Annotated in this window: 115 protein-coding genes and 1 other RNA gene (2 of these 116 only partly in view); 71 read left to right on the top strand and 45 right to left on the bottom strand. The window is 45.3% G+C overall.

Annotated features, from left to right (window positions below):
* The 5 genes in view from E4N65_RS06520 to E4N65_RS06500 are tightly spaced (at most 36 nt apart) and all read right to left on the bottom strand, a layout consistent with a single transcriptional unit that may run on beyond the window.
* Positions 1-169: the beginning of an exo-beta-N-acetylmuramidase NamZ family protein gene (locus E4N65_RS06520; RefSeq protein ID WP_044016050.1), read on the bottom strand. 989 nt of this gene lie to the left of the window's left edge; 169 of the gene's 1,158 nt are visible here — the first part of the coding sequence; the start codon lies at positions 167-169; its stop codon lies off the left edge, out of view.
* Between the two features lie 36 nt (positions 170-205).
* Positions 206-619: a tetratricopeptide repeat protein gene (locus E4N65_RS06515; protein WP_044016052.1), complete on the bottom strand. Its 414-nt coding sequence runs from the start codon at positions 617-619 to the stop codon at positions 206-208.
* Between the two features lie 25 nt (positions 620-644).
* Complete coding sequence (locus E4N65_RS06510) at positions 645-1,958, bottom strand: OmpA family protein (protein WP_044016054.1); 1,314 nt, start codon at positions 1,956-1,958, stop codon at positions 645-647.
* A gap of 13 nt (positions 1,959-1,971) precedes the next feature.
* Positions 1,972-3,291, bottom strand: a complete 1,320-nt coding sequence (locus E4N65_RS06505; protein WP_044016056.1) for a LysM peptidoglycan-binding domain-containing protein — start codon at positions 3,289-3,291, stop codon at positions 1,972-1,974.
* 2 nt (positions 3,292-3,293) lie between these two features.
* The gene (locus E4N65_RS06500; protein WP_044016057.1) at positions 3,294-4,361 is read right to left on the bottom strand and encodes a tetratricopeptide repeat protein; all 1,068 of its coding nucleotides are present in this window, start codon (positions 4,359-4,361) and stop codon (positions 3,294-3,296) included.
* Between the two features lie 81 nt (positions 4,362-4,442).
* Here E4N65_RS06500 and E4N65_RS06495 point away from each other — a divergent pair, with 81 nt between their 5' ends.
* From E4N65_RS06495 to E4N65_RS06485, 3 genes are all read left to right on the top strand, one after another.
* On the top strand, positions 4,443-5,369 hold the full coding sequence (locus E4N65_RS06495; RefSeq protein WP_044016059.1) for a transcriptional regulator: 927 nt from the start codon (positions 4,443-4,445) through the stop codon (positions 5,367-5,369).
* A gap of 72 nt (positions 5,370-5,441) precedes the next feature.
* Positions 5,442-6,026, top strand: a complete 585-nt coding sequence (locus E4N65_RS06490) for a chromate transporter (RefSeq protein ID WP_253672347.1) — start codon at positions 5,442-5,444, stop codon at positions 6,024-6,026.
* On the top strand, positions 6,023-6,586 hold the full coding sequence (locus E4N65_RS06485; protein WP_253672345.1) for a chromate transporter: 564 nt from the start codon (positions 6,023-6,025) through the stop codon (positions 6,584-6,586). Before E4N65_RS06490 ends, E4N65_RS06485 begins: the two co-directional genes overlap by 4 nt.
* A gap of 90 nt (positions 6,587-6,676) precedes the next feature.
* Here the strand turns inward: E4N65_RS06485 and E4N65_RS06480 are convergent, their stop codons facing one another.
* From E4N65_RS06480 to E4N65_RS06455, 6 genes are all read right to left on the bottom strand, one after another.
* Positions 6,677-7,318 carry a P-II family nitrogen regulator gene (locus tag E4N65_RS06480; protein WP_044016065.1) on the bottom strand — a complete coding sequence of 214 codons (642 nt, stop codon included), beginning with the start codon at positions 7,316-7,318 and terminating at the stop codon, positions 6,677-6,679.
* Entirely contained in the window at positions 7,315-8,793 is a 1,479-nt protein-coding gene (locus E4N65_RS06475) for a DUF1538 domain-containing protein (RefSeq protein WP_253672343.1), read from the bottom strand. Before E4N65_RS06475 ends, E4N65_RS06480 begins: the two co-directional genes overlap by 4 nt.
* An 89-nt stretch (positions 8,794-8,882) precedes the next feature.
* Complete coding sequence (locus tag E4N65_RS06470; protein WP_253672341.1) at positions 8,883-9,809, bottom strand: SAM hydrolase/SAM-dependent halogenase family protein; 927 nt, start codon at positions 9,807-9,809, stop codon at positions 8,883-8,885.
* Positions 9,810-9,893: 84 nt separating this feature from the next.
* Positions 9,894-10,637 carry a hypothetical protein gene (locus E4N65_RS06465; RefSeq protein WP_253672339.1) on the bottom strand — a complete coding sequence of 248 codons (744 nt, stop codon included), beginning with the start codon at positions 10,635-10,637 and terminating at the stop codon, positions 9,894-9,896.
* 153 nt (positions 10,638-10,790) lie between these two features.
* Positions 10,791-11,198 (bottom strand): thioesterase family protein, encoded by a 408-nt coding sequence (locus tag E4N65_RS06460; RefSeq protein ID WP_044016073.1) that lies wholly within the window; start codon positions 11,196-11,198, stop codon positions 10,791-10,793.
* Positions 11,199-11,221: 23 nt separating this feature from the next.
* Positions 11,222-11,596, bottom strand: a complete 375-nt coding sequence (locus tag E4N65_RS06455) for a DUF488 domain-containing protein (protein WP_044016075.1) — start codon at positions 11,594-11,596, stop codon at positions 11,222-11,224.
* Positions 11,597-11,768: 172 nt separating this feature from the next.
* Between E4N65_RS06455 and E4N65_RS06450 the strand changes: the two genes are divergently transcribed.
* The 20 genes from E4N65_RS06450 (at position 11,769) to E4N65_RS12210 (ending at position 30,816) form a co-directional block, all read left to right on the top strand.
* Positions 11,769-12,245, top strand: coding sequence for a YkgJ family cysteine cluster protein (locus tag E4N65_RS06450; RefSeq protein WP_044017320.1), 477 nt, complete (start codon positions 11,769-11,771; stop codon positions 12,243-12,245).
* 8 nt (positions 12,246-12,253) lie between these two features.
* On the top strand, positions 12,254-13,219 hold the full coding sequence (locus E4N65_RS06445; RefSeq protein WP_044016077.1) for an MBL fold metallo-hydrolase: 966 nt from the start codon (positions 12,254-12,256) through the stop codon (positions 13,217-13,219).
* Positions 13,216-13,395, top strand: a complete 180-nt coding sequence (locus E4N65_RS06440) for a hypothetical protein (RefSeq protein WP_044016078.1) — start codon at positions 13,216-13,218, stop codon at positions 13,393-13,395. The genes E4N65_RS06445 and E4N65_RS06440 overlap by 4 nt, the downstream gene beginning before the upstream one ends.
* A gap of 30 nt (positions 13,396-13,425) precedes the next feature.
* Positions 13,426-14,442 (top strand): endolytic transglycosylase MltG, encoded by a 1,017-nt coding sequence (mltG, locus tag E4N65_RS06435; protein WP_044016080.1) that lies wholly within the window; start codon positions 13,426-13,428, stop codon positions 14,440-14,442.
* 5 nt (positions 14,443-14,447) lie between these two features.
* Positions 14,448-16,235: a DNA primase gene (gene dnaG / locus E4N65_RS06430; protein WP_044016081.1), complete on the top strand. Its 1,788-nt coding sequence runs from the start codon at positions 14,448-14,450 to the stop codon at positions 16,233-16,235.
* Positions 16,236-18,059: an RNA polymerase sigma factor RpoD gene (gene rpoD / locus E4N65_RS06425; RefSeq protein ID WP_044016084.1), complete on the top strand. Its 1,824-nt coding sequence runs from the start codon at positions 16,236-16,238 to the stop codon at positions 18,057-18,059.
* A 14-nt stretch (positions 18,060-18,073) separates the two neighbouring features.
* The gene (locus E4N65_RS06420; RefSeq protein WP_044016086.1) at positions 18,074-18,898 is read left to right on the top strand and encodes a zinc ribbon domain-containing protein; all 825 of its coding nucleotides are present in this window, start codon (positions 18,074-18,076) and stop codon (positions 18,896-18,898) included.
* Between the two features lie 12 nt (positions 18,899-18,910).
* An RNA gene (gene rnpB, locus E4N65_RS06415) (RNase P RNA component class A) lies at positions 18,911-19,255 on the top strand.
* A gap of 47 nt (positions 19,256-19,302) precedes the next feature.
* Positions 19,303-20,235 carry a tetratricopeptide repeat protein gene (locus E4N65_RS06410; RefSeq protein WP_044016088.1) on the top strand — a complete coding sequence of 311 codons (933 nt, stop codon included), beginning with the start codon at positions 19,303-19,305 and terminating at the stop codon, positions 20,233-20,235.
* 165 nt (positions 20,236-20,400) lie between these two features.
* Positions 20,401-21,435, top strand: a complete 1,035-nt coding sequence (locus E4N65_RS06405; protein ID WP_044016090.1) for a rod shape-determining protein — start codon at positions 20,401-20,403, stop codon at positions 21,433-21,435.
* A 4-nt stretch (positions 21,436-21,439) separates the two neighbouring features.
* Entirely contained in the window at positions 21,440-22,303 is an 864-nt protein-coding gene (gene mreC, locus E4N65_RS06400) for a rod shape-determining protein MreC (protein WP_044016092.1), read from the top strand.
* Positions 22,300-22,812, top strand: coding sequence for a rod shape-determining protein MreD (gene mreD / locus E4N65_RS06395; protein WP_253672337.1), 513 nt, complete (start codon positions 22,300-22,302; stop codon positions 22,810-22,812). Before mreC ends, mreD begins: the two co-directional genes overlap by 4 nt.
* On the top strand, positions 22,805-24,658 hold the full coding sequence (gene mrdA / locus E4N65_RS06390; RefSeq protein WP_253672335.1) for a penicillin-binding protein 2: 1,854 nt from the start codon (positions 22,805-22,807) through the stop codon (positions 24,656-24,658). Before mreD ends, mrdA begins: the two co-directional genes overlap by 8 nt.
* Complete coding sequence (gene rodA, locus E4N65_RS06385; RefSeq protein ID WP_044016098.1) at positions 24,655-25,956, top strand: rod shape-determining protein RodA; 1,302 nt, start codon at positions 24,655-24,657, stop codon at positions 25,954-25,956. The genes mrdA and rodA overlap by 4 nt, the downstream gene beginning before the upstream one ends.
* Before the next feature lie 69 nt (positions 25,957-26,025).
* Positions 26,026-26,715: a late competence development ComFB family protein gene (locus tag E4N65_RS06380; protein WP_253672333.1), complete on the top strand. Its 690-nt coding sequence runs from the start codon at positions 26,026-26,028 to the stop codon at positions 26,713-26,715.
* A 63-nt stretch (positions 26,716-26,778) separates the two neighbouring features.
* Entirely contained in the window at positions 26,779-27,414 is a 636-nt protein-coding gene (locus E4N65_RS06375) for an adenylate kinase (protein ID WP_253672331.1), read from the top strand.
* Between the two features lie 13 nt (positions 27,415-27,427).
* Complete coding sequence (mnmE, locus tag E4N65_RS06370; RefSeq protein WP_253672329.1) at positions 27,428-28,798, top strand: tRNA uridine-5-carboxymethylaminomethyl(34) synthesis GTPase MnmE; 1,371 nt, start codon at positions 27,428-27,430, stop codon at positions 28,796-28,798.
* Between the two features lie 16 nt (positions 28,799-28,814).
* Positions 28,815-29,510, top strand: a complete 696-nt coding sequence (locus E4N65_RS06365) for an ABC transporter ATP-binding protein (RefSeq protein WP_253672327.1) — start codon at positions 28,815-28,817, stop codon at positions 29,508-29,510.
* Positions 29,511-29,521: 11 nt separating this feature from the next.
* A complete protein-coding gene (locus tag E4N65_RS06360; RefSeq protein ID WP_044016110.1) occupies positions 29,522-30,346 on the top strand; it encodes a hypothetical protein in 825 nt (274 codons plus the stop codon).
* A gap of 35 nt (positions 30,347-30,381) precedes the next feature.
* On the top strand, positions 30,382-30,816 hold the full coding sequence (locus E4N65_RS12210) for a CC/Se motif family (seleno)protein (RefSeq protein WP_305879865.1): 435 nt from the start codon (positions 30,382-30,384) through the stop codon (positions 30,814-30,816).
* 28 nt (positions 30,817-30,844) lie between these two features.
* On the opposite strand, the gene E4N65_RS06345 is transcribed toward E4N65_RS12210, so the two are convergent.
* From E4N65_RS06345 to E4N65_RS06325, 5 genes are all read right to left on the bottom strand, one after another.
* Complete coding sequence (locus tag E4N65_RS06345; protein WP_253672323.1) at positions 30,845-31,531, bottom strand: GTP pyrophosphokinase; 687 nt, start codon at positions 31,529-31,531, stop codon at positions 30,845-30,847.
* Between the two features lie 126 nt (positions 31,532-31,657).
* Positions 31,658-33,415, bottom strand: a complete 1,758-nt coding sequence (locus E4N65_RS06340; protein ID WP_253672321.1) for an ABC transporter ATP-binding protein — start codon at positions 33,413-33,415, stop codon at positions 31,658-31,660.
* 4 nt (positions 33,416-33,419) lie between these two features.
* A complete protein-coding gene (locus E4N65_RS06335) occupies positions 33,420-33,851 on the bottom strand; it encodes a GNAT family N-acetyltransferase (RefSeq protein WP_253672319.1) in 432 nt (143 codons plus the stop codon).
* Positions 33,852-33,871: 20 nt separating this feature from the next.
* Entirely contained in the window at positions 33,872-35,653 is a 1,782-nt protein-coding gene (locus E4N65_RS06330; protein ID WP_253672317.1) for an ABC transporter ATP-binding protein, read from the bottom strand.
* 65 nt (positions 35,654-35,718) lie between these two features.
* On the bottom strand, positions 35,719-36,165 hold the full coding sequence (locus E4N65_RS06325; RefSeq protein WP_235619692.1) for a hypothetical protein: 447 nt from the start codon (positions 36,163-36,165) through the stop codon (positions 35,719-35,721).
* A gap of 455 nt (positions 36,166-36,620) precedes the next feature.
* Here E4N65_RS06325 and E4N65_RS06320 point away from each other — a divergent pair, with 455 nt between their 5' ends.
* From E4N65_RS06320 to E4N65_RS06280, 9 genes are all read left to right on the top strand, one after another.
* Positions 36,621-36,953 carry a hypothetical protein gene (locus tag E4N65_RS06320; RefSeq protein WP_044016121.1) on the top strand — a complete coding sequence of 111 codons (333 nt, stop codon included), beginning with the start codon at positions 36,621-36,623 and terminating at the stop codon, positions 36,951-36,953.
* Between the two features lie 354 nt (positions 36,954-37,307).
* Entirely contained in the window at positions 37,308-37,874 is a 567-nt protein-coding gene (locus E4N65_RS06315; protein WP_044016123.1) for a TetR/AcrR family transcriptional regulator, read from the top strand.
* 39 nt (positions 37,875-37,913) lie between these two features.
* Positions 37,914-38,441, top strand: coding sequence for a flavin reductase (locus E4N65_RS06310; RefSeq protein ID WP_044016125.1), 528 nt, complete (start codon positions 37,914-37,916; stop codon positions 38,439-38,441).
* A 137-nt stretch (positions 38,442-38,578) separates the two neighbouring features.
* Positions 38,579-38,926, top strand: coding sequence for a hypothetical protein (locus E4N65_RS06305; RefSeq protein WP_044016128.1), 348 nt, complete (start codon positions 38,579-38,581; stop codon positions 38,924-38,926).
* Between the two features lie 8 nt (positions 38,927-38,934).
* Complete coding sequence (locus tag E4N65_RS06300; RefSeq protein WP_044016129.1) at positions 38,935-39,741, top strand: ferredoxin reductase domain-containing protein; 807 nt, start codon at positions 38,935-38,937, stop codon at positions 39,739-39,741.
* 495 nt (positions 39,742-40,236) lie between these two features.
* On the top strand, positions 40,237-40,821 hold the full coding sequence (locus E4N65_RS06295; RefSeq protein ID WP_044016131.1) for a CDP-alcohol phosphatidyltransferase family protein: 585 nt from the start codon (positions 40,237-40,239) through the stop codon (positions 40,819-40,821).
* Between the two features lie 197 nt (positions 40,822-41,018).
* Complete coding sequence (locus E4N65_RS06290) at positions 41,019-42,323, top strand: dicarboxylate/amino acid:cation symporter (protein ID WP_044016133.1); 1,305 nt, start codon at positions 41,019-41,021, stop codon at positions 42,321-42,323.
* A gap of 124 nt (positions 42,324-42,447) precedes the next feature.
* Positions 42,448-42,948, top strand: a complete 501-nt coding sequence (locus E4N65_RS06285; RefSeq protein WP_044016135.1) for a Got1/Sft2-like family vesicle transport protein — start codon at positions 42,448-42,450, stop codon at positions 42,946-42,948.
* Complete coding sequence (locus E4N65_RS06280; RefSeq protein WP_044016137.1) at positions 42,929-43,396, top strand: hypothetical protein; 468 nt, start codon at positions 42,929-42,931, stop codon at positions 43,394-43,396. The genes E4N65_RS06285 and E4N65_RS06280 overlap by 20 nt, the downstream gene beginning before the upstream one ends.
* A gap of 151 nt (positions 43,397-43,547) precedes the next feature.
* On the opposite strand, the gene E4N65_RS06275 is transcribed toward E4N65_RS06280, so the two are convergent.
* Genes E4N65_RS06275 through E4N65_RS06245 form a run of 7 tightly spaced genes read right to left on the bottom strand, consistent with a single transcriptional unit; the run spans position 43,548 to position 51,346 of the window.
* A complete protein-coding gene (locus E4N65_RS06275) occupies positions 43,548-45,644 on the bottom strand; it encodes a ribonucleoside triphosphate reductase (protein WP_044016139.1) in 2,097 nt (698 codons plus the stop codon).
* A complete protein-coding gene (gene nrdR / locus E4N65_RS06270; protein WP_044016142.1) occupies positions 45,622-46,119 on the bottom strand; it encodes a transcriptional regulator NrdR in 498 nt (165 codons plus the stop codon). Before nrdR ends, E4N65_RS06275 begins: the two co-directional genes overlap by 23 nt.
* Before the next feature lie 14 nt (positions 46,120-46,133).
* Positions 46,134-46,598, bottom strand: coding sequence for a hypothetical protein (locus E4N65_RS06265; RefSeq protein WP_235619693.1), 465 nt, complete (start codon positions 46,596-46,598; stop codon positions 46,134-46,136).
* Positions 46,591-47,580 (bottom strand): prolipoprotein diacylglyceryl transferase, encoded by a 990-nt coding sequence (gene lgt, locus E4N65_RS06260; protein ID WP_044016144.1) that lies wholly within the window; start codon positions 47,578-47,580, stop codon positions 46,591-46,593. The genes E4N65_RS06265 and lgt overlap by 8 nt, the downstream gene beginning before the upstream one ends.
* Before the next feature lie 11 nt (positions 47,581-47,591).
* Entirely contained in the window at positions 47,592-49,793 is a 2,202-nt protein-coding gene (locus E4N65_RS06255; protein ID WP_044017327.1) for a FapA family protein, read from the bottom strand.
* A 10-nt stretch (positions 49,794-49,803) separates the two neighbouring features.
* The gene (locus E4N65_RS06250) at positions 49,804-50,949 is read right to left on the bottom strand and encodes a nucleotide-binding protein (RefSeq protein ID WP_044016146.1); all 1,146 of its coding nucleotides are present in this window, start codon (positions 50,947-50,949) and stop codon (positions 49,804-49,806) included.
* Complete coding sequence (locus E4N65_RS06245) at positions 50,927-51,346, bottom strand: hypothetical protein (RefSeq protein WP_044016148.1); 420 nt, start codon at positions 51,344-51,346, stop codon at positions 50,927-50,929. The genes E4N65_RS06250 and E4N65_RS06245 overlap by 23 nt, the downstream gene beginning before the upstream one ends.
* A gap of 120 nt (positions 51,347-51,466) precedes the next feature.
* Here E4N65_RS06245 and E4N65_RS06240 point away from each other — a divergent pair, with 120 nt between their 5' ends.
* From E4N65_RS06240 to E4N65_RS06190, 11 genes are all read left to right on the top strand, one after another.
* Positions 51,467-52,420, top strand: a complete 954-nt coding sequence (locus E4N65_RS06240) for a D-2-hydroxyacid dehydrogenase (protein ID WP_253672315.1) — start codon at positions 51,467-51,469, stop codon at positions 52,418-52,420.
* Between the two features lie 9 nt (positions 52,421-52,429).
* The gene (gene hflK / locus E4N65_RS06235) at positions 52,430-53,371 is read left to right on the top strand and encodes an FtsH protease activity modulator HflK (RefSeq protein ID WP_253672313.1); all 942 of its coding nucleotides are present in this window, start codon (positions 52,430-52,432) and stop codon (positions 53,369-53,371) included.
* A 35-nt stretch (positions 53,372-53,406) separates the two neighbouring features.
* On the top strand, positions 53,407-54,366 hold the full coding sequence (hflC, locus tag E4N65_RS06230; RefSeq protein ID WP_369792415.1) for a protease modulator HflC: 960 nt from the start codon (positions 53,407-53,409) through the stop codon (positions 54,364-54,366).
* A 99-nt stretch (positions 54,367-54,465) separates the two neighbouring features.
* Entirely contained in the window at positions 54,466-55,089 is a 624-nt protein-coding gene (locus E4N65_RS06225; RefSeq protein ID WP_253672311.1) for a periplasmic-type flagellar collar protein FlbB, read from the top strand.
* Positions 55,090-55,100: 11 nt separating this feature from the next.
* Positions 55,101-56,642 (top strand): MBOAT family O-acyltransferase, encoded by a 1,542-nt coding sequence (locus E4N65_RS06220; protein ID WP_253672309.1) that lies wholly within the window; start codon positions 55,101-55,103, stop codon positions 56,640-56,642.
* Positions 56,643-56,657: 15 nt separating this feature from the next.
* Positions 56,658-57,866: an SGNH/GDSL hydrolase family protein gene (locus E4N65_RS06215; RefSeq protein WP_253672307.1), complete on the top strand. Its 1,209-nt coding sequence runs from the start codon at positions 56,658-56,660 to the stop codon at positions 57,864-57,866.
* Positions 57,867-57,886: 20 nt separating this feature from the next.
* Positions 57,887-58,777, top strand: coding sequence for an acyl-[acyl-carrier-protein] thioesterase (locus E4N65_RS06210; protein WP_253674882.1), 891 nt, complete (start codon positions 57,887-57,889; stop codon positions 58,775-58,777).
* On the top strand, positions 58,758-59,621 hold the full coding sequence (rsmA, locus tag E4N65_RS06205) for a 16S rRNA (adenine(1518)-N(6)/adenine(1519)-N(6))-dimethyltransferase RsmA (RefSeq protein ID WP_253674880.1): 864 nt from the start codon (positions 58,758-58,760) through the stop codon (positions 59,619-59,621). Before E4N65_RS06210 ends, rsmA begins: the two co-directional genes overlap by 20 nt.
* A gap of 34 nt (positions 59,622-59,655) precedes the next feature.
* Positions 59,656-60,228 carry a hypothetical protein gene (locus E4N65_RS06200; RefSeq protein ID WP_253674872.1) on the top strand — a complete coding sequence of 191 codons (573 nt, stop codon included), beginning with the start codon at positions 59,656-59,658 and terminating at the stop codon, positions 60,226-60,228.
* A 1-nt stretch (position 60,229) separates the two neighbouring features.
* Positions 60,230-61,216, top strand: coding sequence for an RluA family pseudouridine synthase (locus E4N65_RS06195; protein WP_253672305.1), 987 nt, complete (start codon positions 60,230-60,232; stop codon positions 61,214-61,216).
* Between the two features lie 7 nt (positions 61,217-61,223).
* Entirely contained in the window at positions 61,224-62,264 is a 1,041-nt protein-coding gene (locus E4N65_RS06190; protein WP_253672303.1) for a pseudouridine synthase, read from the top strand.
* Here E4N65_RS06190 and E4N65_RS06185 read toward each other — a convergent pair.
* The 7 genes from E4N65_RS06185 to E4N65_RS06155 form a co-directional block, all read right to left on the bottom strand.
* Positions 62,182-63,615 (bottom strand): bifunctional folylpolyglutamate synthase/dihydrofolate synthase, encoded by a 1,434-nt coding sequence (locus tag E4N65_RS06185; RefSeq protein ID WP_253672301.1) that lies wholly within the window; start codon positions 63,613-63,615, stop codon positions 62,182-62,184. The genes E4N65_RS06190 and E4N65_RS06185 overlap by 83 nt on opposite strands.
* An 81-nt stretch (positions 63,616-63,696) precedes the next feature.
* Positions 63,697-64,674 (bottom strand): PstS family phosphate ABC transporter substrate-binding protein, encoded by a 978-nt coding sequence (locus tag E4N65_RS06180; RefSeq protein WP_253672299.1) that lies wholly within the window; start codon positions 64,672-64,674, stop codon positions 63,697-63,699.
* A gap of 1 nt (position 64,675) precedes the next feature.
* Positions 64,676-64,891, bottom strand: a complete 216-nt coding sequence (locus tag E4N65_RS06175; RefSeq protein WP_044016170.1) for a hypothetical protein — start codon at positions 64,889-64,891, stop codon at positions 64,676-64,678.
* A gap of 22 nt (positions 64,892-64,913) precedes the next feature.
* Positions 64,914-65,477 (bottom strand): O-acetyl-ADP-ribose deacetylase, encoded by a 564-nt coding sequence (locus tag E4N65_RS06170; protein ID WP_253672297.1) that lies wholly within the window; start codon positions 65,475-65,477, stop codon positions 64,914-64,916.
* Between the two features lie 122 nt (positions 65,478-65,599).
* A complete protein-coding gene (locus E4N65_RS06165; RefSeq protein ID WP_253672295.1) occupies positions 65,600-66,304 on the bottom strand; it encodes a FecR family protein in 705 nt (234 codons plus the stop codon).
* Between the two features lie 63 nt (positions 66,305-66,367).
* Positions 66,368-67,567 (bottom strand): hypothetical protein, encoded by a 1,200-nt coding sequence (locus E4N65_RS06160; protein ID WP_253672293.1) that lies wholly within the window; start codon positions 67,565-67,567, stop codon positions 66,368-66,370.
* The gene (locus E4N65_RS06155) at positions 67,564-68,022 is read right to left on the bottom strand and encodes a hypothetical protein (RefSeq protein WP_253672291.1); all 459 of its coding nucleotides are present in this window, start codon (positions 68,020-68,022) and stop codon (positions 67,564-67,566) included. Before E4N65_RS06155 ends, E4N65_RS06160 begins: the two co-directional genes overlap by 4 nt.
* Before the next feature lie 95 nt (positions 68,023-68,117).
* Here E4N65_RS06155 and E4N65_RS06150 point away from each other — a divergent pair, with 95 nt between their 5' ends.
* Positions 68,118-70,826, top strand: a complete 2,709-nt coding sequence (locus E4N65_RS06150; protein ID WP_253672289.1) for a CHASE2 domain-containing protein — start codon at positions 68,118-68,120, stop codon at positions 70,824-70,826.
* 67 nt (positions 70,827-70,893) lie between these two features.
* On the opposite strand, the gene E4N65_RS06145 is transcribed toward E4N65_RS06150, so the two are convergent.
* The 3 genes from E4N65_RS06145 to E4N65_RS06135 form a co-directional block, all read right to left on the bottom strand.
* Entirely contained in the window at positions 70,894-72,591 is a 1,698-nt protein-coding gene (locus E4N65_RS06145; RefSeq protein ID WP_253672287.1) for an amino acid ABC transporter ATP-binding/permease protein, read from the bottom strand.
* A complete protein-coding gene (locus tag E4N65_RS06140) occupies positions 72,592-74,346 on the bottom strand; it encodes an ABC transporter ATP-binding protein/permease (protein WP_253672285.1) in 1,755 nt (584 codons plus the stop codon).
* Between the two features lie 202 nt (positions 74,347-74,548).
* Positions 74,549-75,664 carry an ABC transporter ATP-binding protein gene (locus tag E4N65_RS06135; protein WP_253672283.1) on the bottom strand — a complete coding sequence of 372 codons (1,116 nt, stop codon included), beginning with the start codon at positions 75,662-75,664 and terminating at the stop codon, positions 74,549-74,551.
* A gap of 269 nt (positions 75,665-75,933) precedes the next feature.
* Between E4N65_RS06135 and E4N65_RS06130 the strand changes: the two genes are divergently transcribed.
* From E4N65_RS06130 to E4N65_RS06115, 4 genes are read left to right on the top strand one after another with little or no spacing between them, the layout of a single operon-like run.
* On the top strand, positions 75,934-76,389 hold the full coding sequence (locus E4N65_RS06130; RefSeq protein ID WP_044016187.1) for a hypothetical protein: 456 nt from the start codon (positions 75,934-75,936) through the stop codon (positions 76,387-76,389).
* 3 nt (positions 76,390-76,392) lie between these two features.
* Positions 76,393-77,340, top strand: coding sequence for a DMT family transporter (locus E4N65_RS06125; RefSeq protein ID WP_253672281.1), 948 nt, complete (start codon positions 76,393-76,395; stop codon positions 77,338-77,340).
* Between the two features lie 4 nt (positions 77,341-77,344).
* Positions 77,345-78,139 carry a hypothetical protein gene (locus E4N65_RS06120; protein WP_253672279.1) on the top strand — a complete coding sequence of 265 codons (795 nt, stop codon included), beginning with the start codon at positions 77,345-77,347 and terminating at the stop codon, positions 78,137-78,139.
* A 7-nt stretch (positions 78,140-78,146) separates the two neighbouring features.
* Positions 78,147-78,710, top strand: a complete 564-nt coding sequence (locus E4N65_RS06115) for a GNAT family N-acetyltransferase (protein WP_253672277.1) — start codon at positions 78,147-78,149, stop codon at positions 78,708-78,710.
* 23 nt (positions 78,711-78,733) lie between these two features.
* Here E4N65_RS06115 and polA read toward each other — a convergent pair whose 3' ends face one another.
* Entirely contained in the window at positions 78,734-81,691 is a 2,958-nt protein-coding gene (gene polA, locus E4N65_RS06110) for a DNA polymerase I (RefSeq protein ID WP_253672275.1), read from the bottom strand.
* Between the two features lie 120 nt (positions 81,692-81,811).
* On the opposite strand from polA, the gene E4N65_RS06105 reads away from it, so the two are divergent.
* From E4N65_RS06105 to E4N65_RS06055, 11 genes are all read left to right on the top strand, one after another.
* A complete protein-coding gene (locus tag E4N65_RS06105) occupies positions 81,812-83,410 on the top strand; it encodes a CTP synthase (RefSeq protein ID WP_253674870.1) in 1,599 nt (532 codons plus the stop codon).
* A 27-nt stretch (positions 83,411-83,437) separates the two neighbouring features.
* Positions 83,438-83,878, top strand: coding sequence for an NfeD family protein (locus E4N65_RS06100; RefSeq protein WP_253672273.1), 441 nt, complete (start codon positions 83,438-83,440; stop codon positions 83,876-83,878).
* A gap of 55 nt (positions 83,879-83,933) precedes the next feature.
* A complete protein-coding gene (locus E4N65_RS06095) occupies positions 83,934-84,812 on the top strand; it encodes an SPFH domain-containing protein (protein ID WP_253672272.1) in 879 nt (292 codons plus the stop codon).
* A 24-nt stretch (positions 84,813-84,836) separates the two neighbouring features.
* Entirely contained in the window at positions 84,837-86,069 is a 1,233-nt protein-coding gene (locus E4N65_RS06090; RefSeq protein ID WP_253672270.1) for an LIC_12708 family protein, read from the top strand.
* The gene (locus E4N65_RS06085) at positions 86,062-86,601 is read left to right on the top strand and encodes a hypothetical protein (protein ID WP_253672269.1); all 540 of its coding nucleotides are present in this window, start codon (positions 86,062-86,064) and stop codon (positions 86,599-86,601) included. Before E4N65_RS06090 ends, E4N65_RS06085 begins: the two co-directional genes overlap by 8 nt.
* Entirely contained in the window at positions 86,598-87,677 is a 1,080-nt protein-coding gene (gene mnmA / locus E4N65_RS06080) for a tRNA 2-thiouridine(34) synthase MnmA (RefSeq protein WP_253672267.1), read from the top strand. The genes E4N65_RS06085 and mnmA overlap by 4 nt, the downstream gene beginning before the upstream one ends.
* Positions 87,678-88,245: 568 nt before the next feature.
* Entirely contained in the window at positions 88,246-89,160 is a 915-nt protein-coding gene (locus E4N65_RS06075; RefSeq protein WP_253672265.1) for a hypothetical protein, read from the top strand.
* On the top strand, positions 89,145-89,732 hold the full coding sequence (gene rdgB, locus E4N65_RS06070) for an RdgB/HAM1 family non-canonical purine NTP pyrophosphatase (RefSeq protein WP_253672263.1): 588 nt from the start codon (positions 89,145-89,147) through the stop codon (positions 89,730-89,732). Before E4N65_RS06075 ends, rdgB begins: the two co-directional genes overlap by 16 nt.
* A gap of 47 nt (positions 89,733-89,779) precedes the next feature.
* On the top strand, positions 89,780-90,487 hold the full coding sequence (locus E4N65_RS06065; protein WP_044016212.1) for a GTP-binding protein: 708 nt from the start codon (positions 89,780-89,782) through the stop codon (positions 90,485-90,487).
* A 32-nt stretch (positions 90,488-90,519) separates the two neighbouring features.
* On the top strand, positions 90,520-91,569 hold the full coding sequence (locus tag E4N65_RS06060) for an ATP-binding cassette domain-containing protein (RefSeq protein ID WP_253672261.1): 1,050 nt from the start codon (positions 90,520-90,522) through the stop codon (positions 91,567-91,569).
* A 310-nt stretch (positions 91,570-91,879) separates the two neighbouring features.
* Entirely contained in the window at positions 91,880-93,994 is a 2,115-nt protein-coding gene (locus E4N65_RS06055) for a methyl-accepting chemotaxis protein (RefSeq protein WP_253672259.1), read from the top strand.
* Positions 93,995-94,090: 96 nt separating this feature from the next.
* Here the strand turns inward: E4N65_RS06055 and E4N65_RS06050 are convergent, their stop codons facing one another.
* Entirely contained in the window at positions 94,091-95,833 is a 1,743-nt protein-coding gene (locus tag E4N65_RS06050) for an AMP-dependent synthetase/ligase (protein WP_253674815.1), read from the bottom strand.
* Between the two features lie 83 nt (positions 95,834-95,916).
* Here E4N65_RS06050 and E4N65_RS06045 point away from each other — a divergent pair, with 83 nt between their 5' ends.
* Entirely contained in the window at positions 95,917-96,492 is a 576-nt protein-coding gene (locus tag E4N65_RS06045) for a C40 family peptidase (protein WP_371921829.1), read from the top strand.
* Between the two features lie 51 nt (positions 96,493-96,543).
* On the opposite strand, the gene E4N65_RS06040 is transcribed toward E4N65_RS06045, so the two are convergent.
* From E4N65_RS06040 to E4N65_RS06030, 3 genes are all read right to left on the bottom strand, one after another.
* Positions 96,544-97,617 (bottom strand): NAD(P)H-dependent glycerol-3-phosphate dehydrogenase, encoded by a 1,074-nt coding sequence (locus tag E4N65_RS06040; RefSeq protein WP_253674813.1) that lies wholly within the window; start codon positions 97,615-97,617, stop codon positions 96,544-96,546.
* A 13-nt stretch (positions 97,618-97,630) separates the two neighbouring features.
* Positions 97,631-98,146: a nitroreductase family protein gene (locus E4N65_RS06035; protein ID WP_253674811.1), complete on the bottom strand. Its 516-nt coding sequence runs from the start codon at positions 98,144-98,146 to the stop codon at positions 97,631-97,633.
* 80 nt (positions 98,147-98,226) lie between these two features.
* Positions 98,227-99,168, bottom strand: coding sequence for a phosphodiester glycosidase family protein (locus E4N65_RS06030; RefSeq protein WP_253674809.1), 942 nt, complete (start codon positions 99,166-99,168; stop codon positions 98,227-98,229).
* A 117-nt stretch (positions 99,169-99,285) separates the two neighbouring features.
* Here E4N65_RS06030 and E4N65_RS06025 point away from each other — a divergent pair, with 117 nt between their 5' ends.
* The 7 genes from E4N65_RS06025 to E4N65_RS05995 all read left to right on the top strand — a co-directional run bounded on the left by E4N65_RS06025 (position 99,286) and on the right by E4N65_RS05995 (position 104,553).
* Complete coding sequence (locus E4N65_RS06025) at positions 99,286-99,456, top strand: hypothetical protein (RefSeq protein WP_006188141.1); 171 nt, start codon at positions 99,286-99,288, stop codon at positions 99,454-99,456.
* A gap of 290 nt (positions 99,457-99,746) precedes the next feature.
* Positions 99,747-100,349: a phosphoribosyltransferase gene (locus tag E4N65_RS06020; protein ID WP_044016227.1), complete on the top strand. Its 603-nt coding sequence runs from the start codon at positions 99,747-99,749 to the stop codon at positions 100,347-100,349.
* A 7-nt stretch (positions 100,350-100,356) separates the two neighbouring features.
* Positions 100,357-101,247 carry a hypothetical protein gene (locus E4N65_RS06015; RefSeq protein ID WP_253674807.1) on the top strand — a complete coding sequence of 297 codons (891 nt, stop codon included), beginning with the start codon at positions 100,357-100,359 and terminating at the stop codon, positions 101,245-101,247.
* Positions 101,248-101,316: 69 nt separating this feature from the next.
* Positions 101,317-101,943 carry a ribonuclease HII gene (locus tag E4N65_RS06010; RefSeq protein WP_081984441.1) on the top strand — a complete coding sequence of 209 codons (627 nt, stop codon included), beginning with the start codon at positions 101,317-101,319 and terminating at the stop codon, positions 101,941-101,943.
* Between the two features lie 419 nt (positions 101,944-102,362).
* Positions 102,363-102,839 carry a pyridoxamine 5'-phosphate oxidase family protein gene (locus E4N65_RS06005; RefSeq protein ID WP_253674805.1) on the top strand — a complete coding sequence of 159 codons (477 nt, stop codon included), beginning with the start codon at positions 102,363-102,365 and terminating at the stop codon, positions 102,837-102,839.
* A 20-nt stretch (positions 102,840-102,859) separates the two neighbouring features.
* Positions 102,860-103,297 (top strand): hypothetical protein, encoded by a 438-nt coding sequence (locus tag E4N65_RS06000; RefSeq protein ID WP_253674803.1) that lies wholly within the window; start codon positions 102,860-102,862, stop codon positions 103,295-103,297.
* Positions 103,298-103,362: 65 nt separating this feature from the next.
* On the top strand, positions 103,363-104,553 hold the full coding sequence (locus E4N65_RS05995) for an acyl-CoA reductase (protein WP_253674801.1): 1,191 nt from the start codon (positions 103,363-103,365) through the stop codon (positions 104,551-104,553).
* Here the strand turns inward: E4N65_RS05995 and E4N65_RS05990 are convergent.
* The 7 genes from E4N65_RS05990 to E4N65_RS05960 form a co-directional block, all read right to left on the bottom strand.
* A complete protein-coding gene (locus tag E4N65_RS05990) occupies positions 104,536-105,099 on the bottom strand; it encodes a cyclic nucleotide-binding domain-containing protein (protein WP_253674799.1) in 564 nt (187 codons plus the stop codon). The genes E4N65_RS05995 and E4N65_RS05990 overlap by 18 nt on opposite strands.
* 207 nt (positions 105,100-105,306) lie before the next feature.
* Complete coding sequence (locus tag E4N65_RS05985; protein ID WP_253674798.1) at positions 105,307-106,500, bottom strand: HD domain-containing protein; 1,194 nt, start codon at positions 106,498-106,500, stop codon at positions 105,307-105,309.
* Positions 106,501-106,529: 29 nt separating this feature from the next.
* A complete protein-coding gene (locus tag E4N65_RS05980; protein WP_253674789.1) occupies positions 106,530-107,330 on the bottom strand; it encodes a hypothetical protein in 801 nt (266 codons plus the stop codon).
* A gap of 6 nt (positions 107,331-107,336) precedes the next feature.
* Complete coding sequence (recN, locus tag E4N65_RS05975) at positions 107,337-109,028, bottom strand: DNA repair protein RecN (protein ID WP_253674787.1); 1,692 nt, start codon at positions 109,026-109,028, stop codon at positions 107,337-107,339.
* Between the two features lie 21 nt (positions 109,029-109,049).
* A complete protein-coding gene (locus E4N65_RS05970) occupies positions 109,050-109,901 on the bottom strand; it encodes an NAD(+)/NADH kinase (RefSeq protein ID WP_044016245.1) in 852 nt (283 codons plus the stop codon).
* 9 nt (positions 109,902-109,910) lie between these two features.
* Positions 109,911-110,933 (bottom strand): DegT/DnrJ/EryC1/StrS family aminotransferase, encoded by a 1,023-nt coding sequence (locus tag E4N65_RS05965; RefSeq protein ID WP_253674785.1) that lies wholly within the window; start codon positions 110,931-110,933, stop codon positions 109,911-109,913.
* 1 nt (position 110,934) lies between these two features.
* On the bottom strand, positions 110,935-111,408 hold the full coding sequence (locus E4N65_RS05960; protein ID WP_044016249.1) for a chemotaxis protein CheW: 474 nt from the start codon (positions 111,406-111,408) through the stop codon (positions 110,935-110,937).
* 143 nt (positions 111,409-111,551) lie between these two features.
* Between E4N65_RS05960 and E4N65_RS05955 the strand changes: the two genes are divergently transcribed.
* The 4 genes from E4N65_RS05955 to E4N65_RS05940 all read left to right on the top strand — a co-directional run.
* Positions 111,552-112,457 (top strand): patatin-like phospholipase family protein, encoded by a 906-nt coding sequence (locus E4N65_RS05955; RefSeq protein WP_253674783.1) that lies wholly within the window; start codon positions 111,552-111,554, stop codon positions 112,455-112,457.
* Positions 112,454-112,834 (top strand): NusG domain II-containing protein, encoded by a 381-nt coding sequence (locus E4N65_RS05950; RefSeq protein ID WP_253674781.1) that lies wholly within the window; start codon positions 112,454-112,456, stop codon positions 112,832-112,834. Before E4N65_RS05955 ends, E4N65_RS05950 begins: the two co-directional genes overlap by 4 nt.
* 434 nt (positions 112,835-113,268) lie before the next feature.
* Positions 113,269-114,768, top strand: a complete 1,500-nt coding sequence (locus tag E4N65_RS05945) for a lipoprotein 17-related variable surface protein (RefSeq protein ID WP_253674779.1) — start codon at positions 113,269-113,271, stop codon at positions 114,766-114,768.
* 61 nt (positions 114,769-114,829) lie between these two features.
* Positions 114,830-115,343 carry the start of a formylglycine-generating enzyme family protein gene (locus tag E4N65_RS05940; RefSeq protein WP_253674762.1) on the top strand. 1,598 nt of this gene lie beyond the right edge of the window, so the window shows 514 of its 2,112 coding nt (coding positions 1-514); the start codon lies at positions 114,830-114,832; its stop codon lies off the right edge, out of view.

Raw genomic sequence — 115,343 nt, 5'->3', positions numbered from 1 at the left:
GCCCATGCTCCGGCGCGAAGAGGGCGCGTACCGTATACTGTTCGGCAAGTATTTTCCACGAAGGGATAAAATCTTTAGAAAGCCCGGACAGCGAAGTAATAACACCGAGCTTTTTTCCTTTAAAAAGAGAATCGAAATCACATATCCGGTCTATTCCGTTCAATACCATAATACAATATTAACACAGTGCAAAAATCGGCGGAGCCTACTGCTTTGTCTTAATACGGAGTTTTTCCGCAGCGCGTGTATGGTCGATTTTTGCAAGTTTATAATAATCGGGCGGCAAATGCATCGCCATCGGCCCTTCATATTGAGCCATAATCTTTTCGAGTATGGTATACGCATCCTTCCATTGATGCCGTTTGATATGCAAGTGTGCAATTTCATATTGAGCGGCGATGCACGCACTCTCATCATCGGCAAAACGTTTCAGGATAGTCTCATAATAGACACGTGCAGCGCGGTAGTTACCTGAATCGAAGGCTTCTTGCGCTTTTTGCGTTAAATCCGCTGCTGTTGCTTCTTCCGGTATTTCGGATTCTTTAGGGACAGTCATACACGAAAAAAGACTGAACGTCATAATCATACAACACAAATGTGTAATGTTTTTTATCTTCATACATAAACTCCTCTAAAAACTTGTACTAGTCGCGCAGGATGGTAATTTCTACGCGGCGGTTTTTTGCCCTGTTTTCGGCGGTGTCGTTCGGTGCAATGGGACGCGTTGCTCCGTATCCGGCAGTTTGCATTCTACTTACTTCAATACCTCGTTTTGCAAGCTCTTCAGCAATTTTATCAGCCCGTTGTAGCGATAGGATGCGTTGCCCTTCGGGGCGATTAAGGTCAGCAGTATGCCCTTCGATTAAGAAGTGAGTATTCGGGCCGACTTTTTTCAACGCTTCTGCAATTACGTCAAGACGGCCTGTTTCGTCCGGAAGAATTTCTGCCGAATCCGCTACGAATAGTATCTCATCGTGCATAGTAATTTTGATAACATTTTCGGGCGCTTTAAGGGTGATGTTTTCGGGTTCGCGGTCTAAGAAGAATTTTTCTATATCGCGGTATATAAAGTAGAACTGTTCATCCACGAGCGGATATGTCGGAGAAACCTGCAAGGTGTTTTTATCACACACAATAACAATCTTTCCTTGACGGAGCAGTTCGATATTTTCCTTTTTTGCAAGGATACGTTCCGCATCTTCATTACTGATGATCGGGTCGGTTCGGTTGTCGCCGAATACGCCGCGCGCAATAATTCTCAATGGCTCGGTACCGATTCTGTCCCGATATTCGCTTTCATCAAGAGTTCCGGTATACAAAACAATGCTGTGTTTTTTTGCCTGAGCAGGGTCTACGATATTCTTCTCGTAAATCAAGTTCATGTTTTTATTCCAAATTTTCGGAAACAAACACGGATTAAGTTGTTCACTGGAATACTCGCCGTGTACCGGCAGCTGTCCGCGTGCATCGATTAAAATACCGGTGTATACCTTACTCGCCGTACCGAGAGGAAAAAAAGACGGGGTATACGGCGCATTATGTTTTACAAAAAGGTTTGCAAGTCCCTGTAAAGGATTTTGATGATAAACAATAGCCGTCTGCAATTCTTGAGAGAGAATAGGCGCCGTGCTTTTACCGTTGTTAATGACGGTATTTATATCAGTGAAGGAAATTTTTTCTTCTGCCAGATAGTTGCCGATCCTATGGGAAGAATCCACCAATATGGAAAGATAGGCATTCTTTAAGAGAGAAGAGCGGTTCTGTTGGATAAGCCGTATTGCCGCATTTCTATCGGTCGGCAGGTACAACCCGCTTTTATTTAAATCTATCGTGATTTTTGAATCTACTTGAGCTGTTTCCCAGTTTTGTACTGTTTGGGATTCCATCCCCGACGGGTAGCTGTAGCAGAAGAGCGAAGCAAATAAAATGAAAACGGTAAGGGAAAGTGAATATTTCATAGATACGTCCTCGTTACAGTATCGGCACTTTTAGGGTATTCCCTAACTTGAGGACACTATTTACCGACATATTGTTCTTTTGAGCTAAAAGTTCGACTGAAACCGAATATTTCAGCGCGATCGACCACAGCGTGTCGCCCTGCCGGATGGTATGTGTACCGTCAAAGTTTCCTGCCTGCGCGGTACTTTTGCCCGAATAGGTTCCGACCGATTTTAATGCAGGGATTAAAATAGTCTTTCCGATTTTCAGTGTTTCCGGTTTAAGACCGGTGTTGTAGTTTAAGATACTTTGAACGCTGACCCCATAGTGTTTTGCAAGCGCATAGAGCGTGTCGCCTGATTTGATACGGTACTGATAGTATTTTATCAGCAGCTTATCCGATTGACTGAGTACGGCTTGGGCTGCTTCCGTATAAGCCGAAGGGAGGCGCAGCTGATATTTGACGCTCGGCGGTGTGATAAAGTACCGGAGCGAAGGATTGAGTTTTCTAATTGCTTCGGATTCAAGTCCGAGCTCCTCTGCCAGTAACCGCACGTCGATTGCCCGTTTGATTTCGATGGTGGAAGTAGGCTGGTGGTCTTCGGTCTTTCCCCAATCGATGTTAAGTTCCTCGCTGCGGGAAAGTATCTCCGCAATAGCAAGGAATTTCGGCACATAGTACAGTGTTTCCTTTTTTAGATACCCGTGTTCTGCGAGATACCAGTAATCAGCTTTGCCGGCTTTTTTGACCGCTGCCCGTATTGTTCCCACTCCGCTGTTATAGGCGGCGAGCGCAAGGGGCCAGTCGTTGAATTGACTGTAGTTCCACTTGAGTTTTTTTACCGCGGCGACACTCGTTTTCCACGGATCCCGCCGTTCATCAACCCAATCGTCGATGTGGATATTAAATCCGCCGACACTGTTCCTCATAAATTGCCAAATTCCGACGGCTCCCGATTTTGACGTTGCCGTTTCAAAAAAGCCCGATTCGATGACAGGCAGGAACAACAGTTCGGCAGGCATATTTTCGGATTCCAAGAGTTCGATGATGAAATCGCGGTACGGAGCGGAACGCTTCATTATTTTTGAAAGGTAGTCATAGCCGTCGGTACACATATACTGCTTACGGAATTTTTCGACTAACGGATGATCATGAGGGATAAGCGTATTATGTAGTAACGTATTGCTTTGGAAATTTTGCAAAAGCGATTTATTGAAGTACACACCTGTTTCTGTGACTGCCGGTTTGGGCTGAGCATTCGCATAGATAGGGCGGATACACAGCGTACCTGCTATGACACCGGCACAGAAGTACTTTATATGCGATTTTTTACCGGTAAAATGTATACGCATCCTCAAAGTTTTTCTCCATAATAGATGCCTGCCCATTCCCAGCGGCCGTGGATTGCCGGATCGGCAGGAAAATTAATTTTTCTAAAGTAGAGGTACCATGTACGGACGTATTGGTTCCAACCGGAAGTCCTTAAATAAGCTTCGTAAGGGGTCGAGGACGGATCCAGCTCGGAGGCAATACTGATGGCACTGCCGTACATAAAATCCTTTAGATTCGTATCGGGCTGCTGCTGCGTATCGGATAACTCCTGCTTCCACGACATTGCAAAGAAGTTAACCTTTGATCGGCACCGTTCCAAGGTCGCATAGTCCCGCGCACGGATTGCAGCCTTGATGGTCTTTACGAGATCGTCAAGCGTATTGAACGTCCAGCTTTTTGTCGAGGTACTGTAGTCGACAATCTTACGCGCATAGCCGTAGCTGTCGGGGATACCCGGAATAATAACATCAAACCGGTGCAGATTTAAAAATTGTGTATACGCTTGGATTGCAAGCTGCCATTCCCCTTGTTTTTCATAAGCCTGTGCGAGCATAAAATATGCTTGTGCGGGGTCGAACTCATTATAAAAATCGGTCAAAAGCCGCGAATAATAAACAATCGATTTTCTGGCGGTGCCGACAAGCTCTATCAGATTTTTTAGGCAGAGCAAGTGGATTGATTGTCCGTTTACCATCATATCTGAATAATTTTGAACAATATATTCAAAATAATGGGCTGCAATAGCATCTTCTTGGGAATCCCGATATGCCGCTGCAAGCCGTAAAAGGAAGTAGGCATTATAGGGATTGTCCGGTTCCGCAGCAATAACGGATTGGAGGAACACTGCCAGTGATTTTATTTTATGCTCAGCTTGTAAATGAGAAGTAATTTTGTCGATAAGGGCGAACCGTATTTGAGCGTCCTGTTCTTTTTCCAATAAAGCGACCAAGGTTTTCTGTTCTTTGCGGTGTTCTCGTAAGCCGGTATAGAGATAGCCGAACCGATCCTGAGAACAGGAACAGCATAAAGCGCCGATACAAAGGGCGGAACAGACAAGCAGGTACTTTTTAAACCGTATCACGGGGGGCATACTATCACAGCCATTGTATATTGACAAGACTCCGCTTACCTTGACAGGCTGTTTTTTATTTACTACCATAATACAACTATTATGCAATCGGATGCTTTCAGATTTCAGGCACAAGAAGATTTTTCCAAGGCGCGCAATAAGGCATGGATCAATGAGATGCAGAATGTCATGCATCCCGATAAAAAACGGCTTCTCTCTCTGAACGACGTAAAAAAGATTTTAAAGCCTAAGAATGAGGTGTATGTCGGGCTTAAAACGGTTCCGATCAAAAAGATAGTCGGCAGTGAGGGGCGCTATAATGATTTTGACAACCGCTTTTTACCCCGTTCAAACGAATTGAAGCAGCGGTGGATGAATGTCGATCAAGCTCATTTATCTGACATTATATTGCCGCCTATTCAGCTGTATGAACTCGGCGGGTTGTATTTTGTCCGGGACGGGAATCACCGTGTGTCGGTGGCGAAGACGCAGGGGGTTGAGTTTATCGATGCCGAAGTGATCTCGCTGCAGAGCGAGGTGCAGCTGCCGCCGGATGTCAGACTGGACACGCTGCTCGATGCGGTTATCCGTTACGAGAAACGGGTGTTTTATAACGAAACACATTTCGGCGATCTAACCGATTATTGGGATTTGGACTTTACCGCAGCCGGCCGCTACGATGTCATCTATAATCATATCCTTGTACATAAGTATTATATGAATGAGCAGCAGCATACCGAAATTGATTTTAATGATGCGCTGGTTTCTTGGTATAAAACGGTGTATCTTCCGGTTATCGCTGTGATAGATAAATATAAGCTGCTTTCCGATTTTAAAGACCGGACGAAGAGCGATATTTATGTCTGGATTGTCAAGCATTGGGATAGCCTCAAGCAAAAGAACGGCAACGATTTCAGTCTCGATGAAGCTGTGCTGGATTTTGTTGCATTAGAGAAAACGGCAAAGGCTCAAGCTCCTTCGACACTTTCAAAGCTTAAAGCAAAGTTTTTGAAGCTTTTTAAGAAGTAGTACATGGAGGCAGGGTATACGTCAGGTATTAAACCTTTGGCACGAATAAAAACAAGGGGGGGCGGATGAGCTATGAAAGACGGATTAATACGCTATGTGCAGTTATTCACGGCTTTTTTTAAGATAGGGCTTTTTACCTTCGGCGGCGGTATGAGTATGCTGCCGATGCTGCAGAAAGAATTGGTAGAATCGAAAAAGTGGCTGACGGAAGAAGAAATCCTGAATTACTTTGCGATAGGGCAGTGTACGCCGGGAATTATTGCGGTGAACGTTGCGACGTTTTGCGGGTATAAACGTGCCGGGCTTTCGGGTGCGATTGTGAGCACGATAGGGATTGTGTGTCCTTCGTGGATTGTCATTACGCTGATAGCCGGTTCCATCTCCCGCTTTTCCGATATTGTATGGATACAACGCGCGATGAAGGGTGTCTATGTCGCCGTCGCCGCGCTGCTTGCCCGTGCGGTTTTTACTTTCGGCAAAAAGATTATTACCGACTTTGTTACCGCGGGGATTGCCGCCGGTGCGTTTCTCGCGATGTCCGTGTGGAATATTTCCGGTATCTTGATAGTGCTTGCCGCGGGTATTATCGGGTTTTGTGCGCAGATTATCCGAAACGGCAAAAGAGCTTCCAGCCGCCATAAGGAGGATAAAGAATGAGCTTGTTCGGTTTGTTTTTCCTTTTTATGTATATCGGTCTTTCTACCATCGGCGGCGGACTGGTTGCCATCAGCTTGATGCAGCAGGAGCTGGTTTCCCGATCAATTATCAGTTCGGAGCGGTTTATTGCAATGATTGCCGTTTCGGAATCGACCCCCGGTCCGATCGGCATCAATATGGCGACTTATGTAGGGTATGAGTTGTATGGTATTTGGGGCAGCCTTGTGTTGACTGCCGGAATGGTGTTGCCGTCGCTGATTGTGATTATGTTAATAGCCCGCTTTGCTCAATCGTTTCAAAATGCGGCGCCGGTTAAGAACACTATGTATGGGCTTCGGGCGGGAGCTGCGGGGATGATTGCCGCTGCGGCATGGAACGTACTTGCCGTTGCTGTATTCACATTGCCTGCCTTTTACGCTTCGCGGCAGTGGACGGAATTGGTTGACTGGAAAGCTGCAGCCGTCTTTTGCCTTTTCTTACTTGTGCAAATATTGTTTAGGCGGCTGCATCCTATCTTTTTAATTCTTGCCGGCGCTGCGGTTGGCCTTGTATTGTTTTAAAAAACAATTTGCAATCAGCTTAAGCAGATATGATAGACCATTTCCTTACAGAACAAGCCGATAAGTTTGCAATTTTTTAGAGGTTCTCTTTTATTTTATTCCGTAGGCATCGGTGATGGGCAGCACGAATAAGATTCCGTGGCCGTCTTTTTCAATATCGCTGTGGCTGCGGATGGCAGCAACGACGGGTTCAACCTGTTCGGGATCTACAATTGTTAAGACAATTTCTTTTTCGGGTTCTATTTCAATATCGAAAATCAGCTTTGTTTGATTTGCCCCCGAACCACGGGCGTGAAGGATGGTGCCTCCGCGTGCTCCCGCTTCTATGGTAGCGTCCACAACATCATTAGCTCGTCCTCTATCTACAATCGTAAAAATCGCCGACTTCATAGCTTGTATCTCCTTTTGCGTTTCCGGCGGCATTGCTCCGCTGAAATGTTTATTTGAATAGGTAATCGGAATGATGAACGCAATGCCGAAATTTTTTCTGGTTACTTTATGCCGCCGGTTCAGTTCCTCCATAATCGAGGCAAGTTTATCATGTTCTCCCATCGTCAAAATCAATTCCTTTTGGATTTGATTGATGCCGAGAAAATCGAGCAGCTTACTTTTTACGGTACCTTGAGCAAGCAGCGTTGTTGCGCCGATAAGGCCGAGTTCCCTGCCTTCGTGGATAATTTTCCGCGCTTGTCCATGCGGCACTAAAATGATCAATAATGAAAAAGCGGTCATGTCCCTTTCCTTTGTTTTAAATAAAAAAGTAATCCCAGCACTTGCAGCGAGATAACCGGCGCCAAAGCAACCGCTGCGATAATACCGAACCCGTCGATAAGTACGTTTGCACCCGGTGTTGCAGCCGCTAACCCTTGCGCAAAGGAGAGCACGAATGTCGCTGTCATCGGACCAGACGCGACCCCTCCTGCATCAAAAGCCATACCGACAAACAGCTCCGGCACAATCCACGAAAGCGCGAGGGCGACCATGTATCCCGGCAATAGAATATGCCAGAGCTGAAATGCGGGAATAAGAATCCTCAGCATCGAAAGAAACGTCGCAATACTCACGCCGAGCGCAAGGAAGATGAGTACCAGCTTTCTCGGAATATAGCCGGCGCTGACGGTTTCAATTTGCTTGGTCAATACATAAACGGCCGGCTCCGCAAGGATGACCACACAGCCGATAAAAGCCCCGATGATTAAAATGAGCGGCATATTGGCGATTTCGCCGATTTTATGCCCAATCAGGAATCCCAGATCCAAAAAGCCTGCTTTTACTCCCGCTAAAAACAACATTAAGCCGACAAAGGTGATGATCATCCCCTTAATAATTCCGCTCAAGGTGTTTTTTTTCAACCGTAATGAGAATATATCGGTGAGTAAAAAGATAACCGCGATCGGTAACAGCGACAGCATCGATTCAGAGGCTGCATGGCTCAATGATTCGGATATGGCGGTAAGAATTGATGCTCCGGCAGCAGGCTCCGAAATACTGAAGTTGTCATCAAAGGCCGGTAACTGCCGTATCAAAGTTATTGCAAGCACGCTCAAGATTGCTCCCGCCGAAACCATCCCGACAAGTCCGAATGAATCCGTTTCCGATGCGATGGAGTTTTTCTTCATGCGGGAAACACCTGCTGCTATTGCCAGAACAAAAGGTACCGTAATCGCGCCGGTTGTTGCACCCGAAGAATCAAAGGCAATCGATATGCCCTCTCGTACCGAAAAAATAGAGCAAAGCAATATTAATCCATAGGAGAAAGTAAAAACTTTATGCTGCGGGATGTGATAGACAATCGTCAATAATCCGACGGCAAGAAATACCGCGACACCGATTGAAACGATGACAATCAGCGTGGTTTGCGGGATTGCGCCCTTGGTAACTTGCATAACTTGAGCGCCGAGTATTTGCAGATCAGGTTCGGCAATTGAAATAAAAAAGCCGAGTATGAGCGCTCCGATAATAACCACCGAGATTTTATTTTTCGCGGTGATGAATTGCCCCATCACGTCGCCGATGGGCGTAATACCGATGTCTATTCCGAATAGGAATATCGTAAGTCCGAGGCAGATAAAAACAACGCCGGTCAAAAACTGAATAAAAAAAGTATAATCAACCCGCACAAAAAGGAAGTTCAAAATACAAATTAACACGGCAATGGGTAAAACTGAAAAAATAACTTCTTTAAATTTTTCAGCTAAAACATTCATAAGGGAACAAGTGCCTCCTCTTTGCGAGGGATAAGGATTAAGGCATCTCTAAAAACTCGGTTAGATTTTTAGAGATGCCAAAAAGGATGTTATTTTGTAACTTTGGTGATTTTTACGGTCCATTCGCCGCCGTATTCGATTTTATGCATGGCTGCGAAATTATCCATATTCAATGCCATCGATAAGCAATCGAGGCTATTGTAATACAGCAGCGGCTTTCCGTCGGGAACATCGCCGAAACTGTTCACATACGGCATAGAGCCGGTGTATACTTGTTTTCCGTTATTGAATACCGTTACCTGCACGACATCATTGACGGCTAATTTTAATGCTTCGGCTGTTTCACGGCTAATATTTGTCCACACATTCCCGTACTGGACATCGAGGGCAGGAATGGTTCCTAATAGTGTACCTTTGTCAAAACGGGGTTTTTCGTAAGGAAGACGGACAATCTCTTTTTTTGCGGGTCCAACCTGCTCAAAACTGATAATTCCTCCTGCGAGCCGTGCACCGGTAAAAGCGTATACATCACGTCCGTGGAAGGTGTAACTCTTTTCGGAATGTTTTCGCCGGTTTACCGCCTCATCGATTAAACGGACTTCTGCAATTCCAAGCCTGTCTGCGACAAGCGTAAGTGTTCCATTATCAGGAGTCACAATATAGTGACCTGTCTTAGTTTTTAAGACAACCGAATCACGGTCGGTACCGACACCGGGGTCAACTACCGATACAAAGACTGTGCCTGCGGGCCAGTATTCTACCGTCTGAAAGAGCCGATACGCTGCATCCCAGATATTGTAAGCAGGTATTTCGTGGGTAAGATCATACAGCGGAATCGCAGACGATTGCGTAAAAGCGACACCCTTCATTGCCGAGACCGCACCATCCTTTAGTCCGAAGTCAGTCTGAAATACCAACGGCCGGGAATTCCGGGGTGTTCCCGCGCAGCCGGAAATACCGATTGCGATTATCAGCATACCTGCTGCAGCCAAACCGCATAACCTTTTATTGCACATAAATCCTCCTATAAAACCAAGTTTTCTTTTAAAAACTTGGCCTCATCAACTGATGGACATCTTTGTCCATCAGTTGATGAGTTTTTAAAACTCATCAAAAGAAATATTTTCCTGTTTTACAGGTGTGTCGCTTCCTTCGGGAGTATTTTCTATGTTTTTCACCGCTGATGTATTTGAATTAAATTCATCGTATTTGTCATAGTCTGCTTTTAATTCTTCTACAAGCTGCAAGAGAGCCGGTTCGTCCAATACTTTTAAAACATCCCGGCATTGTGCTGGTGAAATCGCAATCCGCACTGCAGGGCAGTTAGCTTTGTCGTCTGCTTGAGTGGTCGCATTGGCAAGTATGAAGTACGGCCGTTGCGGAGTAATAAATTGATAATCAAATCGCAGAGTCGGATATGCTTCATGTGCCCCTCCGAATAGCCCCCATGTCATTAATATCTCGGTTTTTCCAAATGCTCCCTTTTTCTTTGCTCCTTCGGGAGTCAGTGTTTTATTAGCAAAGGCTGTGAGGTACTGTTCAATGGCATTCCGTAGAAGTGCACGTTCCTTCTTTTTTAAAGAAATCCAAATATTATCTCCCATCATCTTATGATGAAATTTAACAGTGTTGGTTGAGGGTTCAAAAACAAAGCTGATATCGCGCGGCAGTAAATCGTTGGAATAACGTTTTACTATATTAAGATGCAGTACACCTAACGACTGTACCGGATAGTTGCCGAGGAAGTCGGGATCGTGCTTTTTTGACGTAGAGGCACATGCACCGCTCAAAAATGCAATACCGAGCGTTGCAATCAATACACACAGGGGTATAATACGTTTCATAATAACTCCTATAAAAACTTGAGCTAAAAAACTATACCGGCAATTATGTTAGACGGCTGTTTTTAGCATATCTTTTTATCCCGAATTGTACGGAAAACATCCTCTTAATGCAAGGTCTCGTATTGCATCAATGTCAAGCGCAGCGGAGATATTCTAAAAGGCATGAGTATCATTATGGACAGCCGCTCGGAGTTTTTCCATAAACCGTTTTTTATTGACGATTGCCCGTACATGGGTACCACTGCCTATAATCCCCCGATCGTTTGAGACTTCCGCTTTAAAAGTCAAGAATTTTCCATTCTCACTGATGTCTATCAGTTCGGTATGGACATATACTTTCATCCCTTCAAGGGTTGCGGCAGTATGTTGAACATCGACTTTTACGCCGACCATCGTATATCCTTCTTCTAAAAATGGAAGTACGCTGAGCGCTGCAGTCCGCTCAATCTTTAGAACCATGTTCGGCGTCGAAAATACCTCAAGTGTGTCATCACCGTCTTGACTCGCCAACATTTCCTTTGTAACGGTAAAGCAGGTATCTCCTTTAATCCCAACTTTCATATAAACCTCCTCCAAAGATTGCTTTAACAAAACTGTTTCAGATGCTTTTCAATAAATGCCCGTAACGTAGGAATATGGCTTGTCTCAGGTTCCCTGACCGCATATAGTATCGTAACGTTACCGGTTTGCAGTTTGCTTTTAATTTTTTCGATAAAAGCCGGTACTGTAGGATTTCCTGCTAATTCTTTTGCATAAAGGGCGGAAAAATGGCTGTAATCCATGTCTCCCCTGTGATAGGCCTGCCGTATATCCGACGACGGCGTAATATCTTTTGCCCAATCTCCGAGCATTGCTTTTTCTTTTGTAATACCTCGCGGCCACAGCCGATCGGCTAATATTCTAAACCCATCCTGAGGTTCGGCAGTATCGTATATACGTTTCCAGTATAATGTTCCCATAGCAAGATCTCCCTATAAATATAATATACCAAGGTTGTTGGAGTAATACAATTCATAATTGTGAATTGTCTGGTATGTTCATCTTGAACAAGTTTAGCCCACAACGGCAAAAAAAATGCTTGAAATAGCAAGGTTTTTCATATATAATGAGATAATTGTAACGGAGAAGTTTTTGCAGCAAAGTTTATTTTGGAAAGGCGGTTTATGCTTTTCATGCGACCGATGTTCAGGATGTTGCCGCTATGATCCGGGGTTTGTGTATTTATCTCCTCGGGATCTTCAAAATTTGCAAACATGGGCATCGCTAAAACGGGCGGCATTTATCGAAAAATATTGCCGGTGGGTACTTCAAGGGGATGGATACGAGTATCTTTGCTTAAAAGAACTTCCAAATTACGATTGTATTTTATGGAATAACGGCTGTATTGCATATAATTATCGGCCTTTTCAATGTTCTTCATATCCGTTTTGGGATTATTTACTTGAAAATGAGCAGCGTTGGAATGCAAATGCCCGCAGCTGTTCGGGAATAAATCGCGGTAAATGGTATTCTGCGGAAGAGATTCAAGGTTTTCTTGATGCTGCAAAACAATTTCCTGTTATTCGACGAAGAAGAACCGGCGAAAGCAGAGATTTTACCGAAAAATAGAGGAGTGTATGCGGGTACATTTTTGGGGCGTTCGCGGCTCGATTGCAACCCCGTTGAGCGCAACGCAAATTCAAGCTAAAATTTCTGCTGTTGTTCAACGGATAACCGAAAAGGACATTACCGATCAAGATGCACGGGAGCGTTTTCTTGCTTCATTACCGCCATGGCTCTTTGGAACTATCGGCGGAAATACGACCTGCGTAGAAGTGGAAACCGAAGAGGGTAATCATATCATTTTTGATGCAGGTACCGGTATTCGTGAGTTAGGCGTTAATTTGCAAAACCGCTTTGATTATTTCGACCGGCCGCAAACCTATCACCTCTTTTTCTCTCATTTCCATTGGGATCATATCCAAGGTCTTCCTTTTTTCGGCCCGGCGTATGATTCACGCAATACTATTATTATATATAGTACCCGCCCTAAAATGCGGGAGTTTTTAGAAGAGCAGATGAAGTATCCGTACTTCCCGATTACCATGTTCGGAAAGGGCGGCTTTACTGCAAAGTTCGAGTTCCGTTGTATTGCACCGGATGAACCGTATATCCACATTGGTAATACACGGATAGGATGGCATCGTGTGCGTCATCCGGGTGGCTGTGTCGCATACTCAATCAATGATAATCAAAAAAAGATTATTTTTTCAACCGATACGGAGCTTCGCCCTCAAGATTTTGAAAAAAATGATGCTAATATCGCATTTTATAGTGATGTAGAGCTGCTGATTATCGATGCTCAGTACACAATGACCGATTCCATCGAAAAAATAGGCTGGGGGCATTCAACCTTTTCTCTCGCTATTGATTTTGCAACTTCGTGGGGAATTAAAAAATTAGCACTTTTCCATCACGAACCGACGTATAACGATAAAAAGATTCTCGCGATACAATCAAGTGCACAGCATTACTGCAACTATATAGGTACCGGTACGCTTGAAATATTCAGTGCTGTTGAAGGAACGGATCTGTACTTATGAGTGATGATCTGCCGATTTATCAATTTTCCGATTCCGAACTTAAAGCACTTGTTTCTTTTTTTAGGAAAAGTCCCCCGTTGCCCAATGAGCTGTATTCATTGAATGTTTTTGCTGAAAAGTATATTTATAGAAATCTTACCATCAGCGAAGCGGAACAGCTCTATGGTGATCGATAGTAGTCAATATATGTGATATGTGAACACACTATGAAAAAAAAATACTTTTTCTTAACGATGATTGTACCGATATGTCTCTTTCTTATTGGAGCAGCGGCTGCTGTTGTTTATACGCCTGCTTCTTTTGATACAAATCCTGCCGAACAGCTTTTTACTATTAAACGCGGTACTTCTGCACGGGCAATCGCTGCCGATTTAAAAGCGGCGGGACTCATCCGGTTTGAGTATCCGACATATCTGTATTTCCGACTTTTTAATAAACCGATTAAAGCCGGAACATATAAACTTTCTTCCGCTTGGTCGGTGCACACGCTCTGTGCCTATTTACAGGCGGGAAAACAAGAATTGATTAAGGTTACTGTGCCGGAGGGGCTGACACTCTCAAAAACGGCAGCGATTCTTGAAGACCGGCAGGTTATTGCCGCCGATGATTTCCTTGCAGCGGCAACCAATAAAGCTTTGCTGCAATCCTATGGAATTCCCGGCAGTTCTGCCGAAGGGTTTTTATTTCCCGATACCTACTTTTTTTCGTACAATGAAACGGCAGATCGGGTTATTACGGCGATGCTGGATAATTTCTTCAGCAAAACGGCCGGTATCCCTCACTTCCCCGACGATCCTGTTCAGCGGTACGAGGCGGTTATTTTGGCAAGCATTATAGAACGGGAATACCGTGTACCGGAAGAAGCCGTAAAAATTGCCGGCGTTTTTTCAAACCGGCTGCATATCGGCATGGGACTGCAATCGTGTGCTACCGTAGAATATATATTGACAGAGATTCAGCATAAACCTCACCCCGATCGTCTGTTGAATAGAGATTTGGAAATAGACCATCCGTATAATACCTATAAATGGCGGGGGCTTCCTCCGGGGCCGATTTCCAATCCGGGAATGACCGCCTTGTACGCAGCTTGTAATCCCGAAAAAAGCAGCTATCTCTACTTTCGTTTGGAAGATGCGGCGGCCGGTACACATATTTTTACTAAAAATTTAACGGAACATACAAAAGCAGGCGCAATTATTTTAAAACGGGCAGCGGGGCGCTGACCGCGATGGCAAAAATCACTACGGAAACGATCGACGCGGTCAATAATCATACGGACTTGGTGTCACTCGTCGAAAATTATACCCATTTGGAAAAGCGCGGGCATGATTGGTGGGGCTGTTGTCCCTTCCATAACGAAAAAACACCGTCTTTCCATGTTATCCCCGATAAAAAAATGTATTACTGCTTCGGTTGCGGAGCGGGCGGCCCTACCATCAAGTTTCTTATGGAAATGGAAAAGCTGTCCTTTAATGAGGCGGTAGAGGCGCTTGCGAAGCGAGCCGGTATTCCCGTTGTGTATGCGGAAGGCCGTTATAACCCCGCGCCGGAGGATTCATTGAAAGAAACACTGCTTGAATTATACAAAAGAGTGAGCGGAACCTTTCATTATTTTCTATTGCACACCCCTGAAGGAGCTCCTGCGCTGCGATATTTACAGGGGAGGGCAGTAAGTCCCGAAATGATCGAGCAGTTTAATCTCGGGTATGCGCCGGCTGATCGCCGGTGGCTCTTTAAATTTTTGCAGACAAAGGGGTATTCTGCAGAGTTTTTAGCAAAATCCGGTTTATTTTCTAAAAACTATCCCGAAGTTTCTTTTTTTTCAAACAGAATTATGTTTCCGATTTGTAACCGGCACGGTCAGCCGGTCGCTTTCGGCGGGCGGGTTCTGGAAGGCGACGGACCGAAGTACCTTAATACCGGGGATTTGCCGCAGTATAAAAAAGGCGAAACGCTTTTTGCGTTTTCGCAGGCGCTTGCGCAGATCAGAAAAGAAAAAACGGTTATTTTTTGTGAAGGCTATATGGATGTTATCGCCTTTCACCAAGCGGGTATTACCAATGCCGTTGCTCCATTAGGCACCGCTTTGACGGAAGAGCAGGTAAAGCTTATTCAGTCCTTTGCCGACACTATCATTCTTTCGTTCGATTCCGATTTTGCAGGACAGCAGGCAACATACAAGGCGATAAAGCTGTGTCGTGCCGGACATTTACAAGTACGGGTACTGATGATTAAGGGAGGGAAGGATCCTGCTGAGATACTGGCGCATAAGGGTGCCGAAAGCTTGACGGAATTGGTAAAAAATGCTATTTTAGACAGTGATTATCTTATTCAAATTGCCGTTGGGCGGTTTGATGTGGTGAGTCCCGAAGGAAAGGCTCAGGCTGCTGCCTTTCTATTCCCCTATATTGAGGTGTTGGAATCCGATATTCAAAAAGAGTCAACAATACATAAGTTTTCGGCGGACTTGGGTATAAGCTCAAAAGCGTTATTTACTGATTATATACAGTATGACCAAAAACAAGAACGGGTACCGCCTACACGAAAAAGTGAAACACAAAAGCGTACTGCGCTTAAAATGACCGCAGAGCTGAGGATCGTGCTTGCAGCAGCTGCAAATCCTCATCTCTTTAAAAAAATGCGGGCAGAGTTGACTTCCGATGATTTTGAGGATCCTGCTGCGAAGGATTTGTTTATTGTATTAGAAGAATGTTATCGCGCCGATGCAAATACGTATGACAGCTTATTAGCGCATTGTCCTTCCGAAACGTTGAGAGATGCCGTAAGCAGTGCAATTATTAAAGGTGAATTTGCAGAAAATCCTGATAAACTGGTGTATGACGGTATCTACTATATTAAACAAAATGCTTTACAGCGCCAAAAGGAGCTCATAATCCGTAAATTGCAAGCAGTGCATGAAAACGGCAGTGTTGACGATATTCAGCATGCCAATGACCTGCTGAGCGAGAAACTGCATATCGACAGAGTGCTCGCAGAATTAAAGGAAACGACATAAATGATAGATATCTCTGAAGATCCTATTGTTATAAAGTTGATTGCCCATGCAAAAGAGCGTAAAAGCTTAACGTGGGATGAACTGACCGATTTGTTGCCTGAAAAAATGACTTCGTCCGAAACGGTGATGGATGAAATTATTGATCTGCTTGAACAAGAGCAGATACAAGTGGTTGATGATGTCTCAGAAGAAGCCGATGATATGTTCGCGGATGAGCTTGATGAAGTAGAGCTTGAAAGCGAGGAGCAGCTGTTTGAAGAGGCGGAACTCGAACCCGGAAATGACTCTGAATTTTCAAAACCGGAAGAAACGCATAAAAAGCTTTTGAATAACGATAGAGAAGCAGTTGTTGACGACCCTATTAAACTCTATTTGCGTGATATCGGCAAGGAAAATTTGCTGACAGCCGAGCAGGAAGTTATCCTTTCAAAAGCGATGGAGGATGGGGAGAATATCATCAAAAATGCGATAAAGAACTCGGGTGTGCTGATTTCTGAAGTTCAAATGATCGCCCAAAAAGCTTTTGCCAAAATCAGTTCTTCAGAGAACAATAAACCGCGTAAGGAATTGAGCTATGAAGATGCTGAAAAAAAACGGCTCCGCCAATCTTATGGCGAACAATTAAAACCCATCTATTCCGATATAAAGGCTTATATCTTATTAAAAAAGAAATTATACGATAAAGAGACGCTTGCCAGTTTTTTGGATGACGAAGATCTCCAAAAAACACGGAAAAAGATTCTGAATTATTTACAAAAAATCGAGTTTCAAACCGAAGAAATCGAAAAAATTTCGGATCATTTTTTGGAGGCAGCCCGGAAGATACGGGAGTACCGTCGCCGGCGTGAAAAGAAGCAACGTCAACTCGGTATACGGGCGTACTCCGACTTGCGAAAGCTTGGGAAACGGCTCGCTATTCCGCGTGAACGGCAGAAGCTGGAAGAAGAGCTTGGTATGACGGCGAACGATATCCGCGATATTTATACGCATATTCAAACGCTCATTCGTAAAGTGCGGAAAATCGAATATGATTTTGAAGCGCCGACGGAAGATATTATCGCGCTGGCAAAAGAAATACGCCACGGTCATGCAATGTTGAAAAAGGCGAAGGATAAGCTGATCAATGCAAACCTGCGCTTGGTCGTATCGATCGCAAAAAAGTATACCAATAGGGGATTGCACTTTTTCGATCTGGTTCAAGAAGGCAATATCGGCTTGATCAAAGCGGTTGAAAAATTTGAATACCGCAAAGGGTATAAATTTTCGACATACGCGACATGGTGGATACGGCAGGCAATTACGCGTTCCATCTCCGATCAGGCGCGAACCATCCGTGTGCCGGTGCACATGATTGAACAGATCAATAAGGTTACCCGCGAGTCGCGGCAGCTGATGCAGAAGTTCGGCAGAGAGCCTACCGACGAGGAGATCGCCGCGCAGCTTGGCTGGAATGTCGAGCGGGTTAAACAGGTTAAAAATGTCGCGCGCGAGCCTATTTCGCTTGAAACACCGATAGGCGAGGAAGAAGATTCTTCGCTCGGCGATTTTATCGAAGATAAGGATGTCGAAAATCCGTCCAACTTGACAGAGTATATTCTGTTGCAGGAACAGCTGCGCGGCGTATTGTCGTGTCTGCCGTTGCGGGAGCAAGAAGTGCTTAAAATGCGGTTCGGTCTTGATGAAGGCTATGCTCTGACTTTGGAAGAAGTCGGCTTGTATTTTAACGTAACGCGCGAGCGTATCCGTCAAATTGAGGCAAAGGCATTACGCAGATTGCGGCATCCTAAACAAAGTTGCAAATTAAAAGATTATTTGGATACATAGGGGAGTGAGAGACGATGGTTACAGCGGAGATTTTTGATAAACTGCGTGAATTACAGGATATTCTTGCACGGAAGAATCAGCTTGATAGTGAGATTTCAGAGGCACCTCAACTATTGGTAAAGCAGGAAGAACTGTTGGCGCAGTATAAAACGAATTATATTAAGAAGAATACTGACGATGAAGCAATACGGCAAACCATCGGCGCATTAAAAGCAGAACTGTTTGAAACCGAACAAAAGCGTGAAAATGCCGAGAAGGGAATGGATAGTATTACCTCACAACGGGAATATGATGCTCTCGATCGTGAAATTCAAGAGGCGAGCAAAAAAGAAGCTGAGCTTCGTAAAGAAATCCTGAAAAACGAGGCAAATCATAAGCGTCTTGACGAAGAGATTAAAAATGAAGAAGCGCTGATTAAACAGCAGGAACAGGAGCTTGATGAACGGAAGGCGGTGATCGAAAAAGAAATTGCCGAAAAGAAAAACGAGCTGGCTGAACTTGCTGAAGGGGAGCAGCGGATTGCCCCCGATTTGGATAGTGATACGCTGTTTAAATTTGACCGTATTATCAAAAACAAGCAAGGTATCGGTATCGTTCCCGTTCAAGGCAATGTTTGTATGGGTTGCCACATGATCTTATCGGCTCAATTTGCTATTGAAGTACGGGAAGGAAAAAATATCATGTATTGTCCGTATTGCAGCAGAATTCTGTATTATCAGGAAAGTGATCAGGATTCCGCTGAGGATATGATCTTTGATGATATGGATATGGGTAGCTTAGCCGATTTGGATGATTCGTCCGACTATGATGAAGGGGAATCGGACAACAGCGAAGATTAATAGTGTAAGATGATAGAGAGCCGGTAACCGCCGTGATATACGGAGGAAAGTCCGGACTCCTTCGGAGATGATGCCGGTTAATGGCCGGGCGCTTGTATTGAAAAATACAGGCGACAGACAGCGCAACAGAAAATAAACCGCCGGTAAAACGGTAAGGGTGAAAAGGCGGGGTAAGAGCCCACCGCGCTTCCGGTAACGGGGCGGCACTGCAAGCCTCATCAGGAGCAAAATTGAATAGTAAAGGATATCCGATCCTTTATTTACGGGTTGATTGCGGAAATTACTGTAGTAATGCAGGAGTAAGATAGATGGTTACCCTGTTCGCAGACAGAATCCGGCTTATGGCTCTCTATTTTTTATTTATACGGATGCATTCCGTTATGAAGGATATGAATTAGAAACGTATGAAAAGGTACCACGGTAAGACACAGTATTACTCAAAACCGCATATCGGAAGATATGCCGTTCTTTTTTTGTGTATTGTGTTTATCGTTGCCGGTGCTCTTTTCTTTTTTACTGTGTATCGGGCGCGTTATTTCCGTGTGCCGTCGATGCGTACGGTATATACTCAGTGGGAAAATAAAGATTATGCGGGAGTGTACGCAAAGACCGCTCAAATTTTAGAGAAACGCCCGATGGATGGAACTGCGCTTGCACTGCACGGTTTTGCAGCGTATTACCTTTTTGCCGAACAGACCGATTTATCTGTCGGTGCGGATTATCTTACGGCAGCTATTGTGCATTTACGCAGGGCGCTTTATCTGACTAAAGATAAGGATATTCCGAAAATTGCGTATGTACTCGGGAAGGCATATTATCAACAAGGCTATTACTATGCCGATCTCGCAGTGAAGTACTTGGATGAAGCATACACAGGCGGTATTGAGGCGAGTGATTTATCGGAGTTTCGCGGTATGGCGGCTTCTGTATTGGGAGATACCGATAAGGCGATAGAAGCTTTTACCCAAGCTCTTGCGGCAAATCCTTCCGACTTTGTGCTGTATGCCGTAGCGGAAAATTATAAAAAGAAGGGTGATATACAGAATGCAAAGCTCTATCTTTTTGAAACAATTAAAAAGACCGGTAATGCCGTGCTGGAAGTGCGGTGCAGAAATCAGCTCGGTTTGCTCTTTTTAGAGGAAAATAAACCGGACGATGCGTTGGCGCAGTTCAAGCTTGTACTTGAAAAAGATGTAAATTCTGCGGATGCACATTACGGTATCGGGCTGATACATGAGATGCAGGGAGATATGATTAAGGCGCGGTATGAGTGGCGCTCTGCGATACGGCTTAATCCCATACATGCGGAAACGCGTGCAAAATTGAATATAAAATAGCATGGGCATCTCTAAAAACTTGGTTAGATTTTAGAGATGCCCGACGAGTTTAAAATTAAGTCTTTATACAATAATGACTTAATTTTAAACATCGCGGCTAAATCTAAGGAAAACCTCTAAAAACTAAAGTTTTTAGAGGTTCACAATAGGAGGAACGTTCGGGGTATGGGCTTTTTTAAAAGATTTTCTGCCGATATAGGCATTGATTTGGGAACCTGTAATACTGTCATTTATATAAAAGGGAAGGGGATTGTCGTTAATGAACCTTCGGTTGTTGCCGTAGAACGCGGAACAAAATCGGTTGTGGCGGTAGGCGCCGACGCTAAACGAATGCTGTGGAGGACGCCGGGCAACATCATCGCCATACGGCCGCTGAAAGACGGGGTTATTGCGGATAAAGATACGACGGAGAAGATGATCCGGTACTTTATTTCCAAGATTTTGCCGCGTCATAGGCTGATTAAACCGCGCGTGGTTATCGGTATTCCGAGCTGTATCACCGATGTGGAAAGCAGTGCCGTGCACGAAAGTGCGTTAAAAGCGGGAGCCGGCAGCGTCGAAGTGCTTGAAGAATCGCGTGCGGCTGCCATCGGTGCCAATATTCCGATTACCGAACCTGCCGGTAATATGGTATGCGATATCGGCGGCGGTACGACCGAAGTATCGGTTATCTCGCTGCTTGGTATGGTTGTTACCAATGCTATCCGTGTCGGCGGCGATGAATTTGATCAGGCCATCATTAAGCATATCCGTTCCGTGCATAACCTCATCATCGGTGAGCAGACTGCCGAGCGTCTTAAAATTGAAATCGGTAACGCGTTCCCGGAAAAAAACATGGAACGGGTGGAAATTAAGGGAACCGATGCAATTACCGGACTTCCCCGTCGCCTCGAAATCGATTCTGTAGAAGTGCGCGAGGCGTTGAGGGAGCCGATTACCCAGATTGTAGAAGAGATAAAAACAACGCTCGCCCAGACGCCGCCGGAACTGGCTGCCGATATCGTAGAGCGGGGGATTGTTATGACCGGCGGTGGCTCTCTGCTGAAAGGCTTACCGAAGCTCATTTCTAAAGAAACGCACGTTCCGGTCATCCTTGCCGAAAATCCCATGGACTGCGTGGCGATCGGCGCAGGTTTATACTATGACGTGTATAAGGATATGTCGGGTAACCGCAGTCTCTACGAGAGTTTAAACCGCTAATACAATGAAAAGGAAATTTTCATTTAAAATAAAGCTTGATGTTTTTTTATTAATCTTGCTGCTTATCATATCTTCGGTGTTGCTGACGTTCTCCGGCGGTCGATTTATCGTCGATTTTAAATCGGTCGGTTTTTCAGTTGCTGCCGGAACGGAAAATGCCGTGCATTCGGTATCGTCATTTGTGACGGATACGGTGTCGGCTGTACGGGAGCTTGCCGAGCTTCGTTCAAAGTATGTGGCGTTGAGCGAAAAACTTAAAGATTATGAGCTTTTGCAGCGGTCAAATGCCGACATACGCCGTGAGAACAGAGAGTTAAAGGAATTGCTCGGTTTTGCGGATACGATTATCTATAAAAATATTCCGGCGCAGGTTGTCGGATTTGATCCTGATAACCTCTATTCCGGTATTATCATTAACCGCGGAACAAAGCACGGTGTGCGTAAGAATATGCCGGTGTTGGCATTCCAGGGCAGCAATGTCGGCTTAGTAGGAAAAATCGTACAAACCGGTCGCGACAGCAGTATGATCATCCCAATATATGATTATCAGTGTTATGTTGCCGCTTCCGTTCAAACAACAAAACATCGGGGCTTGATCAACGGACAGGGTACTGCCGATCTTCCGCTTACTATGAAGTATGTACAAAAACGGGCAAAAGACGAAATCGCTATCGGTGACAGAATTCTTGCATCGGGGGAAAACAATCTATTTCCGAAAGACAGTCCTATCGGTATTGTAACCGGTATTAAGGTGCATGATTATGAAACCTACCTTGAGTTGGCGGTACAGCCGATTATCGATTTCTCACGGTTGGACTATGTGTTTGTGCTGGATTTATCGGGTTCTAATGGGGAGGCGGTACAGTGAGAAAAGTTATTCTGTGGACGATTGCAACTGCCTTTTTACTCGGTGTGTTTGAAACAGCGATTTTGTCCCATATTCAATTATTGCCGGCATTGCCGGATTTAATTTTACTTCTTGTCGTGTATATTGCGCTGTATAACGGTACTGTTCCCGGCATTACAGCAGGTTTTTTTTCCGGACTCATTTTTGATTTTCTTTCATTGGCGCCGATGGGACTCCATTCATTTGTATTTACCGTACTCGGATTTCTTTATGGTATGTTGTACGGGAAATATAATGTGCGTCGCTTCTTTTTCCCATTGATACTCGGGCTTTCGGCAACATTTTTAAAAGCTGGGATGCTATTCGTGTTACATGTACTGTTCGGACAAAGTATTCAGGTTTATAACCTGCTCGCAGCCCCCTTTTGGATTGAAGTTGCAGAAAATGCCCTCTGTGCGCCGGCATTATTTATGCTGTTAGGTTTATTTCCGAATGCGTTTGAAATAAGGGAGGCTGAGTTCCATGTATGAGCAGGATTTTCAACAAGTTGATAAACGGCTGAAATTTTTTAGTGTTTTTGTTTTCTGTATTTTAGTGATATATCTGTTTCGATTGTTTACGATGCAGATCGTTCAAGGTGATCAGTTTAGAAGACAGTCTCAGACAATATCTCAGCGTTCCGAACGTATTCCCGCACAGCGTGGAGAAATATTTGACCGTAATGCAAACGTCCCGATGGTACTTAGTACCAACACCTTTGCCGTGTCGGTAACTCCGGGAGAAATTCCGAAAAAGTCATTTTCAACGGTTATGGTGCGTCTTGCAAATATTTTGCGGATTCCCGTTGCAGAGATCGAAAAAAAATTGCCGGCGAAGCGTAATTCCTTTCAAAGTATCGAGATAAGGTCTAACCTTCCTTATGAAGTCATTACGTCTCTTGCAGAAAATATCGATGAATTGCCGGGAGTTTCGTGGCATTCAAAACCGGTGCGCAACTATGTTGAGACGGGATCGTTTTCTCATATTCTCGGCTATGTCGGTGATATAACAAAAGAAGAACTCAAGGAGTTGTATAACAAGGGCTATACGGCAAATACTTCAATCGGTAAGGCCGGTATCGAAAAATACTATGATGAGTGGTTACGCGGAGAGGACGGCAGCGAATATCGCACAGTTGACGCAAGCGGGCGGTTAATTGAGAGCAACACCGCATTTATTCCTCCTAAAATGGGAAATAATCTTATTTTAACCATCGACCGGAAAATTCAAAAGCTTGCGGAAAATGCGCTTGGTCAGCGTATCGGTGCTGCCGTAGTACTAAAGCCGGCAACAGGAGAAATCCTTGCGCTTGTTTCGTATCCATCCTTTGATTCCAATCTTTTTTTGAATGATAATGGGAATGAAATGTATGCGCAGGTCTTGCATGATCCCCGTAATCCGCTGTTGAACAGGGCGGTGAATGCAAGCTATCCTCCGGCTTCGACTTTTAAAATCGCTATGTCTACTGCAATTCTGGCGGAAAAAGCGTTTCCTCCCGAAAAAAAAGTGCAGTGTTCCGGTAAAGTAGAATACGGTAATCACTTATTCCGTTGCCATCAACGTGCCGGACACGGGTATCTTGATTTAAGGAATGCATTGGCACAGTCTTGCGATATTTATTATTGGACGGTATGCCGTGATAACCTCGGCATCGATAAGATGGTCGATTATGTCCGCGATTTCGGATACGGTAAGTCTGCCGAAATCGATTTACCGAGCCAAGCAGTTGGCCAAGTGCCTAATCCCGTATGGAAGGAACGTCAATTCCATGAAAAATGGCTTGGCGGGGATACGATGAATATGTCGATCGGACAGGGATTTATGCTTGCTTCGCCCTTACAAGTTGCAAATATGGTAGCAATGGTTGTTAACAACGGAGTAATCTATAAACCGCATTTGTTAAAAGAAGTCAGAGCACCCGGTACTAACGAACTTATATATGAAAAGAAACCGGAGATATTGCAGCAAAGTGATATTCCTCCCGATATATTCGCTCAGGTGCGGGCGGATATGCGGTACACCATTACGGATGGAACGGCTCAATACCCAATGCGTAATAAAATCGTGCAGCTTGCCGGAAAAACCGGTACTGCAGAAGTAGGCTTCTCCGATCGATGGCATTCATGGATGGTTGCTTATGGGCCTTACAATGCTCCGGCAGAAGACGCTGTTATAGTTGTTGTATTGGTTGAAGCCCAGAATAAATGGGAGTGGTGGGCACCCTATGCTACAAATATTATCTTTCAGGGTATCTTTGCGGATCAAACATATGAAGAAGCTCTTGAAGCGCTCGGCGGTAAGAGCTTTTTACCGGCTGTAAGGGTAAGGCAAGAATGAATCTGAGACATATTACTAATTTTGATTATGTACTGTTTTTAGCTGTAATCAGCTTGTCGGTTATCGGCATCCTCTTTATCTATTCTTCCGGAGTTAATTCCGATGGTATATCGATTTCGCATGAATATATTAAACAGCTCATTTGGGTTGTGTCGGGATTGATTTTACTGTTTGCGGTAGCGGTATACGATTATACTAAAATCGCCGATCGTGCTTTATTGATTTATATTATTACAATGCTCTTATTGGTGTATACAAGATTGTTCGGAAAAACCGTTAAAGGAGCACGGAGCTGGATCGGAATCGGAGATTTCGGTATACAAATTTCCGAATTTACAAAAATTATTTATATTTTATTTCTTGCTTGGTATCTATCAAGATCTCAGAATGAGCCCGAATTCCGCCGGTTTGTCAAGGCTGCGATTATTATGTTTGTACCGATGGGGTTGATACTACTGCAGCCCGATCTTGGAACGGCTTCCGTATATCTTCCCATTTTTTTAATCATGAGCTTTATAGCCGGTTTCCCGCTTCGGTATGTGTTTGGTTTATTGGGTACAACGGTCTGTACGCTCATTTTTACGCTACTGCCCCTTTGGGAACGGACTATTTTACGCAAATCTTCTTTCGCAGTTAAAGTATTAGGTAATAAAAATATTACCTTGTTGATTATTTTTTCCGTTGTCGGGGCAGGGATTATTGCTGCAATCGGATATCTTCTGTTGAAAAAGCGGTATTATTACTGGATTGGTTATGTATTGGGCATTATCGCCGTTGCTTTATCCGGTGCATTGGTTGGGAGCAGAGTATTAAAAGATTACCAGATGAAGCGTTTGATCATCTTTTTGGATCCCAATAGCGATCCGCGTGGTGCAGGTTGGCATATTCTCCAATCGATGACGGCAATCGGTTCGGGAGGGCGATCCGGTTTAGGTTTTCTAAAAGGAACGCAAAGCCATTACCGCTTTTTGCCGGAACAGAGTACCGATTTTATTTTCAGTATTCTATCGGAAGAGTGGGGGTTCCTCGGCGGACTTTTGGTCTTTGGACTTTATGCAATCATTTTTTTACGGATGATTCTTATCATTCAAAAAACAAGTGATTTATTCGGAAAACTCATTGTCTCCGGTGTTGTGGGGATGTTCTTTTTTCACTTTGTTGTCAATATTGGGATGGTGATGGGATTTATGCCGATTACCGGTATTCCGCTGTTATTTCTGTCGTATGGAGGTTCTTCTTTGTGGACCGCGATGATTGCTACAGGACTTGTAATGGGAATCAGTCTGAGACAACTGTAAAAAACTATTATGAAGCAGCTTGCAAAATCTATAATGTTGCGTTACACTGATTAAATAGGAGCCTTCGTAATGACAATACATAACCTTATGGAAGATTTCGTATACAACGAAGTGAATAAAGTTTTCGATGCTGCAAAAGAAAAGAATGAATCATGGTTTACTTGTAATTGTATGCAATGCCGTTTGGATACGGTTTGTTATGTTTTAAACCGGATTAAGCCGCGGTATACGACTTCCGGTAGAGGTATGGCGCATTTTTTGCAGATTGATCAGTCGGAAAAAAATCAGCTGCTTGCCGATGTTTCAGCGTTGGCGTTTGAAGGTATGAAAACTGTTTTGAGTACCAAGCGTTCCCATACGTCCTCTGAACAAGTCCTGCCTTCCGGTCATGTATTTAATTTTCCAACCATCACGGGGCGAGTCTTGGACGGTCAAACATTTGCTCCCGTTTCCGATTTACCTGTCGCTTTATATCTGGAAAACACCTTGGTTGCACAGATGAATCATCTGTGGGATAATCCGTATACGATTTCTCATAAGACGCCCGGCACGTATACGTTTTGGCCGTTTCCCGTACTTGCATCGGAATTAGGTGAAAAGCGTATTTTTAACTTTTATATTCATGCTGATAAGGATGGATATGATCCTATTCACTACCATTTTAAACTCGGTTTAGTGAGTGATGCAAGTGTAAAGCGGGATCTTGATGTTGAAAGCTGTCATACTTTACCCGATTTATATCTTTTTAGCAGAGTATAGGAAGCCTCTAAAGACCTCTGTTTTTTAGAGATGCCCTATAACAACTTCGTTTAGAGGTTATATATGAAATTGGTTTTTTTAGGTCCTCCGGGGGCCGGAAAGGGAACATTGGCGTTGGAGGCTGCAAAATATTACGGTATTCCTCATATTTCTACGGGATCTATGTTCCGTGTTGCTATCAAGAATCATACTCCATTAGGGGAAAAAATTCAAAAGATTATCGATTCCGGTGCGCTTGTTGATGATGAAACAACGGCTTCTTTGGTAAAAGAGCGCCTTACTCATGATGATGCGCGTAACGGTTTTATTTTAGACGGTTTCCCACGTACAATCGCACAGGCGGAAATTTTGGAAGATTTTTGCAGGCTCGATGCTGTCATCAATTTTGATATTTCGGATGAAGCAGTAATAACACGGCTGTCAGGCAGGCGGCTGTGCCCCTCATGCGGTAAGAACTTTCATATTGAGTTTATGAAACCACAGGTCGAAGGTGTTTGCGACAACTGCCGCGGTACACTGGTTATCCGCGAGGATGATAAAATAGAAGCAATTGTAAAGCGGCTTGAAACCTATCGAGAGCAAACCTTTCCTTTAATAGAGTTTTATCAAAATAAAAAATTGCTCATAACTTTGGATGCACAGCCTGCTCCGGCAGTTATTTTGGAAAACTTTGTTAAACTCTTTCCTCTCAAGCACTAAAGGATGTCGCTTTTTGAATTATACGCTTGATGACGAAATTGCCGCTATTGCGACAGCATTGGCGCCCGCAGCACTCGGTATTGTACGGACATCGGGAACTCGAAGCCTTGAGCTTATTTCCCGTTTTTTTTCCCGTCCGCAGGCCTTGTTACAGGCGCAGGGACATTCGCTTGTATACGGCTGGATACATGACGAAGGCGTAAAAATTGACGAGGTTGTCCTCTGTGTGTATCGTGCTCCGAAAAGCAATACCGGTGAAAACGCCGTTGAAATTATCTGTCACGGCGGGGCAGGTGTAGTAAAAGCGATTTATCGTCTCTGCATCAAAAACGGCTTCCGTGAAGCGGAGCGAGGCGAGTTCACCTTTCGCTCGTTTATACACGGTAAAACGGATTTAACCCGCGCGGAAGCAGTGCGGGAAATTATCGATTCAAAAACAAATACGGCGCAACAAAAGGCTGCCGGCCGGCTTTCCGGTACCGTATTCCGTGAAATTGAAACAATCAAAACAGATTTAATGACTGCACTGGCTGCTCTTGAAGTAGGAATCGAGTATCCCGAGGATGAGGAAACGATTGCAGACAGTTTTGACGAATCGCTCCTTCAAAAACCATTCTCTGCCCTGCAGCAGCTCGCCGCTTCGTGGCAAACGGAAAAAATATATCAGGCAGGTGTGCGCCTTGTGCTTGCAGGCAAAACAAACGCAGGAAAATCTTCTCTTTTTAATGCGCTGTTAAAAGAAGACCGCGCTATCGTGTCTGATATTCACGGAACAACCCGTGATTGGCTTGAAGCTGAACTCGATTTTAAAGGAATCCCCGCACATATTTTCGACACTGCCGGTCTCCGCCCTACGGAAGATACAATCGAAGCTATAGGTGTGCAGCGCAGCGTTGAACTGGCATCGGCAGCCGACATTGTGCTGTATCTGATTGACGGGACAAAGCCGCCGGCAGAAGAGGATAGTGCATTTATCGAACGGAATACCGTACCGCTGATTATCGTGCAAACCAAGGTGGATAAGGGGCAAACGGAACCATTGCCGGCGGCTTTGCAGCGGTATCCCGCCGTGAGTTTGAGCTCGAAAACGGGAGCCGGTCTCGATACGCTGATCGATACGGTTGCCGGGCTCGTTACGGCGGATACCGCGCTGCCGATGCAGGATGCAGGCATCTCGCTCGGGACGGAGCGGCAAAAGGAAGCGGTAACCGCCGCACTTGAAGCAGCACGCCATGCGCTTGAAGCAGGACGCAGCGGATATCCGCTCGATGCCGTCATTCAGGATGTGGAAGAGGCGGTGCATGCGCTCGGAAGCGTTACCGGCGAAGTGCGCTCCGATAATATCTTAGATAAAATATTCTCAGGCTTTTGCGTGGGCAAATAAGAAGGGAGTTTACAATATGAGTGTTATTTTAGAGGTAGACGGGCTAAAGAAATCCTATTTTACCAAGCCGGTATTGAACGGTATTTCTTTGGCGATAGAAGAAGGTTCGATACTCGGGTTACTTGGCCCGAACGGTTCGGGCAAAACAACTTTTTTGAAGATTATTGCAGGATTGCTTCATGCAACCTCCGGCGATGTTCGGGTGTGCGGTCAACCGATCGGCCTTGAAACAAAGCGTATGGTTTCGTTTTTACCTGACCGGAATTGCTTGTATCCGCGGATGACTGCACTCGATGTTATTCAGTTTTATCAGGATTTTTTTGATGACTTTGATCGGAATAAAGCCTTGGAATTGCTTGAATTCATGGAGCTCGAGCAAAAGCAAACAATTAAAACAATGTCGAAAGGTATGATCGAAAAGATGAATTTAACGCTCACTTTTTCGCGGGCGGCAAAGCTGTTCGTGCTTGATGAGCCGTTAGGAGGCACCGATCCTGTTGCCCGTGAAAGGATTATCAAAACGATCATTAAAACATGGACGGAAAACAGTGCAATTATCATCAGTACCCATCTGGTCACGGATGTTGAGCATGTGTTTACCGATGTCGCTTTTTTGCGCAAAGGAACAATTGCCATGCAAGGCAATGCGGAACAACTAAGGGAAGCGCATCAAAAATCGATGTATCAGTTGTATCTCGAAATTTTCGGCTAAAGGGGAAATAAATGAACCGGATTTTTAAATATACTTTTCTGCAGCGGCTGCCGAGTATTATTTTAAGCTGTGCCGTTATGGCATGTATGAGCGGTGTTGAGCTGCTCTTTTTAGCCTTTACTAAAAACATATTTAACGGGTTTTATATGTTATGGTTTGTACTTACCGTGATAGCCTTAACGGTAATTCCGCTCTTCCTATTTATTCGGTGCAGCAGCGGTTACGCACGGACATTGCTATTTACCGATGAGAGCTATCTTATGCTGACACTGCCGGTTCGTACCGAATTTATATTACTCGGCAGAATACTATGCGGCCTTGCCGAATTGGTGATTTGTATGTTTGTCTCAGGAGCCTTTTTAATAGCAGTTGGAATAGGGTGGACATATCATTATATCGGTTTTACGAGTCAGCAGTTTTTTCGTGTTGCGGGAGATATTCTTACTCTTATTTTCCTTAAAAATTTTCCGCTCCTTGTTTTTATGCTGTTCGGCTCTTTAGTGTCATTCATATTTATTGGAAATGTTGCGCTTGCCGTTCAAACGGTGATGCGTTCCTTTAATATTAAACGGATGCGGGGAGTCTGGACCGTAGGCTTTATTCTTATTTTTACCGGTACACTCTTTTTGACCGGCAGAGTTGAGGCAATGGTCGGACGGGCGTTAGGCTCCTATTGTCCCATTACCGTATCCGGTATTAAGTATACAGCACAGGTCGCATCATATCCGAGTATGGTTGTTAACGTCCCTATCGTTTCGACGTTCATTTCATTGGGGATAGGCATCGCATGTTTTTTTGCTTCGGCATGGCTTCTAAAAAGAAAGGTTGAGGTATAAACAGAGGCGGTGATTCTGGTTTAGAGGAGTTAACGATGATAATATATAAAAAAATTTTTTCGTATGTAGGTTTGGTTTTGCTGATATTAGGCTGTATTGCATGTAAACGTGAGGCACGGCAAGATACCGCTCAAACTTGTACGGCGGATAAACGTACACAAACCGCTGTATGGGCCGAAAGGCCTGTTGCGCATGTGGTGATTGACGATAAAGCACATGCAGCGCTGAGTAAGCAAAAAGCGACTGCGGTGTATTGTATCGCGATGGGCGCATCGTGAGGCGGTACTATTGTAGATCCGACCGTGCTTGTCGGAATGCCGAAAGACCTTAATAACTATGATAAATTTGAAGTAAACGGAATCGATGTGTATATCAGCAAAGGGACCAATACGCTTGACGGTATTGTAACGATCACAGCAGAAAATGCATTTTGGCAAGAAGTGTTTATTGCAAAAGGAATAGCACAATAGGAAATGTCAGTATAAACGCATCGGACTGTTAGGCTAGCGGACGATCCTGTTCTTCTTGTATTTCTATTTCTCTGCTGATATCTTCCAATTCCGTTGCAATCAGGTTGATGTTTTCCGCACAGAGCCGGAGCTTTTCCGTAATTTGAGCGGTGTTACGGTCGATCTCTTTTTTATAATATATCTTATGCTCGACACTTGCCCAAAAGTCCATCGCGATTGTACGGAATTGTACTTCTACCTGCATATACTTTTTCCCTTCTGCGAAGAAAACGGGAATTTCGACAATCAGATGCAGGCTGCGGTACCCGTTCGGTTTTGGATTTTTAATGTAATCTTTGCGGGCAAGCAGTTTTATATCATCTTGTGCACATAATTTATCGGCAAGGATATAGATGTCCTTTTGAAACGTGCAGATAACCCGAATGCCCGCCACATCATGCAAATGACGTTCGATATTTTCGAGCGATATATCAAGTCCCATCTTTTTTAATTTGCCGAGAATACTGATCGGTTTTTTGATTCTACAGGTGATGGATTCAAAAGGATTACGGTCTTGGTCCATCGACAGCTCAGTATTAAGGACTTCCAGTTTTGTTTGAACCTCTCGCATAGCACAGCGATACTGCATCATCAGATGGGCAAACGGGTATGCCGCTTCCAATAGCTCTTCGGGTTTGTCGCTATTCAACAATTCTTTAACTGTAACACTTGTCAATATATACCTCACACTTCCGTCAAAATTTCGTACAGCCGGATAATTCAGTCAATGTATAATTGGTAATGTTGTATACTTAAGGATTGCACTAATTACCAATTATACATTAGAACATTATCAATTATTTTACACCTTCCACGCGGCCGCGGTTTCCCGCATACCGACAAAGCGTGCATAAATACCGTCTTGCTGCACGAGTTCGGAATGGGTGCCGTGCTGGACGATACTGCCCTTATCCATGACGAATATTTGATCGGCATTTTTGATAGTTGAAAGTCGGTGTGCGATGATGATTGCGGTTTTGTTTTTCAGCAATTCATCAAGGGCGCTCATCAGTTTTTCTTCGTTTTCGGGATCGACACTGGAAGTTGCTTCGTCGAGGATGACAATGGAACTCGGTTTGAGCATTGCACGCGCAATAGAAATACGCTGGCGCTCCCCGCCTGAAAGATTGCTGCCGCCTTCCTGCAGTACGGTATCGTAACCGTTCGGCAGTTCCATAATAAAGTCGTGACACTGCGCTGCTTTTGCTGCTGCAATAACTTCTTCGTCAGTTGCATCCGGTTTTCCGAATTTGATGTTGTTCTTTATTGTGTCTTCAAACAAGTACACATCTTGGAATACAAATGTAAAGTTCGATAAAAACGCATCGTACGCAAAGTCTTTTATATTGGTATCGCCGAGTTTTATTTCCCCTGAATTGACATCCCAAAAGCGGGCAATTAGCTGGCACAAACTGGTCTTGCCCGAACCGGAATACCCGACCAAGGCTGTTACGCTGTTTTGCGGAATACTCATATCCACATTGCGGAAAAGTTTTTCTTCCGGCTGCTCATTTCCGCCGTAGCCGAAGGTAATATTTTTGACAGTGATATCGTCATTTCCCTGCGGCAGGAGTGACCCTTCCGGTAAGGCTTGAATATTTTTAACCGTAAACAGCGTATCCAAATTCTGCACCGCAACACCGCGCATCCGCTGCATGGTACCGGCTATTTCAAACCCGCCGAATACCACAAAGCTCGCAACAATCAGCATCAGCGTTTTTTCCACATCGATCGCCCCAGCTGAATAGCGGTATAAGGCGCTCACAATAATTGCGGTTGTCCCCAGTTTAAGCAGGAGCGAAAAAACCAGCAATGAAGGCATGAGCGTTTTTTCTACCGCAAAGAAACCGGTTTTGCTTTTTTTAATACTCTCCGTTACGTTTTTTATCGCTTCGCTTGTTCTGCCGAACGCCTTGACCACACCGATCCCCTGCACATACTCCAGAACATCGGTATGCAGTTGCAGCTTCAGCTCCGTCAGTTTTGTCGTTACCGCATCGGTCTTTTTTTGAAACACAGAGTTGAACAGGATTGCAGTAACAAGGGTGATAAAAATGATACCGCCGGTCGTCATATCATACGGGAAAACAAACAGCGCCATAATCACCGTTTGAATGCTGCCTGCAAACATCATTTCGAGAATCATCATATCGATTGTTTCAACATCAGAAATCACCGTTGTCAACGCTCCCGAAATATCGCCGAGTTTACTTTCGGAAAAATATCCCATGTGTACGTTTTTCAGTTTATCTCCGATGACAAGCCGGTTCTCCGCCCCCATCGTATACGAGGCGATATTTTTATTGCGGTCTGAAATATAGCCGAAAATGATTTTCCCCGTGATGCTGGTAACCATAATGCAAAAAACCGTGATGATATTGCTCCGTGTAACCGGCTGAGATTGAAACACTGCACGGCTCAGTGTTAGCAAAAAATACCCAAGCCCGCCGAGCGTAAAGCCTTCGAATATGCTTTTGAGCATATCGCAAATAAACATCGTTGTTATACGCTTTGATTGCTTCCCCGCAATCGCGTAAATCTTCTTCACTAAATCAAACATAGTTTTACCATTCCTTTATAAAGCGTTTTTGCAGCTTGGTACATGAATAGCCGCAGTGTTCGTAAAACGCATGGGCTTCCGTGCGGTGTTCGCCGGAGTTGAGGCGGATAAAATGATAATTCCGCGCAGCAGCTTCTGCTTCTACAGCACCCAACAGCTGTTTGCCGATACCTTTGTGCTGGTGTTCGGAACTGACTGCCAATTCTAAAATGTTGAACCCCGCTTCTTCAAACAGTAATTCATACGCTTCGGCATGAATAAAGCCTACCACCGTGTGCGTTTCATTATCTTCGTACACCCGTATAAAATGCCGGTTATCGGAGATGAGTTTTGCAATCTGCCGTTCGGTTACCGTTTCTGTTGTTTTATATCCAAGCGAAAATTCGCTGATATCACGAATAGCCTTTGCATCTGTTAGCTGTATAGTTCGTATCATGTATTTCTCCAATATAATTCTTAATTATCCCTGCTGCTGATATGAGACTGCCACATTTTTTGATAGAGCGGTGAACGTTGCAACAGCTCGGTATGCGTTCCCTCAGCGGCGATTTTTCCTTTATCCAGTACGATGATTTTATCGGCATTGACAATCGTGGAAAGCCGGTGCGCAATCATAATAACGGTCTTATTTTTTACGAGGTTATCGATAGACTGCTGGATAATGGCTTCGTTTTCCGGGTCGGAGTAGGCGGTTGCCTCGTCGAGTACCACAATGGGACTGTCTTTCAGTAAGGCACGGGCAATGGTGAGCCGCTGCCGCTCGCCGCCTGAAAACTTGCTGCCTGCGTTTCCCGCATTGGTGTCATACCCGTCGGGCAGGCTTTTGATAAAGTCGTGGATGCTGGCTTTCGTACAAGCTGCTTCGATTTCCGCATCGGTTGCATCTTCTTTTGCCATCTTGAGGTTTTCCCGAATGGTCTTATTGAACAAAAAGTTTTCCTGCGACACGTAGGTAACCAACTGCATATTCCGTTCCAAGCTCATACTCCCGATATCAGCACCGCCGATGGTGATGTGTCCGCTGTCGATATTCCAAAAGCCTGCCAGCAGTTTTGCGATGGTAGACTTGCCGCTGCCGGAAGAACCGACAATCGCAGTCAGCTCGCCTTCTTTGGCGGTAAAGTTCAATCCGTCGAACACCTTTGTGCTGTCTTTGGCAGCTGCACCGTTTACCGCGCTGCCTGCCGCACCATCCTTGGCAGCGGTACCGGCTGTTTCGAACAGCGCTCCGCCGTAGCCGAACACGACATTTTCAAAACGCACATCATACCCGTGCGGTGCAGGGGCGGTGTCTTGCCGAACCAGCTCCGGTAAATCGAGTACCGACTGTATCTCACCGAACACAACACGTACATTCGCCATCGTATCCATGTACGCCATTGCTTTAAGGAGCGGTTTATATGACGCATAAGAAAGCAGCACACACATAATCAGCACCGGCGTGGTAATGCCGCCGGTCATAAACAGATACAAGCCGACCGGCAGTACGACAAGGAGCGTGGACGGCAGCACTTCCATCGCAGCGGTCATCGCAAAACACACGCTCAAATACCAGTCGAGCATTGAGTCCCGGTTATCCTCCACCGCTTTTTGGAATTTATCATACGACGATGCCGATTTGTTAAATGCCTTGATTACTTTTATCCCTTGAATATATTCGACCGCGGCGGCATTCATTTTTTTTGATGCTTCGATGTACCGTTTCGATTTTGCTTCATAGTCTTTCATCATCAGCATCGAAAAGAGCATACCAAGCGGCAGCGTCACGAGGTTTGCAAGAGCGATCTTCCAGTTCAGTATAAAAATGATAACGACAATAACGATCGGAATGATAACGTTGGCAAGTACTTCGGGGATAACGTGCGCAATCGGCTTTTCCATTTTATCCACTGTTTCTACTACAAACTGAGACCACTTGCCGCTGCTTTTTTCTTCTATCGTACCCATCGAAAGGCGGCTTAATTTTTCCACCACCCGCTTTCGCGTATCTTCAATAATGCTGAATGCCAGATTATGCGAACCAATGGTAGACACCGAATGTCCGATAATCGCCCCGGCAAAGCCTGCAAAAATAAGCCCTGCATACGGTAAGAAAATGCGGTAGTCCGCTGCGCCGTTTATCAGCTGTGTAACAATAGACGCAACTGCAAAGTAGGGCACAATGCTGCACGCAACACCGATAATTGCGACAACCACCGAAAAGATGATTGCGCCGATATGCTTTTTTAAAATATCCATATATTCTCCTCTCTATAAAAAATCTAACCAGAGTTGTTAAAAGATGCCTACTATCTCCTGATAGATCAAAATCGCTGCCGTAGTTTTATTCTCCCATTACGGAACCCTAAAACCGCTTTCCACCCCGCCTCAAAAAAAGCGGCGAGCGTATGAGCATATTTTAATGCGGTTTCTTTTGGATAATTGTGCAACACAAGTTCGGCAAGGGAAGCATAATGCGCATGCACAAGGATATGCCATTCATCATCTTCCAAATCCCGAAAAGGAATACCCCGCCGCTTTAATTCGACAAGGAACTTTTTAGTTTCCCGCATTTCGGCACGTACCACCATATCTTGAAAATCTGCGTATTTTGTACCGGCTGAACACATCAGCAAAAGCTGAAATATTTCAAAATGTGCGTAGATATACTCGATCATGCTGCACAAGGTTTCTTCTTCATGTCTCCACAGCTGTAAAAGATCATCGTTTTTTACTAATGCGAACTGCTCCGCTGCGGCATCGTTATACATTTGAGAAATAGTTTGAAAAACCGGGTCTACTATGGCGCCGAAGAGCGCTTCCTTATCCGTAAAATGATTATAGAATGCGCCGTTGGTTACATGAGCTTCCTTGCAAATTTCCCGAATGCTTGCCCGCTCAAAGCCGAATGCTAAAAACTGCTCTTTTGCACATTGCAGCAGATTTTCGTGTGTTTGCTGAAAATTCCTTGGTATACAATCACCCTCCGTCTTACAGTTTAATATTACGGTGTAATATTAAACTGTAAGACGGAGTTTACTACAATCGGAAGAAATATGCAAGCATAGTGAAGATGTCAAGTGTAATTAAGATAAGCGGCTTACTACCGTATGAGGTAAAACTGAACTCCGTGTTCCTGATTCCGGGCACAGCATAAGAAGACCAGCGTATGATTATGTGCTGATGTTTAAGGTCATCATTTTGCAAAGACTGTACAACATAAGCGATGAACACTCCGGAATATCAGGTCAAAAAGCTTTGCAGACAACACAAAGAATTGACAGATGAAATCGTAGAACACATCAACCGCTTAATTCTCCATATGTTGGCAAAGTCTAATGTATATCCGAATCGCAACAGAGAGCATTTCAATCCTATTATGCGAACTGACTTTGAAAAGAAAATAGCTGAAAAACCGTACAAAGTTGTAATGTGTGCAATTATGAGAAAGATGGTTCAAATGATTTTTGCTGTTCTTAGAAACCAAAAATCATTTGAGTTAAGAACACCCGAAGAACATCAAAGACTAATTCGAGAAAACAATAAAATAGCTGCATAAATTGTTGACAATTAAGACTCAAAATAGAACTTTTATGAGGTCTATTTGTTATGCACTTTTTTAATTTTTCAGTAGCAAAAAATAATATTTGCCATTTTTTAAATTGATATTGACTTTCCTTAGTTTGTCTACAAAAGCTACAAAAGAATGATTTAGATAGCAAACATAAGCGTGTATATAATTTATTAATACATTATACCATAAATATAGAAAGATTTCTACATATGTCTTGACAACTAAGAATAAAATAATGGTTTATATTTTTTATCTATTGACAAGTTATTTATAGTCTGATATACTATGAATGAATACAACGAATTATTCATTCATAGTATAAAAAGGAGGTCTATTTAATTGGATAAAAAACAGGCATTAAAGACCGCAGCCTACGATGTATTCTCTAAAAAAGGATATAAGGCAACAGCAATTGCAGAAATTGCCGAGCAAGCCGGTGTAGCAGTTGGCTCTTTTTATAACTACTATGACAGTAAAGAAGCTATTTTTTTAGATGTTTATGTAGATGAGAATAATCGTGTACGTCAAGCAATGATAAACGAGCTGGATTGGCAAATGAATGATATGGTTGGACTTGTCAGTCAGATTTTCAGACGGTCACGAAGTTATGTTTCTTCCAATAAAATTCTTACGGAATGGTACAATCCTCTTATTTCTGATGAATTGCATAAATATTATTCTTCGGAAGAGGGCAAAGTTGCGAATCCCTTTCATCAGTTTTTAGTGGAGACCTTTACTAATCGTATGGTGGAAGAAGGATATTCTCAGAAAAAAATTCAAGAAATCTTGCAAGTTTATAATCTGTTCTACTATATGGATATGCACATCACAGAAAATGATTTTCCGGGAGTCAGTAAAACTGTTGAAATGCTTGCGACTTACTTCATTAAAGGCATTCTTAAATAACAAATATAATATAGGTGAATTGGAGAAAGAGGGATGTCCATGGAATTTAGAAAAAAAGGGTACAAACCGTTTGATATTTTTGACAGTGAATGGGCGGCAGTAACGGTAGGAAACAGGGAAAAGTTCAATGCCTGCCTTGTGTCATGGGGCAGCCTTGGAAATATCTGGGGAGCACCGGGAAAAAGTAAGGCGACTGTAACCCTATATATACACCCGTCAAGATATACAGCTGAGTTTATTGATGATAGTGAATACTTTACTGTAAGCTTTTTTGATCCGAAATATAAAAAGGCACTTGCATACCTTGGAAGTCATTCAGGAAGAAATGAAAATAAAATAGAAAATGCCGGACTTATGGCAATTCCTATAGGTAAGACCATGGGATTTAAAGAGGCAAAGCAGACTTTTTTATGTAAAAAGCTTTGTAAGCAACAGTTTGACAAGGAGAGTTTTGTACAGGAAATAAGGGATTACTATGAATCGTATCCGGATATCTATACTGATGGACATGGTGGCTGGGAACCTCATTTTATTCTTATAGGTGAGATAGAACAGATTATAGAGTAAATGGATATGCTATATTTGATACTATTTAATGGAAAGGACAAAATTTTTATAAAAAGAATTAATTTCTTTATTTTTTGGAAATATATGAATGAATTTATATTTTATTCATTCAATAATATAATAAAGGGGATGTTATCATGGACAAACAAGGAGTGAAAAAAATGAATGGATTAGGTATTACAGGAATTTCTCTTGCCGTTATTGGTATTTTGGTCATTATTGGGGGGGCTACACTACAACAGATTGATTTATCAAACCCTAATTTTATGTCCTTTGCGACTGGAGGTATGATTTTGCTGGCTATAGGGTTATGTATGATTGCCGGCTTGCCTGCCTTTCTGCAAATCGTAGGTATTTGGTTAGCGGCATTGACTACCATGATTTATATTTACAGTCTACCTGATACTGATTTGCTTATCAAACTGATTGGCTTTATTCCTGTTATTGCACTGGCTACTTGGCTATCCTTTAAATTTTGGAAATGAGGAAAATAATGAAAAGAGGTAAAAAAATGCTGATAATTATTGTATCTATTCTGGTAGCTATATGCCTTATTTCTTGGGGTGTGATAACCCATCTTGGACGTAGTCAAGCTTTGTCTTTAAAATCCATTGAAAATTTCAATGGTGACCTTTACTTAATACATTTGACGAAACCTACTAATATGACATGGAAAGCCGGTTCTTTTGCTCAGTTTACATTACGCGATATTAAGGAGAGTAATCAAGACACTACAGATGCAGTATCCGGTGCTACAACGAGCGGTGATAAAAACAAGCAAAACCGTTACTGGCTGACAATAGCTTCCAATCCTGATGAGAATGAAATCCTTATTTTGACTCACAATAGTAGTAGTTTATATAAGAAAACTTTGACCAATTTACCAGCAGGAAGTAAGGTTGCGATGAGTTGGATTGACTCTCATTTATCTGTTACAGATGGCGAAGAGCCACTTGTTTGTTTTGCCTCTGATGTAGGTATTGCTGCAATACGACCAATTATCAAAGAGTGGGCTGGCAAACGAGATATTATTCTGAGTCATTTGGATAAGGGTGTAACGGTTTTTGATGAAGAGTTGTCTCAAACGGCTCAAAAATACGTCGAACTGAATTATGACAAAAGCACCAGCCTCTCCCAAAGCCAAGAAACCTTAAAAAATATAGTTGATAAATATGGTAATAAAGCTATCTATCTTTTGGCTGGTCAATCTGATGATGTTGAAATGATAAAAAAGTTACTTGAGGAACAGGGAATTGATAGCAAGCAGATTAAAGTAGATGATTTTAAAGGTTTGAAATAGTAACAATCACTTTTGTGTAAAATTCATTGTATTTTTGATAAAAATTGCAAAAGATAGTGATTATATTCTAGCTCTTAAAGGAAATCATCCGCTTATGGAGCAGGAAGTAAAAGACTTTTTTCTTAAGTCCTGCAACATCGACTCGAAGCGTCCGCCCTGGGCATTCAATGGCATTTTGTTATGCTTACAGTAGAAAAAATTGTTCATGTAAAGAAGTCGAAAAGGATTATGCACGTCTTTCTAAACTTACAAATGAAAATATAAATACTCGTGTAAGAATGTACAATAATGAAGCTCAGCCTGCAGTACCCCCTTTGACACTAGCAATTTACCATGCATATAATTGGTCAGATTCTCGTTTTCTTTCATTAATTAAAAACTCAGGTATAGATTTTTAAAAGATGCTCTATGCTATTATTGACACATTCATCAATAATGACTATACTCTGAATGAATGTTAAATAATATTCATTCAGTAAAATAAGGAAATAAAATATGTACACTACCGGAAAAAAATATGCAGCGTTTGTGCTGATTAATTGTTTAACATTATCCAGAATACCGTTATCCGTCTTTGCTTATATGGAAATAACAGCGGGAACTATCCGCGGTATTTATTATCTCTGCTTATTCTTGGGTATTGCCGTAAGTGATTTTTTGGACGGAAAATGTGCCCGTGCATTTCATGTTCAAAGCGGCATTGGTGCAATAGCAGATGTCATCTGTGACTTCTTCTATATTATGACTTCAACTTACGCACTGTACCGCTTAGGCTGTTTACCTATTTGGGTGCTGATTCTTATTACCGTAAAACTTTTTGAATTTATCTTGACCTCTCTACTGATAAAACGCGTACAGTACCGGTCTCATATTTTTATGTTTGACCGTATTGGTCGGTATACGGCTATAGGATTTTATATTTTACCTACGGTGATTGTGCTCTGTAGTATATATTTGATGCCGTTCTTTTTTATCATCCGCTATGTTTTTTGTGTAAGCCTATTAATTTTCTCTTTGGTCTCGACTTATCTGAGATGTACCGTACTCGTAAAAACAAATCGAATTCATCCGGCAAAATAAGATAATTGCAAATAAATCAAGATAAAAAATGATTGTCGAATTTTCTCAATTACGAAGGGCATTCTCCATTTCTATCATTATATGAACAACAATTTGTTTGCATTCAGGCCGGATAGGGGGTATAATAGAATCATACTATCGGGAGGCTCTTACATCTTCCGTTTTTAGAGCTATCCCGTTGTAATTAAAGGAGGCTCATGATGAGAAAAAATGCATTAAGGTTGTATCTGGATTCCAATCTTTTAAAGCGAATTCTTGCTGCTCTTATACTCGGTGCAATTACCGGTATTATTCTCGGCTTCTTTCCCCATGCGGTGCAGCCTTACGTTACCTATACGAAGTTTTTCGGTGATGTATTTATCCGGCTGCTGAAAATGATTGTCGTACCGGTTGTCCTGTTTTCGATTATCTGCGGTTCGGCCAGTATCGAACCGGCAAAATTGGGACGGATCGGTGTTAAAATCATTATCTACTATTTATTGACGAGTGCGCTTGCCGTATTCGTCGGGCTTGTATTTGCTAATCTACTGCGCCCCGGCTTCGGGTTTTCGGTTGTCGGTTCGGCAGCTGCAAAGGCGAAGATCAGCGAAGCGCCTGCAATGAATCAAATTCTCTTAAAAATGATCCCGACTAATCCGATGGAGGCATTGGCTCAAGGGGATATGCTGCCCATCATATTATTTGCAATGCTGTTCGGTTTTGCCGTTTCTTTTGTCCGTGGTTCCAAAGACGAGTTACTCCGTAAAAGCGGTGATACGGTGTTTTACGGTTGTAACGGGGCGGCTGAGGCAATGTATAAAATCGTCGGCGGAATTATGCAATATGCACCGATTGGTGTATTCGTTTTAATTTCCATTGTATTTGCCCAGCAAGGACCGCAGGCGATAGGACCTCTTTTAATGGTTACTCTCTGTGCCTATCTCGGCTTTGTAGTACAGACGATTGTGGTGTACGGCGCTATTCTTACCGCATCGAAGGTTTCTCCGATAACCTTTTTTAAAAAGATTCACGAGATTATGATTACCGCTTTTGTAACCCGTTCGTCATCAGGAACGTTGCCGGTTACCATGCGCGTGGCGGAAGAAAATTTGGAGATTCCGCGCAGTATTTCTTCATTTACACTGCCGCTTGGTGCAACAATAAATATGAATGGAACCGCTATCTACCTCGGTGTTTGCGCGATGTTTATCGGCTATGCAATCGGCTCTCCGCTGAGTATTTCACAGCAGGTTACCGTTGTGCTTACGGCAACATTGGCAGCGGTCGGTACTGCGGGTGTTCCGGGGTCGGGAGCTATTATGCTGCTAATGGTACTCGACTCTTGCGGTTTAAAACTCACTGAAGGTTCTGCCGTAGCGGCAGCCTATGCGATGATTCTTGGAATCGATGCATTGCTTGATATGGGAAGAACCTGCATCAATGTAACAGGCGATGTTGTCGGAACGCTTATTGTTTCCAAACAGGAAGAAAAGTATCAAGCGGTCAATCAAACGGATGTCTAATATCTCCGGTTAATCGGCATAAAGCAGTCTAAAAATTGAAAAGAAATTTAGACTGGGTTGACAAAGTGAGTGGCTCAATTATAATAATTCCTTCGATTCCTGAAATTTTTATAGGAGGAAAAAAATGAGCAATGTCTATAAGACACGCCCGCACAGAGTACTTGTGAATCTTGTTTTTGGTGCGGGAGCCGCTCTCTTTGTGACTTTTATTGCATCAATTTGGCTTAAAAGTTCCGTATTATTGCTATTGATAGCTTTAGCAACTTTCGCCGGCTATGTTTGGTTGGTAATTATCGGTAATATGATTGTTATAGAAACCGACGGCGATACATTGACAATAAAAAAGGGTAATAAAATCGATACCTATTCGATTTCCGCTACAGCGATACGGGCAAAAACCGTTAGTTCCGGCGGGGATACGGAATGCTCGCTCTATCTTACCCGGCAGGGAGAAAATGAAGAACTGATTGACTGCGAATTAATCGGTATTACGCAGTTTATAAAGTTATTGGATGATTTGGGAATCAATAGAGATTCCGTAACCAAACTCAGCACGGACAATACTGATGAACCGGCTAAATTGACAACCGTAAAGGAGAAAACACATGGACACCATCATGAGTAATACAACTTTTTCACATATCTATTATTTTATCCTTATTCCGATAGGGCTGCTTGCTTATTTTGCATTTGCAATCTTTAAAACAAAGAAGGATAAACAGCGCGTTACAAATTGGCTGAATGAACATCCCGATGCGGTAAAAGTGTATATCGGTAAAACGAGTTCGGTAACCGGTTATCTGGCGAGTGCGGCTCAGCAGATAACCGTCAGCAGTGTCGACGGGGAACGTCCGTTCTACTTTAGAGAAAAGCTTTCAACCGGATTCTATGTTACTCCCGGAACCCATATTGTCGAATCGTCTTTTTCAAAAACTCGTCCCGGTTTCTTTTACCGCTCCGTTACCACAACTTACGGTGCAAGCAAACAGGAAATTACGGTAGAGGCTTCCAAATCCTATAACTATTTCTTTAATACGAAAGAAGAAGTCTACGGGTTTGAAGAATTGCATTAATTTCTAATATTTGTTCCTGAATGAACTGCTGATAGAGCGTCTCTAAAAATGGAAGTTTTAGAGGTTTCCATAAGCATTTCATAAGATAAAACGCCCCTGCTGCCGTTAGCGGTAACAGGGGCGTTCATGTTTTCGGAGCAAAACTCTTAGGCTAGTAGCCCAAGGCCTCCTTCTCCGCTTCCAGTTTACGTAAGCGGGCTTCCAGTTCAGCTTCTTTTTCGCGCTTACACAAGGGACATTCAAAGTGCTCTCCGTCGATGTACCCGTGCGTGGGGCAGATGGAGAAAGTCGGCGATATGGAAAAATACGGGATACGGTAATGGGAAGCAACCGCTTTAACCAAATCACGGCACGCCTGCCACTCTTTAATCGATTCGCCTAAGAAGATATGGAATACCGTACCGCCGGTGTATTTACGCTGCAGGGCTTCCTGATGATCCAAGGCTTCAAACACATCGGCGGTATACGAAACCGGCAGCTGGCTTGAATTGGTATAGTAGGGGTCGCGTTCACCTGAGGTGATAATGTCGGGGAACTGCTGCTTGTCATGTCGCGCAAGCCGGTATGAGGTGCTTTCGGCGGGGGTTGCTTCAAGGTTAAAGAGGTCGCCCGTCTGTTCCTGAAAATCAGCGAGCCGCTTGCGCATGTGGGTCAGCACTTTTTCGGCAAAGGCCTTACCGGCGTCTCCGACGATAGTTTCCCCGAGGAAGTTAAGGCACGATTCGTTCATGCCGCAAATCCCGATTGTAGAAAAGTGGTTGTTTAAGTGTTGAAGATACCGGCGCGTATACGGGAAAAGGCCTCCCTCCAACAGCCGCTGAATCACCTTGCGCTTAATCTGTAAACTGGTTTTGGCAAGTTCCATCAGATAGTCAAGGCGGTCAAAGTATTCTTTTTCCGTGCGCGCAAGGTAGCCGATTTGCGGCATATTGATGGTAACTACGCCGATGGAGCCGGTAAATTCGTCGGAGCCGAAAAGACCGCCGCCCCGTTTCCGCAGTTCGCGCTTATCCAGCTGTAGGCGGCAGCACATGGAGCGAACATCGCTCGGGTTAAGATCCGAGTTAATAAAATTCTGAAAATACGGCGTTCCGTACTTTGCCGTCATCTCGAAAAGGAGGGTGGCGTTCGGGCTGTCCCACTTAAAGTCTTCGGTAATGTTGTAGGTTGGAATAGGGTACTGAAAACCGCGCCCTGCCGCATCGCCTTCCAGCATCAGCTCGATAAAGAGCTTATTGATCATATCCATTTCCGCTTGGCAATCGCCGTAGGTAAAATCGGTTTCCTTTCCGCCGACCACTGCTTTTTTATCGGCAAGATCTTTGGGGCATGTCCAGTCGAGCGTGATATTGGTAAACGGCGCTTGACTCCCCCAACGGCTCGGCGTGTTAACCCCGTAGATAAAACTTTGCAAGCATTGCTTTACACTCTTTTCGTCCATCTTGTCGGCTTTTACAAAGGGTGCGAGGTAGGTATCGAAGGAGCTGAATGCCTGCGCTCCCGCCCATTCGTTCTGCATAATGCCGAGAAAGTTTACTATCTGCTGAATAAGGGTGGAAAGATGGCGCGCAGGCTTCGACGTAATCTTGTCGGGAACGCCGCCCAAACCCTCTTGGATGAGCTGCCGGAGCGACCAGCCCGCGCAATAGCCCGAAAACATCGAAAGATCATGGATATGGAAAGCCGCCGTCTGATGCGCTTCGGCGATTGCCGGCGTGTAGATATTTTTAAGCCAGTAGTTTGCCGTTATCGTACCGGAGTTATGCAAAATGAGACCGCCGAGCGAAAAGTTGACATTGGCATTCTCGTTGACCCGCCAATCGCTTTTACTCAAGTAGCCGTTCATCGTTTTGTCGATATCGATCATCAGCCGTTCCGCATCGCGGACAGCTTCCCGTTTTGCACGGTAGAGGATGAAAGCTTTTGCAATACCTGCCTCATTGCGTTCGATTAAGACATTTTCGATAATATCCTGAATTTCCTCGATTGCGGGAATCGAATGTGCATGGCGCGAAGCCATCAACTCTGTCAGTTTCTCTTCCACTGCAGCCGTCAGCGAGTCGGCTTTTTCTTCATCTGCAGAACCGGTAACCGCCTCGATTGCTTTTTGAATGGCTATCTTTATTTTATTCCGATTAAAAACTTCAATATCACCCGACCGTTTTACTACCGACCGCAATACCGGCTTTGTTTCTATCGTTGTGTCTCCTAAAAAGGCTGTCCATTCAGGAAATACCGCTTGATCCATGTTCTTCTTCCTCCCCGTATTTGACATGTATTTTTTGTACTTCGTTGATAAACTCATCAAGGTCATTAAATTTCTTATATACCGATGCGAATCGAATATAGGCGACTTTATCAAGTGAATGCAATCGTGCAAGTACCATTTCGCCCAGTTCCGTGCTCTTGATTTCTTTTGCGCTCTTACTGTTCATAATCGCCGCATCTTCAATATCGCTAACGATGTTTTCAATCTCGTTCATCGAAACGGGACGCTTTTCCAGTGAGCGTTCGATGCCCCGTTCCAATTTTGCGCGGTCAAAGGGTTCCCTCCGTCCGTTTCGTTTAACCACCATCAGCGGTTTTTCTTCTATCCGCTCATAACTGGTAAAGCGGTACCCGCAGCTGAGACATTCTCGTCTCCGCCTAATACAATCGCCTTGCCCGAGTGTTCGGGATTCTACCACTTTATCGTCAACACTTCCGCAATACGGACAGCGCATATCTTCTCCCTTTTTTAATCGGCAAAAAACGCCGAGAGTGTTTCCCACTGCCGTTCGAGCGCTTTGTTGCGTGCCGGAAAAATAGCAACGGTTTTCTTTTCTCCGGTTCGTAAGCACAGTACACATTTTATGAACGGTGTTTTAAAAATCCCTTTGGTAAAGCGCTCTGTTTCGGTCTTTTCGATATCGGAAAAAAGATGCTGCGTGCACAAAATAAAAAAAATAAGACCGACCCGATACTCTACCGTCTGTTCCGTACAGTTAAAACTCCATCGGTCTATATAGCATAGCGCAAACAGAGAAAAACATCCCAGTATAATTCCCAAAATCGGTAGCTGATGCCGCTCACTATACATAAGAACGGAGGCCGCACCGATACACAGCAGCATCACTGCGTATCCAACCCGTGTTCCGGGTGAAAGGAGCGAAAAGGTGAAAATATCGCTTCGGTTTTTTTTAGGCAACAACGGTTTATCCATGATTACGCTTCCGATTATACCGAGCTAAAAGACCGATACCGATGAGACCGCCTGCAATCATCATAAAGCAAAAGACTTGTCCGGTAGAAATATTTTTGAACGAGCTAAAAAGATAGATATTTGCCTCGTCCGCAGCAGCGGCAATCCGGAAGCCCAGCTCATAATCGGGTTGTCGGAAGTATTCGATGAAAAAACGGACAAGCCCGTACCCGATGGTGTAGAAACAAAATAAAAAGCCGTTAAACGGTTTTTTATTGCGTACCAGCCATACTGCAATCCAGAGGAGTACTCCTTCAAAAAGTGCCTCATACAGCTGGCTTGGGTGGCGGGGTAGGTTGACATATTGAGCTCCTTCTTGTATGGCGACTCCTGCTTTTGCCGCAAACTCCCGTACCCATGCTTCTTTGACCGGGAAGCAGTCGTACAGCGGCACCGACGGAAAGAGCATACCGATGGGACTTGTTGTGATGCGCCCGTAGAGTTCGCCGTTAAAAAAGTTTCCAAGCCTTCCGAAGGTGTAGCCGAGCGGTATTCCTGCTGCTGCGGTATCCGCCCATGCAAAAAAGTCCTGCTTATGCCGCTTTGTCCACAGAAAGGCACCTAAGAAGCAGCCGATAAAACCTCCGTGGTACGACATCCCTTGCAGCCCCGTCCATTCTCTTGTTTGGGAAAACGGCCAAAAGATCAACCACGGTTTTTGCCAATAAAGCCATTCCGGTTCATATACCAGCGTTGCAAAAATGCGGGCGCCGAGCATCAGCCCAAAAAGCGACCAGGTAAAAAAGTCGATGATATCTTCATTCGTGATAGGCTTTTCGCTTTTTGCGTACCGTTGTAACTCGCCTTTATTAACCTGTACCTTAAACAGCATGAAAGCTATCGCAAACGCAACGAGGTACATAAACCCGTACCATCGTAAAAAGGGAAAGCCCGGAATAATCTCCGGTTGTATCCACGACGGATATTGAATAGCACAAATCATAAAAATACCTCTTATTCCGCCGTAAATTCGACTTTATCTTCAATTTGCTTACAGACTATTCTGCCCTGTTTTGAATCAAAGGTGAATATGACATGAGAAGCCGGTTCGCGTACCTCGTAATATCTGCCGTGACTTTCCAAAATAACGCCGGGGTACACCGTGCCGGTTACCTTGACCTCAGAGGGAATATGCGATTCAAAATTTTCTTTCAGCTTAAAAATCTTTATGCCGAGAGATGTGTTTGATTTAAGTAAGATGAGTTTTTGCTCTCGCAGTTCTTGGATACGGTCGGTAGGGGTTTCCGTGTCGCTTAATTCCCCTTCTATGCGGGCGAGTTCCAGCAGGTTATCCTGCGTCTGTTTTTCGTATACCTCTATCTTATCTTTTATCAGGTAGTCTTGTCCAAATGAAATAATGGTACGAACGGTTTTGTAATCCCCTAAATTTCGCACATTGATGCCGCGGGCGGCATGAGCATTTCCGCCGATAAAACTACCGGGTTCTCCGGTCATAATCAGCTGACCGTTTGTTTTAACGACGCAACGGAAACTGTACTCATTGATATAGATATTACCACCTGCAAACAGCCGTGCCGTTTCGGCAAAATGGAGTGCCATCGTATTCTTTGCCCACACGGTACCGTGGCTTTCTCCCCGTATACCGCCGTTCATTAAAAGCGATTCCTTGGTATACACCAACGATACGCCCGCATCTCCGTTGACGGTTAAACTGCCGCCGGCCTTTACGCTGCGGTCTGCATCTATGTCCCCATTGATAATTACATCACCGGCAAAGATAATGTCGCCGGTTTCTTTATTCACATCAGTGTCGATAATTTTTGAATTAAGTATCTTGAGCTTTTCGCCGGCGCGTATCAATTCCCCGTGTACAGCCGCTACGAACGAAATTTTTCTTCCTTGTTTAATAACACGGATGGTGTTATCGGTTTGGGGCAGTTTTAACAGTGCTGCTTGATTGATTTCTATAGTGTTACCGAACACATCGGAGCCTTTTTCGCCGGCTTCCTGAAAGAATGTTTCCAGGAGGGTTTCTCCCCGCTTTACCGATACGGCGTTTGAATGACCGAAATGTACTTTCCAGTCGAATTGGTATGAATGCGGAGCGACCGGCGGTATGCCTCTGCAGACGGTAAATTCAACCGGTGCGGAAGAAAGCCGTGCTTCGTAAATGGCATCTCTCAGTATTTTGTCGGTATATCGCTCAGCCGGTAGGTTTACTTCATCCAAGGCCTTTTTTAAGCGGGAAAGCGAAAGGCGTGCGCCGGCTCCTCTTCCCGATTCAAGGATGAGCGATGCTTCCATTTTGTCATTACTGATAACAGCTTTGACCGTAGCATCTTTATACGGGATAATACGCAGCTTGAGTCCATCGGGGCTTTCAGCCGATAAGAGAATCCCATTGCAGCCGGCTTTCAATTCGTCATTCGTTTGTGTGATATTCCGTAAATCCAGCACAAAGGGATCATTGCCCGGTAAGCCCGGAATAGCATTCCCGTAAATATCTGCGCCGTTTGTTCCGAGTTCGGATTTTGAAAATTCGTACAGCAGGTCGTGTTTTGCAACAACGGAAAGCGCTTGTGCTTCGGAAAGCGGAAAATCTTTGTCGTATATCATTTGCGGCTGTTCACGGGCTGTTCCCACCGCATGGAGCAGTTTTTTGCGGAGCATGAGGTCTTCCGTCTCGTCCAACTTTGTAATGTGCGGGATAAGAGATCTGTCTTTTCCCCGACCGGGTAGCGTACCTTCTGCGATGACAAGTTCAATTTCCCGATCGGGAGCTTCGATAAAAGCATGTATCTTCTCGTCCAGCGCTTTAAAATCGATAGCTGCAATTTGGCTGTTATTCAGCATTGCCGTAATCAATTTTTTATCGATAGTATGGGGTTCGTCTTTTGCCTTCCGTATATAGAGTGTTGCTTTTGTTTTATCCGGATCGATAATCAGCCGTGTGTCAAAGGATGGATCAAGTTCGATTTCGAGGGGAAGCGGTACTGTCGTTCCATATAATATTTTATCGAAGTAGCGTTCAAACTGTTGTACGTTGATAAGATTTTCGGTAGACACCCCTTCTTTCTTAGCCTGTTCTACTATTTCTTCATAGCTGGGGAATACGCAGTTCTCTTTATTGTCTACGTCACTGACGGAAAAATACCACTTTTTATTTCTCTCGTTTTGTTTTATCGTCCACTTCATATCATACCGCTTATATACGATACCCTTGTTCAAGGGCTGTTTTTATTTTCCGCTTCAACAAAGCATTTTCTTTCTTTAAAACGGAAATCTCATATTGCTGACTCTTGAGCATTTCGGCAATATCGTTCATTGACAGAGCATCACTGCCGATGAGGTCTTCGATATAGCCCATTTTTGAGCGGAAGTCGGTTTCGGCCTCCAATTCGGCAGACTGAAACGTCTCATCGGTATATTCGGCATAATCTGCCGCATTTTGAAAAGTTTCGGTTTCGGACTGTAGAATTTTGTCGGCAATGCGGTAGATTGCCTGAGAAATCATAGCCTGCGGTTTGTATAGGATGACGGGTAAACGTGATGCAAGCGCCGTATCCTGTATTGTATCCCGGTAAATAACGCCGAGGTGTTCAAGATTGATATTGAGGTATTCTTGACATGACCGGCGGATCTTTAAGGCTTTGTCGGCATCTTTCGGGTCATCGAGCATATTCATAATAAGCCGGGGCTTAAATTTATGCAGATTGGTCAAAAAAAGCTCGGTGTTTTTAGGATCGACTTTTTCAAGTTCGGTGATGATACGGGGGATGTACATCCGCTGCATGGATGAGGAATCGGACTTGAGTTTTTCAAGGTATTTAAAACCGGGGCTATTACGCTTGAAGGCTCCGTAGAGCATACGGAATACGACATTTTTTAGGAAAAGGTATGCGTTCAGTATCGCGGTAACCGACGGTGCGGTAACGACAATGCCCTGCGGGGAAAGCAAAAAGAAATCCAGAATACCGAGGTGTGTTCCTGCACCGAGGTCAAGAATCAGGTAGTCTGCATCCATTTTAAGCATATTTTTGATTAAGCTGTTTTTATCAGAGGCTTTTAAGGCTGCGAAGCCGGGAATTTCGGAGTCGCCCGGAACAAAACGTACGTTCGGATACCCCGTATTTACAATAATATCTTCGAATGCCGAATTTCCCGACAAAAACGTACCGATCCCGTGCGCGTTCGATTGCTGTCCAAGAACCAAATGAAGATTCGATGCGCCTAAATCCAGATCGGCAACCAGAACATTTTTTCCTGCCTGTCCGAGTGCAATTGCAAGATTCGCGGAAAGAAGACTTTTTCCGACCCCGCCCTTTCCGCTAGCAATCGGTATTATTTGCATAATACACACTCCCTTTTATAAATGAATAAAACAGCAACACCGTATCGGCTGCAAGGAAAAAAAGCACTTCCTTTGAGAAATCGAGACTGCCGCTGCTCTGTGCCGAGTTAAAGACGTTCCCTATTATAGCAAATCCCCGTTGAAAAATATAGAGGAATTCCGCGCAAACAGCGGTTAATTTGAACAATGCAGCCGCATAGAGTGCCCAGTGAAAGTCTTTTTCGTTTAATGCGAGCATCAGCCACAAAAGTACCGGCATACAGAGCGCCGCAAGTGCGCTATACTTAAAGAAGGTTATCCCTTGCGGATAGCCGGATGAAAAGACAGCGATATAAAAAACTTTTATTATTTCGTACACAAAAGCGGCACAATAGGCAGCAACCGTTTTCTTGTTCATTTCTATAGAGTGTATGCGCAAGATTACGTTAGGTCAAGGGCTTGCCTTGTAATAAAAATAATTGAAGAAAATGGAGTTTTCTACTATAATGAAAAAGTATTTTTTGTGGGAGGCTCAACTATGAAAGCAGCTGTACTGGATGGGTTCACGCTTAATCCGGGAGATTTGTCGTGGCGGGTTTTACAGGATATTGCGGATATTACGATATACGATAAAACCGCACCCGATGAAGTATATGAGCGGGTAAAAGACTGCGAGGCGGTTTTATCAAATAAAATTGTGTTTTCAAAGGAATTGATTGCGCGTTTACCCAAGCTGCGGTATATCGGCGTGCTGGCGACCGGTTATAATGTTATCGATGTAGAGGCGGCTCATGCGGCAGGGATCACCGTAACGAATATCCCCAGCTACAGCACCGACAGCGTCGCACAGCTGGTATTTGCATTCATGTTACAGTTTTATTGGCACGTAAAAGAACACAGCGATGAGGTTCACGGCGGTACATGGAGCCGCAGCGCACATTTTTGCTATACCTCGTTTCCCACGTTTGAGCTGACCGGAAAAACGCTCGGTATTATCGGGTTTGGGCACATCGGGCAAAAGGTTGCGGAAATTGCGCTTGTGATGGGGATGCGGGTGCTCTATGTCAACCGTTCGCCCAAAACAGTACCTCATCTCGCTGCGGCGAAGCAGGTTGACATTGCAACCTTGCTTGCCGAATCCGACATCATCAGCTTGAATGCACCGCTTAACGGTGCAAGCGAAAAAATGATGGATGCTGCCGCGCTTTCGAAAGTAAAGCCGGGCGTGTTTATTATCAATACCGGACGGGGGCAGCTTATCGATGATGAGGCTGTTGCAGCAGCATTGAAAAAAGGCACCATCGGCGGCTATGCAGCCGATGTCCTAAGCGTTGAACCGCCCCCTGCAAACCATCCGCTGTTCGGCTGTCCCAACTGTTTTATAACACCGCATATCGCATGGCAAACCCGCGAAGCGCGGACACGGTTGTTGCATATCGCCGCGGAGAATTTAAAAAGCTTTCTTGTCGGTAAACCGCAGAATGTAGTGTAAGGAGGAATCATGGCAAAACAATTAAAAAACGGGCAGCTTGTTGCAATAGGGGCGGCGGTTGTACTCGTCACATTGGCATTTTTCAGTTTTACCGTTGTTTCGACAACGGATAACGGTGTGGTAACTCGGCTCGGTAAATATAACCGGACGCTGCAGCCCGGGTTGCAGTTTATTATCCCGATTGTCGAGCGGGTGTATCACATTCCTGTTACGATCGTTCAAAAAGAGGAATTCGGTTTCCGTACCACGATGGCATCAGACCGGAGTCAGTACCGGAACAACATCCTCACCGAATCTTCTATGCTGACCGGCGACCTCAACATTATCAATGTTGAATGGACGGTACAGTACCGCATTATCGATCCCAAGGCATGGCTTTTTAATGTTAAGGCAGACGAGCGGATGAACACAATCCGCGATGTGTCCACTGCGGCAATCAACAGTCTAATCGGCGACCGCACTATTTTTGATATTATGGGATCTGAACGCGACCCCATTCAGTTTTTAGCGCCCAAAATTATGAATGAAAAGTATAAGCAGCTGGGGCTCGGCATTGCGGTTTCGTCGGTACAGCTGCAAAATGTTGTTCCGCCGGAAGACGTGCAGCAAGCCTTTGAGGATGTCAATATCGCCATTCAGGATATGAACAGGTTGATTAACGAAGGCAAAGAAGCCTACAATAAAGAGATACCCAAAGCAAAAGGAGAGGCAGACCGGATGATTCAAGAAGCGCGAGGTTATGCGGCGGAACGGATCAACAAGGCGGAAGGAGATGTTGCGCGGTTTAACGCTGTCTATGCCGAGTATAGCAAGGCCCCTGATATTACGAGGCGCCGCCTTTATCTTGAAACGCTCGATAAGATATTTTCGAATACCGACAAGGTAATCTTCATCGATAAAAACGTCAAAAATTTCTTACCGTTAAAAAATCTTTCGGGAGGGGAACAGTGAGAGCGAGGAAAATAGATCCGGTAAAAGCAAAGAAGATAGTGCAGTTTGGCGCCATACTACTGGGTATTCTTATTCTTGTGTTATTGGTAAAGCCTTTTTATATTTTAAATGAGGGACAAACCGCGGTTATCACTCAGTTCGGTAAAATTGTCAAAGCCGAAACGGAGGCGGGGCTTCATTTTAAGATACCGATTCTGCACCAGGTACATCGATACACGGCAAAACTATTACGTATTGACGGCGACCCTCAAAAAATTCTGACCAAAGAAAAGCAATTCATCGAGGTGAATACGACCAGCCGTTGGCGTATTTCAGACATCCTCAGGTTCTATCAATCTCTCGGAACCTACGAAGCCGCTTATTCGCGACTTTCGGATATTATCGACTCGTCAGTGCGGGATATTATCACCGTCAACAGTTTGAATGACGTTGTCCGCAACACCAACATCATTAATGAAATGGTGCATCAAGAGCAGATCGGGCTGAATACGGATGAGGTTAAGCTGGAGGAAGTAACCGGCGCGGAAAAGGTTGTGTATGCGAATATCGAAAAAGGGCGCGATATGCTGGCTGCCGAAATTTTAAAGAAGGCGAATATGCAGCTGAAAGATTTCGGCATTGAGGTTATCGATGTCATCTTTAAAGAGATAAAATATTCCGACGAATTGCAAGCCTCCGTATATAATAGAATGATTAAGGAACGGAATCAGATTGCGCAAACCTTCCGTTCTACCGGTGAGGGCAAAAAGGCGGAATGGCTCGGTAAGTTGGAAAACGAGAAAAAGAGCATCCTGTCAAAGGCGTATGCCGAATCGGAGAAGATAAAGGGTGCGGCGGATGCGCAGGCTACCGCAATTTATGCCGCATCGTACGGCAAGTCCCCTGAGTTTTACAGTTTTTGGAAGAGTCTTGAAGTATACCAAAACGCACTTCCCGATACCGAAAAGATATTATCAACCGATATGGAATACTTTCAGTATCTTTATAAACATTAACGTGGAGACTGATAGAGCGCTCTAAAAAAATGCTTTTAAGCGCTGGACTAATATTTGTTGAGATTTTTACCGATATTGAAATATGCAGGGAGGACTCCGGTGAGACGTAGAGGTTCTTTTGGACGAGTAATAGTATTGCTTTTATTGATTATTATATTGGTTTTCGGCGGACTTTTTTGGTTCAGCTATCTCGGCTTAATCAATGCGCGAGGAATTTTTTCACCGGTATACTCATGGTTCGGGTTAAAAACACCTGCCGGTGTTGCCTCTCCCGCCGATGCTGATGCGGATTTGGATGCCGACCGGTATGCAAAGCGGTTGATTGCACTTGATGTCCGCTCGCAGGAGCTTGATAAAAAAGAAGCTGATGTTACCGCCCGCGAAAAAGAAGCGGCACAAGTATCGCAGGAGCTGGATGACCGGCTTTCTATTATAGAAGAAAAAGAAAAGTCTTTTAAACAGATGATGACGGAACGCGATATGCGGGAAGTAAATATCGACCAGATTGCACGGTATATCAATGGAATGCCGCCTCAGAAGGCTGTCGCAAACCTGCTGCAAATGGATGATCAAGATATTATCGATGTGTTGCGGGCGGTAGAGGCAATTGCAAAAAAAGCGAACAAGACCTCTTCTGTTGCGTACTGGTTCTCGTTGATGCCGGCGAACCGCGCCGCCGATATTCAGCGCAAGATGGCAAACAAACCGGCAGCGCTCCCTTAATCTCTTGAGAGATGTTATTTCCGACACTCCGGTTTGCGCTCTTTTTTTCCGTTGTTTTTTTTCTGTACTGGTATGTATTCAGGCAGAAAAGACAACGGATTGTGCTGCTTACCTGCGCAAGCTATTTTTTTTATGCCTGCTGGGATTGGCGTTTTTGCCTCTTGCTGTTCGGAGTGTCGGCGCTGTCCGGTCTTACCGGTTATCTACTCGGTATACAAAAAAACTATATTCCCCGTACCGTTACGATGATAACCGGTACCGTGCTGCACATTCTTTTCCTCGGTTTTTTCAAATATTTTTATACTGCTGTTTCCTTTTTAAACTACACATTTTTTAACGGACAGCTCCAGGCGCCGCTGTTGTTGCAACTGCAAAGTTACTCGCTCTTATTGCCGGTAGGAATTTCATACTATACGTTCCGCTCGATGAGCTATATTTTTGATATTTATCTCTGCAAAATGCGGCCGGTTAAATCGTTTATCGAAGTACTGCTCTATATCTCGTTTTTTCCACAGCTGGCGTCTGGGCCCATTGTGCAGGCGGAAGCCTTTTTTACAGCCTTGCCGGATAATCTTGCACAGGATGTAACGGCGGAACGCCCGATAGCGTTTGACCGCAGCGTACTGCTGATCTTGTCGGGGCTGTATAAAAAGATGGTGCTGGCAACCTTTCTTTCCGTGCTTGCCGTCGATCCCGTATTTGCGAATCCTGCACAGTGTAATACCCTCGAACTGCTTGTCGCTTTGGTATCGTACACATTTGTCATTTACTGTGACTTTTCCGGTTACAGCGATATGGCAATCGGCATCGGGCTTTTGCTCGGCTTTGAAGCACCGCAGAACTTTAACCGTCCGTATCTTTCCCAATCGGTGAGTGAGTTTTGGCGGCGCTGGCATATCAGTTTTTCATCGTGGCTGCGTGATTATGTGTATTTCTCTTTCGGCGGCTCACGCTACGGTTTAGTCCGCACGGTGATTGCGCTGGTCGGGACAATGCTCATTGCAGGGGTATGGCACGGCGGCTCTATTCCCTTTGTGCTGTGGGGGCTGCTTCAGGGACTTGCCTGCGCCGTAGAGCGGGTTGCCGCCGTGCTCGGTAAAGAACGCCGCACCGCCGCTATAAACACTGCTGCGGGCAATCAAGAATCTCTCATCACTGCAACGGCTGAATCCGATAAACCGCGCCGCGCCATGGTGCGGTTTGCCGGACGGAACATTGACCTAAAGCGGCTGCTTCGGCTCGACGGTATGTTTGTGTTTATCAATATCAGCTGGCTGATTTTTCGGTCGAATACCGTGCGGGAAATTACGTTGTATCTTTCTTCACTCAAGAATATCACACAGCCGTTCCGCACGGTGCATTGGTTCGTGCTTGTACCGCTCGCCGCCGCCTTTTTGCTGCAAATCCCGAAAGAAGAGACACGCCGCGCGTATTTTGCACGGTATGTACGGCTGCCGCTTACGGTAAAGGCCGCTGCCGTTGTGTTGTTTTTTGTCGGACTTAATATCGTTTCGACCTCCGGTGTTGCGCCGTTTATCTACTTCGGATTTTAGGGAGATACGCAGAGTATGAGTGAAAACAGTCAACGCGGCGAATCCGCTCAATACGAGCGGCAAGAATACGACAATCGGCAAGGGCAAAATAGCGGGCAAGAGCGGAACGGCCGATACTCTCCCAATCAGTGTTTTTTCTTTGTTGTGTTAGCGTTGTTTATTCTTATTCCGTTTTTGGGGCAGCGGCTGGCTCATCCGGTGCAAAACATCAAAAGAGCATCTTTAAAAAATATTTACAGCGCACTCACCGCGCCGATTGTTTCTGTTACCGAATCGTCTCCTGTCGCTGCCGTTATTCCCGTACTCAGGAATGCGTTTATACGAACGGCGGGGTTAGCAGAGCGCGGTGAATGGGATACATTCTTTTACCGCCAAGGGGTGTACGATAGCGAGGTCGCCGCTTTTTATGCGGTAACCGGAGAACAGGGGTATATCGAAACAATGCCCGGCTTTTCTGATAATTTAGGCGGCAGCGGGCTGCCTGCGGAATTGGCGGGGCAGGTTTCTAAAGAGATGCTCCGCAATGTCGCACTGCCGGTTGTCCATTCCGCGCGGATGCCCTTGCGGCTATTCTTTTTCGGAGATTCTCAGATGCGCAGTATCGCCGCCGGTATGACCCGTGCGCTCGGATCCGACACCGCTATTGCAATACAAGATTTAAGCGTTCCTTCTTCCGGCTTTCTCCGATCCGATTATTATAACTGGCCGCAAAAACTTGAAGTGCTGCTTGCCGCACAAAAAGACGGGGAACGCTTTGATGCGGCAGTTGCCTTTTTAGGCATGAACGACTATCAGGATATGTGGACGACCGGCGGCATTATCCTTACGGCGGGTACGCCCGAATGGGAAGAGGTGTACCGTAAAATGGTAAAGGCGCATCTCGACATCGTTCTTGCCTCCGTTCCGCGGCTGTACTGGCTCGGCTTGCCGGTAGTGCGGAGCGCTGCATATAACGAAAAAATGCAATACCTAAATGCAGTACACGATTCCGTCGCCGAAGAATACGATTCCAAAAAGTTGGTAAGGATTTCGCTTAAAGGTCTCGTCGAGCAATATGGAACGGGATACATCGGAGCGATTAAGCCCGAAGGCAGCGCATGGATACCGCTTATACAGGGCGACGGTATCCACTACACAATCGAAGGCGGTGAGTATTTAATGAAGCACTTCATTGATCGGCTGCACCGCGACTACGCATTTGAAACGCATTGCACAACGCTCTAAAAGCAGTTACACTGATGCCTATGATACTCGACGATAAATACACGATGCCGTATACGGTACCGACCACTGCCATCGACGGGCAGTACCGCTGTACGCCGTTAACCGTTGCTGCGCTTTCGCAGGATTTGGCGGCTAATCACTATAGTTCTACCGGTATATTTATGCCGCAGCTGCAAGAACGGGGTTTGATGTGGATTATTTCGAAGCAGCATTTTGAAATACATGAATATCCGCTCTGGCTCGATTGCCTGACGTTACAAACATGGGCGCAGCCGCCGAAGGGACTTTTTTGTTTTCGGGATTTTGCCTATTACTATGCCGAGGGCGGGAAAAAAGATTCGTTGTCTGCGGCTTTTAAAGATTTTGATGCGGCGGAACGGAAGGGTATCGAATGGACGGCAGACTCGTTGCGCCGGCATGGAGCTCTGTGTGTGCGCGGCAGTACGTGCTGGGTTGTGCTGAATACGAAAACCAATCAGCCTGCCGTTCTTGACGATACGGTGTTCGGTTCGCTGACGTTTTGTGACGAACATTTGGAAGGACGGGTTTTTGCAAAGATTCCCTTGCCGGAGCACTGGGAGCGTGAAGAGCTGTTCCATCCGTCGCTTTTGGATATCGATATGAACGGGCACGTCAATAATCTGAATTATATCCGCTGGTCGCTATCGTTTATGGATGCGGACTTTTGCCGCGGCAAATTGCTCCGCGTCCTCGATACCAATTTTTTGATTTCCGCTCAATACGGGGAAGAACTCTGCTGCCGCTGCTCTCATATTGAAGACAACGTGTGTGTGCATTCTATTGTGAGAACTGCCGACGGCAGCGAGGTGTTCCGCGCCCGTAGCGAGTGGGCTGATGAACGGAAGATGGCACGGCCGCTTCAGGTTGAACATGAAACTTCCCGACTATAATGCGCCGTCCGCACTCGCTGCCGTGCTCGATGAACACGGGTTCGGGATGCAGAAAAAATTCGGACAAAACTTTTTGATTAATGCACATATACGGCAGGAGCTTATTTCCGCACTCGACCTTTCCGCCGGGACTACCGTATGGGAAGTCGGCCCGGGGCTCGGCTCGATGACATCGCTGTTGTTAGAGTCTGGCGCCGATTTAACCGTGTTCGAAATAGACCGCGGCTTCGTACAGCTTTTAACGTCCTATTTCGGTTCATATCATTCGTTTCATTTAATAGAAGGCGATGTGCTTAAAACGTGGAAGGCTGAATATCAACGGCATGCACCGAAGGCCTTTTTCGGGAATCTGCCGTACAATATTGCCGCAAAGCTCATCGCGGCGACAATCGAAGCCGAGTGTTTTTTTGACCGTATGGTGATAACCGTGCAAAAAGAGGTCGGACTCCGTATGACCGCGGCTCCGGGAAGTGCGGATTATTCGTCGTTTTCGGTGCTGTGCCAATGGGCGTATGATGTAGAGCCGATCCGTGATATTGCTCCCGCCGCCTTTTGGCCTAAGCCGAATGTCGAATCACGGGCGCTCCGTTTTACCAAAAAGGAGTCCCCGCAGCCGGTACGTGATGCACGTCTTTTTTTAAGTCTTGTCCGCGGCCTTTTCAGTGCGCGGCGTAAAACGGTGAAGAATAATTTGAGCACGATTCTCGCTGCGAGAGGAAAAAAGACGCTGCCGGCGGAATCCTTGCTGAAAGCCGCTGAAATCGATCCCGTTGCCCGTGCGGAATCGCTGACTGTCTATGATTTTATCCGCTTATCGGATAGACTGGCGGGCTGTGATGAATAAACGATTACGTTGTACCGCATTTTTGGTTCTGTGCATGATGACCGTTGCACAGATGCCGCTGATTGCGGACGAAAAAAAAGAAGATCATACGCCGGTTCCCTATACAAAAGAGGAATTTCCGCTTTGGCAGCGGGAGCTCCGGCGGTTTGAAATACTGTCTTTCGGGGCGCTCCCCTTTGTTACGCTGCTGTCTTTTTGGGGTTACGATATGATTCGTGCCATACAGCACCCTAAAGATCCTGCCTATTATCCGTGGCCGTTCAAACAAGCTGACAAGGCGGTCGCGCTGACCGAGAAAGAACAGCTGGGCGTATTTCTTACCGCCGTCGGCATATCGGTAACAATCGCATTAATCGATATAACATATCGCGCGATTAAACGTTCCGCAGCAAAAAAGCGTTTGGAACGGGAGAATGCCTTTACCGAAGACCCCATTCAGTTTACGCCGATAAAGCCATCGGACGAAGAGGACGCTCAGGCTTTGAAGCTCATGACCGATGCTGCATTGGCTGCGGGGTCTATCGGAGGAATTACAGCACTGTTAGAAAAGGTTACTGCATCGACTCCTTCCGTACAGGGCGGCAAGACCGGTACGGCTGCACAATAATATGACTAAAGTTTTTGAACTTACAGTGTCGGATGGAACCGGTAAGCTGCGGCTTGATGCGTTTTGCAGCAGCGTGCTTGCCGATATGACCCGCTCACGGCTGAAAACGGGGATGCAAGCTGTGCAGCTCAACGGACGGCAGGCAAAACTTTCAAGCACGGTGCAAGCGGGCGACCGTATTACACTGATATGGAAAAATCCGCTCCCCGATGTTCTTATCCCCGAACCCATTCCGCTCCGTATTGTGTATGAAGATAATGATGTCATTGTGGTGAATAAACGAGCCGGTATGGTTACGCATCCTGCGGCGGGCAACTGGACGGGGACACTGGTGCAGGCGATTGCGTATTACCGCTTGCACACGTCGCCCATTCATGATGAATATGCCCGCCTACTCGAAGCGGAGCAGGGGAGGGTGAACTTTGCCGAGCTCTTGCGTGTAGGTATCGTTCACCGGCTTGATAAGGATACCTCCGGCATCCTTATCACTGCCCGGAGTGCCGAAGCAGAAGCTTTTTTAAAAAACGAGTTTAAGCTGCGGCATACGGAAAAATATTATCTCGCAATTCTGAACGGCGTACCGGAAAAGCCGGCCGGCATTATCGAAACGTCGGTATTCCGCGACGGGCATAGCCGCATTCGGTTTGCCGCCTCGGCAGATTTGTCTAAAGGAAAATACGCCCGCTCCCGCTATAAGGTGCTGCGGGTGTATGGGCGGTATGCACTGGTGCTCTTTAAAATCGATACCGGCAGAACTCACCAAATTCGGCTCCATGCACGGTTTATCGGCTGTCCGGTTGTCGGGGATCCGCTCTATGGGAAAAAAGAAACTGAATGGAAAGAATACGGGTTGATGCTCCACGCGTATCGACTGTGCGTTGCACTTCCTTCAACACGGGAAAAAGCCGTGTTCACCGCCTCGCCGCCCCGAAAATTCCAAACTGTTCTGCGCCTTTTGCAGGCACGGCAGTCACAGGGGAATAGCTGAGGCGTCTATGCAAAATTCCGCTGAAAAAATATTTTCTGTTTCTGTTTTCGATTACAATAGAGTGGAACCCTGTATCGTACGGGAAACCGATCATTGGGCGGTTGTATATAAGCCGCCGCATCTACCCACCGCGCCGCTCCGAGCGGATGAACGTAATACGCTTGTGTACTGGTTTTTGCATTGCTCTGAGGTACAGGGCGATGTTCCATGCGATGATATGCAAACAGATGTGCTGCTCGATGCTACGCAGATAGATCCACAGGAGCCGCCCGCCGAATACGGATTGCACAGTCGGGAGGCGCAGGTACGCGGAAAAAAGGCGATTGAGGCGGGGCTGCTGCACCGGCTCGACACGGATACGCGGGGGCTTGTGCTTTTTGCAAAGGATCAAGCGGTATACGATTTTCTTGCTGCCCGGCAGGAAGCGGGGCAGATAATAAAAACCTATTGGGCTTTCGTAGAACCGACCCGAGCCCCGGAGATAGATGACGGATATGGTTTCGATGCAACGGAGTTGTCTACGCTGAAAGAGCTGTCTGCCGTACAGAGGGGGATAGCGGCACAGGAACAGGTAGTAGTACAGGAACGGATAGCAGCACAATTACCGCTTACGCTGGAAAGTCAGTTTAGGAATTTCGGCCCCGGCGCAAAAAGGGTTGCTCCGGTTTTTTCCGGTTCGCGGCATTACAAGAAAGACGGGCGGTTGTACACGACGGTAATCGAAGCGGCTGATATTCTGCCGTTTTCAATCGACGGAAACGATGCTGTGCCTCAAACCGCCTACGAATTTCGTCCGTCCCCGCCGCTCATTCGGGTGCGCTGCCGCCTTTCCCGCGGATACCGGCACCAAGTGCGTGCTCATCTGGCCGCCGCCGGACTTCCCATTTCGGGCGACCCGCTGTATGCGCCGCAGGGAGCGGAAGCTCAACCGGAATCCGCACAGGTTGGTTTGCAGCTTTACGCGGTCAGTCTTGAATTCCCCGATCCTGAAAACCCTCGGCAGAATATACGCGTTGCGCTTCCGCCGCCAGATAAAATGAACCCGTAATCAGCAGCGGCCGGTTTTCGGCGATACTTTGGGTAAAGGCCTTCTTTAATACCGCGTTAAAATCTTCACTTGATTCCATTACAACACTGTTCTCATTCCCGAAAACCTGCGTAAATGCGCCGACGGTTTTTTCTAAATTACCCTTTTTAAATGAACCCGGCACGGTGAGGTAGAGGTGAGCAATGGTGCCGTAGAATATCGGCGCAAAATCGGCGGGATCTTTGTCGGCTGCACAGGCAAACACCAGTATCGATTTGGCATTATCTGCTGCGCCGGAACTATCGCCGAGGAGAGAAAAAAACGTGTCTGCGCAAGTCTGTATGCTGTTATGCGTATGCGCACCGTCGATGACAATTAAAGGCTTGGTTCTTAAAAGCTGAAAGCGCGCGGGGAGCCATGCCTTTGAAAGCCCGCTTTCGATTAAGTCCTCCGGCATATCGGGAAAGCGGTATTTAAAAGCGGCGGCGGCGAGTGCAGCATTCTCCGCCTGTACGGGCGTAAAAAGCGGGAGTATGGTGTGCAGCGGACGCTTAAAAAGCGCCCCTACCGGATGGTCAGCTGAAAAGCGGATGGTAACTTCGCGCCCCTGTGGCGTCAGCCTGTGTTCGATTGCTTCGATAAAATCGGGGAGATAGAAGAGCGGAGCATTGAGCGCTGCCGCCCGCTCTTTGAATACTTCAAGCGCGGAAGGTTGCTGCCGCGAGCAAAAAACGGGAACCCCCGCTTTAATGATACCCGCTTTTTCCGCCGCGATGAGCGGAATGGTATTGCCGAGATATTCGCAGTGTTCAAGCTCGATCGGCGTCAGCACGGTTATTTCCGGCTGCACGATATTGGTAGCGTCAAGCCTGCCCCCCATGCCGGTTTCAAACACCGCCCAGTCGAGCCGCTCCTGCCGGAACAGCACAAAGGCGGTCAGCGTTACCAGTTCAAACCAGCTCGGTTGGGGTTCAGTCTCTTTACCGATATGCGGCAGTATGCCCTGCCGTACGGCACGGAAGGTTTCAAGATAGGCTGCATCGCTGAAAAAGCAACTGTTTTCCGTTATCCGTTCGCGGAAGTCGTTTACATGAGGTGAAGTATAAAGGCCAGTCTTATATCCTGCCTCGGTGAGTAAGGCCGAAAGCATCGCCGCAACGGAGCCCTTTCCCTTTGAACCTGCAATGTGTACTGTTTTATACGCCGTTTGCGGGTTGGAAAAAAGCGCGGCATAGTATCCGATAACTTTAAGCGAAAATGCTTTGCTATGCGGCCGTTTTTCAAAGTTGATAAAACCGTCAAGCCATCGGTAAAAATCATTTAGATTGCCTATAAGCGTTTGAGATGGTGCAGCGGTATATATTGTATTCATAATGATTGTCGCTCGTTTTACAGAGGTATCAGGTTTGTTCATGATAGTTGTAGTTTAAAATGCCCATTGAACGGACGTTCTTCAATTTTTTAACGGTACATAGCCATTATTATCGATGATTTTTTGACCTTCAGGAGAAAGAATCCAATCTATCAGCTTTTTTACATTTGCATTTTTGTTATCCTTTCTGTAAACAGCAAAAAAATGTGAAGATAGAGGATATCTGCCATTTTGTATATTTTCTTTTGTTGGTGCAATCCCATTTAAAGAAATCATTTTTACATTTGCATTTTGTGTTATTCCTTCTACATAATAACGAAATGAGTAACCGATAGGACTTCCAAAGAAAATGCCTAAAGGATTTAATCGTATCTTTTCTCCATTCATAAATTTTAAGAATGCGGTTTGGCTGCCGCTTCCTTCTTTTCTTTGCCATGCTGCAATTAAAGTATTTGTTCCACCAACTTTTTTCCAATTTTTAATTTTACCGGAATATATTCCTTTTATTTGTTCAATTGATAAGTCATTGACAGGATTCGTTATATTCTCAATAAACACAAATGCTTCTAAGCCAATTGGAACAAACTCTAATTCTACATTATTTTGTTTTGCATACAATAGTTGCCCTTCTGAAGGTGAAGCGCAAAAAATTATATCTGCAACGCCATCAACAACAGCTTTGTAAGCGCCTCTCGTGTTTCGCATTTGAACTTTGCTTTCTTTGGTAAAATTTTCACCATCGAAACAAACTGATTTTTCAGGATAAGTTGCAGATGCAATCGCAGAAAAGACCGGATATAACGCACTTGCTCCATCAAGTACAGGAATGGTGTCATCTATTTGAAAATCTGACTTTACATAATTTGTTTTTGAGTTCTTGTCAAATGGAAGATAATCCTTTAAATCAATTGAAAGAGTTGAGATTTCGTTACTCCCAGCTACAACAGCTATCATACCTGACTTTCTATGTAAAATATTAAATTGTATTCCTGAATATAAGAGACTTATCATTCCTAATAGAGAAATCATAATAAAAAGGATAACAGTAATTTTCTTCATATTACATTCCATTGATTGCAATTGACCTCATCAGTAAAAATATAAATCCACCAATAATCACAATCCATGCTACAATAATTATTGAACAAATTATAATTTCTTTTTTTAAGGCTTTTCTTTTCTCAATATTTTCTTTATTTGTCCTGCAAAATTGTATTATAGCACTTATCAGCCAAATTAATGCTACAATAGGAAGACCAAAAATTAAAAATTCCATTTATTTTCTCCATGTTCCTGTATTACCGTGTGTGTATCCGCCTACTATTTTTTGACTGTCTTGAATCGCTCTGTTTGATAATTATGTTTGATAATATTGTACGATACAGTTCTTCTGCTTGTTTATTAAAACAGACATGATAGACGGTCATATCCGCCTTTGTTTCCGTTAAGTAGGTATAAACGGTGGAAAGAGCTATTAGTGCCGCCTCTTCCATAGGATAGCCGTATACGCCTGCACTGATACAGGGAAATGCAATCGTTTTACAGTGAAAGTCTGCGGCAAGAATGAGTGAGTTCCGGTAGCAGCTTGCGAGCAGTTCCGGCTCTCCGTGCTTGCCGTCCTCGTATATCGGTCCGGGCGTATGGATAACGTATTCTGCAGGGAGCTTATATCCGCGTGTAATTTTCGCCTGGCCTGTGTTACACCCTTTGAGTGCGCGGCATTCTTCCAATAATTCGGGGCCTGCGGCACGGTGAATAGCTCCGTCAACACCTCCGCCGCCGAGCAGGGTGGTATTTGCCGCATTGACAATTGCATCTACTTTAAGTGTCGTTATATCCGCACAGATAATTTTGATATCCATAGCTTCCTAATTATGATCGATATGAAACCGAATACGGTATGTTTTTGAATTAAAAACCGGCATCCTATCCCTCACCGGTTGTGGGAGATGGGAGGGAGCGGCTGCCGGTTATGGATTAAAAGTTAGTCGTCCCAGTCGACGATGACATGGGTATGTCCGGGACGGTCTTCTGCGCTGATAGGCTTGGCTATACCTTGCCGGTTATCCCCTGCCTCAATATCGGATGCGGTATGGGCAGCAGCTGCTTGTAACCGGTTATCCGAAGTGTCAGTTGCGACAGCTACAGGAGCGGTTACGGTACCTGCGGAACTCAAGGTACTAAATTCGCCGGAGGCAACCATTTTCGGTATTCCGACACCGATACCCGATTCAAACTGAACGGCTCCATGGTCTACGAATAAGTTATGTCCGTCGAATTCAAATCCGGTACCGCGTACGGAAGCGGTTGCAGTCGGACTCTTAACCTTAAACTCCGCTTTTTCACCTTCTTTCGGTGTAACTTCTGCCTTAACCCGTCCGGCCATCAAAAACATCTGCGTTTTTGTTGTTCCTTCGGATTTTATCAGCTCTTCAAGCGATAAGCGGGTAACAGGTTTTACCGTCAGCACTGCCGATTCCGTTTTAAGAATAGCGGTACTCTTAAAGCCGGTAGAGATAAGAGAACCGGCCGGTAAAACATCGCCTACTTTTGCGGCTTTCCAATCTTTTCCGGGGTGTTTGCATTCAACTTTTCCGGCAATTTCGGTGACGGTTGCCGTCAGATTTGCTGCTGCAGCAGAAAAAATTCCCGCTGTGCAGAGCAGTAAAATTCCTAGATATCTTTTCATAGTACACCTCCTAAAATTGAGTGCTATAGGGGAGTTTTAAAAACTTCCGGTTTTAGCGGTTCCCTATAGTTTTACGGTAAATGTCAGTTCAGTTAGCCAGCGCAGATTATACGCCGTGATAACTTTCGGATTTGGTATAAATATGCCTCCGGTGAATGATGCATCAAAATCATTATGGAATTGATACACTACTTTCGCCGATAACTCGGATCCGACATAAGTAGGTTTTTGTACGGTGTTCGGAGAAGTCAGCAGTAGATATGACAATTCCGTTAAAAGACCTTGTATCGGGCGAGCGTTTACCGTAAGACCTCCCGTAAGCGTATTGCTGAACGAGCTGATCGACCCATTAGCAACAACTGTTTGTTTTGTGTCTGTAATAGGTGCAAATCGACGCATCGGTCCTGTACCGTCATAGTTTCCTGCGGCCCAGTTGAGCTTACCGGTTACCGTAAAATAACGCCAATTGGGATTAAAATATTGCACTGCAAGTCCCGATGCAAGCGAGTAAGTAAATTTTGAAGCTTCTCCCAATTGGAGGGCTATCCAGTATTGCCAATTAATATTCCTGCCTATCCGTCCATGAATATACGGCATGAAGTATTGCGTGTGTGTCCTTCCGGTTAGTTTAAGTAGATCAAATTGAGCAAGGGCATCGATTCCTATTGTATGTGAAGGAATAACCTCTTGGAAAGAGGCCGAAAGAAGGAAGAACAATCGTTGAGGGGCAAGTACCTTACTGTTATCATTCAGACGGTCTTCATCATCCAAATCTATTTTGATTTGTGCATCGGTTTTATAGGTAAGTCCCGTATAGCCGAGTGCAAAAGCAATATCAACATTCTTGATGGTAAGACCGATTTTGCCTCCATCGAATAAACCGCTCAAAATTTTATTTGAATAATCGTTGAATGAAGTACGTCCGACTGACCATTGCAAGCCGATCCCATTAAAGATCTTACTGCCCGACCAATCCGTTCTTTTCAGTCTAAATGCTTGGTGGATGGGAAGTAACTGAGCCGCTCCCTTAGGATTAATAGGAAAATCACCTGAAAACCGGGCTTCCCCGGAAATATATATCGATGAAAAATCCTTTACAGGGAATGTGACGAAAACTTCCGCTGCATTTGCCTGTGATATGTTAAAAGTTTTATTGGTACCGTTTAACTCGGTGCTATTGGAAAGGTTGACACCGAAATCCAATGCGGCAGCATACATGGTAATACCGCCTGCGATAATGAGAAAGGTTAGTATACGTTTCATTGTTCACCGCCTTGTACCGTATCGATGCGTCCGAGTATTTGGAGCATTGTAGATCCCGTCATCGGTGCATCGGGATTGCTATTACCTTGGATAACTGCGAGGTACCGCAGCTCACGATATGCGTATCGAGGGCAGGGATAGATGCGGTACATTAAGCCTCCTTTTATATTGAACGCCTTCATCAATAAAAAGGCATAGGTTTTGACCGGTATTACATCGCCTGCCGTAACCGAATCCCGTATTAAATTTTGATTTTCGCTTTTGAAGCGGTCAAAGGCTGTTTCAAAATCAAGCGTGTCAGCCCCCTCATTCAAGGCTGTCTGTATCAGATAGGCAGCCTGACCGAAGGTTGTTTTTTCAGTCTCTAAAATTTTATCGACCTTTTCAGCCGCTTGACCGAATGATGCCGCGATAGTAATCAAAACCGCAACGGTAATACATAAAGTGCGTTTCATTCTGTCCCCCCTTTAATAAAAAATGAAATTTTTAGCATCTTCCCATTGTATAACTCACGTACATATCTTACTATAGATTTAATAGGGAGTAAAGAGTGAAGAAAAAAACATCGTGGCCTTCAATTGTTATACCGTGCATTATCGGGTTACTGAGTGCCGGAGTGTACCTGTTTCCGTTTTGGATAGGTGTTGAAAATCGGCTGTATGATTTCTTTTTAGGACTAAAGTCTAATGTTAAAGAAGATTCTTCTATCGTGCTGCTGGATATCGATGATGTGTCCATCGAAAAAGTCGGCTTATATCCATGGCCCCGTAATACGATTGCAAAAGGCTTGGAAGCATTGACGCAGCTCGGCGCCGAATTTGCAGTCTTCGATATTGAGTATATCGATAAAAGTCCGATGAGCGTGGATTTTACCTATTTGAACGGTACCTTAAAGTCTGAGTTCGCCGCTTCTTTTGAGGAGATCGGCGCAAATGTACAGGATATTTTTGCAGCGCTTGCCAATAACCAAATTACGCTGCCGGAGGCGGGTATATACGGGAGTGAATTGGTGGATTTAATCGATCAATCGCGGGATACTCTCTACCGGCATACGAAGCAGGTTGCGATAGAAAACGACAGCTATTTAGGACAGGCAATGAGGCTATTCGGCTCGTCGTTTATTACGGTTAATATGCAGGACGATCCTCCGAGTGAGGGTACGGAAGACTTATACGCAATTGCCCAGAAACGTTTTATCTATCCCAAGCTTAAAGTAAACGCCCCTTTATCGGATGGGCGGCATAGTGTTTTGGTACCGATACCCGAAATTAGCCGTATGGCGGCCGGAGCGGGCTTTACGAATGTGCATATCGATAGCGACGGTGTAAGGCGGCGTATCCGGTTGACGGATAATATCGACAGCACGGTGTTTATGCAGCTTGCCTTTTCTCCGCTGTTGCGGAAACTGGGTTCTCCCGAAGTTGTCATCGATAAAAACCGCGTTACATTGGCCGGCGCCGTGTATGGCGATAAAGCGCAAAATGTTTCAATACCGCTTGATTCAAGCGGTATGATGCTGATCCGCTGGCCTAAAAAGAATTATCAGAAGAGTTTTACTCATATTCCTTTTTATCTATTGATCGATTATGCCGAAAGTGGAGAAAAAACGGCAAGCAGTTTACGCTTGTTACGGGCGAACCAAGGGTGGAATCTCGGCCCCGGCTACGCACCGATCGATATGTGTATGCAGCTGTGGGGTGAAAGCGAAGAATTGCGCCGTACTGCTCTGGAATCGGGGGCTGCGCAGGATAAGGAAGCTTGGCTTACCGCTGTGCAGGCTTATTGGGATACGGTAAAAAGCTTTTTTGAAACGGACTACGGTACATCGGTAGCGCGCTTGTTCGACGAGGCAAAACAGGCAGGAAATCCTGAGGATGCCGAACTGTACGATCAGGTAAAAGCCGATTTTGAAACGCTCTATGCAAATGCCTCCGCATCCTATACCCGGCATACGGAGCTTGAAACGGCGCTTGCCGCTAAACTGAAAGACGCTTTTTGTATTATCGGATGGTCAAGCACCGGTACGACCGATATCGGCGTTAATCCATTTCACAGTGAATATGTGAATGTCGGTACACATGCTGCGGTCGCCAATACTATTTTGCAGCGGGATTTTTTACGGCAAGCGCCGGTTTGGGTGTCGGCTTTGTTAGCGATTGTTTTTTCTTTCGGTATCATTTTTATCATCCGTCCGTTTAGTACCATCGTTCAGATTATTTTGGGGGTTGTGCTGTCTGCTGTGGTGCTGATTGTGAATCAGCTCATATTCAGCTTTACCGGTGTTTATATCTTTATCATTTCACCCGTATTGGCGCTTTTCGTATCGTTCTTAACGTACTCGATGGTTTCGTTCATTCTCAGTGAGCGCGAAAAAAGCTTTCTCCGTAAAGCGTTCGGTACATACCTTTCGGGCGATGTTATCAATGAGATAATAGAAGATCCTTCCATGCTCAAGCTCGGCGGGCAGAAAAAATGGATTACCGCAATGTTTACCGATGTTAAGGGCTTTTCCACGATAAGCGAAGCGCTCGATGCCGAACAGTTGGTTAAGCTGTTGAATATCTATCTTTCCGGTATGAGCGATATTATCTTGGAACAGCGCGGTACTATCGATAAGTATGAAGGCGATGCCATTATCTCGTTCTTCGGCGCTCCGGTTGATTATAAAGAACATGCCCGCCTCGCGTGCCGTGCTGCAGTGCTGATGAGACGGAAAGAGGTTGAGCTGAATGAGCTTTTCATGCGGGAAGGTATGAGTCCCAATCCGCTTTTAACCCGCATCGGGATTAACACCGGCGATATGGTTGTCGGGAACATGGGCACCGAACGGAAGATGGACTATACGATTATGGGTAACGCCGTCAACCTCGCCGCCCGTTTGGAAGGGGTAAACAAACAGTACGGTTCATGGCTTTTGATTTCCGATATGACGAAAAATGAAATCGGCGACGAATTTATTACCCGCCGCTTCGATCGCGTGCGTGTTGTCGGTATCAATACGCCGGTACAGCTGTGGGAGCTGGTCGAATTAAAGGATGCTGTCGATTCGGCAACGCTCGACTTTTTACGCCGTTTTGAGGAAGCTCATTGTGTGTTCGACCGGCGGGATTGGAAGGAGGCTTCCCGCCTCTTTAAAGCATTGTGTGAAGAACGGCCTGATGACGGCCCCTCCGATGCCTATCTGCGTAAGTGCGAGACCTTTATCCAAAAGCCTCCTGCGGATAACTGGGACGGTGTTTTCAGCCTCACGCAAAAATAGGATAGAAATACCTGTTCAGAAACGTCCGTTTCAGAACAGGTTGCCTTGAAATGCGATATTCTAATGGTTAAAAAACGTCTGATGCGGTTGTCTTGATATTGATAACCGTGTCGGCGATATTCAGCGTTGACTTACGGTGCGAAACGAGCACAACCGTCTTTCCGGCGCCGGATTCCTTGAGCGATTTGAGGATGATACGCTCGTTAAGGGCATCCAGATTGCTGGTCGGCTCATCGAGAAGGAGGAACGGCGCGTCGTGCAAAAATGCACGGGCAAGTCCGATACGCTGCTTTTCTCCGCCCGAAAGGGTGTCGCCGAGTTCCCCGACCGGCGTATTATAGCCATCGGGAAGGATTGTAATAAAATCGTGAATCGATGCTTTTTGTGCCGCCGCGATGACTTCTTCTTCCGACGCATCCAACTTGCCGATTTTGATGTTGTCGGCAATAGTTCCTTTGAAGAGCTGACTTTCCTGCGTAACGCAGGATTCCATCGCCCGCAGTGCTCCGGTCGGTACGGTTTTTATGTCTTCTCCGGAGATGCGTATCGCGCCTTTTTGCACTTCCCAAAACCGCATCAGCAGTTTAAGCAGGGTAGACTTACCCGAACCGCTTGCGCCGTGTATGCCGGTAATGCTATCTTTTTGAATCACCGCGCTGTAATCGTGCAATATCTGTTCATTGCCGTAGCTGAAATCAATATGATCGGCCGCAGCGCCTTCAAATGAACGCGGTTTGCCGTCAGCAGGGATTTCTTCTACGAGCGGCTGTTCTTCCAACAGGCTCAAGATACGGTCGCCGCTTGCAAGCGTTTGGTGTAAATTGTTGGAAAGCTGCGCAAGGGCAAGCACGGGGCCGAAAGAGGCGCTCATGCCGAGTGTTATTCCTACGGCGGCAGCAAAGTCGATGCTTCCTTGTTGAAAGAGTACAATAGAAAGAAAAAGCTGTGCAAAGGTAAAAAAGAGAATAGCCGTATTCGTCGAAATACGCTGCCGTGCTTCTTGTACGCTTAAATATTCCCCGTTTTGTCCAAGGTTTTCCGAGCGCCGCCGCAGTTCGGTACGGATACGTTCTCCCGCCCCATATTGGATAATTTCTTCCAAGCCGCGCAGGGACTCAAGAACAAAGCTATTCAAATTTCCGAATTCCGTTCTAAAGGCAAGGCCTTGTTCACTTGTTCGCTTGCCGTTGCGCAGCGGAATAATCACACCGATTGTAATATACCCTGCGAGTGCGACCGGTACTGCAATGAGGCTGCGGCTGCCGAGAAAGATCAGCATACAAAGGGATGTTACTGCTGCAATAATGATGGGGGAGATGGTATGGGCATAGAACACCTCCAACAGCTCGATGTCGGTGGTAATCAGAGAAATCAAATTCCCCTTGTCTTTGCCTTCAAGTTTTGCAGGCGCGAGCTTCCGTAATACGTTGAATACCTTATGCCGGATAATGGCTAAAAGCTTAAACGCAATATAGTGATTGCAGTATTGCTCTCCGTAGCGGAGCGCTCCCCGCAGAATTGCAAGGATGATCAATATCATCACGATGTGCTTCAGATTGAGTCCCAAGAGGGGCGTTCCGGCTGATATATGGGTAGGGAGCGCCGCGATAATTGCTTCGCCGCCGAGGATGGTGATAAAGATCGCGCATAAAAATCCGAGCACTCCGGCGGTAATCGCAATTACCATAACGGGAAGGAGCGGGCGGACAAGGGTGATCAACGAGCCCATAATGGAAAGGGCGCTTCTGCGTTTTGATGTATTCATTTATCGCTCCTCCTGCACTGCTTGAGTATGGGCGGTACCGCCATACTGTTCCAGCTCCGACTGGCTCTTATACAACGCGCAATAGCGGCCGTTTAACGCCATCAATTCGTTATGAGTACCTTTTTCGGTAATCCGTCCGTGTTCCATAAAGTAGATACAGTCGGTATCTACGCTGTTTGCCAATCGGTGCGAAATAAGCAGCACCGTCTTGGTCTGTTTCAGTTCATGGATGACCTGTAATATCCGCTCTTCGCTTTCGATGTCGATATTGGAGGTCGCTTCGTCAAAAATATAGACGGGGCTGTCAAAAAGGAGGGCGCGTGCCAATGCAAGCCGCTGCCGCTGTCCGCCGGAAAAATTCATACCGCCTTCCTGCAGCTCGGTATCCAAGCCCTTTTGCGTATCTAAGAAATCGGCGAGGTTTACTTTTTTGAGCGCGGCAGTCATTTCTTCCGCCGAAGCATCCGGTTTTGCAATTCGTAAGTTATCCCCAACCGTTCCTTTAAAAAGATACGCATTGTGTTTTACGACCGCGATATGCCGCATGATACGGCATTCATCGATGGTTTTCAGTTCGTCTGCACCGAACAGGATGCGCCCCGCATAGTTTTTATGCTTACCGGAAAGGAGCGCCGCAATCGTGCTCTTGCCGCATCCGGATTCCCCTGCAAGGGCGATAAATGAACCGTGCGGAATGGTTAGGTTGATGTCTGTAAGAATAGCGCGTTGTTCGGTATAAGAGAACGAGATGTCTTGAACGGTGATGCCGGCGGCGCTGTCGATGGAGCCGGACGCTTCCGCAGGTTCGGGTAAGTCGAGAATGTAGAAAAGTTTATCCGAGGCAGCCATTCCGTTCATCGCGATATGGAAAAAAGAGCCGAGCAGTCTAAGCGGAATAAAAAACTCCGCCGACAAGAGAATGATGCTGAATGCCGCCGCGAGCGAAATATTTCCTGCGGCAAATTGATATGCTGCAGTGATGATACCTGCGGCTGCTCCTCCGTAGGCAACCACATCCATAACGGTAATGGAGTTGAGCTGCATACTGAGCACCTTCATCGTGATACGCCGAAAGTGTTCCGCTTCTTTGTCCATCTCCTCAGCTTTTGCTTCATCCGCCTGATATATTTTCAGCGTCGTCAGCCCCTGAAGGTTTTCCAAAAAGCTGTCGCCGAGTCCCGCATAAGCGCCCCAGTATTTACTGAGCAGCCGCTTGGCGATTTTTTGCACGGCGACAATGGAAATCGGTATCAGGGGAACGCAGGCGAGGAGAATGACCGCCGCCTTAAAACTGACCGGCACCAGCACCGCAAAAAGGGTGAGCGGCGCAAGGAGGCTGTAGAAAAACTGAGGCAGGTATCTGCCGAAGTATACTTCAAGCTGTTCAATGCCTTCGGATGCAAGCTGCACTACTTCCGACGTAGCGATGCTATCCCGATAGGCGGCGCCGAGTTTCAGCAGTTTTGCGTAGAGGGCATCCCGCAAGGTTGTTTTAACGTCCCGGCCGGCAAGAAAGGCATAGCGGGTTGCAAATTTTGTTGCGACAGCCCGAACCGCAAGTGCCGCTATAAAAACAGCTCCTGCCGTCATTATCTCTTTTGAGGTAATCGTCCCCTTGAATAAAGCTTCCAAAAGACGCCCGATAAAAAACACCGCCGCAATCTGCGAGACAAGGGCGATCCACTGCCACAAAACATTTAAATAGACATAGCGCTTCGAGTGCGCCAAAAACGTAATTAATCTTTTCTTTATCATAAATGTATGGGCTGCATACTATCATGCTGGGGAAAAATCCGCAAGCTATGGGTAACAACGCTATTGCAGCGCTTTGCATCAGAAACTGAAGATGGTTGCCGAAGAAATCAAAAAAAGCGCCGGAACGGAATGTTCCGGCGCTTTATCTCAAAAACTTTGCAAGGCTATTTAGCAAGCCGGGTAGATCGGCGTATGCAGCCTTTTATTGCTTTTGAACGTCCTCGCAGATATTTGCTTCCGTTTCATTATCGAAGAAACGTGCTTTTTCCATATTCGGAACAAAGTGAAGCAATTCTCCGATTCCCGCTTCGACGGTGTTGAATGTACGGGCAATGACCTGCTGGTTCTTTGACGCGAGATAGAGGTGTGTTTCCGCTCCGAGCGGTTCTTTAACGGTGATCTTGAGTGCCATGCTGTTTTTAGCATCATCGCTTTCTGCAACCAGTTGTAAATCTTCCGGCCGGATACCGAAGAATACGTTTTTACCGACATACTTCTTTAAGTGTCTTTGCTGATCTTCAGTAGGATGCAATACGAAGGTACCTTCATCGATGGCAATACTTCCGTCTTTTTCTATTACTTTAACATTTAAGAAGTTCATAGGCGGCGAACCGATAAATCCTGCTACGAATTTATTTACCGGATGGTTATAAAGATAGAGCGGCGAGCCGATTTGCTGTACCTTTCCGTCTTTCATAACAACGATTTTATCGCCCATTGTCATCGCTTCGACCTGATCGTGTGTAACATAGATCATCGTAGCTTTTAAGCGGTTGTGCAAGTCGGAAATTTCGGCGCGCATCTGAACACGGAGTTTTGCATCGAGGTTGGAAAGCGGTTCGTCAAATAAGAATACCTTGGGGTTACGGACAATAGCGCGCCCTACTGCGACACGCTGGCGCTGTCCGCCCGAAAGAGCTTTCGGTTTACGGTCGAGCAGTTTTTCAATGTCGAGAATACGGGCGGCTTCATGCACGCGGCGTTCAATTTCTTGTTTATCAACTTTACGTATCTTTAATCCGAATGCCATGTTGTCATAGACAGTCATGTGCGGATATAGTGCGTAGTTTTGGAAAACCATTGCAATATTACGGTCTTTCGGCGGAATGTCATTCATACGTTCGCCGTCTATGTACAGGTCGCCTTCGCTGATTTCTTCAAGCCCGGCTACCATGCGGAGTGTCGTCGATTTACCGCAGCCGGACGGTCCGACGAATACAACAAATTCCTGATCTTCGATAACGATATTGGCATTTTCTACTGCACGGACGTTTCCATCGTAAACCTTGCCGATACCTTTCAATTCAACTTTTGCCATTAAGGCCTCCTAAAAATTATCCTATAAGGAAAAGTATATCGCCAAATTGCGTCTCTGTCAAACAAAAAACTGTCCGGTATGTTTGGGGCTGTCCAAAAACTTCAGTTTTTGGACAGTTTCCTTAGATTTAGATGCGACATTTAAAATTAAGTCATTACTGTATAAAGACTTAATTTTAAACTCGACGGGGATGTCCCGAAAGCAACCAACTTTTGGGACATCCCCTTGCTAGTCAATTGATGCGGAATATGCTATAGTAGCTTGAGAGTATGCTTGAATTAAAACCGATTATCATAAAAGAAGAAGACGACAAAAACGATGTCTATTATACTCTGACGTGGACTGCCTTAACGCGTGCGGATAAATATAAGATAACAACGTCTGTTCCTGCCATCGCCGGTATGTACGAGCTGTATTATATGGATACCCATAAACGGCTCAATTTACTGGCGATTACTCATGCGTGGTATGGAGGCTTACGGAGTAATTTGCGGCAAGCAGTCGATCCGTATCATACCCATGACCTCGCAATGCGTGCACTGCTTGAAGAGTCGCCGCTGTACTACCGGTATTCCTGTTCGGATTCTTTCGGAGACCTGTTGGATACCGTATGGTTTTTGCATAATGTATATTTTCCCGACGATGTACGCGTACAACATTCTCAGCGGTATCGGAAAATTTTTTTACGAGAACAAGCTCCCGATAAAGTCTATTGGCTGGATTAACCTATGAGTAAACTTACAAAAAAAGAGATCAGTGCATATATTGCGCTTCTTGTTGCGGCAATGTTTTGGGGAACGACCTTTGTCGCTATCAGCAGTACGAATGACTATTTTCCTCCTGCTTTTTTGGTCTTTATGCGGTGTGCCATCGGAGGCGTTGTGTTGCTGTTCGTTTTTATCAAACGGTTAAAACACTTGTCCCGTTCGTACATCATTGTTTGCGCCTTCCTTGGTCTCCTCATGACTATCGGCTATTTGATGCAAAATCTTTCTATTGCTGCCGGTTGTCCTCCTGGGCGGTGCGGTTTCTTGGTTGCCACCTATTGCGTTATCACTCCGTTTATTGCATGGTTTGTATGGAAAAGAAAACCGAATGTCTATAACATTATTGCGGCTGTTCTCTGTCTGGTCGGTATCGGCTTTATTTCGATGCCGGATATTCTGAAAACTTCCAATGTCGGTTTAAATCTCGGTGATTTTCTTGCCTTGATAGGCAGTGTGATTTTTGCCGCCTACCTCGTGTACCTTGGCCGGTATGTTGATACCATGGATCCGATTTTGCTTACAATCGGGAATCTTTTTTTCGGTGTCATTTATGCAGGTTTGTATACTTATTTTTTTGAAGACAGCACTCGAATCGTCTGGAACGGGCAGTCTATTTTTGCCGCTCTTTATTTAGGCGTTATTTGTATGTCTCTGACTAATATCTTGCAGGCGATCGGTCAACGGGAAGTTGTTGCATCGACGGCTGCGCTCATATTCTCCCTTGAATCGGTATTCGGTATTATCCTCGCCATTGCGTTCTGGCATGAGAGGGTAACAGCTTCACTGCTGATAGGCTGCGTTTTCATCTTTATTGCTATTGTCATTTCCGAAACCAAGCTGGGTTTCCTCAAGAAAAAATTGAGCAGTAATGTATTCAGAAAAATTTTCTCTCAAATAAAAACTCCGTAATCCGATGACCGATAGGGAATGGCAGGCTTTTTCCGTATTTAGAACCGGCTTTAAAGCAGTATGTCGGCAATGGCTTACCCGCTGCGACTATGAATATTCAGCACCTGATGAAACAACGTCATCGGTAGAAAGGTCGGCGAACCGCGGAAAGCTTCATCTATTACAGCAGGCTGCGGCAGCTGATAACAAGACTCCCGCTTATCCGCAAGAAACGCCCATTGTGTATAACCATAGCTTGGACGAAGTGCAAGCCTCAGATAGGATAAAACTGATTATCATCAGCGATAATCCGGGAAAAAACGAGCAGCTGCATAAAAATCAACGCTATCTGATAGGGCAAGCGGGGAAGGTTGCAGAAGGTTTTTTCCGTCGCAATCCCGAACTCGCTATCGATTTTAGACGTGAAGTCATTATTCTTAATAAAACTCCCGTTCATACGGCAAAGACAAAGGAGCTTAATTACCTGCTCAAGCACGGCGGCGAACAATTCCGCAATCTTTTTGAGGAAACGCAAGAATGGCTTGCTGCCAATACCGCAGCCCTGCAACGAGTACTCGGTTGTCCGCTCTGGCTGGTAGGATACGGCGAATTACGGAAGAAATCTCTTTTTACCGCTTATGCGGAAGAATTGCGGCGGCAGTACGGCGGGAAGTCCGAGGCTCCCGTCTATGTATTTCAGCATTTTTCGATGAATTGTTTTGCTATCGATTTTAAAAAATTGAGCGATGCGCATACGTCTACGGCAGAAAATCTTAGGGCAATAGGTTTACTGCACCGTAAAGAGGTTTTGGGCTGGTGATGAGGATATGATGATGTTGAAAGGGTATAGTATAAGAAAAGCGGAGCAGGGAGATTTAGCTGCGGTCATGCAGGTTGAACGGCAAAGCTTTGAAGAAAATATCGTTGAGGATGAAAGTGTGTTTGCCGACCGCATCGTCTATGCTTCCGATTGCAATTATGTCCTTGTTAAAGCCGGTACACAATCGGTATGCGGTTACTTTACAGCTGAACTGTGGGATTCCTCACAGATTGGAGCAGATGCATTTGCGTTGGGGCATTCGGTACGGGAACGTCATCAGTCTACAGGAACAGCGCTGTATATTTCTTCCTTTGCATTGTTGCCGGATGTGCGCGGGCAAAGCATTGCCGAAAAATTTTTTGCAGCTTCTATAGAACGCATTGCTGCCGTTTTTCCGCAGTTGGAGCGGATCATTCTGCTTGTGCATGAAGACTGGCATAAGGCCATCCGGATTTATGAAAAACAAGGCTTTATCCGCACACAGGTTTTAGACCGGTTTGCATGGTTCGGGGACAGGCGGGCTTTTATCTACGAAAAAATGATAGGCGCTTTTAAAAACTCCAGCTTTTAGAGGTTCCCAATATTGTTTCCTGCTTAGTGGAAATCTCCCCAGCAGCTGCCCGCTTCGATGCTGACACGGAGCGGAACGGCAAGTTCGACGACGTGTTCCATCTCTTGTTTTAACAGTGCTTTGACGGTATCGACTTCTGCATCGGGCGCTTCGAGGATCAGCTCATCGTGTACCTGTAACAGGAGGCGCGCCTTTAGCTGCTGTTGTTTTAGTGCACGGTCTACACGCAGCATTGCCGTTTTGACGATATCGGCGGCGGAGCCTTGGATAGGCGTGTTGATGGCAATCCGTTCCGCTGCGGCGCGCTGCACTTGATTCCGGCTGTTGATAGCGTTGATATACCGCCGTCTACCCATCAGTGTTTCCACAAAGCCTTTTTCTGCGGCCGACTCTTTGAGCGTTTCCATAAAGGCGGATACTCCCGAATAGGTGGTAAAATAGCGGGTAATAAATTCGGCCGCCTCGGTGCGGGAGATGCGCAGTTGATTGGCGAGCCTGAATGCGCTCATACCGTACATCACCCCGAAGTTAATCACCTTTGCAATGCGGCGCATATCAGGGACAACGTTTTCAACCGGCACATTAAAGATGAGCGCAGCTGTCGCCGCGTGGACATCGGTTCCGTGCCGGAATGCCTTTACTAAATTTTCATCCTGCGAAAAATGAGCGAGGATAACCAGCTCAATCTGTGCATAGTCGGCAGAAATCAGTTTACAGCCGTCTGCTGCGTAGAATGCCTTGCGGATTTTGCGACCTTCTTCTCCTCTGATCGGAATATTCTGCAAGTTCGGATCGCGGCTCGAAAGTCTTCCCGTCGCAGTCCCCGTTTGAATAAAACTGGTGTGTATCCGCCCGTGTGTATCGGCAAGCAGGGGTAGCGCATCGGCGTAACCCGATTTCAGTTTTGCGGAGGCGCGGTAATCGAGAATTTTTGCCGGAAGTTCATCGATGGCGGCAAGCTCCTCAAGCACGGAAATATCCGTAGAGTAGCCTGTCTTTGTTTTTTTACCGGTCGGCAGCTTCCGTTCGGTGAACAGCACTTCCTGCAGCTGCTTAGGGGAGGCGATGTTAAAGGGATGGCCGACCAGCTTGTAAATTTCCGCTTCGTCCCGTGCAAGCGTATCCGCCAATTCTTCCGAAAACGCAGCTAGCTCTTCTTTTTTAAGAAAGATACCCTGCGCTTCCATATCCGCAAGGAGCGGCATCAGCGGCATTTCAAGCGTTTCAAAAAGAGCGGTGAGGTTTGCCTGTTCCAAGGCGGGCTTATATATATGATATAATTGCAAGGTGAGGTCTGCATCCTCCGCTGCATATTCGGTCGCTTGAGGAAGGGGCACCGCCGCAAAGGTATGACCCTTGGGTACGACGTCTTTATAGTTAATGCCCTGCAAGCCGAGCTGCGCTTCGGCAAGGTTCTCCAGCCCGAAACTGAGGTTATCAGGTTCGAGCAGCCATGCCGCTATCATCGTATCGAAGAGGCGGCAGCCGGCGCGGGTGAATATCTTTGCCGTCCGCAGCACCTGATAGTCGAATTTGCCGTTGTGCAGTATCAGAGTGAGTGATTCGTTGCTCCAGAGCCGCGCGAGTAGTTTCTTTGCGGCGGCAAGGGGCATCACGGTGAAGGGCTGTTCCCCCAGTTCGGGCGCCGGCGCTTTGAGCGGTACGTAGATGCCGGTACCGGCTTTTAAGCTGAGCGAAAATCCGACAAGGGTGTCGTACAGCGGGTTGAGACCGGTGGTTTCGCAGTCAAAGGCGGCAAAGCCCTGCGCTTCGGCTTCTGCGATAACGGCTTCGAGTTCTTCCGCGTCCGTTACGGTGCGGTACTCGCCGGTATTTTTACGGAGCTCCGCCGGTGTTGTACCGGTACCGGCTTCCGGTATGCCGTCAGCGCCGCCCATCGATTTTGCACCGGTACCTGAGCCTGCCGCCGGGTTTACGCCCGCATTACCCACTGCCGCTTTCGTGTCGGTATTGGCGGACGAGGCTGCTTTGCTGCGGGTAATCGCATCGCCTGTACCGGAACCGCTCTTTGCCGAACCGTTATCAGCTAAACCGCCGGCTGCTGCGGTATTGGGCGCGGCACCGGCCATGCCTGCTTCTTCGGCGGCCTTTGTGTATAGTTCCCCGAGGCGCGGCAGCTCATATTCTTTCAGCAGCGCAGCCGCCTCCGTATAGTGCAGCGCATCGCAGCGGTAATTCTCAATCGAGCCTTCGATGGGAATATCGGCGGCAAGCGTTATCAGTTTTTTTGAAAAATAGGCGCTCTCTTTTCCGGCAGCCAATTTCTTTTGTACGGCTCCCGCAATGGAATCGATATGTTCATACACCGCGTCGAGCGTACCGTAATCCTGCAAAAGCTTTACGGCTGTTTTGGGGCCGATGCCCTTTACACCGGGGATATTGTCCGAAGCATCGCCGATGAGCGAAAGATAGTCGAGCATCTGCGCAGGCGCAACCCCCCAATGCTCCTTAACCTCTTCGATGCCGCAGTGCGCCAAGGCTTCACTCTTATCGGGTTTAAGCACCGAAACAAAATCTCCTACCAGTTGCGCCAAGTCTTTATCTCCGGAGATGATAACACAGCGGCGGCCTTCTTGTGCAGCGCGGCAGGCAAGGGTTGCGATAATATCATCAGCCTCAAAACCGTCTTTACGGAGACAGGCGATACCAAGCGTTGTCAATATTTTTTCGATATGCGGAATCTGCGCGTGCAAATCTTCCGGCGTCTTGTCTCGGGTTGCTTTGTATTCGGGATACCATTCGTGCCGAAACGTCGGCGTGCGGGAATCGAAGGCTGCAAGAAAATACTGCGGCCGGTATGTTTTTAAAATCATCGCCAGACTTCTAAAAAAGCCGTAAAGCGCGGAAACGTTTTCGCCCGCCTTATTGGTCAACGGATGGCTGATAAAAGCGAAGTAAGAGCGGTAAATTAAGCCGTAGGAATCAAGCAGGTAGAGCGTATCTTGTGTATGCTGTGTCATGGGGATGAGTGTATCATAAAACGCCCCGCAGTCATAGCGGAGGGGAATTTCACGATGCTGTGTTCGGCAAGGGCATATTGATTGCGGAAGCCCTCATAATATGCTATAGTAGCGTACATGATGAAAGCTCGTTTTATTTTTATTACCGGCGGGGTTGTTTCTTCCCTTGGAAAAGGCATCACCGCCGCATCTATCGGACTTTTGCTGAAGAGCAGAGGTTTTTCGGTTATCAATCAAAAGTTTGACCCTTATCTGAATATCGATCCGGGGACGATGAACCCCTATCAGCATGGAGAAGTTTTTGTAACGGAGGACGGCGGAGAAACCGACCTTGACCTCGGTCATTACGAACGGTTCACTGATGTTGCTTTGCATAAATTTAACAGCCACACGGCCGGAAAAGTGTATCTTTCCATTTTGGATCATGAACGGGCTGGGGACTATTGCGGAGCGACCGTACAGGTTATCCCGCATGTTACCGACGAGATTAAGCACCGCATTATGCAGACGGCGGAAGAAACCGGCAGCGATATTGTCATTACGGAAATAGGCGGTACGGTCGGCGACATCGAATCGCTCCCTTTTATAGAAGCAATTCGGCAAATTAGGAACACGGTCGGCAGGGAACACTGCCTTTTTATTCACCTCGGGCTTTTACCGTACTTAAAAGAATGCGGCGAGATTAAAACCAAACCCATGCAGCATAGCGTTAAAGAGCTGCTCGGCTTCGGGATTCAGCCCGATATTATTATGTGCCGCAGCGAAAAAAGGCTCAGCAAATCAATTCGTGAAAAGCTCAGCCTTTTTTGCAATGTCAGCCAAGACGCCATTATCGAAAACCTTACTGCAAAATCCATCTACGAAGTTCCATTGATGCTGGAAGATGGCAACCTCGGTAAAAAAATATGTGAGCTTTTCAATATTCCCAATCCTGAACCCGATTTACAGTCGTGGAAGGAAATGGTTGAATCCTATTATCATCCCGAAAAAGAAGTAACGGTTGCGCTTGTTGGCAAATACACTGAACTGCCCGATGCGTATTTAAGCGTAAGCGAAGCGTTGACCGCTGCCGGGGTCTATCACCGCGCACGTGTAAAGCAGCTATGGATTGACGCAGCAAAGATTACGGATGCGGCAAAAGCTGAAGAGCTGTTAAAAGATGCACAGGCGATTATCGTTCCGGGCGGTTTCGGCGAACGCGGGATTGAAGGGATGGTGCTTACTGCGGAATATGCGCGCACCAAGGGCGTTCCCTATTTCGGTATTTGCCTTGGAATGCAGATTGCCGTTATCGAATTTGCCCGTCATGTACTCGGGGTGGAACGCGCGCATTCCTCTGAATTTATCAAAAATTGCGAGCCGGTCATCGATTTAATGCCCGATCAAAAAGACGTGCAGCTCGGCGGTACGCTCAGGCTCGGTTCTTTCCGCTGCATGGTTGCGGAAAACAGCAAGGCGGAACAGGCATATAAAATACACGAAATCAGTGAACGCCACCGGCACCGCTATGAATTTAACAATTTGTACCGCAGCCGGTTTGAAAACTCCGATATGCTGCTTTCGGGAATCAACCCTGAACGTAATTTAGTGGAAATCGTCGAGCTGAAAAATCATCCGTGGTTTTTAGCGGTGCAGTTCCATCCCGAATTTGCCTCCCGTCCCAATAAACCGCATCCGCTGTTCCGCGATTTTATCGGAGCGGCGCTGACGCGAATCTAAGGTTCTATCCATATGATTGAATTGTCAATGTTATTAGCACTTTATACGCCTTGGTTCTGGTTCGGTATTGCAGTCATCTGTGCAGTGATCGAGGGAATGACACTCGGTTTAACGACGGTATGGTTTTCGCTCAGCGCCGTATTGATGATTTTTATCTCTATGCTGCATCCGCCGTTTTATGCGCAGTGCATTTTATTTGCGCTTGTTGCGCTTCTATTGCTCTTTTTCACCCGTCCCATTGCGTTGAAATTTTTACATACAAAGCGAGTAAAGACCAATGCGGATAGCCTTATCGGTAAAAAAGCACTTGTACTGCAAACCATTACCGAGTTTGAAAAGGGGCAGGTTAAAATCAACGGTATGGTATGGACTGCCGCTTCAACCGGCGGCGCAGACATACCTACCGGAGATGAATGTATCATCGAAAAGATAGAGGGTGTTACCCTCATTGTAAAAAAGATAGAATAGGGAATTCCTAAAGATTAAACTGAGTGTTTAGAAGTTCCCAATAGCGAGGTCTATTATGTGGATTGCTTTTGCATTAATTGTGTTCGTACTCGTTCTGCTTATTTTGAATATCAGAATTGTACCGCAGTCTCAGTCGTTCATTATCGAACGGCTCGGCGGCTATTTCCAGTCATGGGAAGTCGGTCTACACGTTAAGATGCCGTTTGTCGATCGAATCGCCAATAAGGTGTCGCTCAAAGAACGGGTGCTCGATTTTAAGCCGCAGCCGGTTATTACAAAAGATAACGTTACCATGATGATCGATACGGTTATCTATTTCCAGATTACCGATCCGAAGCTCTATACCTACGGTGTTGAAAATCCGATGAATGCGATTGAAAACCTGTCGGCAACGACTCTGCGGAATATTATCGGTGAATTGGAACTTGACGGCACGCTGACAAGCCGCGATGTTATCAATACCCGTATGCGCAGCATTCTGGATGAGGCGACCGATCCCTGGGGTATTAAGGTAAACCGTGTAGAAGTAAAGAATATCATTCCTCCTGAATCCATTCAGGAAGCGATGGAAAAGCAGATGCGTGCAGAACGTGAACGGCGTGAAGCTATCCTTATCGCAGAGGGTCAAAAGCAGTCCTCTATTCTGGTGGCGGAAGGAAAAAAGGCGTCGATGATTTTACAGGCCGAAGCGGAAAAAGAATCCGCTATTTGCAGAGCGCAGGGTGAGGCTGAGGCGATTTTAGCTATTCAGAAAGCAACTGCCGAAGGTTTGAATCTTATTAAGAATGTCGGCGCCGATTCCGCATTGATTAAACTGCGCAGTCTCGAAGCCTTTGAAAAAGTAGCCGACGGAAAATCGACGAAAATTATTATTCCTGCGGATATTCAGAATATGGCGGGGCTTGTGTCGGGCATTGCTGAAGTGCTCAAATAAGCAGCAAAAAATCGGATTATCGTAATGTATCGCCGCAGTCGTTTTTTTCAGGGACTTTGTATTTTCTTGTGTTCCGTTTTTTCCCTTTGTGCGGTTTCGTGCGGGAAAGACAGAACGGGAAACTTGGAGCGCAAACAGCTTTTTTCAATAAAATACGGAAATTTTGAAGACCAGCTCGATTTGTTTCAGCTGGCAAGTCCGTATGTCCGTCCCGACAGTCAGCTTGTTATGGATGACGGTATCTTTTATCTGAGTAATTCAGGTGCGGGAAAAATCCTCAGGCTGACATCATTCGGCGATTTGTTGGCATTGTACTATAATCCTGATAAAAATCCGCGCCCGACATTTATCGATGCCGATCAAACCGATAAAATTATGACCCGCAGCGCCGTGCCGTATCCGCTCAATCATCCGACGTATCTTGCCGTAACGCCGAACAAAAATCTGTTTGCCGTCGATACGGTCAACGAAGAACGTATTGAGTACGATCAGACGGAAAATCTTGTGCTGCGTGATACGGTCATTCATTTTAGTGAGACGGGGGAATTTGTGGATACTGTCGGGCAAGAAGGCGTCGGCGGTACTCCCTTTCCGCCCATCGAAGGGCTTTATGCGGATGCAAATAACGGTATTATTGTAGTGTGCCGAACGGAAACCGGTATTCGGGTATACTGGTATGACAATACCGGCAGCTTGCTGTATAAAATTCCCATCGCGTTTAGCGGATTACCATCGCCTTATACCAACGAAGTAAAGATGTTTTCCAGCCTTGATAAGGCTGTTCCCGATTTTACATCGAAGCGGCTTTATATCAAAGTCGATTATTATCGTGAAGACATCGATACGGATATCAATGTGAGTGCCGGAATCAGTTATGATAAAAGCTGTCTGTATACGTTTAATATTGAAGACCGGCGGTATGAACGGACTATTGATATCGCTTCGTATGAAGATACCGAAGACACGAATACCGGCACCCGTCCTGTTAAAAAAGTTTACGGATTGCTTGGTATAACGGCAAATCATTGGTGTTTGTTGACAACGCCGCGCTCCGACGGCTATATCCTCGAATTAATCGACTTACATTCAAATAAAATATATACGCGGACATTGGCTGTTTCTCCTGATGAACTGGTGTACAACGCTTTTCATCTTTCTTCCGACGGCATCTTGTCGGCGCTTCTTGCCGGAGATAAACAGGCAGATATTGTCTGGTGGAAGACAAACACAATTACCGGGGTATCAAAAAATGAATAACCAACCGGATTCGTGGAGCGAGGGGAGTTCATATCTCCGCTATGACCGGAGTGAGCGTTTGAAGCGAGCGCCGGAAGCGGTGCAGCAGATGTATGAGCCCGATTACATAAAAAAAATCAGCTTACTGAAAAGTCTTACCGCAACACGTTCGTCCCGTTCCATGTTATTCGCCATTATTGCCGTTTTTGCGCTTACGTTTCTCTCTTTCCTATTTAAAACCGGCCGGCAGTCGGGAAAAATTGAGGGCGTTCCGGTCAAACTGGACTACTTGACCCAACAAAACTATCTCTATGTGAATATTTCGTTTGGAGCCACGGAGCAAAGTGATGACTATGCGCTGCCGCTTCTCGTCCGTATTACCGCAATAAACCGCGATACAGACGAAAAGGAAACGAAAACCATTGAAGTGATTTACATCGGCAGCGCGTTAAGTGTGCCGGCTCAATTTCCTGCCCATACTTATAAACAATTGGAAGCAGTTGTGCTGACGGACGGTAAAGCAATATCGTTGCGGAGTTCCATAAAAAAATGAAGATTGCAGTAGGCTTGAGCGGAGGCGTTGATTCCAGTGTTGCTGCAAAACTCCTGATAGAGCAGGGGCATGACGTATGCGGCATTACGCTTCGTTTGCTGAATGAACAAACCTCCGCTGCGAAGGAACAAACCGAGCGGATTATTGAAGAAGCGGCGCAGGCAGCGAGGGTACTCGGTATTCCGCATTGTGTTTACGATTTCCGTGCCGAATTTCAAAAGCAGATAATCGATTATTTTATTCAAAGCTATCGCAGCGGAGAAACGCCGAATCCCTGTTACATTTGCAATAAGCAAATTAAATTCGGGTTACTGATGGAGCAGGCATTACGAGAAGGGTTCGATGCGGTTGCAACCGGTCATTATGCCAAAGTATTTCAGGAGCCGTCCGGCCGGTATGCGTTGGAGCGGGGCGCTGATACGCAGAAAGATCAAAGCTACTTTTTGGCCTTGTTGAGCCAAGAGCAGCTCAGTAGAACCTTTTTTCCGCTTGCAGAATTGACGAAACCGGAGGTTCGCCTCATTGCAGAAAAGGCCGGACTGGTCAATGCGCATAAGAGCGACAGTCAAGATATTTGCTTTGTGCCGGACGGTGACTACACGGCAGTAATCGACGCATTGGCGCCCGATGCTTTTCCTGAAGGAGATTTTATCGATATCAACGGCGTCAAGGTCGGTACGCACCGCGGCTTGCACCGTTATACCATCGGGCAGCGGCGGGGTCTTGCACTGCCGTTCGGCTATCCGATTTATGTGGTTGAAAAATCGGCAGAGCATAATACCGTTACCGTCGGTTCAGGAGAAGCGCTTCTTGCCGCTGCCTGTTCCGTGCGTGAGGTAAACCGGATTGCCGAAATGCCGCCGGAGCCTTTTTATGCAGAAGTTAAAACACGGTACCGGCAGCAGCTGAAAAAAGCCCGCATCGAACCTATCGGCACTGACCGAGTCCGTGTCGTTTTTAACGAACCGGAACGGGCGGTTGCGCGCGGGCAAGCCGCTGTATTTTACTGTGGGAGTAGGGTACTCGGCGGCGGCATTATTGACAGTGTTGAATCTTCCTCATGTCCGATTCGATAACTCTGCCAGCCGAATAATTTTCAAATGCTCAAATTCTGATATTCCGTGTATCATATTCTGACAGATGGCGCACTTATGGTTGTATCCATATTTTAATGTTACTGCATAATGACAGGAGGAGGAAAACGGAATAAAGATTTTCTTTCATACATATAATTTGACATAAGAGTTTGTAAATTGTTATTATAAAAAGACTTATTTAAATAAATCCGTTGTCGGTCTTAACTGATCATTATCTCTAGAAAACCTGCTCGTTTTTGAAAAAATCCGTATATCCTTTTTTTGGCATGTATCTTGCTATGACACAACTACGCATCAATATACCTCGGCGCAGAGCATCGGGGAACATGCTATAAGGCGGTTTTAATACCTGTGCTACGGTTCAAGCAGCACCGAGGTATTAAACTCTCTGCACAAAAGACCTATTCGATAACTGTGTTTTCGAATAGGTCGACGAGTTCTAAATCGCACAAATAGCACGATTTAGAACATCGCATTTCAAGGTAACCTGTTCAGAAACGGAAGTTTCCGAACAGGTTTAAATAAAATTACGCTCACGGAGGAACGTATGCAAGAGGATATCGTTGAAACGATATTGACGGACTTTTCACGGCAGAATACACAAAAAGAAGCCGTCGATCGGTTGTTTCAGTATTTGTATTTTAATCTTGGCGAATTCGGAGTCTACTGCGGAAGCGAGGATATGCGCAGTGACTTTTTACTTTGGCTCTATCCGAAGCTTGATGCTATCATAGACGGTTATAATCCCGATAGGTCAATATTTCCTACATACTTGCGGATGTCTCTTACCTATAGCTGGAAGCTCTTTCTGAGACGGAACCGCGAACAGGCGACGTATGATTCCGTTGCCCAAGATGATCAGCAGCGGATCGTTAAAACGATACAGGACGAACAGGACGGGTCACAAAACTATGAATTGTATGCAGCAAGTCCGCCGCCTTCTTATACGGTGTTACCTGAAAAAGCTCAGTCTATTCAAGAAACAATCAGATGGGAAAGAAAAAGGAAAGACATCTATACACGTTATTTTCTCGAACTGTTGTGTAAATCTTGTTTTTGTATCAATGACCATTTGCTGCAAACGGTTGCCGGACATTTAGGACTATCGGTACGGAAGGTAAGACTGCTGATTGAAGAAGCAAAGGAGCTGACGGACAAACGGGATACCGTTTACAATGAATGGGTAACTAAGCGGGACTTTTATTATGTACGGTATAAGAGTGCGACACTTCAGCTGCGTAAGGTTGATGAGGCTCACGGTTCCGTCATCAAGCGCTTGAAAAACCGTCAGGCATACAGTTATGCGCGTTGGCAGGGGTATCTGAAACGGATACAGGAATATACGCGGGGACCGAGTAATCGGGTATTGGCAAAACAACTGGGTGTTTCTCGAGCGACAATTAACAACGATCTTGTCGAGCTTAAAAAAGCGTGTTATGGTACGCTATGCACATATACTTAGCAAGCGGCAACCGGCATAAACAAGAAGAATTTGCCGCTATTTTGAAAGGGCATCGCATCAGTCTCCCTGCTGATGCAGGTATCCTCTTTGATCCTGAAGAAACCGGAACAACTTTTTTAGAAAATGCACTCCTAAAAGCTCGCGTGTTATATGAAAGTGTTAAATGCCCGGTGATTGCCGACGATTCGGGGCTGTGTATCGATGCGCTCGGCGGTAAGCCCGGTATCTATTCAGCTCGTTATGGTATGAAAGACGGTGTGCAGCTGAAAGCGGAGGAGCGGAATCAGCTCGTTCTCCAGCAGATGGAAGGTGTGGAAAACCGTCGCTGTCGGTTTGTCTGCTGTATTGCAGTGATGCTGGGTGCTCATCGTTTTTTTACGGTACAAGAAACGTGCGAGGGTGTGATTGGCACATCGGAGCGCGGAGAACATGGTTTCGGCTATGATCCGATTGTGTATCTTCCAAAGCTCGATAAAACGGTTGCAGAATTGACGGCACAAGAAAAAAACGAACTGTCTCATCGCGGAAAAGCCGGACGAATTGTCGCCCAACTATTGCGTATCCTTTCGTAACGGATGTTACCGCCTGTTCCAGCTCGGTATGATATAATTGCAACACTATGAATCTTTTGATCGTTTCCGGCCCGCCGTCTTCGGGCAAAACCAGCGTTATTTTAAAGACAATCGAGGCGCTGCGCACACAAGGGCTTCGTGCCGGAGTGGTGAAATTTGACTGCCTCTACACCGATGACGACATACTGTACGAAAAGGCCGGTATTCCCGTTCAAAAAGGTATTTCCGGTTCGCTCTGTCCCGATCACTTCTTTGTTTCCAATATCGAAGAGGTAGTACAATGGGGCGTCAAGGAAAAATTCGACCTTTTGATAACGGAATCAGCGGGCTTGTGCAACCGTTGTTCTCCATATATTAAAAATATCCTCGGAATTTGTGTTATCGATAATCTGTCGGGCATCAATACACCGAAAAAAATCGGTCCGCTGTTAAAAGCGGCGGATATTGTTGTCATCACAAAAGGCGATATTGTGTCTCAGGCAGAACGCGAAGTGTTTTGCGCTCGTGTCAACACCGTTAATCCGCGAGCGGTGATTATGCAGGTAAACGGCCTGACGGGGCAGGGTGCCTTTGAACTGAGCACGCTGCTTTTTAACCGAGATAAAGATATTTCGACGGTGCAAGGAATGGAGCTCCGTTTCCCGATGCCTGCAGCACTGTGTTCCTATTGTTTGGGGGAAACACGAGTCGGCGAAAATTTCCAGATGGGCAATATCCGTAAGATGAAGATTGCCGAGTCGCAAACAAATAACTAAAACATCTTGCAAAAATTTTTATGGGAGACAATATGGCCGCAAATACCGGTTTTGACATACACGGCACCGCCGAAAAAAGAATAGAACTTTCAAAAAAAACGATAGAAACGCTGCTTGCAGAGTATCCTTTTATTGAAGATTTTTTTGCAGAAAACAGATTGACAGAGCTACATGTTCTGGACAATACGCAGCGTACTTTTGACTCTTTTCTACAAAACCTTTCCGAAGAACAATGCGAAGAGAGTGCGCTTGATAGAGAAGCTTTATCCCATGCATTTTTTGAATATATCATTCAAATGCAGCGGTTTTTAAACGGGGATGACGTTCAAGGTGTGCAGAGTCTTACGATACTACCCGGTACGAATAAGTCCGGCGAACCGGAGAATTTTCAAGACCTTGTATTGTATCCGTCCCAGATTATTTCGATTGTCGGGCCGACCGGATCGGGTAAGTCGCGGCTGCTCGCGGACATCGAATGGACAGCGCAAAAAGACACACCTACCGGCCGGGCAATACTGATTAACGGCGAAGTGCCCGATAAAGCAATCCGGTTTTCGATAAACAATAAACTGGTTGCGCAGCTTTCGCAAAATATGAACTTTGTCATGGATTTATCCGTCCGAGAGTTTATTGAACTGCATGCGGAAAGCCGGATGGTCGAAGACAAAGAAGCAGCTGTCAGCGGTATTATCGAGGCTGCGAATAAACTGGCAGGAGAGCAGTTTCGGCTGGATACGCCGATTACTGCACTGAGCGGCGGACAGTCCCGGGCGCTCATGATTGCAGATACCGCCATTTTAAGCTCATCTCCGATCGTTTTGATTGACGAGATTGAAAATGCCGGAATCGATCGGAAAAAGGCTTTGCAGCTTTTGGTATCGAACGATAAAATCGTGCTGATGGCTACCCATGACCCGGCGCTTGCGCTCTATGCCGATAAGCGTATCGTTATTAAAAACGGCGGGATTCATGCAGTCATCGAAACTTCCAATCATGAGAAAGAAATATTGAACGAGCTCGAAGTGATGGATGCAAAAATCCAAACAATGCGGGTTAAACTACGCGCCGGTGAACAACTCTAGGGACTCTTCAATACTTGCCTTTATCGTAGGCAGTTTCTTACGGTTTCTTCCATAAGCTACAGAGGGATAGACTAACTTAATTTAAATAAATATAATCCATTATATCCTCTATATAAAATTAGTCATAGAAATAAGTCTCTTTGCTCAGGAAAATGATATTCCTGTTTTGCAATTTCAAAAGTGTTGAATTATGCTGTGAGGTTTGTACCGTTTAAAACGGCAAATGGCCGGCGGTGCTGTTCTATAGGACAGCCGTTATCATTATCGGTCAATTGAGCCGTCGGTACCAAAATGATTAGGAGACGAATATATGGGAAGGAACCTAAAGAAAAAGCGCTTTTCATTAAGAAAAAAATTGATGTTGGTTTTTGGTGTATTGATTCTAGGCGCTTCAGTTATCGAGGGGCTGCTTGCAGTTATGATTGCACGCAAAGCCGTAACGGAGAAAATTGAAACTCATTTAATAGATAAAGCTGCCGATGTTGCAGAGATTATCGATGGAAGAATAAAAGCGACTCTCCAATTTGTCGAAGGAGTTGCCCGTATGCCTTCCCTGCGTGATCCTTCTCTTTCATACTATCAAAAAGCGCAGAGTCTTGTGAATGAAGCCGGTCATAATGCACGGGTAGATTATTTCGGTGTCAGCACTATGCAGGGGGACCGTTATGGGACAGATGATGGAAAAGCTGTTTATGTCGGCGACCGGGATTGGTTTTTAGCCGCTTCATCAGGAAAAAGCTTTGTAGCGGAACCGCGTATATCTCGCGTTTCAAATACAATGCGGATCGTCTATGCCGTTCCCATTATCGGTGATAACAATGAAATTGTCGGCGTATTAAGCGCAGCCGTAGAAGCGAATCTTTTATCCGAAGCAATTAAAGACATCGTTTTGGGAAAAAGGGGGTATTGCTATATACTCGGTTTAACGGGGAATACGATTGCAGATAAAGATATACGTTTTGTTGAAGATCAATACAATTCCATCGAGGAAGCTCAAACCGATCCGAGTGTAGCGCCGCTTGCAGCATTTGAACAACAAGCGTTACAGGCGCAAGATCCGGGTATCGGGTATTATGATAACGATGGCGTTTCCGTAATATCATCCTATGCTAAAAGCAAGCTATCGGGATGGACGGTTATTATGACCGCTCCCTACAGTGACCTTATGAGTTCAGTGGGTGAGATGAGCATTGCTATAGACATTATCTGGGGAATTATTTTTCTTTCGGCATTGGCTGTTGTCTTCTTTGTTGCACACAATATCGTAAAGCCGATCCAAAAACTTGTTGCAGCGCTTAAGGATATTGCGCAAGGTGAAGGTGATTTAACGGTTCGTATGGCTGTAAGCGGTAATGACGAGGTAACGGATTTATCGGAATATTTTAATGAAACGATAGAAAAAATCGGTGTTACAATAAAGTCTATCGGCGTCAATAGCAGCATTATGGAAGAGATCGGTAGTGAGCTTGCTTCAAATATGTCCGAAACGGCAAGCTCAATTAATCAGATTAATGCAAATATAGACGGTATCCAGCAACAAGTTTTGACCCAAGCTGCAAGCGTTACCGAAACTGCCGCGACAGTAGAGGAAATTATCCGCACTATTAAGCAGTTGAGCAGTAGTATTGAAACACAGTCTGCAAGTGTTGCACAGTCTTCGGCGTCGGTTGAGCAAATGGTCGCAAATATTGCTTCGATCAGCCAGACGCTTAATAAGTCCGATACGATCGTGAAAGAGCTTGTGTCCGCAACGGGAGATGGAAAAGCAACGTTGCTTACGTCTAATACGGTAACACAGAAAATAGCGGAAGAATCCGGCTCGCTCATGGAAGCATCGAGTGTTATTCAGCACATTGCATCGCAAACAAACTTACTTGCAATGAACGCTGCGATTGAAGCCGCCCATGCGGGAGAAGCCGGCAAAGGATTTGCTGTTGTCGCCGATGAAATCCGCAAGTTGGCGGAAGATTCGGCCATACAGGGAAAAAATATTACGGCGACGCTTAAACTACTCAGCAGCGAAATAGAAACGCTTTCAGCATCTTCTAAAACAGTCGAGGGAAAATTCAATGCTATTTTTACCCTTGCTGCTCAAGTAAAAGAGATGAGCGATCAGCTGACGGAAGCGATGCGCGAACAGGCAAACGGCAGCAATGAAGTACTGGATGCTATTAAAAACATCAATACGGTTACAACGGAAGTTCAGTTCGGGGCTGAAGAGATGTTGAAAGGCGGGGAGGGTGTCGCGGAGGAAATGCGCAAATTGGATAATCTAACGCGTATTATAACCGACGGCATGAATGAAATGGCCTCAGGCGCAGCGCAGATTAATAATGCCGTGCAGGAAGTAAACGCAATTACGCAAAAGAATACACAGAGCATTAAGAATTTAGCACTGGAAGTTGGAAAATTTAAAGTAAACTAATCTGTATCAATATATCGAAGTTCCGGAGTGCGGCACCCGTTCTGTAAGAATGGGTGCCGTATTTTTTAAAGCCTCAGTTCATTGGAGGGTGTTGATTTATTCGGCTTTAGTATACCGTTTAACTTTCTTTGTTGTAGTCATTTCGAGAGGTTTGTCCAAAAGCGTGGTTTTTGTGATCCGCTGATAGGGCAGTAGTTCCTTGTTCACGGTTTCGACTATCGTTTCTATTCTTTTATAAACGGCGCTGTCTCCGGCTGGAGTGCCGCGGTTAAGATTCAGCGTTTTATACAGTTCATCGGCGGGGTATACCAGTACTTCAATTTCTTCGCTCGTTAAATCGTGCGCGGGGTGGTATCCTTGTACGGTTATCTGTTCGATATCGTTGTAATACATCTGGAAGGCATTTTCTATTTCTTCAGGATATACGTTTTTCCCTCCGGAGGTAACAATGAGATTCTTTGCACGTCCGCAGAGATACAGATATTTTTCATCGTCAATCCATCCGATATCGCCGGTGCGGAACCATCCGTCTTCCGATAGTACTTCTACGGTTTCTGCCGGCATATTGTAATACCCCTGCATAATCATCGGCCCCTTCGCGCAAATTTCTCCGCGGCCGTTTTCATCGGGATCAAGGATTTTCATTTCCATATAGGGATGGAAGTAACGCCCGACGCTTTCAATCTTAAAGTGCTCTTTCGGATTCAGTGCAATAATCGGCGATGTTTCGGTCAGACCGTAGCCTTGGACAAAATCGATACCGAATTCATTGTATGCTCTAAAAACTTCCTTTGAAAGCGGTCCGCCGCCCGAAATTGCAATACGAAGCGTTGTAAGATTTGCTTTTTCCAATACGCTCTTAAAGAGTATTTTACCGATATTTTTCCCTGTTGTCTTTTTAACAAGGTATGAAATACCCATGAGGAATCGGATGATGCCATATACCACGACACCCTTACTGCGCACTCCTTTTAAGATACCCGCAAGCAGCTTATTAAAGAGAAGCGGTACGCCGAGAAGCATCGTAATTTTTCCTTCTTTTAATTCGCGGAGCATACGGGATACAACCAAAGATTTTCCGAATACGATTTCTGCACCCACCGAAATTGCTTCAATGAAGACGGCAACCATAGTATAGGAGTGATGGATCGGCAATAATGCATAGAAAATATCGGTTTCAAATATGGTTAGGTGTGATTGAGCTATGTAGCAGTCGGAGACGATATTCCGGTGAGAAAGCATAACGCCCTTGGGAGTACCCATCGTACCGGAGGTGAATAGGATAGCTGCCGTGTCGGTTTCCTGTAAAGGATAATAGGTGGCAAGCGGTTCCGCTTCCAAGTTATATACATAGCGGTCACTGTTCTTACTGTTTAAAGCATAAACTTGACCAATAAAGGATTGAGATTTTGATGCCTCAAGAAAATGGTCGTATTTTTCTTCATCAACAAAGAAAAAGAGCGGCTTTGCTGTTTTTAAAAGTGATTCGATTTCATAATCATGTAGGCCGTAGTCAATGGGGATTATAATACCGCCGGCATATAGCGCACTTAAATAGACAATTGCCCATTCGGAAGAGTTTTTACCTGAAACGGCAATGTGTGTTCCCTTTTTTACACCGTGAGTGGCAAGCCAACCTGCTAATTTTTTAATTACTCCAAGTGTTTCACGATAGGTAAGGGTGATCCGATCGGGCTCAAAGACGGTTAAACAGTTCCTATTTGGGAAACGTTCCGCAGTAATTTCAAACATCTCCGGTAATGTCGGCCATTCTCCGGTAAATTTTTTTCCGCGCCATGTATCAAGGAATCCCCATGGACATCTTGACTTTTCATTCATATCGATACGCTCCTTTATAAATACAATTTTTTGCTTATTTTCAAAATTGCAATTTTTTCTTGTTTTTAGTATAACTATTTTACATGATTTTGAAAGATATACGAGCATTTTTTTTCTATTTATTTTTCATATTAGCGGCGATACCTTTCATTTTTGGGGTATCTTCTCCAAAAGATTCTCAACGGATTGCTTTTGTTAATAATGCTTTGAGCTATCTCGGTACGCCCTACCGTTATGCAGGCCATTCTCGTAAGGGGATGGACTGTTCGGGTTTTGTCTTTCGCAATGGGGCTGATGTTCTGAAGCTGCAGATGCCGCGGCGTTCGGATGCCCTTGCCGAATATGCAAAAAGAATAACGGATGAAGAGATTCAGCCCGGTGATTTATTGTTTTTTAACACTGCCGGCGGTATTTCCCACGTTGGGATTTATATCGGTGCAGGAAAATTTATCCATTCGGCATCGGACGGTCCCCATACCGGTGTTATTATTTCAAGCATTCAAGAGTCATACTGGAGAAAAACGTACCGTTTTGCAGGCAGTATTATGAAACCGGAGGAAATTTTCTTTGCCGAGGCGACTATTCCATTTTTTTCGCGTACACTTGAGAATTGCCGGCTCCATCCTGATATTTGGGCAAAGGTATCGGATTCTTTGTAAGTGGAATTACCACTCTCTGTAGCGATTCTGATGTAATTGCCTTGTATGCCTTTAATTCTTTGTTCCATTTAAAAGATTTTCGATAAACTCCGCTGGGCATAATTCTTTGTTTAGGATTTTGTAGAGTCCGGTGCAGAGCGGTAACTTTAAGTCGTACTTTACGGCGATCTTGCCGAGGTAAGCGCATGCAACGATACCTTCAGGTAAATAGCCGATAGTGCCGATTCGTGCGATAAGGTCATCGATGCCGTTAAAAGAATCTAAAACCGCTGCGGTGATAATTTCTCGGCCGAATTTGCGGTTTCTTCCGTATTTACTGCGGCAGGTAACGTCAAGATCCCCGATGCCCGAAATCGATGTGAATGTTTCAGGATGCGTTGCTCCCATTGCTCTCCCTATAATCTGAATTTCGTTTAAGCCGGCCGCTAATAAAAGCGATTCGGTATTATCACCGAAAAAGTCGGAATGTTCGGTTAGCGCATCAAGCATACCGAATGCAATGGCAATCACGTTCTTTGTCGCTGCGCATACCTGTACACCTACAATATCAAGACTTGAGTATACCAGTAGACTGCGAGATTTAAGGATTTCGCGGCACCGGATAGAGCTTAAAGGATTTTTTGAAGCTGCAATAAGACCGGTGAGCTTTCCGGCGGCAACTTCTTCTCCATGACTCGGACCCGCGACATAGACAAGGTGATCCCGATAAAAATCGGGCAATTTGTTTTCAAGAGATTCGATGATTAAGTGCGGTTCTCCGTGCTCATCAGGGATAAATCCTTTAGTTAGTACCGCAATGAGCGGGTATGTCTGTGTTCCGGTATCGATATTAAAAGGAGGAATCGTTAAGAGCTTGTTTACAGTATCCATTAGATAGAGGGAGGGGCTTGCTAAAAAAAGTACTGCCGCATCCTTGCATACTTCTTGCATATCGACAGAAGCTGAGATCGTTGGCGGTAAGGTATAGTTCGGTAAATACTTTTTATTACTACGTTCGATATTGATGCTTGAGCATACATCTTCACTCCGATTCCAGAGCATAACGCGATGCCCGTTTCGACCGAGTGTACAAGCTATTGCCGTTCCCCATGACCCTGCGCCGAGGATAGCGATCTTTTCATTCATAATAATTTTCCCTCTAGTATATAAATTCTACCGGTTCCGTTCTTTCTTTGATCACCGGTTTTTCTGCAGGATAGCCTAACGCAACAAAGCCGCATATCACATGATTGTGCGGAATATGAAAGGAGTCCAGTATATTTCGGATTTCCGGTTCATTGCATTTATCACGCAATTGGTTAATCCAGACAGCACCCAACCCAAGGGATTCTGCTGCTAAATAAGTATTTTCAATTGCGCAAGACGAGTCGCATTGACCGTACCTATCGTCCTCTGCAAAGCTGATCAAGAGAATCGCATCACAGTCATATATCCGGTAATCGTTGCGGTTATGTACTTTTGCAATCGCCTGTGCGAGTTCTTGAATTTTTTCCCGATTATGTACAACCGTAAATTTTCGTGCTTGTCGGTTTTTTCCTGTCGGGGCAGCTTTTGCACAGTCGGCAATAAGTTTTAGTTTTTCATCTTCAATTCTTTGATCGGTAAATTGACGCACACTTACCCGTGTTAAAATTGCATTGATTACTTCATTCATACTGAACTTCCTTCTTCATGTTTTCTATTTTACATCGCTTGTACTATAAAGGCAAATGTTTCTTTAAACTTAAACGGTCATCATTGGTTAATGATAATACCGATATTATTTGCAACACGGATATGGATATTCCAGTTGCGAATAGGGGATACAATACGCTGTTCTCCATTTTCCTGTAAAACTAACGAACTAGAACTGCCGCCATCGAGTTGCAGTGCATCGTCAGCGCCTAATTCCCGCAGCAGCCACGCCGTTTCTTCAAAGGAAAGACCTTGGCTTCTCTGTTGATTCTCACCTTCTACCGACACAACGAAGAGTGTTTTTCCGTTATCAGTAAGGCCGACGGCAGTCCGTGAATCACGGCGATGAAGTTTTTGCGGAATTACGATACCGTTTCGAAGAATTGTCCAAAAGCCCCCGACTGCATGACGGACATCTGTTGATAATACATCTTCCGTTTGAGCGTCGATAATGCGAGCTGTTTTATCCGCATAAAAAAGCAATGCACCGTAGCCTTCGTTCGGCATACTCATCCGGCAGAAATCTGTAATATGAATACCCACGATAGTGCGGTATACACTGAAAAACAGCGAGCCTGTTTTGAACGGAGTGGCATTAAAGGCTGCGATTGTATTGTGCCTGAGTGCAAAATCCTGTGTCGTTTCGCCGCGGATACAGCCTTGGCCGTTTTTAAAGAGAGCCGGTTCTGAGGTTATCACGGCGACAGCGGGATTGAGTAAATCTACTTTCACAACATGAACGATAAGCGGAAATTGCAGATCATTGATATCGGTAGCTTCGATACCTGGGGATAAGGTACGCCAGTGTATTTCTGTCTGAGCAGCAGGCTGATACGGCGTATCTATGGGGGCAGTAGGAACGCTTGTACATCCTAAAAAGTACCAAAGAGAACACAGCAACAAAAGCAGCGGGAATCTTGGGAGCAGACCTCCGGAAAGGTTTTGCTTATACTGCCCTTGCAGCTGTATAGATTGGAGAAGCACCGGATACTTTTGGAACATAGCGCGAGTATATCACAAAAGAGAATAAATTACAAACACTTAGTTTTAGGGGGGCTTGACAGTCTATTATAAATTTTCTATATTAAAGGACAAAATTTTCATGAGGAGGCTTGAGGTATGGCTGGTGCAAGTAAAAACTCCCGTACTGCTGTCGCTACGCAGAAGTTTAGCTGTCCGTGCGGTGGTGAAGTTGTGTTAAAAACAATGGTTGAAAACGGAAAAATAAAAAATATCGCTGAATGTGCAAAATGTCATCGTATTGAACGCCGACCTAAAGATTTTAAATAATCTTATAAGATACACAGAAGTAGAAGGCTGCCATCGGATTTACCGAAAGGCAGTTTTTTTTATACGCTTTGCCGCTCAATAATTGGGTGAATGATTTATCGTACGTATTTAGATTATGATACGTTGCAAGTTCTATTGAATAAGCAACTTGAAATCGTTATACTAAGAAAATGAGAGCTTTATTTCCTATCACTATTATTTTCCTCAAAATTAAGCAACCGTTCTGATGCGGCTGAGGTTAATGTATTTTAATTTGAAATAAAGTATACATTTAAAGTAAGGAAGCGATTATGAGCAAAGAATTTTTACCCTATGATACGATCCGTAATAACGGGTTCCGTTTGGCGCGCCAAATTTGGGAAGATGGTTTTATTCCTGATGTGATATATGTTTCACTGCGGGGCGGTTCATCTTTGGGAAATGCCATTCATGAATGGTTTAAGTTAGTGAATAGAGATGTGAAGCCTATTTTGTATGCCGCTGTCGTCGCTCATTCTTATTCCGATGCTAATCAGCAGTCAAAAATGATGATTGACGGATGGACATACTCCCCCGAACACCTGCGGAGCGGCGATAAGATATTGTTGGTTGATGATATTTTCGATAGCGGTGCTACAATCAATTATCTTGTATCGGCTTTCTTGGAAAAAGGTATTCCGCGGCGTGATATAAAGATAGCCGTTCATGATTATAAGGTTTTCCATAACAGAAAGAGCAGTGAACCTATCCAGCCCGATTATTGGTGCAGAAAGCATGATATCTATGCCGATAAAGACAGCAGTTGGATCCACTATATGAGCCATGAACTGACCGGTTTGACTCCTGAGGAACTTGAAAAGTACTACTATGCGCAATATCCCGAGCTGCGTGAAATTTTTAAGGGTGTTTTATAAGAAACCGATGTACAGGAATGGTAAACCGTTATTATGCCTTTTTGCATATTTCTTTTTTTCTCTTTCTCTTTTTGCTGCTGAGAGTGGTTTAGTCTTTTATGTAGATACTGCTGCAAAAACAACCGCGGAAAAAGGGACATCCGATAATCCGTTCGTTTCTTTTGAACAGGCTGTTGCAGCAGTCTATGACCGAATAAACCGGCAAGAAACTCCGGTGAAGAACGGTAAACCTGCTCCGGTTTCTGTTTTTCTTCGTTCCGATGTGTATGTTGAAGAAGCTGTGTTTCTTACGGCTCCGATTAAGATACTCGGTGAGAATACTCCGGTAATTACATTCGGAGAAAATGCCGGTTTTGTCGTTGAACGTACTTCGTTGGAGATAAAAGGATGCTCGATAAAACGCATAGAACGGTTTACGGAACCGCGTATTGTACCTGTTTTATACGGTTCGAATGCTTCCCTAACGCTGAATAGAGTTTCAATTACCGTAGAAGAGGGCGGTGATGCCGTGATTCTTCGGGATAGCCGTATGACCTGTACCGACACTTCTTTTACTTCCGAACAAACTGCGCAGGCTGTATTGGTGCGTGCCAAAAACAGTACCGTGTCTGCGCTGCGCAGTACTTTTTCGGCATCGGGATTAATGGTGTTATGTTTTGATTTTGTAAAAACACAGTGTACGCTGACCGATACGGTTTGTAATCTTACTGCGCATTATACCGGAAGATTGGCCGATCTTACCGGTTCAACCGTCAAAGTCCGAAAATTGCAATGCTCGTATACCTCGCCTTTATTTGAAATGATGGATGCGGCCGTCATTGCCGATAATACTTCTAAAGCTGAATTGCCGAAATCTGTTGAGTTAACAGGATTTACGGAAGTGCTTATTCGTAGATAGTGTATTATATAGATACATAGAGCATTGTGAAGGGTACAGTGATAATACAGAAAATAGGAAAAATGTCTGATGTTGTTTTGCGGTATTGATGAAGCGGGGAGGGGGGCGTTGGCAGGCCCCGTATATGCTGCGGCTGTCATTTTGCCTGATACCTTTGATATTTCGATATTGGATGATTCAAAAAAACTATCCCCTAAACGCCGCGAAATGGCGCGGGCTGCTATTCTTGACGGTGCACTGTATTGGCAGATTGCATCGGTTCCTTCCGAACAAATAGATAAAATCAATATTTTACAAGCAACGCTTACCGCAATGAAGCAAGCATTTGAAACTCTATTTACACGGTATAGGCGAGATAATACTAATACAGCGGTTGGTATTGAACAGGATTTAACGGTTATTGTTGACGGCAATCAACTGCCTAATATCGGCGGTAATTTTACGCTTATTGCGGAACCTAAAGCTGATGGACGGTATCCGTGTGTGATGGCCGCTTCTATTCTGGCTAAAACCGAACGGGATCATTGTATGATGGAGTATCATAAGCAATATCCGCTTTACCGCTACGATCTGCATAAAGGCTATGGGACACAGTTGCATCGTTCTCTTATCGGACTATATGGCGCTTCTCCTATTCAGCGGCAGAGTTTTAAGTTCAAAAAAATTCCGGCTAATCTTACAGCTGATCATATATAAGGCAGATAGTTCTACATTTTAGAGAGTACCCCGTATTTTAAGGTATGCCTAAATTTTCCGATTCTTATTTTGCCTGCTCGGTAGGTGTGTTATCTTTTTTAGCTTCTGCCGGCGGCTTTTGCAAATTTTTTTGGATTCTGCTTTGTAGGGAGGAAAGTCTCGGTTTTTGATACTGCACAATATAGAATACAAGATTTAAGTATAATATAAGCAGTATAGTAACGATAATCACTTCAGGAGAAATAACCACATTCTTTATCAGGGTAAAAAGTTGTGAGAAGGTCATATTAAAGGCATCGGCAAAAGCACGAATAACTTAAGATATTGATATTTCCATACACAACAGTTCGCAATCATGTAGAAATCATGTAGCGGGATGTATATTTATGGTATATACTATCTGATGGAGGTTTTTATCTATGAGAAGATCAGATCGAGAAGTAACGGATTATCAACAAATATATGCTATCATTGAAAAGGCAAAGGTTGTGCATATTGGGATGATCGATAATGACCATCCGTATGTGGTGCCGATGCAGTATGGTTTTATATTTACCGACGGCAGGCTAACTCTTTATGTGCACTGCGCAAAAGAGGGGCGTAAACTCGACATTCTCAAAAAGAATCCGTGCGTTTTTATTGAACTTGAGACGGATGTTACAATTGTTTCCGGCGGCGACATTCCGTGTAAATACGGTTCGGAATATGCCAGTGTTATGGGAGACGGAACTGCAGTTATTGTTGAAGATGTTGCAGAAAAGATTTTCGGATTGCGACTTATGATGAAAACACAAAGCGGCCGAGACTTTGAAATAACCGAACAGATGGCAGCATCGGTTACAGTATTGCGTATCGATGTTCCGTATGTAACGGCAAAAAGCAGAGCTAAGGCTTAGGTTTAAAAGGAGAGATTACCATGTGTGAAGAGTGTTACGTAAACAAAAACAGAATTACGCCGTTGCTTAATCCTGTAGACTGTTTAGAACATCATACGCAGTACATTTGCGGGACATGCGGACGGTGTATTTGTATTGACCGTGATCCTAAACGAGGTTTACAACGATGGGATTTTCCGTTCAAGTCATTGGAAATTGCAAAGCTCTATTTACGGACAGCAGATTATACGGAAAAACAGCCTTGCGGTATTTACGAAATAGAAAACAGTAATGGGAAGAAATCCTATAAAATCTTTCCTTCATATAATGATGTCCTGTTATTTTTAAAGAAAAATAAAGATAAACAATGTAAGCACACTGCCCCTCTTTTTACCATTGGGGAATATAAAGAGTATCCGCATACACAGATACGCAAGTTGACTGCTGCTGAAGTAGAACAATATATGAGTGAGCGTTAACACTAAATACTTTGAGTTATCGTGTATTGAGTATCTCTCAAACTTGTATGAAGGATGATACAACCATGCAGACGAAAACCTCTGTAACATTATTGGCAGGCGTTTTGCAGCCGGAAAGAGAACCGTATCCCGTATTTTCACCGGAGGCAATGGAGTTTCTTGCTGCGGTATCGGCTGAAATCGGTGCAGCGGAACTTCATTCCATACCGGAGATTGCCGCATTCGGCTTCTGGTGCCGCAGGGCGCATCTTGAAGCCTTGGCTAAGCGCCATGCTTTACCTTTTCCGCGTCTCGGCCGGGGGCTTGCGTTCCATATTGCGCCTTCAAACGTGCCGACGATGTTTGCCTATTCATACACAATCGGGTTGCTTGCGGGGAACGCAAACATCGTGCGGCTGTCGGAGCGGGGCGGGGAAATCGCGACAATGCTCTGCGCCTGCATCGGCCGAGTGCTGGATCGCCCTGAGTTTGAACCAATAAAACGGCGGACATCGTTTATCAGCTATGGCAGGGATGACGCCGTAACCGCTGCGTATATGGCCGAGTGCGATGCGCGGGTAGTGTGGGGCGGGGATGAAACAATCCGCCGTATACGTGCGCTTCCGCTTCCGCCTCATGCGGTTGAACTGGTATTCCCTGACCGCTGGTCGTTTGCGTTGTTCAGTCAAGCGGCGTTTTCCCAAGCGGATGAAGAAACGCTCGCCGCATGGGCGCACCGGTTTTACAACGACACGTATTTGATGGATCAAAATGCCTGTTCCGCCCCGCACCTTGTCGTGTGGGAAAACGACGGAGGCGATCCTACAGTACGCCTCCGCTGGTGGGAAAAGGTTGCAGCGGAAGCTCAAGCAGCGTACCGGTTCGGCTCCTATCAAGCGGCGCGGAAATACGAGCAGCTGTGCCTTTCTGCGATGACCTTGCCGGAGAAAATTTCCGTCAAGCAGTATGCGGGGAATCTTTTATATGTTGCGACTTTGGCAAAACTGCCCGCCCATGCGGTGGAGACGCTGCGCGGAACATTCGGCTTTTTCTTTGAAACCGAAATTCGCAATAAAGAGGAACTGCTGCCGCTGCTTTCGTTCAAGGTGCAGACGCTCTGCGCGGAAGGCTACCCGCGGGAAGAACTCGCATACTTTTTTGCGCAGCGACGTTCGGCAGGTATCGACCGCATCGCCGCGTTAGGGCAGGCGATGGAGATGGATACTATTTGGGACGGTAAAGATTTAATCGCGGAATTATCACGGCTCATCGTTTGAGCCGGAGCTGTCGTCTTGTTCAGTTTCTTGGAACATGTCGACCATTGCGGTTAAATATTCCTGTGCAAATTCCATACTGCGTTCGTCGGCGAGCTCTTCGTTGGCGCTGCGCAGCTTTTGCAAAAGACTGAAAACGATATATGTCATCATCACCAATCCCGCCTTGGGATAGGCGTTAATATATTTTTTGAACTGACTGCGAGAAAGAATCAGTACGACGGTATCTTCTGCCGCACGTACCGTTGCGGTGCTGAGTTCATCTTCCAGGAGCGCCGACTCGCCGACCGAGGCGTGATCTCGCAGTGTTGCAACGTGCACCTGCTTATTCCATTTGCCCTGCTTTATCACGTCAAGAGAGCCGCTCATTAAAATATACAGATCGGCATTTATGGTGCCTTCAGCAATCAGCACCTCACCTTCATCGAATGCGCAAAGCTGAGAAAACTGTGCGAGCGCTTCAAGTTCGTCTTCGGCAATGCAGGATAAAAAAGACACAGCCGATAATTCATTCCGCAACAGCGGTAACGGGATTTCTACAATATTCATCTTCTCACTCCTAGGGTAATCGTTCCATACTGTTTCTTTAACACCCCGCAGAATAGATAGGCTGTTCAACCAGAGTTTCGCCGCTTCACGGCTCAAATGGTTGCCCAACCTATCTATTCTGCGATTCTTGTTTATTCGTATGGATCGCTTACCCTTCTCATTTAAAATAAACGGTGCGAAATTTTATTCAAAATTTCGCACGACTGATTAGCGGTATGATGCAAAAAAGCTTTCTAGGGAAAAACCGTTGATGACGGTGTTTTTGCCGTAGTGGTGCAGGATGTTTGCCCTGCCTTCTTCCAGCTGTTCCGACCTAATGCCGAAGTTGATGGAACTGTCGGCTTCTACGAAGGCCGCGATGTGATCTGCTGCACGGATCAGTTTACCGTCAATCCCGCAAAACTCAGGCGCCGCGTATGTTGTATTCAACTCTTCGCTTGTTACGCAGCGGATTTCTCCGTTCAATGTAATGCGGTTTTCAAATTCATCTTGAATAAAGTACAGCACCTCTTCGCGGTAAAAGTCGTCCATCAACGGGAGTAATTCCTTTGCAACAATTTCATCTTCAATATGCTTAACCACTTCGGGCAGCCGATCGGTCGCTTGCTTTACCGGAGAAATAATATCGCGGGTAACCGCCTCCGGTAAGTCGTGGAACAGCGCTGCAAAAAAGTTCATCGAAAGACGATGCGGCGCCAGCTTGAGCGTGCGGCTCATTAAGAAAACCAGTGCGGCAACAAAGTACGAATGTCCGAGCACCGTTGTTGCCGGTACCCGCGGCGTTTGGTTCCAACGGGTTTGGAACCGTAGTTTTTCAATTTCGGTAATAAAATAGTACGGCTGCTGCCTCGTTGTCAAAAGCTGTACGCCCTTTAAGTCCATAAAATCGGCAATATCCGTCTCCAAACATTTGTCGATTTCAGTCAGCCGGAAAGGTTCGTTCACCATGCGGATCATATCGAGCTCGCGCATTGCCGAATATTTATGGGCCGCGCGCAGTACTCGAAAACTTATGTCCGTAGGATCAACCGGATCAAAGAGGTAGGCGGCAAATTCATCAAGAAAAAGCGGATCGGTAATAATTGTCTTGTATTTATCGAGCACCCAACGGTTGAGTTTTTTGTATTCTTCGGGATATTCCGATCGGATAATGCGCTGTACGGGCGACTTCATATCGCAGAGCGCGATTCGGCGGAGCAGCTCAAAGAATGAATGATTAATGATAGTCAGCCAATTGACCGTTCTTCCGTTCTTTTCTTCATATTTACCGATGATAAAGCTGAGGAACATTTTTTCTGCCGTCTTATCCATTTCGACGATATCGAAGGGGCGGACTAAATCGTTCCACCGCTGAATGGAAAACGCTTCAAAAAGTTTGCATACGATTTCTTTACTGAACATTGTAACTTCCTGTTTCCGTTTTGCAGCTCTTACGCTTTTTTCCGCTTCTGTAAATCTTTTTCCATCTTCTCGGACCATATACCGATTTGCCGTTTTACTTCTTCCGCTGCGTTTCGCTCATTCAGCAAAATATGCATACGCCGCGCAGCTTCCAGATACTGAATAGCAATTCTGAAATCCTCTATACTGGCGGTTGCCGTTTCATATCGCGCACGGTATTGGTCGGCTGCCTGCAAGAGTAGCTTTTTTACCAACTTAAGATGGAACATCGTGCTTTCATAGTTCGGTGAACGTGGATCAAAGCCTGTTTCTGCAGTATCCTTTAAATCGAGGATGTTTTTCGCAACCGTTGCATATCGTCCTTGAATTTCTACAAACGACCACTTCCATTTGGTATTGCCGCTGTACGCGCGGATGACAAGGTCTATCACCAAGCCTAATTTTCGGATTAAATAAAACCGCTGTTTTTGAGGCACGTGTTGAATTTTGCGTACTTTTTCCTCATAGTCCGAAAAAGGTGCGTCGATAAAGTTTGAAACAATTTCTTCGAGATTGATAATAACCTTGTAAATGGCTTTTCGCGCTTCATTGAGCAGCGTTTCGTTTTTTCGATTCAAAAAGGAGACCGCTATTTGGTACATTCCCAAATAGAGCGTTACCACATATATCAGTTCATCGACGAGCATGATTTTTTTATACATACCACCTTGAGGATCGCTTGCGATAAGCTCTGCCATCGCTTTTTCCTGTTTGAGTATTTGGTCGATTTCCTCCTGATAGTAACGGAGTTGTTCTTCGTATATGCTTGTACCTTGTTGTGGATTATCCATGTCGTGTTATCCTATGCTTCCATACCTTGATAATAACTCTTTTGCATGAATACGTGAAGCGGCACTCACCTCATCGCCTGCTAACATCCGTGCAATTTCTTCAATGCGGGTGTCTCCCTCTATTGTTTTGGCAGATGTGCGGCTTGTATGTTCGGATTGTATCTTCAGTATCTTAATATGAGTATCGGCAGCGGCGGCAATAACTGCAAGGTGCGTAATACAGAGTATTTGCTTATTACCGGCCAATTCTTTCAGATGTTCTGCAACGGTGCGGGCAACCTCTCCGCCGATACCGGTATCTATTTCGTCAAACACCAGGGTATCCGCTTCATCGGCGGCAGTCAGGACGGTTTTCAGTGCCAGCATGACGCGCGAGAGTTCACCACCCGACGCTATTTTGTTGAGCGGTTTGACCGGTTCTCCCGGATTGGTGCTGATTAAAAATTCCACCGAATCAAACCCGTAGAGACCGGCAGTCTGTTTATTTCCGTTCGGTTCGGCTGCCGTAACCTGCACGGCAAATACCACTTTGGGCATACCGAGGCGGGTGAGGGTAGTTTGAATTTTTCGCTGAAGCTCTGCCGCTGCGGCTTTCCGCTTCTGAGATAGGGCGGTACCGGCTGCAAAAAGTTTTGCTTCAAGCTGAGGAACTTCTTTTGCCAGAGCGGTTTTATCCTGCTCGCTTTCGCCGAGGGAATCCAGCTCGGATTGCGCGGCCTCCCGATAGGCGAGGATATCCTTGATGGTTGCGCCGTATTTTTTCTTGAGTTTATTGATAAGGGAAAGCCGCTCTTGCACCTGTTCCAGCCGATTGGGGTCAAATACCAGTTTTGAAAGATAGGAGCTGAAAAATTCGCCGATATCCTGCATTTCATAGTAGGCATTTTCTATCCGCTCGGCATATTCGTGAACGGCAGGATCGATAGCGGTAACGCTGTCGGAGATATGCTGTAGTTTTTTAAGCTGCGGTACAATGCCTTGTTCCTGTGTACACAGGTTTTGCAGCGTCTCGACTTGTTCATACAGTTTTTCATACTGGCAGAGCTTTGTTTCTTCCGCCTCAAGCACCTCGTCTTCATCCGGCTGTAAACGGGCATTGTCGATTTCGTCGATAACAAATGCAAGATAGTCTACCCGCTCTGCACGTTCTTTTTCGGAATGTCCTATCGTTTCCAGTTTTGCTTTTATTTCGGCGAGGCGGGTATAAAGAAGGCTGAATGCATGCACCTCGTCGAGGATACCTGCATAGGAGTCCAAGAAGCGGCGGTGTTCCGCTGTTTTAAAAAGAGATTGATGGTCATGCTGACCGTGAATATCGACTAAAAAGGAGGTGAATTCTTCCAGTTCGGCGCGGGAAACTTGTGTGTCTTGGATCCAAATACCGCCGCGGCCGTTTTCTTTCAGTGTGCGCCGTAACAGTATCCGGTTGTTTTCAGGCTCTATGCCTCGCTCGTCAAGCCATGCGGCGGCTTCGGGATGGGTGTTTGCAAGGTAGAATGTACCGGACACCGCCGCTTCGGAAGCGCCCGTGCGGATAATATCCGCGGTAACCTTCCCGCCGAGTAAAAAGCTCAGCGCTCCGATCAAAACGGATTTTCCCGCACCGGTTTCTCCAGACAGTACATTCAAATGAGCGTTAAAATCGAGAGAAAGCTCGTCGATAAGCGCAATATTTTTTACCGAAATGGTTTCGAGCACATCAACCTCCGCGCCGCAGTGTTATTCCTGCAACGGACTTCCCGACCACGCTAATTTTGACCGGAGCGCCGTGTAAAACGCTTCCGGCGAACACCCGATGAGTTTTAATCGGTGGCGCGACATTTTAATTTCAATTTTGTCGCCTTCGCAGAGCGGAAACAACTCCTGTCCGTCTATAGATACAATAACATCTTTTTGACGATTATGCAAAACCTCAATACGCATCGTACCGGAAGCAGGCAATACGACCGGCCGGTTTGATAGTGAAAATGCCGATATGGGTGTAAGAACAAAGGCGGCAACCGTCGGATCCATAATCGGGCCGCCGGAGGCTGCCGAATATGCGGTAGAACCGGTCGGGCTTGACACGATAACGCCGTCCGCCCGATACACGCCGAAAGAGATACCGTTAAAGGATAGTGCGAGATTTATAAGCTTCGCAATGCCGCCGCCTGAAACAACAACATCGTTGAGCGCATCAAAGGAGCCGACACACTCGCCGTTACGATACACGGCGGTAGAAAGCATCAGCCTCTCGTGATGTTCCGCATTTCCTGCGAGGTATTCGCCGAGCGCTTGTTTCCAATGCGCCGGTTCAACGCCCGCAATAAACCCGAATTCACCGAGGTTAATGGGAAATACCGGTATTTTTTTCGGTGCACAGTACCGTGCTGCAAACAGCACCGTCCCGTCCCCGCCGAGGCAAACGGCAAAATCATACCGTTTTCGAATCGGCTTTGCAGGAGACAAGCCGTCATATTCATAGATGTCTGCTTGAATCCCGTTTTCTTGCAAAAACTCCGGAAGCTCCTGGGATATCTCCGCTGCGTGCGGTTTATAGGTTGTTAGGATGATAATGGCGTTCTTTTGCATACGTGTCCGTTACGGCAGTGTTCCTAATACCTTTGCAATCTTTGCAGCATTATTGAGACCGAGCCGGGGATAGAGGGGAAAAAGTACCGTCCGCAGCAAAAGCGAGGCCGCATTAATGCATGTATTTTCTTCTTTTAAAAAGTCCACAATGGAATTGGTAAAAGCGAGTTCTATCTCAATATCTTTGCGGTTAACGTATTGTTTTACATCTTTAAAGCCGCTTTCAAGTATTATCGGAAAGGAATAGACGGGGTTTTTTACTCTTTCAGCAAATACGAGCGGCTTATGCCTCGTTTGTAAAAGTGAGCGGAGATACAGCTCCCGCATTTCGTCGCGAAGCTGGAGGTTTTTTTCCATATTTTTAAGCTGTACAAAGGCGAGGGACGCATTAATGTCGGGCAAGAAATCGGTTATCGGAATAGTTTCCGCCATGTTCTTTAACACGGAAGCATTACGCCGCTCTGCAGCAATGAGGATGCCTCCGCCGCCGCCCGTTAAAATATCCCGTTCTTCGAGTCCCAGTATCGTAAACGAACCGAACGTTCCTGCCCGCTTTTCCCCGTATAAGGCGCCGGCGCTTTGGGAAATGTCTTCGATAATCGGAATTGAAAGAGCTGTAAACGCTTCCATATCGGGGACGTTGCCGAGTGTTTCGTGTAGAACCAGCACTCTGCCGCCTTGCTTAATACCTTCTTCAACCGCTTCAGGTGTAACCAAACCGGTTAACGGATCGACATCCAAAACAATCGGTGTAAATCCGTTTCGCGCTACTTCGATATATTGCCACGAAGGGGCGAGCGCTGACAATAAGACGCCCGCTTTCTCAGGGAGGTCGAACATCTTGAGCGTATAAACCAATGCCATCGCCGGACTCCGTAAGGCAAGGACTCCTTCAGCCTCATAGAGTTCGCGTACTAATTTAATGAGTTTTTGATTCATCTCACCCGGGCCGATTTTTTCTTCGACCATACAGGTGAGTACGGCATCCATTTCAGAACGCCGAATAGTAGAGCTATAAACAGGTATCGGCATATTAGAATGTGGTAAGTTTTTGTAATTCTTTCGGATTAAACAATCTGCGGATATCCAATAGGATGAGATATCCAGAGTCTTGGCGGATAACTCCGTTAATATATTCGGTACCGATACCGGTAATCATCTGTGGCGGCGGCTGAACATCTTCTTGTCGTACCATAACAACACGTGCGATGCGGTCAATGACAATACCGATCTTATATTTTCCGATTTTAAGGATGATAAATCCTCCCAAATATTCATCGTCTCCGTCCAAATCCGCCTTTTTAAGGTGGAATCGTTTGTGCAAACTGATAATCGGTATAATTTCATTTCTCAAATGGAAAAAACCTTCGACGTAATATGGTGCATTCGGAATCTGCCGGACTTCTTGAACCTTTACTATCTCTTTTACATCCATTATATCGACACCGTAAAGCTCTTCACCGAGCTGAAAGGTAACCAATTGAAACTGCGCGTCAGTAATCGCCATATCTATCCTCCGCTAAAATTGATAACGCCGAACGTATTTCAAAGATACTATAATTTATAACTTTCTTCAAGCAGGCTATTATAGAGTGTAGGGTAAATGCACTATAGGCGTATACTGCATTTTTTTGTATACTACCAGTTACTATGAAATGGGCACTTGTGTTATCGGGAGGCGGAGCCGCTGGGCTTGCATACATCGGTTTTTTTAAGGCACTTGAAGAATTGAATCTTCCTAAGCCGGACTGTATTGTCGGCTGTTCGATGGGATCGATTATCGGCGGCTTATATGCAAGCGGAAAATCGGTACGGGAAATGGAAGCCGTTTTTGAAGAATCTTTCGATATTAACCGGTATGTCGGCGGCAGCGGCGTGCATATTCCGCTTTTAAAACACGCACTTAACCAGATTATTCACTACGGTACGTTGATTACCCGTATGCTTTCCGGTACGGGAGCCGATTCGGGAGAAAAAGCCCATAAATTCTTTATGGAACTCTCCGGCGGTAAATCTTTTAATGACTGTACCATTCCCTTTTTGTGCAATGCCTTCGACCTTTGCAGCGGAAAAGAGGTTGTACTCAATTCAGGACGGTTAGCGGATGCAATGAGGGCGAGTGCTTCGTATCCCGGTCTTTTTACACCCGTTAAGCGGCAGAATGAAATGCTGATAGATGCTTGCGTGATAGATAATACTCCTGTTTGGATTGCCCGCGAACAGGGATATAAAAATATCCTTGCACTGACTTTCGGTGCTTTTGAACCGGTTACTACTTCCGAATTAGATAGTTCGGTCGCGGTATTGATGAGGACGCTTGCCTGTACTACCGCTCATATTGCGCTGCAGCCGAATGAATACCCTACTGCGTTTATCAATTTGACAAGTGTCCGGTCATCCCGTGATTTTTCGGATCCCAAAAAACAGATTGAGTTCGGATATCATAAAACAATGGATAACAAACATTTACTGCAAGCCTTTTTTGCGGAAGGTATTAACGGTAAGATACAACGGGCGCTTTTAACCCGGAAAACAAAAAAAGAGTACAGCGTATGATTTCTATTTTCCGCCGTTTGCGTGTCCTTGATTATCTGATCTTTGCCTCCGTTATCACTGTTTCTTTATGGGCAGGCTTTTTCCTCTATACCGGAGAGAATCACGTACAGCGGCTGGTGATTGAAACGCCAAGCGGTAAATGGATATACCCGCTTACCGAACCGCGCACGGTAGTTGTGCCCGGCGCAATCGGCACTACTACCATCCGGATAGAACATAATACTGCCTTTATCTCCGATTCGCCGTGTCCCAATAAAACCTGTGTGAATGCTGCGGCACTCAAAAAAGCAGGGGATTGGAATGCCTGTATGCCTAACAGAGTTTTCTTGCATATTGAAGGCGATACTTCCGAAGATATGATTCTGCCGCAGAACTAAAAATCGGTATTATTCCGAAAATCTAAAAAAATATGCTTTAATCTGCTTGATTCATTCACAGAAATCCTATATAGTCGCCGTGTAAGTTAAAAAGATATCCGTGGAACGGTCTTTTTCAGTAGCTGGCGGCTTAAATTACAATAAAGCCATTCGACATCTCTATTACAAATACGTTTTTATTCGTGCGGAGGTTTTAATACCCCGGCGCTGTGCGCCGTAACAAAGGGTATTAAAGCCGACTGCAACCACTTTATGAGAACAACATATCCCGATGCTCTGCGTCGGGATTGTTGATTATCAAAAGTTATACAATTATTGAGGCATTGACGGGAAACCGGCTAAGGGCATCGTTTGCCTTTTAGCAATTCCTATAGGGTAAAACGAAAGAACCGGACTTTAAAGACCGGAAAATATTTTTTGATGAGGTATAAATAATGAAAAAACTAATACTTTGCATAACAGCGGTGATAGCTATCGGAATGACAAGCTGTAATTCGCCGTTAGATCATAAGGGGTCATCGGAAACACCCGGTGTCCCATCTACTCCTCCGCAAAATTTGATTACATTGACGGAATCGGACGTGCTTACGGCGTTCTCTCTCTCAAAGGGACATATCACCGCTTCGGCAGCCGCCAAAAAGATTACAAACGGCACTCCGGCAAGCGGTATTACGTTTACCGAAAGAAAAATGATTGCGTATGACGATGAAGCAGGAACATTTACCGTAAAAGTAAAGGGGACGAAAGACGGTAAAAACTTTTCCCAAAAGATTTCCGTAACCGGATTTACGCATCCGCTTGCAGGGAAAACGATACAATCGATTGCCGATTGTGAGCTTAATTTGGACGACGCTATAGAACACAATTATTCGCTTGCAAAATATATTGAAGAAGTAAATAAAGACCCGAGCGGAAAAAAGCTGGTAAAAAAATTATCGTTTATGCTGAGTGATTCCGTAACAACCATAGAACTTGGCGAACACGACAGCTATACACTGGTGGCAGAGGCGCAAGCGGTCGGTACGAAAGTGTGGGTACAGCCGAGTGTTATGTTCCGAAAACTCACCGAGGGCGGGACAGAAACACTTGTCAAGAATACGGCATTTTCGTTTACCCATTTAAATTCGTCGCTGAAAAAAGACTATTTTGAAGCAAAGGATGTATTCAAGTATATTTTGGATAAAACCGCCGATATTGCCGTAAAAGCCGATCCGGAGGAATTTGCATCATCCTTTTATGCTTTTGCAAAAAAATCCGACAGTACGCCAGACAATCTTTTTACAGAGGAATTTAAAGCAGCAGTTAAAAAATATGCCGATCTGTATCAGACTAAAGATACGGGTGAACACCTTAAAATCGATAAAATTACATACGGTATCGCTCAGCCTAAAAACGGCGGAATCGATGCCGATAACCACGCAGGTACGGTTAAGATAGATCTTTGTATTGCGACAGAGCAACAAATTGCAGATAAAAGTGGTATTACGGCTATTAAACCGATAGAAAAGTCGGGGTTTGCAAAGATAACCAATGCGGATGAATTGAATAAACAAGTTGTTTTTTTCGTTGTTTCTGACTTACATCCATCCGCTTCGGATGTACAGGCTTGGAAAAATAAAATTTTTACAAACCATCGTTTACTGAACGTAAACCCTACTAACGGAACTGTTAGTCCTAATCCCGTTGTGAATCCGCTGCCCGACGGTTCTGGTAAGCCGTTTAAGTTGTGCGTAAATGGAAGGGAGGATTTAGCTTCACAATTGGGCTGTAGACATTTTGGGGCTTCGCTGACTAGAAACGGAAAATCAATTTTTATAGAAAATATAGTTTTGGACAAAAAACAGAATGAAACGAATCTTAAAATAACAGTACAGTTAAAGGGTTTTACTGATTTTTTGACAATAGTAACTAACCCGGGGCAGGCATATCAGTAAAATCATCTGCCGCCCATAATAAAGGAGGACTTGCACATTATACAAGACACGAGGAGACTTTATGAGAAAGATACTATTGACTATAGCAGCGGTGATAATGCTTGCAGCATTTTTTGCAGGATGTAAAGGCCCCAATACTCCCTCCAAGGAGCCGCAGCCGTTACCCCCGTCTTCCCCACAGGAGGAGGGCGGAAGCGGCGGCAGTTCGACACCTACACAAATAACGATAACAGTTGCGGGGGATGAATACGTTACGCTTAAAGCGGAGAAAACGTTTACGGCGGATAAAGGCAAAACCTGGCATCAATTACAAGCTTTGGCAGAAGATAAAATAGACCACTACGACGAACATTACGGACTTGATAAATGGAAACTTATCAATGCTGCCGGTTATGATTTAACCGCTGACTATGTTTTTAATGCAAATGCTACAGTTTTTGTTGTAACAAAACAGATCACAACGCCGCTACCGCCTAAGATTACTATAACGGTCGCGGGAGACACAGGGGTTATATTAAAACCAAATCCTACATTTGAAGTAGCTCCGGGCAAGCACTGGGATGAAATCGAAGTAC

Origin of the sequence: Treponema sp. OMZ 855, from assembly GCF_024181145.1 — a bacterium.
GTDB lineage: Bacteria > Spirochaetota > Spirochaetia > Treponematales > Treponemataceae > Treponema.
This window is presented reverse-complemented; position numbering and strand designations above follow the sequence as displayed.

Excerpts from the sequence above, each read along its gene's own strand:
- E4N65_RS06515 (WP_044016052.1), bottom strand. The coding sequence starts at position 619 with ATGAAGATAAAAAACATTACACATTTGTGTTGTATGATTATGACGTTC.
- E4N65_RS06510 (WP_044016054.1), bottom strand. The coding sequence starts at position 1,958 with ATGAAATATTCACTTTCCCTTACCGTTTTCATTTTATTTGCTTCGCTC.
- E4N65_RS06505 (WP_044016056.1), bottom strand. The coding sequence starts at position 3,291 with ATGCGTATACATTTTACCGGTAAAAAATCGCATATAAAGTACTTCTGT.
- E4N65_RS06500 (WP_044016057.1), bottom strand. The coding sequence starts at position 4,361 with ATGCCCCCCGTGATACGGTTTAAAAAGTACCTGCTTGTCTGTTCCGCC.
- E4N65_RS06495 (WP_044016059.1), top strand. The coding sequence starts at position 4,443 with ATGCAATCGGATGCTTTCAGATTTCAGGCACAAGAAGATTTTTCCAAG.
- E4N65_RS06490 (WP_253672347.1), top strand. The coding sequence starts at position 5,442 with ATGAAAGACGGATTAATACGCTATGTGCAGTTATTCACGGCTTTTTTT.
- E4N65_RS06485 (WP_253672345.1), top strand. The coding sequence starts at position 6,023 with ATGAGCTTGTTCGGTTTGTTTTTCCTTTTTATGTATATCGGTCTTTCT.
- E4N65_RS06480 (WP_044016065.1), bottom strand. The coding sequence starts at position 7,318 with ATGACCGCTTTTTCATTATTGATCATTTTAGTGCCGCATGGACAAGCG.
- E4N65_RS06475 (WP_253672343.1), bottom strand. The coding sequence starts at position 8,793 with ATGAATGTTTTAGCTGAAAAATTTAAAGAAGTTATTTTTTCAGTTTTA.
- E4N65_RS06470 (WP_253672341.1), bottom strand. The coding sequence starts at position 9,809 with ATGTGCAATAAAAGGTTATGCGGTTTGGCTGCAGCAGGTATGCTGATA.
- E4N65_RS06465 (WP_253672339.1), bottom strand. The coding sequence starts at position 10,637 with ATGAAACGTATTATACCCCTGTGTGTATTGATTGCAACGCTCGGTATT.
- E4N65_RS06460 (WP_044016073.1), bottom strand. The coding sequence starts at position 11,198 with ATGAAAGTTGGGATTAAAGGAGATACCTGCTTTACCGTTACAAAGGAA.
- E4N65_RS06455 (WP_044016075.1), bottom strand. The coding sequence starts at position 11,596 with ATGGGAACATTATACTGGAAACGTATATACGATACTGCCGAACCTCAG.
- E4N65_RS06445 (WP_044016077.1), top strand. The coding sequence starts at position 12,254 with ATGCGGGTACATTTTTGGGGCGTTCGCGGCTCGATTGCAACCCCGTTG.
- E4N65_RS06440 (WP_044016078.1), top strand. The coding sequence starts at position 13,216 with ATGAGTGATGATCTGCCGATTTATCAATTTTCCGATTCCGAACTTAAA.
- mltG (WP_044016080.1), top strand. The coding sequence starts at position 13,426 with ATGAAAAAAAAATACTTTTTCTTAACGATGATTGTACCGATATGTCTC.
- dnaG (WP_044016081.1), top strand. The coding sequence starts at position 14,448 with ATGGCAAAAATCACTACGGAAACGATCGACGCGGTCAATAATCATACG.
- rpoD (WP_044016084.1), top strand. The coding sequence starts at position 16,236 with ATGATAGATATCTCTGAAGATCCTATTGTTATAAAGTTGATTGCCCAT.
- E4N65_RS06420 (WP_044016086.1), top strand. The coding sequence starts at position 18,074 with ATGGTTACAGCGGAGATTTTTGATAAACTGCGTGAATTACAGGATATT.
- E4N65_RS06410 (WP_044016088.1), top strand. The coding sequence starts at position 19,303 with ATGAAAAGGTACCACGGTAAGACACAGTATTACTCAAAACCGCATATC.
- E4N65_RS06405 (WP_044016090.1), top strand. The coding sequence starts at position 20,401 with ATGGGCTTTTTTAAAAGATTTTCTGCCGATATAGGCATTGATTTGGGA.
- mreC (WP_044016092.1), top strand. The coding sequence starts at position 21,440 with ATGAAAAGGAAATTTTCATTTAAAATAAAGCTTGATGTTTTTTTATTA.
- mrdA (WP_253672335.1), top strand. The coding sequence starts at position 22,805 with ATGTATGAGCAGGATTTTCAACAAGTTGATAAACGGCTGAAATTTTTT.
- rodA (WP_044016098.1), top strand. The coding sequence starts at position 24,655 with ATGAATCTGAGACATATTACTAATTTTGATTATGTACTGTTTTTAGCT.
- E4N65_RS06380 (WP_253672333.1), top strand. The coding sequence starts at position 26,026 with ATGACAATACATAACCTTATGGAAGATTTCGTATACAACGAAGTGAAT.
- E4N65_RS06375 (WP_253672331.1), top strand. The coding sequence starts at position 26,779 with ATGAAATTGGTTTTTTTAGGTCCTCCGGGGGCCGGAAAGGGAACATTG.
- E4N65_RS06365 (WP_253672327.1), top strand. The coding sequence starts at position 28,815 with ATGAGTGTTATTTTAGAGGTAGACGGGCTAAAGAAATCCTATTTTACC.
- E4N65_RS06360 (WP_044016110.1), top strand. The coding sequence starts at position 29,522 with ATGAACCGGATTTTTAAATATACTTTTCTGCAGCGGCTGCCGAGTATT.
- E4N65_RS06340 (WP_253672321.1), bottom strand. The coding sequence starts at position 33,415 with ATGTTTGATTTAGTGAAGAAGATTTACGCGATTGCGGGGAAGCAATCA.
- E4N65_RS06335 (WP_253672319.1), bottom strand. The coding sequence starts at position 33,851 with ATGATACGAACTATACAGCTAACAGATGCAAAGGCTATTCGTGATATC.
- E4N65_RS06330 (WP_253672317.1), bottom strand. The coding sequence starts at position 35,653 with ATGGATATTTTAAAAAAGCATATCGGCGCAATCATCTTTTCGGTGGTT.
- E4N65_RS06325 (WP_235619692.1), bottom strand. The coding sequence starts at position 36,165 with ATGTATAACGATGCCGCAGCGGAGCAGTTCGCATTAGTAAAAAACGAT.
- E4N65_RS06320 (WP_044016121.1), top strand. The coding sequence starts at position 36,621 with ATGAACACTCCGGAATATCAGGTCAAAAAGCTTTGCAGACAACACAAA.
- E4N65_RS06310 (WP_044016125.1), top strand. The coding sequence starts at position 37,914 with ATGGAATTTAGAAAAAAAGGGTACAAACCGTTTGATATTTTTGACAGT.
- E4N65_RS06305 (WP_044016128.1), top strand. The coding sequence starts at position 38,579 with ATGGACAAACAAGGAGTGAAAAAAATGAATGGATTAGGTATTACAGGA.
- E4N65_RS06300 (WP_044016129.1), top strand. The coding sequence starts at position 38,935 with ATGAAAAGAGGTAAAAAAATGCTGATAATTATTGTATCTATTCTGGTA.
- E4N65_RS06295 (WP_044016131.1), top strand. The coding sequence starts at position 40,237 with ATGTACACTACCGGAAAAAAATATGCAGCGTTTGTGCTGATTAATTGT.
- E4N65_RS06290 (WP_044016133.1), top strand. The coding sequence starts at position 41,019 with ATGATGAGAAAAAATGCATTAAGGTTGTATCTGGATTCCAATCTTTTA.
- E4N65_RS06285 (WP_044016135.1), top strand. The coding sequence starts at position 42,448 with ATGAGCAATGTCTATAAGACACGCCCGCACAGAGTACTTGTGAATCTT.
- E4N65_RS06280 (WP_044016137.1), top strand. The coding sequence starts at position 42,929 with ATGGACACCATCATGAGTAATACAACTTTTTCACATATCTATTATTTT.
- E4N65_RS06275 (WP_044016139.1), bottom strand. The coding sequence starts at position 45,644 with ATGGATCAAGCGGTATTTCCTGAATGGACAGCCTTTTTAGGAGACACA.
- nrdR (WP_044016142.1), bottom strand. The coding sequence starts at position 46,119 with ATGCGCTGTCCGTATTGCGGAAGTGTTGACGATAAAGTGGTAGAATCC.
- E4N65_RS06265 (WP_235619693.1), bottom strand. The coding sequence starts at position 46,598 with ATGGATAAACCGTTGTTGCCTAAAAAAAACCGAAGCGATATTTTCACC.
- lgt (WP_044016144.1), bottom strand. The coding sequence starts at position 47,580 with ATGATTTGTGCTATTCAATATCCGTCGTGGATACAACCGGAGATTATT.
- E4N65_RS06255 (WP_044017327.1), bottom strand. The coding sequence starts at position 49,793 with ATGAAGTGGACGATAAAACAAAACGAGAGAAATAAAAAGTGGTATTTT.
- E4N65_RS06250 (WP_044016146.1), bottom strand. The coding sequence starts at position 50,949 with ATGCAAATAATACCGATTGCTAGCGGAAAGGGCGGGGTCGGAAAAAGT.
- E4N65_RS06245 (WP_044016148.1), bottom strand. The coding sequence starts at position 51,346 with ATGAACAAGAAAACGGTTGCTGCCTATTGTGCCGCTTTTGTGTACGAA.
- E4N65_RS06240 (WP_253672315.1), top strand. The coding sequence starts at position 51,467 with ATGAAAGCAGCTGTACTGGATGGGTTCACGCTTAATCCGGGAGATTTG.
- hflK (WP_253672313.1), top strand. The coding sequence starts at position 52,430 with ATGGCAAAACAATTAAAAAACGGGCAGCTTGTTGCAATAGGGGCGGCG.
- E4N65_RS06220 (WP_253672309.1), top strand. The coding sequence starts at position 55,101 with ATGTTATTTCCGACACTCCGGTTTGCGCTCTTTTTTTCCGTTGTTTTT.
- E4N65_RS06215 (WP_253672307.1), top strand. The coding sequence starts at position 56,658 with ATGAGTGAAAACAGTCAACGCGGCGAATCCGCTCAATACGAGCGGCAA.
- E4N65_RS06210 (WP_253674882.1), top strand. The coding sequence starts at position 57,887 with ATGATACTCGACGATAAATACACGATGCCGTATACGGTACCGACCACT.
- rsmA (WP_253674880.1), top strand. The coding sequence starts at position 58,758 with ATGAAACTTCCCGACTATAATGCGCCGTCCGCACTCGCTGCCGTGCTC.
- E4N65_RS06200 (WP_253674872.1), top strand. The coding sequence starts at position 59,656 with ATGATGACCGTTGCACAGATGCCGCTGATTGCGGACGAAAAAAAAGAA.
- E4N65_RS06195 (WP_253672305.1), top strand. The coding sequence starts at position 60,230 with ATGACTAAAGTTTTTGAACTTACAGTGTCGGATGGAACCGGTAAGCTG.
- E4N65_RS06190 (WP_253672303.1), top strand. The coding sequence starts at position 61,224 with ATGCAAAATTCCGCTGAAAAAATATTTTCTGTTTCTGTTTTCGATTAC.
- E4N65_RS06185 (WP_253672301.1), bottom strand. The coding sequence starts at position 63,615 with ATGAATACAATATATACCGCTGCACCATCTCAAACGCTTATAGGCAAT.
- E4N65_RS06180 (WP_253672299.1), bottom strand. The coding sequence starts at position 64,674 with ATGAAGAAAATTACTGTTATCCTTTTTATTATGATTTCTCTATTAGGA.
- E4N65_RS06175 (WP_044016170.1), bottom strand. The coding sequence starts at position 64,891 with ATGGAATTTTTAATTTTTGGTCTTCCTATTGTAGCATTAATTTGGCTG.
- E4N65_RS06170 (WP_253672297.1), bottom strand. The coding sequence starts at position 65,477 with ATGGATATCAAAATTATCTGTGCGGATATAACGACACTTAAAGTAGAT.
- E4N65_RS06165 (WP_253672295.1), bottom strand. The coding sequence starts at position 66,304 with ATGAAAAGATATCTAGGAATTTTACTGCTCTGCACAGCGGGAATTTTT.
- E4N65_RS06160 (WP_253672293.1), bottom strand. The coding sequence starts at position 67,567 with ATGAAACGTATACTAACCTTTCTCATTATCGCAGGCGGTATTACCATG.
- E4N65_RS06155 (WP_253672291.1), bottom strand. The coding sequence starts at position 68,022 with ATGAAACGCACTTTATGTATTACCGTTGCGGTTTTGATTACTATCGCG.
- E4N65_RS06145 (WP_253672287.1), bottom strand. The coding sequence starts at position 72,591 with ATGAATACATCAAAACGCAGAAGCGCCCTTTCCATTATGGGCTCGTTG.
- E4N65_RS06140 (WP_253672285.1), bottom strand. The coding sequence starts at position 74,346 with ATGATAAAGAAAAGATTAATTACGTTTTTGGCGCACTCGAAGCGCTAT.
- E4N65_RS06135 (WP_253672283.1), bottom strand. The coding sequence starts at position 75,664 with ATGGCAAAAGTTGAATTGAAAGGTATCGGCAAGGTTTACGATGGAAAC.
- E4N65_RS06130 (WP_044016187.1), top strand. The coding sequence starts at position 75,934 with ATGCTTGAATTAAAACCGATTATCATAAAAGAAGAAGACGACAAAAAC.
- E4N65_RS06125 (WP_253672281.1), top strand. The coding sequence starts at position 76,393 with ATGAGTAAACTTACAAAAAAAGAGATCAGTGCATATATTGCGCTTCTT.
- E4N65_RS06120 (WP_253672279.1), top strand. The coding sequence starts at position 77,345 with ATGACCGATAGGGAATGGCAGGCTTTTTCCGTATTTAGAACCGGCTTT.
- E4N65_RS06115 (WP_253672277.1), top strand. The coding sequence starts at position 78,147 with ATGATGATGTTGAAAGGGTATAGTATAAGAAAAGCGGAGCAGGGAGAT.
- polA (WP_253672275.1), bottom strand. The coding sequence starts at position 81,691 with ATGACACAGCATACACAAGATACGCTCTACCTGCTTGATTCCTACGGC.
- E4N65_RS06105 (WP_253674870.1), top strand. The coding sequence starts at position 81,812 with ATGAAAGCTCGTTTTATTTTTATTACCGGCGGGGTTGTTTCTTCCCTT.
- E4N65_RS06100 (WP_253672273.1), top strand. The coding sequence starts at position 83,438 with ATGTTATTAGCACTTTATACGCCTTGGTTCTGGTTCGGTATTGCAGTC.
- E4N65_RS06095 (WP_253672272.1), top strand. The coding sequence starts at position 83,934 with ATGTGGATTGCTTTTGCATTAATTGTGTTCGTACTCGTTCTGCTTATT.
- E4N65_RS06090 (WP_253672270.1), top strand. The coding sequence starts at position 84,837 with ATGTATCGCCGCAGTCGTTTTTTTCAGGGACTTTGTATTTTCTTGTGT.
- E4N65_RS06085 (WP_253672269.1), top strand. The coding sequence starts at position 86,062 with ATGAATAACCAACCGGATTCGTGGAGCGAGGGGAGTTCATATCTCCGC.
- mnmA (WP_253672267.1), top strand. The coding sequence starts at position 86,598 with ATGAAGATTGCAGTAGGCTTGAGCGGAGGCGTTGATTCCAGTGTTGCT.
- E4N65_RS06075 (WP_253672265.1), top strand. The coding sequence starts at position 88,246 with ATGCAAGAGGATATCGTTGAAACGATATTGACGGACTTTTCACGGCAG.
- rdgB (WP_253672263.1), top strand. The coding sequence starts at position 89,145 with ATGCACATATACTTAGCAAGCGGCAACCGGCATAAACAAGAAGAATTT.
- E4N65_RS06065 (WP_044016212.1), top strand. The coding sequence starts at position 89,780 with ATGAATCTTTTGATCGTTTCCGGCCCGCCGTCTTCGGGCAAAACCAGC.
- E4N65_RS06060 (WP_253672261.1), top strand. The coding sequence starts at position 90,520 with ATGGCCGCAAATACCGGTTTTGACATACACGGCACCGCCGAAAAAAGA.
- E4N65_RS06055 (WP_253672259.1), top strand. The coding sequence starts at position 91,880 with ATGGGAAGGAACCTAAAGAAAAAGCGCTTTTCATTAAGAAAAAAATTG.
- E4N65_RS06050 (WP_253674815.1), bottom strand. The coding sequence starts at position 95,833 with ATGAATGAAAAGTCAAGATGTCCATGGGGATTCCTTGATACATGGCGC.
- E4N65_RS06045 (WP_371921829.1), top strand. The coding sequence starts at position 95,917 with ATGATTTTGAAAGATATACGAGCATTTTTTTTCTATTTATTTTTCATA.
- E4N65_RS06040 (WP_253674813.1), bottom strand. The coding sequence starts at position 97,617 with ATGAATGAAAAGATCGCTATCCTCGGCGCAGGGTCATGGGGAACGGCA.
- E4N65_RS06035 (WP_253674811.1), bottom strand. The coding sequence starts at position 98,146 with ATGAATGAAGTAATCAATGCAATTTTAACACGGGTAAGTGTGCGTCAA.
- E4N65_RS06030 (WP_253674809.1), bottom strand. The coding sequence starts at position 99,168 with ATGTTCCAAAAGTATCCGGTGCTTCTCCAATCTATACAGCTGCAAGGG.
- E4N65_RS06025 (WP_006188141.1), top strand. The coding sequence starts at position 99,286 with ATGGCTGGTGCAAGTAAAAACTCCCGTACTGCTGTCGCTACGCAGAAG.
- E4N65_RS06020 (WP_044016227.1), top strand. The coding sequence starts at position 99,747 with ATGAGCAAAGAATTTTTACCCTATGATACGATCCGTAATAACGGGTTC.
- E4N65_RS06015 (WP_253674807.1), top strand. The coding sequence starts at position 100,357 with ATGTACAGGAATGGTAAACCGTTATTATGCCTTTTTGCATATTTCTTT.
- E4N65_RS06010 (WP_081984441.1), top strand. The coding sequence starts at position 101,317 with ATGTTGTTTTGCGGTATTGATGAAGCGGGGAGGGGGGCGTTGGCAGGC.
- E4N65_RS06005 (WP_253674805.1), top strand. The coding sequence starts at position 102,363 with ATGAGAAGATCAGATCGAGAAGTAACGGATTATCAACAAATATATGCT.
- E4N65_RS06000 (WP_253674803.1), top strand. The coding sequence starts at position 102,860 with ATGTGTGAAGAGTGTTACGTAAACAAAAACAGAATTACGCCGTTGCTT.
- E4N65_RS05995 (WP_253674801.1), top strand. The coding sequence starts at position 103,363 with ATGCAGACGAAAACCTCTGTAACATTATTGGCAGGCGTTTTGCAGCCG.
- E4N65_RS05990 (WP_253674799.1), bottom strand. The coding sequence starts at position 105,099 with ATGAATATTGTAGAAATCCCGTTACCGCTGTTGCGGAATGAATTATCG.
- E4N65_RS05985 (WP_253674798.1), bottom strand. The coding sequence starts at position 106,500 with ATGTTCAGTAAAGAAATCGTATGCAAACTTTTTGAAGCGTTTTCCATT.
- E4N65_RS05980 (WP_253674789.1), bottom strand. The coding sequence starts at position 107,330 with ATGGATAATCCACAACAAGGTACAAGCATATACGAAGAACAACTCCGT.
- E4N65_RS05970 (WP_044016245.1), bottom strand. The coding sequence starts at position 109,901 with ATGCAAAAGAACGCCATTATCATCCTAACAACCTATAAACCGCACGCA.
- E4N65_RS05965 (WP_253674785.1), bottom strand. The coding sequence starts at position 110,933 with ATGCCGATACCTGTTTATAGCTCTACTATTCGGCGTTCTGAAATGGAT.
- E4N65_RS05960 (WP_044016249.1), bottom strand. The coding sequence starts at position 111,408 with ATGGCGATTACTGACGCGCAGTTTCAATTGGTTACCTTTCAGCTCGGT.
- E4N65_RS05955 (WP_253674783.1), top strand. The coding sequence starts at position 111,552 with ATGAAATGGGCACTTGTGTTATCGGGAGGCGGAGCCGCTGGGCTTGCA.
- E4N65_RS05950 (WP_253674781.1), top strand. The coding sequence starts at position 112,454 with ATGATTTCTATTTTCCGCCGTTTGCGTGTCCTTGATTATCTGATCTTT.
- E4N65_RS05945 (WP_253674779.1), top strand. The coding sequence starts at position 113,269 with ATGAAAAAACTAATACTTTGCATAACAGCGGTGATAGCTATCGGAATG.